Origin of the sequence: Niallia endozanthoxylica (assembly GCF_008710145.1) — a bacterium.
Lineage (GTDB): Bacteria > Bacillota > Bacilli > Bacillales > Cytobacillaceae > Bacillus_BD > Bacillus_BD endozanthoxylica.
In genome coordinates, this window is sequence record NZ_VYKL01000026.1 from 172,513 (window position 1) to 284,230 (window position 111,718).

Genomic DNA, 111,718 nt, shown 5'->3' on the forward strand with positions numbered 1-111,718 from the left:
TGGAGTAATAATGATGACTATGAAATTGAAATACCCTGCTTTATTCGTTATGATGCTGGTTTTTCTTACAGCTTGTTCAGGAAATAAGGAAAGTAAGGAAGTGGTTCCAGAGTTTCTTGATGTTCAGCTTACCGTTAACCCTGAGCAGGGGAACGTAAATGAGCCGATTACGTTTGAAGCAAAGGTAACCTATGGAGATAAAGAAGTAACCAATCCTGATTCAATTGAATTTGAGATTTGGCTTGCTAATGATGAAAACCATGAAAGAATTATACCAGAGCATGTAGGAAATGGTGTATTTAGACTAGAAAAAAAGTTTGCAGTTGAAGGAACGTATTATGTATATTCTCATGTTACAGCTGAAAATATGCATAATATGCCTAAGAAAGAATTCATAATTGGAACACCAAGCAATCCAGAGGAAAGCAGCACTTCAACGATTATGGAATAAATAAAAATAGGAAGAAAAGAAAAAGGAACAGTCTCTTGTAGGGAGTCTGTTCTTTTTAGTTATTTATTTCTTTTTCAATTTCAATCTGGATTTCCTCTTCATCATCTTCTTGAATGGGTAAAATTAATGTGAAAAGACCATTACTAAAGGTATGACGAATCAATGATTCTATAATAGGGAAGGGCATGGCAATTTCTTTGATAAATGCTTTGCTCATTCTTTCTTTTAGAAAATAATTACTGCCTGTTTTCAGTGTGTGATAGTGCCCTTTGATAATAACTTTCCCCTGCTCAAATGAAACTTTGATATCTTCTGTTGTTAAGCCGGGAAGTTCTATCTCAAGAAATAAAAGGTGTTCTTTTTGATAAAGGTCGCATAATGGGAACGTATCCCTCGTCTTTAGTAAATTGTTTTCAAAGTTTTTTCTTCCTTCTTTTGCAAGCACGTCTGGATTAAGCGCTTGCTTCCAGAATTGCTCTTGTTGAAATTGCTGTGTTAAAGCAAACCAATGTCTAAGGTTATCTGGATTCATTAAGTTCACTCCTTTTTAAATCAAGCTATTAATTCTTCATTGCTGTAAAAGTTTTATAGAATTTCTGTTACGTTTATTTCAGAGAAATGTGTATCAATGTCTTTTGGGATTTTTACTTCGAGTGTTTCATCTTTAAAGTGGGCAGTTGTTCCCTTTTTCTTCACTAGCGAGGGCAGCGGAATTGAGTGTTTATTTCCAGTTTCTGGGATATTTTCAAGTAGAAGCAAATGGGATGTATGAGAAAGTTTTAGTTTTGTCAACCAGTCTTCAGAAGTAAGCTTAATTCTTACAAAAATATAATCATGGGTTTCAAATAAAGAATATTCAATGGCAGAATTTCTTGATGCCGATCCTTCATCTTGGGTATGGGGAAATGCATCAAAATATTTCATTATATCTTGTGTACTACCATTATTTGGGAAAGGGGTCTGAAATACCTTTCCAAGCATATTTTGTACAAAGTGATTAACCTCTTCAGGGTTCATATTTTTAACTTTTGACTGAAGTTCTTTATCAAAAGGAAAAAAGTTCCATGGAAACATGGGAATCCTCCTTCTTTCTTTTGTGTTGAATTTTTTTATTAGCTTGAAAAAAGTTAACATTTACATTACATCTAACTAAAGATATACTATGCAGAATTTATCAGACAGTTAAAAAGTCTTTATACGTGAAAAAGCAGCTGACCTTAAATAGGTCAAGCCGCTTTTTATGTCAATGTCCCAGAAGAATGAATAGCGTAACTATTGGTTTGTTTTATGCTTCCAATCTGTGCGTATCCTCGATAGTATGTCTCATTGTGTGTAATGTATATAAATCCTTTGGAATTTCAAATAATTTGAACGTATTTCCATTTGAGTTTAATTGCTCGAAAAGGGATTTGCGGGATTCTTGGGCATTGACAGTGTAGGGAAGTTTTTCAGCGGCTTTTTGAGAGCGGATATTTTCAGTGCGGATGCGCATAAAGACTGTTTCGATATTTAATTCATAAAACAGTTCTTCAAAGAAAGCAGCTTTTGCTCGTTGGTTATATCCTTTTCCGTGATAAGGCTTGCCGAGCCATGTCCCTAAGAATCCAGCATTTTCCTGTATATCATATAAGCTGATTGTTCCAATTGGAGAGCCCCAATCATCAAGAATGGTTCTTGATATTAATTCGCCTCGCTCTTCAGCTTCAATGGTTTGCTTTGTAATAAATAAAAATTCTTCATATGAGGTGGCTTTATGGCGCACGAAAGGGAAGACATCAGGGTGTGACATCAAGTCATATAGTTCATGGCATTCGTGTAGTTCGCGTTTCTTCAACATGGATAATCCCTCCAAATTGAGGGCAGATTTACTCCATGACAAAGAGTACAGCCCACCCTCGAAATTTTTTATGATCTTACTAAAAAATTTCGGGGTGGGAATCGAACCCACTAGAACCAGTATGACTGGTGGCGCACCATTTGCCTTCCCAATTACCTTTAACACAATATAATGTTTTATGACTGAAAGTAAGCATAAGCAAAATCGTTACAGATGTTTGCTAAAATCGTCTCCTTTTTAATAAAGAATGACTAAAACAAAATAGAATAAGTAACATATCTATTCGTATTTTACATAAAAAAATAAAAAAAGAAAATGATGTTTTTGTAAATAATTTTTAAAGTTTATGGACAATTTTTGACAGTAATTCATTCATTTACTAAAAAAGCGAAATAACTGTCAATCAATAGGATATGCAGCATGATCCAATAGAGTGAATAGGCAAGAAATCAAAAAATTCCAATGAGTTGCAAAGCTAGTACAATAAAACCTAAAAGCCATACATAAATGGCAAATCCTTTTAATGAGTTTTTTTGCAAATAACGAATCATCCAAACGATGGCAGCATAGCCGAATAATGCAGATGCCAGTGTCGCTACTAATAATGAGCTGAAAGAAATGGCCTCAACGTGTCCCGATGCCAGTTCACCAAACTGAAACACGATGCCGCCTGCGATTGCCGGAATAGATAATAAAAAGGAAAACCAGGCAGCTGTTTCACGGTCGAGTTTTCTGAATAATCCTGCTGCAATGGTCAATCCTGATCTAGATACGGCAGGAAAGATAGCAGCGGCTTGAAAAGTCCCGATGAATAAAGCATCCTTATAGCTTATTTGTTCCATCTTCTTGCTTCCTTTTTTTACACCATCAGCCATCCAAAGAATAAAGCCGGTAAATAAAAATTCCCAGCCAATCGTCACACCTGATTCTGAAATGGAGTCAAATAAATCATTAAATAAGAGACCGACAATAACTGCGGGTATCGTTCCTATTACTAACAGCATAGAAAGGCGGCCAAACGGCTTTTTCAGGATTTGAATCAGCTCATTCTTATAAACAACAAGAACGGCTAAAAACGTTCCGACATGAAGCATCGTGTCGAGGAAAAGTCCTGCTTCATCAAGTCCAAAAAGATGTCTCCCCAAGTATAAATGTCCTGTACTTGAAATAGGTAAAAACTCGGTTAACCCTTGAATAATTCCTAGAATAAAAGCCTCTATTTTAGACATCATGCATTTATCACCCTCAGTTCATTTCTTTCTTTACCAATAAGCAAAGATATGGTTGTCTACCACAAATATATTCATGTTCATTAAAACAAGAACAATTAAGACTATTGAATTGGAAAAATATGAATCCTTTCAAGTTAGCAAACGTAATATAGTTGGGAACTAATTGAAACCTTGTCATATGGACTTAACTGATGCAAATGCAAATAATATAGCAGTGAAAGGGGAAGATGGAATATGCCATCACAGGAAGAAAGAGTACTAGCTGCAGTGCTGTACGTCGTAAGTTTTTTTACCATTTTTATTGGGCCGCTCATTATTTGGTTAATTAAAAAGGATGATTCAGCTTTTATTGATTATCATGGAAAGGAGTATTTTAATTTTTTAATTTCATATTCCGTTTATACAGTTGTTAGTATTATTCTCATGATTGTCTTAATTGGAATGTTAACCATCTGGATTGTTGGTGCATATGTATTTGTATTTACCATCATTGCAGCTGTAAAGGCATACGAGGGAGAAACATACAGCATTCCGCTAGTTTTCAGGATCATTCGATAATAAACATAAAAAAACTGCCTGATTGTAGGCAGTTTTTTTATGTTTATTTAGTTTTCATAATTTGAGGGAACGAAAAATAGACTATTAATAGCGGGTTTCCCATTCAAGGTTTAAATTGGACAAGGAGTACTAAAATGAATATCCAACAATTTTATCAGCAATCAGCTCAAGCCTCATTAAATGCAAGTCTCGCTGCATTCATCCCATCTATTGCATTACTTATCTATGCCTATTTCATTGCACAAAACTTTCAGCTTAGTATTTTAGTCATTCCATTCCTTATTTATAGTTTTTTTTGCTATCAAAAATTTTTAATACATCAAAATCGCGCAAAGGAAGTCAAACTTTCTCCATTGAACAACGAACCGTCGAGAGCAAATATATTTGAAAAAAAGTTACTGATTACGTTTATGCCGGCACCTTCGTTAAGAATGATTTTTTTTACACCAAATGGAATGAAGGCAGGAGAAATCAGAGATGAATCATTTTTGTTTATTCGTTGGTTTCTTCCTAATTTTATTGATAAATTATTAATGAAAAAATATGTTCTTTATGACGATCTAGATAGGCCCATTGCTTTTTATCACGATTTAAAAGACAGAATACTCATTATTTCTCCAAATCATCAAGAAATGGCTGCCATTTACAAAACGAAAAATGGAAAAAAGAAAGAATTTTTCTTTGAAACAAAGAGCGTGCTTGTTAATAATAACAGCTTACAAGATTATTCTTTTATTACTTCAGATGGTACTCAATTGGTGAAAGTCCAAACAGGCTGGATGCCATTAGAATGGGGACAGCGATTTGTTGATGCAAATACTCCGATTCTATCGATGAAAGAGGATTTGTCAGAAAGCGAAAGCATTCAGTTGTTTTCACTTTTTATTACCCTATATAAATATGGCAATCACTGAATATTCGTCATTATATATAGGGAAAATGCATCTTTAGACACAAAAGTTTAACAATAGTATTTATTTATGATGGTTACTTATTGTCTCATAATTCGAACTATGATACTATAATATTAATTTAATAAGGAATCCTTCGGGGCTGGGTGAAATTCCCAACCGGCGGTGATGAGGGTAGACCTCTTAGTCCGTGACCCGTTTTCATTAATGAAAACGGTGGATTTGGTGAAATTCCAAAGCCGACAGTGAAAGTCTGGATGGGAGAAGGATAAGAATAGCACACGTTAAAAATAAGTCTATACTAACGTTTATTTGGTATTGCGTTTTTATTTGGTATTGCTTAATAAAGCCCTGTACAAACTAATTGTATGGGGCTTTTTTAAGTGTATATGCTTTTCAAGACGTCTTTAATCGTGTGCGTACGTATGACCACATTTTAGGATTTCCTCATATGTGTTTCACTATCCATTTTCCTGCCACTCCCCCATGGCAAACGGATCCCGTTAAATATCCCATTTAAACGATTGTAAAAAGGAGGAATACGGCCTTGTTCACTGGACTCGTCGAAGAGTTAGGGATTATAAAGAGAATAAATGCCAAAGGGCACACTCTGACTCTCGTGATTGAAGCAAAAAAAATCATGCAAGACCTTCATCTCGGTGACAGTATTGCGGTTAACGGCGTATGCTTGACCGTTACTAAATTTTCTACTATTCAGTTTGAAGCAGACGTGATGCCGGAAACCTTTAAAAATACATCACTTGCCTCATTAAAGGAAGGTTCAAGGGTAAACTTGGAACGGGCGATGCTTGCGAACGGACGATTTGGCGGGCATTTTGTCACAGGTCATATCGATGGGATAGGAAGAATTCGTAAAAGAACGAATATCGAAAACGCTATCCTGGTTGAGATTGAGATACCAGAAGACTATGCTAAATTTGTATTAGAAAAAGGTTCTATAGCCATAGATGGTACCTCACTCACTATTTTTAAAACAGGGAATCATTCGGTAACGGTTTCTCTGATCCCGCATACGGCAAAAGAGGCTATTCTTGGTTTAAAATCAGAAGGTGAGATTGTGAATCTTGAGTTTGATGTTATGGCAAAATATTTTTATTCATTCATGAATTATCAGCAAAACGAAGAAAAGCCTAAAGGCTTAACAGCAGATTTCTTAAGAGAGAATGGGTTTTATTAATTTTTTTAACTTCATTCAGCAGAAGTCCTCCATCTCTATCAATGGGGGGATGAATGCACAACGCCCTTCGATTCAGTGGGGATTCAAACTCTGGCTGAATGAAGTTAAGCCTCCGGCGGATGTCTCGGATTTTTAAAAGGTAATTTATCGAGCAAGCTCGATAAAAATCCGGACACAAATTTGACAGGCGAATTTGATTTGGGTTGATGTAAGGGGTAGTTTTCATACAAGGAGGAAATTGATATGTTTCACACAATAGAAGAAGCATTAGATGATTTAAAAGCTGGTAAAGTCATTATCGTTGTTGACGATGAAGATCGTGAAAATGAAGGTGATTTCGTAGCCCTTGCCGAATTTTCTTCACCTGAAACGATTAATTTTATGGCAAAGGAAGGAAGAGGGCTCATTTGTACACCTGTTACCGAAGAAATGGCCAGCCGTCTCAACCTTCATCCAATGGTGAAAAATAATACTGATGCAAAAGAAACGGCTTTCACGGTTACCATTGACCATAAGGATACAACCACAGGGATTAGTGCCTACGAACGGGCCTTTACTATTGAAAAATTATTGGATCCAAATACGAAAGCAGAGGATTTCAATCGACCTGGACATATATTTCCGCTTATAGCTAAAAATGGCGGTGTGTTACGGAGAGCAGGACATACTGAAGCAGCAGTTGATTTTGCAAGATTGGCTGGGGCTGCACCAGTAGGAATTATTTGTGAAATTATGAATGATGATGGCACGATGGCTCGTTTAGAGAGTTTGAAACTTGTGGCCGAAAAATTCGATCTTAAGCTTGTATCGATTGAGCAGTTGATTGAATACCGTTTAGCACATCATGATACAAATGTGAGACAAGAAGTGGAAATTACCTTACCAACGGAATTTGGTGAATTTAAAGCGTATGGCTATACGAGCAGATTGGATGGGAAGGAACATGTTGCACTTGTAAAAGGAGAAATTGATGGTGATGAACCCGTTTTAATGCGTGTACATTCAGAATGCCTAACAGGTGATGTGTTTGGTTCAAAACGCTGTGATTGCGGACCACAGTTGGCCGCTGCATTAAGTCAAATTGAACAAGAGGGCAGAGGTATTCTGCTATACATGAGACAGGAAGGAAGAGGTATTGGCCTGATAAACAAATTAAAGGCTTACAGACTTCAAGAAGAGGGCTATGATACGGTTGAGGCCAATCATAAGCTTGGCTTTGATGCAGATTTACGGGATTATGGAATTGGCGCCCAAATTCTACGGGATTTAGGAGTTAAGAAAATGCGATTATTGACCAATAATCCGCGCAAAATTGCCGGTTTAAAAGGTTATGGTCTTGAAGTTGTGGAACGCGTTCCGCTCCAAATACCGACTGATAAAGAAAATGAACGGTATTTAAAAACGAAAAAAGAGAAGCTTGGTCATCTATTATCTTTATAGGAATTGAAAAAATTAAAGCAATAGAATTTACTATTTAGTTTGTATGAATAGATTGGATAACCTAGTATATAAGAATAAAAAATGATGTCATAAATTTTATATGGAATGAAAAGGAGAGAATTAAAATGAAAAAAGTGATTGAAGGACATTTAATTGGAACTGGATTAAAAGTAGCTATTATTGTGGCGAGGTTTAATGAATTTATTAATAGCAAATTATTATCAGGAGCAGAGGATGCATTAAAGAGACATGGTGTTCAGGAAGAGGATATCACGATTTATTGGGTTCCAGGTGCATTTGAAATCCCGTTAACAGCACAAAAATTAGCTGAAAAAAGCGAGTATGATGCTGTCATTACGCTAGGGTCTGTTATAAGAGGGGCAACACCGCATTTTGATTTTGTTTCGAATGAGGTAGCAAAAGGAGTTGCGCATGCAGGAATGCAAACTGGGGTACCGGTCATTTTTGGTGTTTTAACTACAGATTCAATAGAGCAGGCAATTGAACGCGCTGGTACAAAAGCGGGTAATAAAGGTTATGATGCAGCGATGACTGCTATTGAGCTAGCTAATTTATACCGACAAATTGCAAAATAATGATGATTGATCAATTGAATATTATTTGAAAAAGTGTTGAAGTAAAGATGAGAGATGTTGCAATATTGTGACATCTCTTTTTTATTTTTTCTTAATTAAAATACAATTTTCGACATTATTATTATATTTATTAGGGTAAACTGTTCATAAATGTAATTTACACTTATAAGAATGTTGGAGGGAGACTTATGGAGGTTTTTGTAGCTAGACAAGCTGTCTTCAATATTGAGGAAGAGATTGTTGGATATGAGCTATTATATCGAAAAGATCTGACAAATGCCTTCCCCTTTATAGATGGCGACCGAGCCACTGCAGAAGTCATTATTAATAGCTTTCTCAACATTGGGCTTGATCGCTTAACAGAAGGGAAAAAGTTTTCTATTCATTTTACAGAAAATTTACTAGAACAAAAATTGCCAACATACTTTAATCCAGATGACCTGATTGTGAAAATATCACAGGATGTGGAATTTAGCAATAAACTCATTACAATATGTCAGGGACTTAAAGAACAAGGTTATTCAGTTATTCTAGATGATCATTTCATTATTCAAGAACATCCGGATTTAGATAAACTTCTACCCTATATCACTATGATAAAAGTAGATTTTCGCCAAGAGTACGCTCATCAGCATGAACAGATTGAAGCAACTGCTGCTAAATATAATATAAAGCTTATTGCTGAAAAAATAGAGACTGAAGAAGCCTTTATTAAAGCAAAAGAAAGAGGTTATATATACTTTCAAGGATACTTTCTTTCAAAACCAATTATTATATCCAATTACGAAATTCCGGCTTGCTTTTCATCGCATTATCAAACGATTCAAAATATGCCATTAGAAGAGTTAAGGGTCGATGAATTAGCACAATTGATTGAAAAAGATTTATCATTTTCCATTAAGCTCCTTAGACTTATAAATACATCATCAGTATCTTCTAATCAGAAAATTTGTTCTATCCGTGCGGCAATTACCTTACTCGGTGTAGATCAAATTAAAAATTGGGTACATGTACTGTCAACAAGAGAACAGGATAAAGAACTATTATTATTATCAGATCGTTGTATGCAATTGACGTTAACGAGGGCGAAGCTATGTGAAGCCATTGCCCGTCAAATTGGTATGGAATTTCCATCTGGCTATTATTTGACTGGGCTAATTTCAACAATGAAGGAAGTTGTTGGTGTTTCAATGGAGGAAATTCTTGAAGATCTGCCCTTGAAAGATGATATTTATGACGCTTTAATGGGAAAGGAAAATATATATAAGCTTGTATTAGATTTAGTTGAAGCAGTAGAACGAGCAAAATGGAAAGAAATTAACCATATCTGTAAACGTTTGAATATAACAGAGAGAGACCTATTTAGAATTTATGCTGAGTCATTAAATTGGACAAGTGAAATGATTCGTGAAGAAAAAAATGCTATGGGTAGCTTGAATCCGTTAATTCATTATTAATTGCAAAAAATTGTTATGGTTGTTTCTATTCCGCTATCTCCTTATCTTGAAAATATGGTACAGTAAAACCACGATAATTAGAATTTTACGCGGAGGTAGTATTTGTGAATATTGAATTAATTAAATGCCATGGGTCAGGGAATGACTTTTTATTAATTGATGAAATGGATGGGAGAATTACTTTTACAGATGAAGAACGTGGAAAGTTAGCGATTACATTGTGTAATCGAAAGACTGAATTGGGTGCTGATGGGATATTATTTGTATTGGACAGTGAAAGGTCTGATGCAAGAATGCGTGTTTTTAATGCAGACGGATCAGAAGCTTCTATGTGTGGAAATGGCCTGCGGTGCGTTGCCCGCTATGTTTGTGAAAAATTGAATAAAGAAGAAGCCGTTATTGAAACGATGAAGGCTCATTTACAGGTGAAAAAGCAAGATGACCTTTTTGAGGATATTCCAACATATATGGTAGAGATTTCACCGGTCTCATTTCAATTGAAGGATCTTCCTCTTCAATTAGAAAAGGAAACATTAATAAACGAGCCTATTGAAGATTTATCTGAACATCTTTCATTTACAGCTCTTGCGGTACCCAATCCACATATCGTGACGATTGTTGAAGCACAAGATATTCATTCTGAAATTCAAAAGAAGGTGAGTGAATATGTTAACGGTCCAAACCCTTTGTTTCCAGACGGTGTGAATGTGAGTTTTGTTAAACCACTTGTCAAAGGGGCTATCTATGTGCGTACTTTTGAAAGAGGAGTTGGGTTTACTAATGCATGCGGAACAGCGATGTCAGCATCGAGTCTTGTTACGTGTTTAAATGGTTTAAATGAAAAAGATCAGTTTATTGAAGTCTATAATAATGGTGGAAAAGTACGATGTGTTGTTCATGAAACAGAGTCAGGATATTGGATTGAACTAATTGGTAACGCTACATATGTATATCGAGCGACTGTTCAACTGAATAAGATGAACGATAATCAATTTAAAGTGATAACCAAGGATAATTTTGATGCAGAAATCGCACAATATGCTAAATTAGGTGAAGCAGCTCAACAATTTATCCGACAATATATGTAATAGTTTCATGCACTCATGTATTAAAGGAATGTACGACAAAGCTGATTTTACCTGGCGATATGGGTATAATCAGCTTTGTCATTTTATACATATATAAGGAATGAGTAAATAGATGGAAACATATCTTCGAACAGGTAAAAAGGTACAGATGTAGGATTAGCAGCTCTAGTGCTTTTCCTTTTTATCTTTGGGTTTATTAAAATCTCTCAACAATTAAGTGAAACGGGATATAGTTTTCCAAGCGATCATTCGATGGGATTATTTATTTTTTATGATTCTCTTGCTTACGTTATAATTCATCTGGTTCATAAGAAAATCCTTCAATGGATGGCTGTTATGATAAATAGCTTTATTATTCTGCTTATCGGTTTGTCGAGAATTTATTTAGGTGTGTATGATCCAAGTGATATTGTGGGCGGCTTTTTAGCAGGAGGTGCCTGGCTTCTGATTTGCATCATTCTTTTTCGTTATTATGAGTATCGTTGTGACTTATAGTCTATATTCAATGAATAAGGAGTGATAAACTAAAGGGATAAAGCCGTTTTTATGGAGGGTGAATGCGATGGAAACGTATATTTTATCGTTAGATCAAGGGACAACGAGTTCGCGGGCAATATTATTTAATAAAAAGGGCGAAATAGTTCATATTGCGCAAAAGGAATTTACGCAATATTTTCCATATCCCGGTTGGGTGGAACATAATGCAAATGAAATATGGGGATCAATACTAGCGGTTATTGCCAGTTGTTTAACCGAGTCGGGTGTTAAACCAGAGCAGATTGCCGGAATCGGAATAACAAATCAACGTGAAACAACGGTAGTATGGGATCGTATAACAGGAAAGCCCATTTATAATGCTATTGTATGGCAATCAAGACAAACAAGTAGCATTTGTGATGAATTAAAAGAAAAAGGCTATGATACATTATTTCGCAAAAAGACGGGCTTGCTGCTTGATCCATACTTTTCTGGGACAAAAGTAAAATGGATCCTTGACCATGTAAAAGGTGCCCGTGAAAAAGCAGAAAAGGGCGAGCTGCTATTTGGAACGATTGATACATGGTTAATTTGGAATCTTTCAGGCGGTATCGCACATGTCACGGATTATTCAAATGCCTCACGGACATTAATGTTTAACATTTATGATTTAGAGTGGGATGATGAGCTTTTAGACATTTTGACAGTGAAGAAATCCATGCTTCCTGAAGTAAAGGCTTCATCAGAATTGTATGCCTATACAGCGGAGGAGCATTTCTTTGGGAAGAAGGTTCCAATTGCGGGTGTTGCAGGGGACCAGCAGGCTGCACTATTTGGGCAGGCATGCTTTTCTAAAGGTATGGCAAAAAATACGTATGGAACGGGTTGTTTTATGCTCATGAACACAGGAGATAAGGCAGTCATATCCCAACAAGGATTACTAACGACCATTGCATGGGGATTGAATGGGAAGGTTGAATATGCACTTGAAGGAAGTATATTTGTTGCCGGCTCGGCTATTCAATGGCTCCGTGATGGCTTAAGAATGATCAAAGCTTCAGCCGACAGTGAAGAGTATGCCAAAAAAGTATCTTCATCTGATGGAGTCTATGTTGTACCTGCTTTTGTTGGATTGGGAACTCCTTATTGGGATAAGGACGTAAAGGGTGCGGTTTTCGGATTAACAAGAGGAACGTCAAAGGAACATTTTATTAGGGCAACCTTAGAATCACTTGCATATCAAACAAAGGATGTATTAGCAGCGATGGAGGCAGATTCCGGAATCAATTTGACCACATTAAGAGTGGATGGAGGGGCAGTTAAAAATAATTTCCTAATGGAATTTCAAAGCAATCTGTTGAATGTACCTGTCGAAAGACCACAAATTAATGAAACAACTGCCTTAGGGGCAGCATATCTGGCTGGAATAGCAGTCGGTTATTGGAGCAGTCAGGATGAAATAGCTTCACAATGGTCAATTGAACGGACATTTTTACCCGAAATGGATGATGATACACGCAGCAGTCTTTATAATGGGTGGAAAAAAGCAGTGAATGCTGCCATGATATTTAAATAGAATCATAGAACGGTCTGTGCTAATTTCAGCACAGATTCCTTTTTGACTGGAAATGATTTGACAATAATAAGAATTACGTTTATCCTTACAGAGGACATATTTTTTCCTTAACGAAACTAAGATGTTTGGTGTGACTATAATAAGTGCAGTCACAAGTAAGTACTATCACCTTCCAATATTACTTCCTTACATGAACGAATGTAATTTTTCTTCGTATATGCAACACTTCTAATCAAAAATCACAAACCATCTTTTATTTCAAATTTATAAGCATAACCTGATTCTTTTTGGCGCGGTCTAGGAGCCGTATAGATGGAAGAGAGGCAGGGCTTCTGTTGTATTAGGTTTACAAAATAATTTAAAAATCAAATGAATAATATAAATATGTCTCATTTAGGATGATTATTGGAACTTGGTCATCCTTTTCTATAAAATGAAAAGTTCCTCTTGAGGGTTGACAATTATTAAATTAAAGATTATAGTAGAGTTACGCTATTAAGTTCGGATATATATTTTTGGATAAGTTGTCGTAGCTGCGAAATCTGTAGTCGATGTTTATTCCTACAGAAAGATATTGGCTACGATTTTTTTTATGGTTAAATATTATATGTAAAACTTAGAGTGAATTTTTTATTTTTTCGGAGGTAACACAATGAACACAGGTAAAGTAAAATGGTTTAATGCAGAAAAAGGTTTTGGATTTATCGAATCTTCAGAAGGTCAAGATGTATTCGTACACTTCTCCGCTATCCAAACTGAAGGCTTCAAAACTTTAGAAGAAGGCCAAGACGTTAATTTTGATATCGTTGAAGGTAACCGTGGACCACAAGCTGCTAATGTAGTTAAAGCATAATAATTGCTTACCTGGGTGATGCACTAAAAGATGCATCACCCTTTTCGTGCGATAATATGAGGTGTTTTATTCATTGATGAGAAATCTAAAATGGACGATTATAAATAAATCAATGGTGAGCTATTCACTGATATTAACCACGTTCGGACAAGACTTTTCAGGTGAATGAGCAATAACCAAAGTTCTTTAAGTACGGTCACTTACTTTTTCTTAGCTAATTATGAAAAAAAGAAAGGGTAAATGGAAACCATAGTATCGTACAGGGAGAATGAAAACCAGTATAGATATTTAAAGGAGGAAACAAAATTTTGACAACTTTTTCAGATTTCGGCTTAAGCAAAGAGCTTGAACAAGCCGTTTATAATATGGGCTTTGAAGAGCCATCGCCGATACAGGCGCAAGCCATCCCGATTGCATTACAGGGTAAGGATATGATTGGGCAGGCGCAGACAGGTACAGGTAAAACAACTGCTTTTGGTGTGCCTCTTTTAGAGAAAATAAGTGTAGATGAAGGAATTCAAGGACTTGTTGTATGCCCTACTCGTGAACTTGCTGTCCAAGTGGCAGAGGAACTAAACCGGATTGGGCAAGTAAAGGGAATACGCACCCTGCCTATTTATGGCGGTCAGGATATAGGTCGTCAAATTCGTGCTTTGAAAAATCGACCGCAGGTCATTGCAGCGACCCCAGGCCGCTTAATTGATCATATTGAAAGAAAAACCATTCGTCTTGACAATATCAAAATGGTTGTGTTGGACGAAGCGGATGAAATGCTGAATATGGGATTTGTTGAGGATATTGAAAAAATTCTTTCAAAAGTTCCTGATGAAAGACAAACTTTATTATTTTCAGCGACTATGCCAAGACGGATTCAATCATTGGCAGAAAAATTCATGGTTGAACCTGAGCTAGTAAAAATCAAAGCGAAAGAAATGACCGTTACCAATATTGAACAGCATTTTATCGAAGTCCAAGAGAAGCAAAAGTTCGATGTACTATGTGGTTTGCTTGATATTCAATCCCCAGATCTTGCTATTGTATTTGGACGGACAAAGAAGCGTGTTGACGAGGTAGTAGAAGGTTTAATTAAACGCGGGTATTCAGCTGAAGGTATCCATGGAGATATTCCGCAAGCAAAACGTGATCAAGTTATACGCCGTTTTAAAGACCAATCAATTGATATCATGGTTGCAACGGATGTTGCTGCTCGTGGTCTTGATATAAGTGGTGTTTCTCATGTATATAACTTTGATATTCCACAGGATCCTGAAAGCTATGTCCATCGAATAGGTCGAACAGGTCGTGCCGGTAATAAAGGAAAGGCTGTTACGTTTGTCACTCCAAGGGAAACGGATCATTTAAGAATCATTGAAAACATGACGAAAAAGAAAATGATGAAAATGCCAATTCCTACTACGCACGATGTTTTGGCCGGTAATCAAAAGGTAGCTATTAATCAATTGTTGGAGACAATTGAAAATAATGACTATCAGGAATATAAGCGATTAGCAGAAAATTTATTGGAAGATAAAGATTCCGTGTCCCTTTTGGCTGCAGCTCTGAAATTAATTACGAAAGAGCCAGATGCAACACCGGTCAAATTAACAGCCGTTGAGCCTTTAAGATCGAGAAAGCCAAAGACTGACTTTGGCAAGCGTCGCAGTAATGATAGAAATAGCCGTAATAATGACAAGGGCAGATCACGTGATCGCGATCGTAGAAGAGGTAGAAATCGTCCAACCAATGAAAAAAATCGATAAAAATAAAATTTCATAAAAAAAGTATTATAAAATTCGTTTAAATAACCCATATTAATAAAGACAGAATTCTATTCTGATTTTTTTAGTTATTTGATTTAGGAGGAAATGTAAATGGCAACAGGTAAAGTAAAATGGTTTAATGCTGAGAAAGGTTTCGGATTTATCGAAGTCGAAGGTGGAGACGATGTATTCGTACACTATTCAGCAATCCAAACTGACGGATTCAAGAGTCTTGATGAAGGTCAAGAAGTTAGTTTTGATATAGAAGAAGGTCAACGTGGACCTCAAGCTGTAAATGTAACTAAACTTTAATTGATCCTAAAGCCCGCTTTTCTATAAAGCCGGGCTTTATTTATGAATAAATGGAGGTACACAAACATGAAAACATTTAAAGTCCAGTTTCATCAGGAAGATCAAGTCGAAACGATGACTGTTCAAAAATTAAGTGAAGACGATTTTAACAATCGCACAGAAGGTGGTACTAGACACTTATTCGAACTTGATACAAATGCCGGCTTTTTTATTTTCTTTGATGGTGTTGATAAGGATGGAGCAGAGTCCTACTTAGTTCTGCAATATGAAGATGAAAGTGAAGATCCCAGTGCCTGCTATGGCTTTGAATTGAGAGACTTTTATCAGTTTACGGCATTATATTTAAATGATTTAGAATTTCAAGATGAGATGGGAGAGGAAGAAGATGAAGATGTATATACGCCTATCCATCATCTTGCCCATCTCATGTATCATATTGTTGAAGAAGGAAAAAATATCGAAGCATAAAAAAAGAGGAATCCGATTTATTGGATTCCTCCTTTTTGTTATTCTGCCTCATGATAATGAGTTAAGCAAAAATCATGAACCATTTTCTCTTCCTCATCCTCAAGAGCAAATTCTAAATATTTGTTTTCGATGCTGTCATAGAAGTGATAATTTAGTATTTTCGCTTGCTCACCGTCAACAAAAAAGAGCACTTTTAATTGCAGTCCATTTTCGTTGTACAGCTCATCATCCTCAGGAACTTCAATCGTTAAGAAAAGTTCATAACGCTCACCAGCTAAAATTCCAGTGGGGTCTTTTATTTGTTCTACTGTATATTCAGTGATATTCACTATGTAATGCATCCTTTCAGTCAAAATCGTTCTATTCAGCCTTATCCTAATGAATAAGACCCTTCTCATTATACACCAACTATCTTTCCTTGAAACAGATTTTCTCATATAGATGACAAAAGTATTATAATAGTAATAGAAATAAGAGAAAGTGGGGTAGACATGTATCTTTATAGAAGTCAGCAAATAAAAGAAATAGACAGACGAGCAGAACAAATAGGGATGTCACTCTTCTCATTGATGGAAAATGCAGGAAGCGGTTTGTATCGTCAGTTGGTATCAGTAATAAAAAAGACGGATAAAGTGTTAATTTTATCTGGGAAAGGAAATAACGGAGGAGATGGGATTGTCCTTGCCCGTTATTTAAAAAATAACGGTTATGATGTTACATTGGTTTTTCCAATCGGGGAACCTAAAACTCCGACAGCAATTGAACATTTGAACTATTATCAAGCATGTGGCTATGAAGTAGATTTATTTTCAGCAAACATTGAAGTAGATTGGGTGATTGATGCTTTATTAGGAGTGGGAGGTCAATTGCCATTAAGGAAAGATTTTGCTCAAATAACAGACTGGATCAATCAAGCAAAGGCAAAAGTGGCTGCTGTGGATCTTCCGACAGGTGTTTGTTCTGATGAGGGAAATATAGATGAGCATGCTGTTCAAGCTGATTATACATTTGCACTCCATGGCATGAAGCCGTCAGCTTTCTTATTTCCTGCCAGCGGTCATTATGGTGAAGTATCTATCATTGACATTGGTATTCCACAAACAAGCGGATGGAGAGTATGGACGAGTGATGACGTTAGAAATACGTGGCCAAAGTATACCGGTAATACACATAAAGGGACCTTTGGAAATAATCTATTAATTGCTGGCAGTGATGAGATGCCAGGCAGTGCAGCATTAGCAGCTATTGGGGCTCTGCGTTTTGGTACGGGAAAGCTGACTGTTGCCACAACGAAGCATGCATCAACGATTATTGGCCCACTTGCGCCTGAAGCTACATTTACATTTAATTTAAAAACGGATGAAATTCCTAATCATTATTTATCAGTGGCTGTTGGTCCAGGCCTTAATCCTAATGATGAATTGGAAATATTAATCGAGAACCTTTTAAAACAGCCTGTTTCGATTATTCTTGATGCTGGAGCCTTAAAACAACGAGAATATATAAAAAGAAATGCGGCGACGATTATTACTCCGCATCCAGGCGAATTCAGCAGACTCACAGGGAAAAGTTCGGCGGATATTCAACAAAACCGTATTTCATTAGCATCACAATATGCCATTGAAAACGGGATAACAGTAGTACTTAAAGGGCAATATACGGTCATTGCTTTTCCAGATGGTACAGGTGTTGTGAATAAGACTGGGAACCGTGCTTTATCAAAAGGAGGGACAGGAGACACTCTGACAGGGATGATATTAGCAAGTATAGGTACACATCGGAATGTAAAAGCAGCCATTGCCAATGCGGTTTTTATTCATGGAGCTTGTGCTGACCATTGGATTAAAGACAGGGGAGATCAGACTTTATCTGCACATGATTTTGATCAGCTGCTTCCAGAAATATGCAGCCATTTTTCATCGTAGGTATAATCCTTTGAAATAATATAAAAAAGATGCTTTGGAAAGAGAGTGGATGTTCCAAAGCATCATGGCATCATATTCATTAAAGAGGGGATAAGGGAGTTTACCCAGAATAAAGAAATCCAAGCAGCAAATATCATTGCAATCATCGAAAAGGTTGCTTCTTTTTCACCGTATTCCATTGCTGCACTTGTACCTGAGCCATGTGCACCCATTCCAAGGGCTAGTCCTCTCGCAATCGGTGACTTGATGGAAAACCATTTAATAATATATGGACCAATCATACCACCTGTAATTCCCGTGACAATGACGAAAATGGTTGTTAAGGAAGGAAGTCCTCCGATGTCTTTTGAAATTTCAATAGCAACTGGTGTTGTAATGGACCGCGGCAATAAGCTTAGTAAAAGATCCGGTTGTAAATGACCAAGTAAAGCCAAGGCAAAGGAAGAGATAATCGCAACAAAGGTACCAGATGTAATACTGACCAAAATATTTCCAAAATATTTTTTTAATAGAGGCAAATGTTTATAAATTGGAATGGCGAAGGCAACCGTTGCAGGTCCCAACATATGTGTGATGACCTTTGCATCAGAAATATACGTGTTAACAGGAATATCAATGAGAAAAATCATGCCAATTAAAATTAAAGTGCTGACTATTAATGGGTTTAAAAACGGAAAAGACCATTTTTTATAAGCTTTTTTTGCAAGTATATAAACGATAAACGTAATAGCTGTACCGATGATTATATTCATTCATGTTCCCTCACTTTCCAATTATTTACTTTCTCAGCGATAAATGCTGTAGAACTAATGACGATAAAGGTACTTAAACCGACGAGTAATACGGATTCAATTCCTTGCCAGCTGAATAGTTCATCATAATTTACGATACCAACCGCTGAAGGAATAAAGAATAATAAAAGTTCAGCCAACAACCAGTTTCCGCCTTGTTCAATCCATTCCAATTTGACAATTTTAAGTAATAAGGCTGCTAAGAGAAGTAACAGCCCTACCATTGAAGCGGGAATAGGGACGGGGAATACCGCTTTAACCATTGATCCAAGAAACAGAAATACATGGATAAACAAGATTTGTACAATGATTGTCATGATTTTCATTTTCTTCACTCCTTCATCATTCCGTTTGGTTACTTTTACTATAAGTGGTATTGTGCTTTCAGTAAAATACCATTATTTCATAGCTGATATAACCAAAAGTTATGAAAGGGCTTTTCATTATAAGAAAAGGTTTTCATGACCTTATGTTTTTTGCATTAGAATGAAGTCGATGAATGTTCGTGCAGCATTGGATACATATTTACCCTTTTTTGTAACGACGGCAAGATTCCATGGAGTGGCTGGAAATAGATTGAGAATTTTAATCTGTTCGTTTTCTATTCGGTTACAAATAGATTCAGGTAATATCGTCACACCTAAATTTGCTGCTACAATCTCTGACATAAAGTCCCATTGTGAGCTTTTAAACAGGATATTCGGCTCAAACCCTTCACTTATACATTGCTTCCAGATAATATCATGAAGGGCAAATTCTTCACTGAAGAAGATAAATTCTTCTTGTTCAAGCTCCTTTAAATGAATAGCCTCACGAGTGGCAAGGGGATGATTCTTTTGGAGGATAAGCTTCATTTCCTCGCTTACAATCGGAACAATCTCAAGGTCTTCATCCAACACTGGTAATACGGCAATCCCAAGCTCGATTTCTCCATCAAGTACTTTTTTTGTCAGTTTTGGCGCTGCATATTCTGTAATATTAATTTTGATATTAGGAAAAGCCTTGTGAAATTGAGCTAATACCTTTGGGAAAAAAAGACTGCCTGCAATAGGAGGAATCCCGATTTGAATCATTCCCCGCTTTAGATTCGACATATCTTCTAATGTGGTCGACATTTCATCGAGAAGGGCAAGCATCTTTTTGGCATATTCCATTACAATCAAACCGGCATCTGTTACATCGCTTGACTTATTACTGCGGATAATTAAGGTCATGCCTAGCTCTTCTTCAAGACCTTTGACCATTTTACTTAAAGCGGGCTGCGAGACATGGAGAATTTCAGCTGCTTTTGTCATGTTTTTTTGTTTGGCTACTTCAAGAAAATAGAGTAATTGACGTATTTCCATTTATTAAACCACCATTCGATTTTGATACTTCTATTTAATGATACTATTATTATTATAAGGATGAAAAAGGGGACTAGGAATAGTGACCATTTAAATAAGTTGGTTTTTTCAGTGTATTTTGATACATTTACTTAGGTGAGGAGAGGATAAAATGATTAAATTACTAGCACTTGATTTAGATGGTACGTTACTTGATAAAGGAAAATATATCAGTCAAAGAAATATAGAAGCTATTCAAGCAGCCATACAAAAAGGAATTGAAGTGGTCATAGCGACAGGCCGGGCAAACTTTGATGCGCAAAATTTGTTTGAAGATATTCCGTTTAATCCATGGATTATTGGGACAAATGGAGCTACTATACATAAACCGAATGGAGAACTATTTTATTCAGCTCCCCTTGAAAAATCGTTAGCGATTTCTATGCTAAAAGTGCTTGAGGAAAAGCAATTATATTATGAAGCTTTTATTGAGGGGAAGATTTGTGCACCGCAATATGGACGAGAGCTCTTGTTTGAGGAAATGGAGCATTTAAAAGTGGTTGAGCCTAACATAGACATGGAACTGCTGCGACTGGAAGTAGAAATTCAATTTAACCAATCAGAATTTATGTTTATCCCTTCCTATCAGGAATTATTGGATACAAACAGCGATATTTATAATATTCTTGCGTATTCCTTTGACGAAGATAAGTTAAAAAATGGCTGGTCGCAATTTACAACTATTCCTGATATAACCATTGTTCAATCAGGAGTACATAATTTTCACCTTCAACATAAACAGGCTTCAAAGGGGAATGCCTTAAAGATTCTTGCTAAAGAGTTACAGATTCATTTAGCAGATTGTGCTGCAGTTGGTGATAACTATAATGACCTGTCCATGTTGGAAATCGTTGGTCTTAGCTCTGCAATGGGGAATGCAGATAAAGAAATAAAAGACGCCTGTGACTTTGTAACGAAGCCAAATAACGAGGATGGAGTGGCTTTCTTTATTGAATCATTTCTAAAGGATAGCTTTTCATAAATAATAACAAAAAACAACCACTATCATTCTCTTAAAAGATTCGATTCAAGTGGTTGTTTTATATTATTAACTTGTAAAGTCATATATTTCATATGGGGTGCTTTTAATCATATAGAAATGAGGTTTTTCTGCATTTTGTTTATTCAGTTCAGAAAAGAGCTGTTTATATTCAATTATCGAGAGTTCGCCATTAATATAACCTTTTTGAGTAAAGTCCAGCAGTTCATTGACATGTTCCGGTTTACGTTTCTTTTCCTGTGTGAAATGATTAATAAGGTTTTCCAATAGCATGAATAATCCCCTCTTTCTTATCTAAATCCAGTATATTTAATGATTTATCTATACCCAAAAACAGTATATCATGGAACATTTTTTATACTTAATTTTTATAAAATTCAAACTTACGACACCATTTTACAATATTATTGATTACACTTAGGCTTTATTCGAATATACGAACAGAATATGGCTTTTTACTGTAAAAATTAACAAGCGTTGTAGAATGAAGTCGAAAATAATATGAGAATAAATAATTAATATTTTAATTGTGATGAAATTTATCTCAAATAAAAAATATATCGAATTTTGTAAAGATTTGTCCTGTTTTTATGTTAATCATGGTAGAATGTCAGAGGGAGGGGACATTATGATGTTAAGAATCATATTAATGGTTTTACTTTTGTTTTTTGTGACGGCATGTAATGCAGAAAATCAGACTACAAAAGAAGATGCAAGTGCTAGTTCCTACAACAGAGAAATGACTGATGAAGAACAAACATACATCGATTACATTTTGAAAGAGGATTACGAAACCCTAATATCCATTACCCAAAATCGTGAGTCTGAACTTAAAAATGATTATTACCGAATAGCACTTGGACTAAAGCTTTATGAAGAAGTAGAAATAAGAAAAAAGGAACTGGATGTAACCAATGAGGAAATTGAATTGAGATATTCAACCATTTTGTTTATGCTAGATCGAGTGAAATTTATCCCTGCAGAAATAAAAGACAAGGTGAAGGAAGTAAAAAAATTATCACAATACCAAAAGGATTATTATGCGAATAAGCAATTATAGTTTGATAACTTTTGTTTACTGCTACATGAAAAGATGCAATTTCTGTGCTAAGAGACTGCATCTTTTTTATTGATTTGTTGTTTTTTATCCTTATCAAACAAAGGTATATCGTTATGTCGAAAAATGCTGTACGAAAATATTTGAACATGAAAGCGCTTTCTGATATTATGAAATTAGGTTGGATGGCACGCGTGGCCATCATCGTATTTAGCGTAGGCGGGGCTAAATACAGGGGATAGCTTTTGAAATCATAAAGCAGGATATGAACTTTTAATAAAAAGTGAAATGAACAATGACAGGAAGTCATTCGATAACATTGTATGTTTTACGGTGAATGAAAGCTGTCTCTACTATATGTAACATTCAAGCCATTTGAATATTTCTGGGAAGCCTATTCGTAAAAACGGATAGGTTTTATTTTATTTCGTAAAGTGTTACAGGAATTCTGAATCCTTTTATATTCATCACTTTGTATTGGGAAGAAATAGGTTAAGATAAAGAGAAGACGGTATTAATTGGCTTTCATTATTATTTTAGTGAGAAAAAAGGAGTGAAACATGATGGGAATTTATATTGGAATCCAAATTTTTGTAATTGGATTATTTTTCCTCCTTGGTTGGGCTGTGCGTTATAAAAAACAATATGGGATTCTTTCAGGATTTAATGGACGTTCTGAAGAGGAACAAAAGCAATTAATTGAGAACGGATTTCCGCAAAAAACTGGTTCGCTTTTAATATGGACAGCTTTAGGCATGCTTATATTATTACCATTAGTTTTTACATCTTTTCCATATGCTATTGAAGTTCAGTACGGCTTTATGATTATTTTTATCCTTAGTGGGTTTATTTACTTAACAAAGTACGAATTGCCTCATAAGCGGAAGAGAAGTTATTGGATTAGTTCGGTGATTGGCGTTGCGGTTGTCGGTTTGATTTGTGTAATCATGTTTTTGGGGTATCAAAAAAGTGATTTAGTCATTAAAGAAGCTACCTTTGCTATTACAGGAATGTATGGAGATGAATGGAATATTAGTGAGATTGAAGAGGTTGAATTAATGGTAGAGATGCCTGAAGTAACCATTAAGTCAAATGGATTTGCGATGGGAACAATTGCGAAGGGGAAATTTCAAGTGAAGAATTATGGCAGCAGTTTATTATTTATCCGTAAACAACCGCCATATCTTTATATAAAAGTAAAAAATCAGTCCATTTTTATTAACGGAGCATCTCCAGAAGAGACTCAAAACTGGTATTTATTACTGAGCAGTAAGCGCCCATAATGTTGTTTGCTACTCTAAATTTATCGGTTTTGTTTTTGATATTGTAAAATTAATTTATCCAGCTTTTGACTGGCGGTAAGTGTTTTTGCACTATTAAATCCGTGTTTTAAACCCGTTTCAATCAATGCTTTTCTATGTATTTCAATCATCGATTCGATAGCTTCTTGACTGTAAATAGTACTCATTTCATTAACCTCTTTTTTAAAAATCAATATTTCTATTCTACAATTAAAGTTAACCTATTGTAAATTGGTAATTTCTATAGAAAACGATTGAAATATTAGATATTAGAAAAATGAAGTGATGATTCAAATTAGTTTCATTTGCTTTTTGACTTAGAGTACTTACTATACTACAATTAAATTGATTTAAAAGGTATGATAATTTGACGATTGAGGGAAATGGATATGAAATTTGGTTTTGATATTGATGATACATTGATTAATTTAAGAGAACATGCTTTCTATATATATAATAAAAAATTAAATAAAAATGTCTCACTGGATGACTTTTATGCTTTAAAAAGGGTAGAAATACATGAACCATTTGGATTAACAGATGACGAAGGAAAGAAAATGTGGAATGATACGTTAGAGGAAATTTATTATACGAATTGTCCAGCTTTTCCTAATGCAGTGGAAACACTAAATAAATTAGTCCATGAAGGACATGAAATTTACTACATTACTTCCAGGCCAAAAGAACATGGAGAGCGTACGAAAGAATGGATGAAAAAACAGGGGTTTCCTGTGCAGGATGATTGTTTTTTCTATGGGATGCAGGATGATGAAAAAGTAGACATTATCCAAAAATTACAGCTAGATTATTACTTTGATGATAAACCCGCTGTCTTGGATACTCTTTCTACCGATTCTGTAAAGGTAATTGTGAAGGATCAATCGTATAACCGTGGTATATCATTGCCCCGCTTGATAAACTGGACCGATCTACAGCGTATATTATAAGAAAACATTAGAAGTGGAAAATCCGCCGTTTAGTCTGCGGATTTTTCTTGTTCTTCTATACAATTGTAACAAAGCGTTTTCTTATCATCTGTATGGACCCCGTTGAAAAATCCGTCTATGCAATAAAGATCTTTTCCACATACGTAACAAGTATTGACCAATTCTTTCATAAATATAAATCCCCCTTGGCATATAAATTCTCCAAATCTACTAATAAATGATAGCAAAGGAGAGAAAAAGATAGAATGGATTGAATGTCCGCGCTTACATTCGGTTTCACAAAACTGTCAAATTCAAATATAATTCAGTTTGTTAACAACGGCCCCGACTTTCATGAGAGTTGAAAGTCACAATTTAAAAAAAGAAATGAAGGTGTAAATGATTGAATAAAACTAAATTGAAACAACAATGGTTTGGAAACATCAAAGGTGATGTATTATCCGGTATTACAGTAGCATTGGCTCTTATTCCAGAAGCAATTGCTTTTTCTATTATTGCTGGCGTTGACCCGATGATAGGGCTTTATGCTTCCTTTTGTATTGCTGTCACCATAGCAATAGTAGGGGGACGCCCCGGTATGATATCAGCCGCAACAGGGGCAACGGCTTTAGTCATGGTGACACTTGTAGCTGAATATGGCTTGCAGTATTTACTGGCAGCTACAATATTAACAGGCATACTGCAAATTATCATGGGAGCGTTAAAATTAGGGAATTTAATTAAATTTGTACCTCGCTCCGTTATGATTGGTTTCGTGAATGCCTTAGCCATTATGATTTTTATGTCTCAATTAACACACTTTGTTGGTGAATCTTGGCAGATGTATGCCATGGTGGCCGGTGCGTTGGCAATTATTTATATTTTACCACGAATAACAAAGGCTGTACCTTCTTCTTTAGTAGCAATAATCCTAATTACAGTTATTGCGATTATGACAGGCAGCGGGGTACGTACGGTAGGAGATATGGGAGAACTAACTCAGACATTACCCATTTTTTTAATTCCAGATATTCCATTTAATTTTGAAACATTGCAAATTATTTTTCCATACTCTTTATCAATAGCGATTGTAGGCTTAGTAGAATCACTTTTAACAGCTCAGATTGTTGATGATATGACTGATTCTGATAGTGATAAGAATCAAGAAGCAAGAGGACAAGGAATTGCGAATATTGTATCAGGCTTCTTTGGAGGAATGGCCGGTTGTGCCATGATTGGACAATCTGTTATTAATGTGAAATCTGGTGGAAGAGGTCGCTTATCAACACTTGTGGCCGGTGGATTTTTAATGGTATTAATTATTCTGTTGAATGACTATCTAGTTCAAATTCCAATGGCTGCACTTGTAGGTGTTATGATTATGGTTTCGATTGGGACATTTGACTGGCATTCGTTGAAAACCATCCATAAGGCTCCGGTAACAGATACGATTGTTATGCTATCAACTGTAGTAACAGTACTAGTGACACATGATTTATCAAAAGGTGTACTAGTAGGCATTGTGTTAAGCGCTGTGTTTTTTGCTGCAAAAATTTCTAAAGTGAAGGTTACAAGTCTTTCAGCGGAGGGTGCAAATAAAAAGGTGTACCGTGTATCTGGACAATTATTTTTTGCCTCTGTTACAGATTTTGTGGCAGCCTTTGATTTTAAAGAAAATGTGAAAGAAATTGATTTAGATTTTTCACAGGCACATTTATGGGATGATTCTGCAGTTGGTGCGATTGATAAAATTATTATGAAATATGATCAAAATGGAGTTAAGGTTAATCTAATTGGTTTAAACAAGGAAAGCAATCAATTACTAACAAAGCTTGCCATCACACATAAACCAGATGGAGTAAATAAAGCCGTTAATCATTAATGATGATAAGAAGCCGATTCCTTTTTTGGGTGTCGGCTTTTTTGTCATTTTTCCCCGAGAAAAAACATAACCTCAATTTTGTTGGATAGGCTAGAAAGAGAGTATGATTTTAAGGAGGCTTCATAGATGGATGAACAGTGGGCAGAGCTGTCAGATGATAAAAGACACCAATTTGCTGAACAGATTTTTCAAGAAATGCAAGAAGGATATTATCAATCCTCAATGGAATTTTATCAGGCAATTTCTAAGGAGCTAGAAGGGTCGATTCATACGTTACCTATCACTGTCAGGCAGAAGAATTTATATAATTAGCGTCTTTTAAGAAAATGGGGGAGATGGTTTTCAGCTTAACATGAAGCTGCACACTCCCCTTAATAGTTATTTAAATAATTTTTGGTAGATTTTATTTGCGTACTCGATAAACTTTGGATTAGTACGTAATTTTTTTTCGGCAACAAGCTCATCAAAGTTCTTTCTTTTTTGAAAATCACCTTTATCTAGTCCGTCGGTTGCCGTTTTAATTAAATCGTCAAATGTAATGGCAGAGAATTTTTTATCTTTTTGCTCAGACAGATATCCCCCATTTTTCAGCATTCTATAGCCCATTTTCAATTCGGGAGATAATCCGGGGAGGTCATCTGAATAATCAAGCGGTTTTCCCATGCCAGGCAGATTATCAAAATCACCTTTATCAATTGCTTCTTTGATTTTTTCTTCAACAAAGTAATAATACACTCTAACGCCCCTTAACAATTTATTAAATAAAAATACCCCATATATATAATAATAACTATAATGACATGATATGTGGAGGAAAAAAGTATGGATAACAAGCCATTTACCAAGAAACATGAAAAAAATCGAATGGACAATCAACGGCAGCAGCTAGCAGAGCATATCTATCAGGAAGCAAAGAGGGGAGATTATTCATCAGCAAACTCACTATATGAGGCGGTGTCTCAAGAGTTATATAATATCTCTGATAAAGGTATTGAAATTATGATTCAGCAAATGGAAAAATGAAGAGACTAATCGATTAGTCTGTAAAGATAAGTAGGAATAAGTAAACGAAAGCCAGGAGCTCATTATTGGCCCTGGCTTACTTTTGTAGGATATATAGATGTTCAATGATTTCTTAATGAGTAATTTCCTATTAACCATCAACTAGATTAGCATATGATTCAGAAATATCTTTGTATTCACCTTCAGTTACAACAAATCCTGGGTTTTCATCCCAACAATCAGCATGAGTTATTTTACTAAAAATGTCTAATACTACTTGATCATCTTCTTTAAATTGAGCTTGGCATTTACTGCAAATATCTTTCATTTTCCATTCCCTCTTTCTTTTGTATTCGAGATTATTCTATCATGAAAGTGCTTACAAAAAATTGGAGAATTAATGAATTTAATATAAGCATGATAAGAAAGATAGAATTTAGAGCATTATTTGCGCTCATCTCTACTAAGAGAAGGGGGAATTCAAAATTAAGCGTCATATAAATGTGAACATTTTGTGTCAACAAAAGCGAATCATTTATATTTTGTGAAGTTATTGTGAAATAACTATGAAATAATACTTCATATATATACTTAATTATATAAAAACTATATATATAGTGTTATATATAAAAACTATGATTATAGTGGTATTTTACACCATTACCAAAATAAAAGAAAGGATTTTTATGAAAAAACAAAGAAAACTTTTATATATCATTTATTAATGAAAAAGTTGGTGTTTTTATAAAAACTAGTTATTTACCTATTCGAGATTTTTACTTCAGGTGGATATTATTCTATCGTTTGTAAAAACTGAATGTAGAATGATTATGTAGAGAAATTACGGGAGATGGTGTTTATTGGAATTTATTACTATCGACCATTGGGATTATGAAATTTGGAATAGTTGGTGTCCAATCTATGAAGAGGCATTTGGAGAGAAAAATGGAAAAGGAAAACCTATTATTCGTAACATGTTCCGAAAATTTCAGTGCTACTTTCATCTCATACGCGATTATACGGGTGTGATTGCCATAGCTTTAACTGGAAAATTGCAAGAAATACCGGTACTGCTCATTGATTATCTTGCAGTTGATAAGAAAAGAAGAAACAACGGGATTGGAAGAGCTATGGTCCAATATATAAAAGAATGGGCAATTAAAAATGGGCAATTTGATGGCATAGTAATTGAAGTTGAAGCGGATTATTCCATCGAAAATCAAAAACGTTCCCTTTTTTGGCAAATGAGCGGCTTTATTAAAACGGATTACATTCATCATTATAAAGTAGTTCCAGAGCCATACAGGGCGATGTATGTGAAGTTAAAACCGGATGCAAATATCCCAATGCTTGGGGAAGAATGGTTTCGACACATCGGTTATTTTCACCGAAAATCCTTTCAAAGGGGATCATGATATTTCCATTCGAACATAAAAAGCAAAACCTCATTAGGAAGCATCTCTAATAGAGGTTTTGTTCTTCTAAGTAAGTATTTCATGTTCATTTATTGCAATTCATTTAAGTCAAATGAAATGACACGATTTGTATTTGGATCATAAAATACGTTTCCTTGTACTTTCATCGTTTCCTGTGGTGACTGTAACATAAATTCATAACTTTGTTTTGTTCGGTTGGAGGATTCTGTTGATTTCCCGATGTAACGATAATCTGTTACACGATATCCAGGATAGGCTGCCTGTGTAATAGTTAATAAATATCTTCCCCACTCTTCCTGTTCTACTGCAGGTGATGGAGTGATTTCCACATTTATTACCCCAACATTTGGATTTGAACCCAGTGCTTCAAAGGCTTTTCGATGGAGATTGATTTTATTGGCAGGGTATCCTTTAACTTGATCAACCACTTTTACTAAAATTTCCTTTTGACTTGGAGCGGAAAGATTACGAATTTTGAGTGTTTGCCCGCAAGTGTATGGAGAATTTGTTCCAACTGATGCCGTCATATATTCATTATCAGACCAAGGTATATTACATTGTGTAACCGCACCGCCATTTGTCCAAGAAGCCTGACCTTTTGTAGACTGTTGACGGAGATCAATATAAGGTGAGAGTGAAGGGTTCCACCTCGTTTCGTATGGATGGTTTTGATAAGATGGCCAAGAATAATAAGCGCTCGGGGAGAATCGTGGGTCATAATAGGGATGTCTAGGAAACATACTTTTTCCTCCTCTTTCAAAAAACTCTTTACTACCTTATGAATTAATATGGTTGGCCTGTGACATGATTTTTATTATGATAGTAACAAAAGAGGAAATGGAATAATTTCAGTAACTGAACATAAAAAAGAAACCTAGAGTATGGGGGACTGCTGAAAAAGTCCATTGAAGGAAAATAAGGCATTGATTACCGACTATATGTAGGTAATCAATGCCTTTTATTTACTGTATATTGATGAAACTTCTCATCCATTGTTCAAAGTGAATACTTTTTCAGTGGTCTCGAGTATGGACCGGTTTCTTTTTTATATTATTGTGCTAATGCTTTTGTTTCGAAGTCTTCAGACATTCGCTCCATTAGAGCAGCCATGTGGGCTCTTTTGGATGTTTCATTTGGACGAAATGTTCCGTCACTGTAACCGCTGATGTAACCTCTCTGGGTTAGGGCTATAACAGCATCATAGGACCACTGGTCCGTTTTCATATCTGGAAACGGATTTTCTATATCTTTAATAGGATATTGAAAGATATTATATAAAATTTGCGCCAATTCCTGTCTTTTTAAGGGAACGTCTGGGTCGAATCGATTATGTTCTTTTCCATTCACATAGCCGAATTCTCTTGCTACTTCAATTTCCTTTTGTGCCCAATGTCCTTTTGTGTCGATAAATGTATATTCGTTTGGTGTGATTTCTGCTTTCCCTAAGGCTCTCACAAGGATAACGGCTCCCTGTGCTCTTGTTAATGTCTCACCGGGAGAAAAGGCAGTCTGGGCCGTACCTTTCATCCAGCCTTTTTGCGAGACATGATGGATGCTGGCCTGTGCCCAATAATCTAATGGCACATCTGCAAAAAATTGTTTGTTTAACCATAGTGAATAATAATTCCACATTTCAGGCAGTTCATGTTGTAAAGCCCAGGAACCTGTTCCTTTTATCCCGTATTTCTTTGGCATAAGAAGCTTTGCTTTAATAGATTGTTCGTTTTCATACCAAATGACGTAATCCCCTTCGGTTAACTTTGTCGTATTAATAAAATAACTTTGCCCTTTTGGAATTTTAAAGGTAGCCTTTGGCGACTGAGATTTTTCATCAAAATGCACGTTTCCTTTATAGGTATTAATCAAGCTTTCTACTCTTGTGCTAGATATACCCATACCGTTTATGTTCTTAGAATCTAATGTGGGGCCATCTGTTTTCCACATCCTGCCGTAAAAAGGCAAACCAGCAACAATCTTATCTTTTGGAACTCCTTGATTAATTGCATATTGGATGGATTTTTCAAAAAATGATATGCTCGATACAGGTCCAATTGGACTATCCGGGGATTCCCAGCTTTCATCATAAGCCATAATCATAAGATAACTACAATACTGTGATAAGCCTTTGTAATCGTAGAAACCGTGCCAGCCAGTTGGCCAATTGTTTGGATTGGCTGCAACTGCGACAGATACTTCCTTATGACTAGGTATGTATTTGCGTAATAAACGGATAAAATCGGTATGTGCATCACGGTAACTTTGACCGACTCCTTCAATATCAACATTAACCCCGTCTAAATGATATCGTTCAATTTCTTTCGCAATATTTTGAGCTAGACGGTCACGGTTCTTTAATCCATTAATCCCAGCATCGAGATTCCAATGATTAGCGAGAAAAGGGACGACTCGAATTCCTCTATTATGCATTTCATTGATAAAAGACCTATCTAATCTCCAGGTAACTTCCAATTCACCGTTTTCTTTAATATCAAAGTAGTTTGGGGAAACAACATCTAAACTGCCTTTTGTTTTGTCTATTTGTGAAACATACGTATTAGGATTACCAAAAAATAAATAAGACATATTGAATAATCTAGAATTTGCTTGTATGGGTGTACTTTTCTGCAGGGCAGTTGAAAGTCCTAACATAAGTATTGTAAGGAATATCAATCGCTTCATAGATGCACCTACTTTTCATCATTTCTTATTCAGTCGTTTAAAACAGCTGTAAAATGATAGCCAGTATCAGTTTTTGTAATAATGTACTTAATGTTTTCATAGGTAATTGTACTGTTCTTAACGTTTTTTAAGTCGGCATTTGGTCCTACGCCAATTTGATTGAAAAAGTCATCTACATCGTAGATTTCTATATCTGGATGCAACATATGAATCATTTGACTCCAACCGCTTAGCATGGAGTAAACAATAGAGGTGGATGTTGCATTTTCTGTACTCATTATCATTTTACGGATATCTCCGTTTTGTACATAAACACTTATGGAATGGTCGTTATTCAAGGGAGATTTATAAATCGTTTCCTGCTGCTCGTTAAACGCATCAAATTGCTGAATATACAAATCTGACATTTGATCATCTGAAATGGCATTCCATCTTTCCTTAAAATCCTGAAAAGGAAGTTGTTTTGGTTCAGTAATATTTTCAGTCTGATCTGTTTTAGGCTGAGTTATTGAATGTGGACGATTGGATTGACCTTCTTTAATTTCCTCTTCTTGTAAGTTCTGTTCTTGGGTTTGTGTTTCTGGGACTGTTTCTTGTTCATTGGTTGAAAGCTTTAAATAAGGAGTTCCTTTATTTTGAGTCATATCTTTCTGTGCAGAACATGCACAAATGACTAACAGCATTAGAAAAAGCTTTACGGGTACTGTAAAAGACTTGAACACATTATCACTTATCCTTTCAAGTGTAGAATCATTTATAAACGGTCCTGATAAAATATTGGGGGAGGGAATATGTATCGATAATGCTATGTATTAAGGTGAACTTAGATGTAGGTTATTATGTATGGGAAAGAGGGTTTGGTGAATAAATTAATTTATTATAATTTTATTATGTTAACTTGATTGATATATAAGCTAAATCCCCATACTAATCAGCAGGAGATTTAGCTAACATCTTTATTCATTTAATTTATTGGTCGTTTAAATGGCCACCAGTTTGCTTTTCCGAAATTTTTCACTAAAACTGGAACAAAAAGCGGGAGAACAATAAACGAATATAGCAATAAACCTGTAAGAATAATAGAGGCAATCTGCAGCAATGAAAGCATTCCCGAAGGCATCATGGCAGCAAAGGTACCACCTAATATAATAGCTGCTGAGATAATAACGGTTCCCATTTTCTTCATTGCTAAATGCATTGCTTCAGTGACAGTAAGTTCTTTATACTCATTAAATCGGTCCATTAAGAAAATACTATAATCAACACCTAGTGCCATTAGAATAACAAAGGCAAAGAACGGCACGGCCCAGGAAATTCCCGTATAGCCAAATATATTCATGAAGATGACTTCATTGATAGACATGGCTGTGTAATAAGTAAGAATCAATGAACCAATTAAATAAACCGGCATAATGATAGAACGGAATAAGAAAATTAAGATAATGGAAATTCCGACTAGCATATAAATGACTGTTTTCGAATAATCTCCATTAGACATTGTTTGTAAATCGGCATTTGTACTAGTGATACCACCAACAGCGACTTGGGCATTTTCTAATTTTGTGCCTTTTGTTGTCTGATCTATGATAGACTTTATTTCGTCTATTGAATCAATTGCTTCATTAGAATATGGATTTGATTTGTATACAATATCCATTGTCATAACTTTACGGTCAGGTGAGAAATAAGTATCTAGAACAGGTGCAAACTCTTCACTTGTTAACATTTCCTCAGGAAGGTAAAATGCAGAAGTATTTGTTAGGCCTGATAAATATTCTTGAGCAGAAGATAAGCCATCTGACACTTGTTCAAGTCCGTCTGCACTTTTTCCAAGTCCATCTGTTAATTCATTCATTTGTTCACCTAGGCCGCTGAAACCTTCAAGTAACTGCTTTTGTCCATTATTTACTTCTGAAAGCCCGTCCGTTACAGCAGGGAAGTGACTGACAATTTGCTCTTGTCCATTGGCTAATTGCTCTAAACCATCTTGTTGTACTTGGATTCCGTCAATTAATGCCTGAAGACCTTTTGCTAATTCATCCTGGCCTGCTACGACCGTTTCATAATTTGTATTAGCTGTTACAACACCCTCTGAAAGTGGTGACAGTCCGGCATTAAGCTCAGAAATGGCAGAAGACAATTGAGCTAGCGGACCTTGTACACCTGTTACAACCCCTTTAATCTTTCCGTATTCAGGAGAAGAAAGGATTCCTTCATAGTTTTCTTCAATTCTCGTAAAATCTTCAGGGGTGATCTGTGATAGATTGCTAGATAATAGGGCTAAGTTTTTACCAATCTCCTGATATCCGCTGTTTAAGGTAGATAAATTAGTGCCAGCACTCTGATATCCTGCTAATAGCTGCTGATGTCCTGCTAATAGTTCCTCAGCTCCCGTCTTTGCTTTTGTAAGTCCATCCTTTATTTGGGTTGAACCGGCTGTTCCTTGGCGGAGTCCATTTTCAATTTTGGCCAAGTTCTCTTCTATTTCAGATAGACCCGATTGCAGTTCGCTCGTACCGGAAACTAAAGAGCTGATTCCGTCTGTTGCATTCTCCAACTCAGGAGCTGAAGAGGAGAGCTTGCTTTCAGCTTCTTGAAGTCCATTGCTGATTTTCTCGATGCCATCTTTCCCTTCTCCAAGACCTTCCTCTAATGTTTCAGCTTGACTGGCAAGGTAAAGTTCCTCAAGGGTTTCTCCAACCGGTCTAGTAGCCGACCTTACTTTATCAACTAAGTCTACCTTTTCCAAGTTTTGAGATAACACTTCAATGAGTTCAAAGTATTCAAGTGAGTCCATTTCTTCATCATTTTTCATCACAATTTGTGTTGAAAGAGCTTCACCGGGGCTGAAGCTGTCAGAAATAACGTTAAAGCCCTTTATGGCCGGAACATCTTCACTTACTTCTTCAAGCGAGTTAAAAGAAAGTGTACCATCATAAGTGATTAAGAAGGGGACACAAATGCCTGCAACAAGTAATAAAGAAAGAAGTGGTCTTGAAAGCGAGAATTTACCTGCAATAGCCCACATTTTGCTTTCACCATGATCAGCGGCCTGTTTTGATGGCCAGAAAAGCTTCGGACCAAGAATGGCCATAAAGAAGGGTACAACTGTAAACAAAGCTAGTAAAAGGACAGCTACACCGACAGCTACAGCTGCTGCTGATTGATAAAGCTGGAATTCAGAAAATCCAATTGCAGCAAATCCTATCATTACTGCCAGTCCGCTGAAAAATACGGTTCGTCCTGCATTTCGATAGGTTGCGATAATAGAGTCTGCAATGGATTCGTTAGCGGATAATTCCTCTTTAAATCGGCTAAGAAGCAAAATACAATAATCAGTACCGATTCCAAATAATACGGCTACTAGGAAAATTTGTGTATAGCTTGAGATAGGGAAGTTTAAAGCATCAACTAAAAAAGCAACAATGGATTGCGACGTAATATAGGTGATTCCGACTGTAATTAGTGGAATGAATGGTGCGATAACGGATCTAAATACGAGAAGCAATACAGCTAGAATAAACACAACTGTTATTCCTTCCGTTTTCTTTAATCCTTCCTGAGAGCTTGTAATCATAGCTTCACTTATCATCCAGCTGCCTGTGTAATAATGTTCAACCTCAATATCTTCAATCGTCTCATAATAAAGTTCACGAAGCTCCTGTTCACTTATTTCGTCATTCCAGGTATGCTTAATCGAAACAAGGATTGTTTTTCCGTCTTCTGAAACGAGTTGATTTTTTAAAGACTCTTCATTAAAATGAGTTAATATTTCTGTAATACCAAGTTTTTCTTTATTTTTTTCCAATAATTGAATGGCTTTTTCAGCTTCCGAAATGTCTGCATTTGTCAAAGCTTTCTCATTATGAAAAACAAGAGCAAGTGTAGACGTATCACCTGCACTATTTTGCTCCTGAACGTCCATTAGAATTTCTCCTGCTAATGTAGAAGAATACCCTTCAGGTACTGTTATATCTCCTTTTTCGCGTACAAGGTCCCCCATATTTGGTGCGATTAGAAACAAGCCTGCGGCTATTGCAATCCATGCAAGGATGACAAGCCATTTGCCTTTAATAATTGCTTTCACGCCTTATTCCCCCAGGTTTTTATCTTTTTCAGCTAATATAATGGTATTTAGCTTCTCGTATGTTTTCATAAAGGCTTCAATTTCTTCTTGATCAAATTGAGTAATAAAGGATGCCACTAATTTGTGAATACGGGCCTCTGATTGATTGAACATAGCTTTGCCTGCATCTGTTAATGTTAAATACACAATCCGACGGTCTTTTTCATCACGAGTTCTTTGAATAAGGCCTTTATCCCATAACCGGTTAATAATGGCTGTGATAGCACTTTTTTTTACATGAAAAATTTCTGCAAGCTCTGATGAGGTACAAACTTCTACTTTGTTTATGTACCTAAGCATATACTGCTGATCATTCGTTAAATCACCGCTTATTTGTCCTTTAATCATATTTTCTACATTCTTTTCAATAGAAAAATTAAGATCGATATATTGATCGACTAATTTTTTGATTGATGTTTCATCCAAAAATAGTTCACCTCTTAAATAGTTAAATGATTGAACCAATTTCTTTATCTACTTTATTACAAATTGCATTTTTTGTAAACTGTATTATGTAGTCTAACGATAGAGAAAAGTCAAATTCAGAAATCAGCAAACGAAAAAGGATAGAGAAGGAAGGGGGACACTTCCTTTTCTATCCTTTTAATTATTGTGCATAATAATTAGTGGTTCCTTCTGAAGAGCTAATAACAGCTTCAGCAATATTGCAGGCATGGTCTGCAATTCTTTCAAGATTACTGATAATATCGACATAGACAATACCCGCATCTCCGGAGCAAAGTCTTTCATTCAAGCGCAGAATATGACGTTTTCTTAATACTCTTTCCATTTTATCAATTTCATCTTCTTTTGATAAAACATCTTTAGCTAATTCTACGTTGTTTTCAAAGAAAGCATTAAAAGAAGTTGTTAACATTGCAGCTGTTAATTCATGCATTTCCTTTAATTCAGCAGATGCATCATCAGAAAAATGAACTTTTTTATTGATTTTATAGTCAATTAGCTCTACAACATTTTCCATATGGTCACCGATTCTTTCAATATCTCTTATCGAGTCAGCAATCATTGAAAAATCGTCTCTTTCTTTATTCGATAATGGTTTTGATGAAATAGCCAATAGGTATTCGGTAATTTTTTTATCTAAATGATTAATCCCGGTTTCATATTGCAGCGCATTGTCAGCATATTTCTTATCACTTGTTTTTAGGTAAGTAAAAGCATCGTTAATACCAGTAATGGAAAATTCAGCCATTCTTTGTAATTCTTTTTTAGCCTGTCCAAGCGCAATGGATGGTGAATGTTCAATTAAGGTTGGATTTAAATGCTGTGGTTTTGTATCGATATACTCATCCTCACCAGGAATAATTTTTGTAACAATCCAAGCTAAAACGGCGATAAATGGAAATTGAATAATCGTATTCGATATATTAAAGGTTCCATGTGCAAATGCTATCGTCATTTCCGGATTGAGATTAAGTGTATTCTGCAAATAACTTATTAACGCTGTAAATGGTACGAGAAGAATTAAGAATATGATGGTTCCAATGATATTAAACAAAACATGGACAAATGCTGCTCTTCTTGCTGAAATTGACGCGCCAATCGATGCAATAACCGCAGTAATCGTTGTACCAATATTATCTCCAAAAAGAACAGGTAAAGCAGCATTTAATGTAATAGCACCTTCGGAAAAAAGCTCCTGTAAAATACCAATGGTAGCACTTGAGCTTTGAACAATAACAGTGAAAATAGTACCGATGACTACCCCTAAGATAGGATTGTCACTCATACTTACTGTAAGGTCATGAAAGGCTTCTAATGATCGTAAAGGTTTCATACCGCCGCTCATTAACTCTAATCCGAAGAATAGACTACCAAAACCAAAAACAACCTGTCCTAAAGCTGTTATCAACCTCTTTTTAAAGAAGAAGAGTAAGCCGGCACCGATTGCAATAATCGGCAGGGCGTAGGCGCCGATGTCAATCCCGATAATAAAAGCAGTAACGGTTGTTCCGATATTGGCTCCCATAATAACACCAATTGCTTGTTTTAAAGTCATAAAGCCGGCGCTGACCAATCCAACTGTTAATGCCGTGGTACCTGAACTTGATTGAATCAAGACAGTTACAAGAAGTCCAGCTAGAACACCCATGAAAGGATTTGTAGTAAAACGATCTAAAATATCCTTAAGACGATCTCCTGCTGCTGATTGCAGACCATCTCCCATGTATTTTAAACCAAACAGGAAGATTCCTAATCCTCCTAAAAATTCAAAAATCATTTCTTGATAGTTCATATCCAAGGTTGAATCCACTCCTGAAAAATAAAATAGCAAAGCCTTAGACATAGTATCAATAATTTAATTTAGATTTACGCATTTAATAAAATCTTTACATTAAATTAATAAAATATTTACAATTAGATAATTCTAATTTAAGTGAATAATAAAACAAAAAGAGTTAATCTAAATTGGTAAGAATTTTGAAGATAATAATATAGAAAAACGTTGTCGAAATGAGGTATAATATATCATAATAATGTTGTTAAAGTAATAATTTCACATAATAAAATAACTGTGGATGTCATGTAATTTAAAGGATTTCTAATTAGGATATAGAAAGTCAACTTATGTATAATGTAAAGATTGACTAAGAAACTCCTAGATAGACCTAATGGGAGAAATCAGGGGGAGAGACAATTAATGAGGGAAACTGTCACAACAGCATTGGAAGGAAATGAAAAGACGTATCAAGTTCAAAATCGATCGGTTAAATCAATTATAAGTGACTTGACATCTCTTTTAAAAGGCTTGGTTTTGGTCGTGAATGTCTTACCAGTGTTAACCGGATTTTGGTTGGCCTTACATTTTACAAATGCTTCTATATTAGAGTACTGGGATGTTTTATTAATAACGATGATTGGGAGTACCTTAGTCATTGCTGGTGCTCTTGCACTGAATAATTGGTATGAGGTTGACCTTGATAGGGTAATGGAAAGAACTAAGAACCGGCCAACCGTTACAGGTAATTTCTCTATGAATGCCGTACTAACAATGGGGATTGTTTTTACCATTCTAGGCTTTGCTTTGTTACTATTTACCACAATGGAAGCTGTCATTTACACATTTATTGGATGGTTTACTTATGTGGTTTTATATACGATGTGGTCAAAACGAAAGTATACTCTTAACACAATGATTGGAGCTATTTCAGGAGCAGTTACTCCCTTAATGGGTTGGACAGTCATTGCGCCTGGTTACCATATTGTACCGATTACATTAGCCCTAATTGTTTTTATTTGGCAGATGCCTCATACATTTGCCATTGCAATGAGAAGATATAACGAATATAAGCGGGCAGGCGTGGCTATGCTTCCGGTTGTACATGGATTTGAAGTAACAAAGCGGCAAATTGTTGTTTATATTATTTGTTTGCTTCCATTACCCTTCTTTTTAGCTTCACTCGGAACGGAGTTTGTCGTGATTGCAACCGTGTTAAACATTATCTGGATGATTACGGGAATACGCGGTCTTTTCATGAAACAAGATATAAAATGGGCTAATCACATGTTTATTTATTCGGTTAACTATCTTTTAATTTTGTTTATTTTAATGATGGTTGTTACATGGTAATAATAGGATAGTAGAAATAAGGAACATATGCTGTGATAAATCACACAAATTCATGACTGAAGAAACGATAACTTTTAAATATATGAGAATATGAAAAAGAGACCTTATAAAAGAGGTCTTTTTTTCATATTTAGTCATGTTTAATTTTCACTATAAACCCTATAGAAATAAGGTAATGATCTACTTCTATTACTTAATGACAAACGTCACTAGTGAATAAGAAAGTAGCGTGTTACACTCCTATTTAGTTATATCGAAATAATAAATAGGAAACGGGGATTAATAATGAATTTTCCACAATTGACGATAGGACATATGATGCCAAAACTTCCGATTTTGCAAGGGGGAATGGGAGTTGGAGTCTCACTGAGTAAACTTGCATCAGCGGTTGCAAATGCGGGGGGAATTGGAATCATTTCAGGAACAGGTATTTCTGTTGAGGAAATGCGCAAACATATAAGATTGGCAAAAGCAGCTGTGAAAGGTTCTGGCTATATTGGAGTTAATGTTCTGTTTGCAATGAATGATTTTGCAGAGAAAATGAAGGCAGCTTTAGAGGAAAAAGTTGATTTTATTATTTCGGGGGCAGGGATTTCAAGAGATATGTATGCTTGGGGAAGAGAAGCAGGTATTCCGGTTCTTTCGATTGTCTCATCAGCTAAATTGGCAAGGATTTCTCAAAAGCTTGGTGCTGCCGCTGTTGTGGTTGAAGGATTTGAAGCAGGCGGACATCTAGGAACAGACAGGCCGATGTTTGATATTCTTCCTGAGGTGGTAGAAGCCATTACCATTCCGGTGATTGCGGCGGGTGGAATCATGAAAGGACAAGATATTGCGAAAGCACTTGAAATGGGTGCATCTGGAGTTCAAATGGGAACAAGATTTGTTGCCAGTCATGAATGCGATGCCCCATTAGCTTTTAAACAAAAATATGTGGAAGCCCGTACGGAAGATACGCTTCTTGTTAAAACTACCGTAGGCTTATATGGAAGAGTAATAGCCAATTCATTTTCGGATAGAATTGCAGGTGAAAATAAAGTGAAGATAGAAAAATGTCTTGATTGCTTGAAAAATTGTTCTTATCGATTTTGTACCTTGGATTCCCTCTTTAAAGTGGTGGAGGGGGATGTCGAAAACGGATTGGTATTTGCCGGATCCAGGGTTCATGAAATAAAGGAAATTCTTTCTGTCCAACAAATAATGGATAATCTATTAAAGGAATATAAAATGGCGGTTGCTCCAGACAAAAATCATTTAATAAATAAACTAGTCTATTCTTTCTAAATTCCTTTTATATATTTTCATTCATGAAGAAATTCAAGCATCTGATACAAGCAGGTGCTTTTTTTATATTAGATTGACATGAAACTTTATCTCTTTTCATTCGTATACTTTTTTATAGTCATTATTTTTAGATATTTCTGATTCTAAATGATTTTATTAGTTTTTTAGATAGCTATCTACATAGTACATATTAAGAACCGATATAGAATCATTTGATCATTTTAGAAAGGGGAGAAGATATGCTTGATGGGCTAGTAGGAGTATTTGTTATCCTTTTTATTGTTATTATTTTTCTGATTTCTTTATCTTTTAAACGAAAAAGCAAGAAATTGAAGAATCTGCCGATCCCAGATCATTTAGGAATTCAAAATGAAAACTATTTGCCGATGGTTCAAGCTCTTGAACAATCCTTGTCAGATTATTATAAGGAAGCTGTAAAAAATCGTCTCTTGCAAAATCATCCTGAGTGGTCTGATTATGAGTACGAGTGGTTATTTTTTGAAATGAAACGGTTCTTTTTGATTAATAGTCTACTGAAGTCAGTACCAATGTTCAGTTCACGTGTTGATGATATTTGGCATGAGATGCTGATGTTTACAAGAGAATATGAAACCTTTTCAAAGAACTTCTATCATGAATTATTACATCATATTCCTAATACCGATAATACACTTATATCCAACGAAAGAGGTTTCTTTGATTGGATCTATTTAAGTTTATTTGATTCAACACCAAACAGCAGGGAAATATGGGGAGGATTTCTACAGGAGCCGATTAACCGGACCATCCTTGATGATTTTCGCCAGTTGTCTGATGAAGATTTAATTAGAAAATATTTTCGAGAACATTCAGATTGGATGGAAATCAAAGGGGATGTTATCCGGAAAATGAAAAAAGAAATCTTTCAATCTGATGATGTAAAGCAGGGAAAAAAAACACTTGCTGTCCCGCCAACTTCTTCAGAACAACATTATTTTCAATATGCAATGGGCGCAGCCGTTTTTTATTCTATTTATGAAGATGATCAATATCAAGAACAAATGCATGAATGGCATCCTTGTGACTATTACAAAGGCCCTCCAACAGGAGCTTCTTCTTGTACCGCTTTTGCCTGCAGCTCCTCAAGTGACCATGACTCAGGAGGCAGCAATGGAGATTCCAGTTGTGCGAGCTGTGGGGGAGGTTGCAGCAGTTAATTACTAAAAAAAATCTCATCCATTGGAATGAGATTTTTTTTAGTAAAAAGAAATAATTGAGTTATGAAATGTTGTAATATTCTTTATACCATTTAACAAAATTTTTGATACCTTCTTCAATTGATATAGAGGGTGTAAATTGGGTATCTTGAATCAAATCATTAATATCAGCAAAGGTTTCGGGAACATCTCCAGGCTGAATGGGCATATAATTCTTAATTGCCCTCCTTTCAAGCTGATCCTCTAATAGCTTAATCATGTCATTAAGTTGTACAGGCTTATGGTTTCCAATATTGTAAACTTTATATGGCGGCTGTGAGTCCCCTTTTGGAGGACCGTTATTCATAAGTCGGACAATGGATTCAACGACATCATCAATATACGTGAAGTCTCTTTTCATATTGCCATAATTATAGATTTGAATAGGCTGTTTATTCATAATGGCATTGCTGAAGGAGAATATGGCCATATCAGGTCTTCCCCAAGGCCCATAAACAGTAAAGAACCGTAAACCAGTTGTTGGGAGCTGAAAAAGATGGCTGTATGTGTAGGCCATTAATTCATTTGCTTTTTTAGTTGCTGCATACAAGCTGATTGGATGGTCTGTACGGTCGTCTATGGAAAAAGGAATCTTTTCATTTCCCCCATAAACTGAACTAGAAGAAGCATAGAGCAAATGTGGGATTTTATGCTTTTTACAGCATTCTAATAAATTAAAAAAGCCAACAAGATTGGATTGGATATAGGTTTGAGGATTAGTTAAGCTATACCGTACTCCTGCTTGGGCTGCGAGGTGTACCACTGCATCAGGGTTAAATTGTTCAAACATTTTTTCGAGTAATTCTAGATTTTCCATTGACCCTCTAATAAATGAAAAATGCGGATTTTTTTTCAGGATTTTTAAACGGTCTTCTTTTAAGATTGGGTCGTAATAGTTATTCATATTATCAATCCCCAGAACGGTGAATCCCTCGTCTAACAATCGCTTTGATAGGTGAAAACCTATGAAGCCAGCGCATCCGGTGATAAATACCTTACTTGAGGTACCCTGCATAGTTCGCTTCCTTTCTATTTTAGAATTCATCAAGATTGTAATTTCCTACTATACTATGTTTTGATTTTGAATTCGTACGAGCCAATAATCTAAAATCTGTCAATAGTTTTTTAAAAAAATCTGAAAATGTAAGGGAAGTTGTCCAAACAGGTCACTTAATAAAAACATACAATAATTAAGAGCATGTGCCTAAGGAATCAAGTTCTATATGCAGCTAATTAAATGAAAGGTTCCATTCCTATCCGAAACAGCATTTAATGATTTGAAGAGTATTGCTCTAAAGGAAATTATGAATCATTTAAGGAGGCTTATTATGGAAGAGGTATTAATTGAACCATGGGAAGTGGATGAAACAATCCATGAGGAATTTTATGTACCCGATTATATTACCAACATTGGCATCAAGGTTCTAGAACACTACGACTTATCTGTGAAGAGCATGGTGGTCATTACAACAAAGGCAGATAAAGGCGGAGCTATATGGAAGCTTGAGACAAGCTCCGGTCCAAAAAGTTTAAAGTTATTACATCGCAGACCTACTCGCAGTTTATTTAGTTTAGGGGCACAGGAATATTTAGTTGATGTGCAGAAAGCCAATGTGCCGCCAATTGTCAAAACAAAAGACGGTCAAAATTATGTAGAAGCAGGCGGAAAGCTGTGGTTCGTTGCTGAGTGGATTGAACCTTTATTTCCTGTGACAAAGGATCTTGAAGGAGCAAAACATCTTTGTCGTGCATTAGGAGAGTTTCATAAATTAAGTAAGGGGTATGTCCCGCCTGAACATGCGGAGTTAGCTACAAGATTATATAAATGGCCCAAATCATATGAAAAAGTTGTCAATAAAATGGATTGGTTTCGAACGATTGCTAACGCTTACAGTGATTTACCGGCAAGCCAACATTTATTAAATGTTGTGGATATATTTGAACAACAGGCCATAAATAGTTTAGAAAGATTAAAACAATCAGGTTACGATAATTTAGTACAGAGTGGTAATGAAAGCTGGGGATTAGTTCATCAGGATTATGGCTGGTCAAATGGACAAATGGGTGCGGATGGAATGTGGATCATTGACTTAGATGGTGTTGCTTATGACCTGCCGATTCGTGATTTAAGAAAATTAATTTCAGGAACAATGGCCGACCTATTAATATGGGATACTACTTGGGTTCGGGAAATGATTAAGGCATACCATGAAGCAAACCCTATCTCACCAGAACTTTATGAGGTATTATTGATTGATTTATCCCTGCCCACTGAATTTTATAAGAATATTAAGGAAGTAGTCTATGATCCTGAACTTTTCCTCAATGATCCACAAACTGTTGCACTGATTCAAACCATTGTTGATACTGACCAGTCAAAGTGGCCTGTATTAGATGAAATTAAAGACGACTGGAAGGGAGTAAGCTAATATGAAAGTATTAATGATTTGTACAGAAAAACTTCCGGTTCCTCCAGTTCTAGGGGGGGCAATTCAAACCTATATTTCCGGAATCCTTCCATATTTACGTGATAAATATGAAATTACTGTATTAGGTGTGAATGATCCTTCTCTGCCAGATTCTGAAACAATTGATGGCGTTCACTATGCACGTATTCCTGGGAAGGTATTTGAAATTTACAAAGATGAAGTGGTAAAATATCTTGAATCTAATCAGTTTGATTTAATTCATATCTTTAACCGGCCTCGTCTTGTCCTACCTGTTAGAAATGTGGCACCGAATGCAAAAATTACCTTAAGTATGCATAATGATATGTTCTATCCGCAAAAGATTAATCCAGAGGAAGCAGCAGCTGTTGTCCACGAGGTAACAAATATTGTCACAATTAGTAAATATGTAGGAAATGTTATTAGAGAATTATATCCTGAAGCCGCCTCAAAGCTCCGTCATATTTATTCCGGTGTAGACTCCAATCAATTTTTACCAGGTAATCATCCTAAAATGCAAAAAATTCGCAATGAGATTCGTAAAGCGAATGGTTTAGAAAATAAAACAGTCATTTTGTTTGCCGGAAGATTGTCCCATAACAAAGGTGTAGATCGTCTTGTTCGTGCATTACCAGCACTTTCAAAAAAACATAAGGATTTGGCTTTAGTCATTGTTGGAAGTAAATGGTTCAGCCAAGAAGATATAACAGACTATATTGCTTATGTAAAATCTTTAGCGAATAAATTGCCAATTCCAGTTGTTGCAACAGGGTTTGTTTCACCTAGTCAAATCCAAAACTGGTTTGCTGCAGCTGATATTTTTGTCTGTACCTCGCTATGGCAGGAACCGCTTGCACGTGTACACTATGAAGCAATGGCAGCAGGTTTGCCGATTCTTACAACAGCTAGAGGTGGAAATCCGGAAGTTATTCTAGTAGGGGAGAATGGTCTTGTCGTTGAAAATCCGGATTCACCAGCTGGTTTTGAAGAGAAATTAAATGAAATTTTATCAAACAAAACAGTCATGAAGAAAATGGGTGAAAAAGGACGTGAGCTAGCCGTTTCAATCTATAATTGGGAAAGGGTAGCCACAGAAGTGATTGAAGTATGGGAACACTCATTAAATACTCCGCTTAAAGAAGAAATGCAGCCATTTGAAGAGCAAATGGAACCATCTTTAGAAACCGCTTTTGAAGAAGTTATCCCGCAAGAAGAACAAGTCGAAGAATTGACTGTTCAAGAATCGGTAGCGACAGAAGAAAAAGAAACAGAAGAGGAAATAGCTAGAAAGGAAAAAGAAAAGGCAGAGAAAAAATTGAAAAAAGATTTAAAGAAGAAAAAGAAAAAAGAAGAGAAGGAGAAAAAAGAAAAGAAAGAGAAAAAGGAAAAGAAGGAGAAAAAAGATAAAGGTAAATCAAAGAAATCTAAAAAGTGACATAACTATCGAAAAGAAGCCGTAGTCCGAAAAACGAAAACGGCTTCTTTTTATTGGGATTATTTTTGTTAGATGAACACTGAGGGTTGCATCAGAGGTAAAGCATTCATTAACTATAGGAAATACTTAAAGCATGGAATGTAAACTTGATGGACTGGTACGTTGTCCCTTTCGTGTTAGGGACACAGTACCATCACAGTACCTCCATCAAATAAACTAAGAAAAAGGGTAAGATTAATAATCGGTTACAATAATGTCTCTGTCGAGGAACTTTTCAATGACTTCACTGATTTGAAATGAAGCTTGAGGCAAATCAAAATTCTCAAAGCTGTGTTCACAGTTGTTTTTATAAAGCATTGTATCATGATAATGGTTCATATGACGGGTAATGTCTTCGTCGCTTTCATTACGTGCTTTTAATCGTTCTAATACAGTATCACGATCAGCGTAAATAAAGAACCTCATCACGCGATCTCCATACATTTGCTTTAATTTCTCAGTACCTTCTGGATTTAATGTTAAATAGACAAGGTTGTGATTCTCAAATGCTTTAACGACATCCTCCTCACGAATACCATAATGGAATCCATCAATCTCAACACTTTCTAAAAACTCATCTTTGGCTTCCATCATTTTAAAGTTTTCTTCGCTTATAAAGTAATAATCTTCACCATCTTGCTCGTAGTGGCGAGGAGGGCGTGTTGTATAGGATAGAACGGTTTCCATATCAAAAGTAGTGGCTACCATTTTGGCGATTGTTTTTCTTCCAGAGCCATCTGGACCTGTATAGATAAATAATTTCTCTTTTCCTTTGATATTGTACATAGATGTACCTCCTTTAATCATTTATACAAAAGCCACAGAAGTGACATTTTGGCAGTGTTCTCGGATTTTTATTGTCTTAAATAAAAAAACAAGTTCAGTATGTGACTTTATCATAGAAATAGATTTGTCACAAATAATTTATATTTTGCTTTTTTTCTACGAACTGGCTTTATTAGTAGTAGAAAAATGGTATTCTAGTAATGGAAGGAGTTATTGCGTAACATAAATAGTAGTTGTACAACTGGTGATTACGAGTTTTATTTCGTAAATAACTAATAGAATTTTTTGGTTATAAATACATTATACCAGATATTTATGAAATGTCTAATAATTCTGATTATTTATTTTGTAAAACTTTTTTGTCCCTTACTGATACTAGATTTACAATACTGATAAATCTCATAATACTCAAGTCATGTTTTTATAGATGATGGAAATTTTATTTTTAAGTAAGCATAGTATCTTAATAAATAAGATTGAAATATTAAATTTTGAATTGAGGTTTAATTATGGGAAGGATTTTACATTTTGGGGAAGAAGAGCTGACTCTTAAATTAACGGGAATACCTTCGTACTTATCGCTAACACGGAAAGTCATCATGCCTTACCGAATCATCAAAAATGTATATGTGGATTATTTTCAGGCACATGTAATCATGCTGAGAATGCCAGGCACTTCTATTCCTCCACTGGATATGTATGAAGGCAGTTTTGAATATGGAAATGAATGGTATTTTCTTTCTTATGAACGTGTACAGCCATTAATATTTATTGAATTAGAAGGTCATAAGAAATTTCGCTATGTGATTTTCCAAATGGAAAAACCAACATCGGTGGCAGCTGAAATACGTAGACGTGTAACAAACTTTGCTGTTTGAATGAATAAGTTCATCAAGCAGCTTAGGTGTACTGTAATTAAATCTTTTATACACGGTCCATTTGCTGTAATAGTTTTTTGAGCACGTTAACATGTTGTTGATCATGATTTAAAATTTTTTCAACTAATTGTTTACTTTCAGTATCTAAATCATTTTTCAATATTTTCTGCGATACTTCAATTCCCCTTGCTTCTCCAGCTAACGCATCTTTTACAATATGGGTATCACGATTTGTTTTTTCTGTTAGATTTTTAATCCATTCAATAATTGTACCTTTTAATCCAAGATGATCAATAGGGATACCGCCGAGACTTTGAATTCTGTCTGCTGTCATTTGTGCATGCTGTTTATGTTCCTGTTGAAATTGATGAAGGGTATGTTTGAGCTCAGCATCCTGGCAGTGATTAATATAGTTTTCATAGGCATGGATAGCCATGTAGTTGCCTTCTAGGAATTGATTTAACTCATCTACCACTCTCTTTCTCATCGAAAAACCCCGTTTCTGCCATGATAGTTATCACAATGTGAGAAGGGCTTAGAAAGCTAATAGTATCCTTCTGCTATATTATTTTGTGTGAAAATAAGAAAAATACTCAAGTTTTTTGTAGTATAGAAAAACATGTTTGTGGAAGTATAAATGGTTTCCTCCTGCGGACATCTTATGAAAGTCTGTGCAGGAGGATTACTTATAGATGATACGATTTATAGAGCTATGGCTCAAGGTTTTTGTTTGTTGTAACCTCGTTCTTCGTATGGTTGTAATTGATTTAGCCACTTTATTTCAAGATCAGCTAATGCTTCTTTCTCATTATAATAAGGGTCGTCGTTCTTTTTTAACGTTTCTAGTACTTCAACCGTGAAAGTATCTTGACCATAATGCTTCCATTCTTCTTGGAGTTTTTTGTTAGAATGAGTACCTGTTTCAAGTTGGAACTTTACTCCATTTAAGGTTTTAACGTTTCTTGTGCTGCCGATAAACATTTTATTATTTACTAGATTCTTTATTTGATAAACAACTGCTTCGACAGGGGTTTCTTTAAACATTTGCTTTAATGCTTTCTTTCGGTCCATACTTTTACCTGCTTTCGTTTTTTATTTAATTAACCAATATTGGCTTCCATCTTTTTTACGATCTAGCAATCCATACTCAATTAAATACCTTCTAATTAAGACATAATCCTCATAAATACCCTTGAGTGATTCATTTAATTCCTTTTCATCATAAATATGGTCTTGTTCTAATTGCTTGGCGATTTCACGAAGCACAATCATTCTTTGCTTTTCCTTAGGAGGAAATTTAATAAGATTTCTTGAAATGAAGTACTTGCTCAGTATCTTCTCTTGTTCTTCCTTGGTTACATTATAACGATTATCTACCATTGTGGCCGTTTTATGGACAGGCACAAAGGCAGGGGCATACTGATCTTTTTCCTTTAGCAGTTCCATTATGGCTAAAAATGTTTTAGCTTGCCTCTCTTTTTCCTTCAGGGAAAACCGGTGATGGCGGATGGTTGTTGCACTGCCAATTCCAAGCTCTTCTTTGACCTCTGTGTCGCTTTTACCTTGATAAAAAAGCTGAAGCAGGCTTTTTTGGTGATTGGTCAAACCAGTCAACTTTTTGTCCATTTCAATCAAGTACTCGAATACCGATTGGTGGGTTCTTTCTATGTGAATACGAACAAATCTTTCTGCTTCATAAAACATATTTTCATAGGGGTAAATAATACCTTTTTCTATTTTCATTCCACATAATAGGCAGACATAAGCATTGTTTTTTTCGACATATCCTTGTTTCAGTTCTTCTAATGTTGTTTCCCAAAAGAATTCACTTATTTCCATTTGTACTAACACATCCAGTCAATATTCAGATATAAAACATTTAGCGAACGATAAACTTGTTAATAGAAAGTTTACAGCATATTAAGATTTAAGTAAACAATTATATAAAAGGTTTGCCTAATCACTAACATATTTATATATAGTTTATTAATTGAAGTGTTGGAGGATTATGGGTAACTGCAGAAAAAGTATTTGATTACGCGGTGACATTTTAGTGTATTCTGTAAATTTGAAACCTTTTCTCGAGAATGAACGTATAGAATGACAATAAGAAACTGATAGCAGGAGGCTCTAAATTGGAAAATAGCGAAAAATATTTAAGGGCGAAAAAAAAGGTACAAAGTCTAAAAGCATTTTATATTCATCTAATTGTGTATATTTTGGTTAATAGTATGCTTCTTGTAATTAATCTTCTCTCTGATTCAGGGAATTGGTGGTTTATTTATCCGCTTGTTGGCTGGGGAATTGGCCTATTAATCCACGGTTTATCAACATTTGTTTTTGGAAAGATGGGCAGTGACTGGGAGGAAAAGAAAATTAAGCAGTATATGGATAAAGACAGGTAATCAAATAAAATTATTTAGATTGTTCTATATTTCATAATAACAAGGGTCCAGCGGTACTGACTAAGTATCGCTTTTTTGTGTGTCTGTTGATAATCCGCTTGGCTTGTTTAAAAAGATGCTTTTTTACTGGAGGAAGTCTATCCAAACATGATTATTACCATACTAATCATGAGGTGGTTTATGATGACAGTTGTACGACTTGGTTATGTAGCTATGAGTATGGAGCTGCAAAATGCATCTCCATCTCAAACGATGACGTATGCCCAATTCCAAAAAATAAGAGACAGAGAAGCGGCGATTCGTAAATTAGAACGAATTGCCATATCCAATTTAGAAAATACGCTGAGACTTCTTCGGCATAATGCTTTTAGTGAGATTCATTTTTATCGCTTAACTTCACGCTTGATTCCATTAGCAAACCATGAAGAGCTTCTTGACTGGGATTATATGAAGCCATTAAAAGATAATCTGCGTGAAGTGGGTGAGTTTGCTGCGAAAAACAGAATAAGAATGGACTTTCATCCGGATCATTTTGTTGTCATTAATTCAGACAAGAAGGAAGTACTGAAAAACTCAATTAAAACATTAAGGCTTCATTATCTGCTGCTGAAGGGAATGGGAATTGATCCTGTTCATCGATGTGTACTGCACGTTGGCGGAAACTATAAGGAAACAGATAAATCACTCGAGCGTTTTGTGGAAAATTGGATGGTGGTTCCTAGTTCCATTCAAAAGATGATTATGCTAGAAAATGACGACACCTCCTTTACAGTAGACGATACTCTCTATTTATGTGAAAAAATAGGGATTCCACTTGTATTTGACTACCACCATCATCTTGCACATCATCAAAATGAAAACTGGCAAAAAAATTGGGAGAGGATTGTTGCAACTTGGAAAGATTCTCCCTTACCAATCAAGATGCATATTTCCAGTCCAAAAAGTGAACAGGAATTTCGTCACCATTCTGATTATATTGATGTTGAGATGTTCTTTCGTTTTTTAAATGAAATAAGAGGTACTGTGCCGCAAATTGATTGTATGATTGAGGCAAAAATGAAGGATCAGGCATTATTTGCCTTAATGGAAGATGTGAAAAAAAGAAGTGATGTTGAAATCATTGATGGCTCATCTTTCCGGTTAATATAGGAATTTGATACATTTGTTTATTCTGAAAGAATGGCAAAAATAATGGGGAAATTTCTATCAGGGCAAGGTATAATAGACAGGTTGATGTTGTTTTGTTTAATCAAATATTCAAAATTAGTGGAGGGAATCATCATGTCAAAATTACCTAACTGTCCTGAATGTCATTCAGAATATACATACGAAGATGGAAGCTTGATTGTTTGTCCGGAGTGTGCCCATGAATGGACATTAGAAGAAGGAAGCAGTGAAGAAGAGAAGGTCATAAAAGATGCAAATGGAAATGTTCTAAATGATGGTGATACTGTAACCGTGATTAAGGACCTTAAAGTAAAAGGATCTTCCTTAACATTGAAGCAGGGGACTAAGGTGAAAAATATCCGTTTAGTAGATGGCGATCATGATATTGATTGCAAAATTGATGGCTTCGGTGCTATGAAACTAAAATCTGAATTTGTGAAAAAGATCTAGAAGTAAAAAACGTCTATTAAGCTTTTGTCTTAATGACGTTTTTTTGTTTTCTGCAATCAGAAATTTAATTGGCACGATTTCATTTCAATAATCTTATTGTAGAATGATATAATATCTATTTGAAATCTCACTTAAAATTCCTCGGGGAGGAGATGGTGTAATTTGAATATCCAGTTCAATGAAAAATTCATTAAGGAAATGTGCGGTACTGCCTCCTTCAAAAGAGGAGATGTTTACTATCGCAATAAAAAAGTAGCTTTTACAGAATACAGTCCTAAGTCTTGTCGGGCAGTTGTAAGCGGTACGGAGGATTTTTATGTCAAGCTTGAGCAGGAAAGTTCCGGTAGTATTAAAGCTTCCTGCACCTGCCCAAAGCTTGCTTCCTTTCAAAAAGACTGTCAGCATGTTGCTGCCGTGTTAATAGCCCTATCTAACCATCAGAGGGAAGGAACGACACCTCATACGAAAGATAAGAATCAAACAAGCATCGTTAATAAGGAACTAACAGAAGAACTTTTGACGCTTTTTAACCAAAAACCATCCCCATCGATTGGGAAAAAACGTCATTTTGAGGATAGAGAATTAGTTGAAGCCACATTTATCTGTAAACTTGTTCCCAATGAAAAAAATCAGTGGATGGTCGCTATTCAAGTCATAGTAGGACAGACAAAAGTCCAAAAGATTCGAGAGTTTCTTAAGAATATCAGAGCAGGCAATAAATATATGCTCTCTCATTTTGTCTTGTATGATCCAAGTCTTCAATGCTTTTTTATGGAGGATGATGCTGTATTCCGACAGTTATTTCACATTCTTGATGATGAGGAAGCCTATTTGAATACGCAAAAACGGGACAAGAGTGAAGATGACACAGATTTGTTAATGCTTCCCCCAGCTTCATGGGAAACCCTTCTCCCTATTTTGGCGAGAGCACCAAGTGTAAAGTTTTTAAATGAGAATAATACGTTAAATAAGCTGGATGTTTCGCAAGGACCTCTATCAATCCAATTTCATGTTGTTGAAGACAGAAACAAAGGCTACCAATTAAAGATAAATGGTTTGCATCATTTAATTATGTTAACCTCCTATCATTTAGTTTCTTCAGGAGAAAAGCTAATCCGTTTGCAGCAGGAGGATTTTATCCGGCTTGTTGAATTAAAAAACATGCTTGATGCCACTGGTACAAATCAAATTCCAGTTCCGAATGAGCAAATTTCATTGTTTCTAGAAAAAGTTATTCCTGGTTTGAAAAGACTTGGAAAGGTCAATCTTCCTTATAGCATGACGGAAGAATGGAAGAAGACACCGTTAAAAGCAAAGCTATATTTAGATCGTGTTAATAACCGTCTTTTAGCAGGACTAGAGTTTCATTATGATCAAATTGTCATTAATCCATTAGAAAATCGCCCCATTAAAACCTTTGTGATGAGAGATAAAGAGAAGGAAGATAGTATCCTGCAGATGATGGAGGGAAGCTCCTTTGCAAGAAATGACAGCGGGTACCTACTATATAATGAGGAACTGGAATATGAGTTTCTTTACAAAGTTCTCCCCAAACTGCAAAAATTAGTGCAAATCTATGCCACAACAGCCGTTAGAAATCGAATGTTTAAAGGACATCCTCGTCCTAAAATCCGAGTTAAAGCCTATAAGGATCGTATGAACTGGCTAGAATTTACATTTGATTTGGATAGTATTCCGCAAAGTCAAATAAAGGAAGTTCTTGCAGCATTAGAGGAAAAGCGGAAATATTATCGGCTAAAAGATGGTTCATTGCTTTCTTTAGAGACAAGTGAGTTTGAGGTTTTGAGAAAATTCCTTTATGCTCTACCCGAAGAACTGAATAATTTTGAGGATGGGGTCCAGGTCAGCCCTATTCAAGGTCTTCGATTGATAGAATCAGTTGATAATCAAGAGGTATTTACAATAGAAGAATCCTTTCGCAAGTTTTTAAAGGATATAGAACATCCTGAGCATTTAAACTTCAAAGTCCCCCAACAGCTAGATCCTATTATGCGTGAATATCAAAAGCATGGTTACAATTGGATGAAGATGCTCTCGAATTACGGATTTGGCGGAATTTTAGCAGATAGTATGGGACTTGGAAAAACATTGCAAAGCATCGCCTTTATTCTTTCCGAGCTATCTGTTATTCGTCATAAGAAGACACCTGTTCTAATCGTTTGTCCATCTTCTTTAACTTATAATTGGCTTAGTGAGTTGCAGAAATTTGCATCGAACGTACAAACGGTTATTATCGATGGTTCAGTAAAAGAAAGAACAAGAATCATGAAGGAGGCGCTAAAGAAGGATGTAATGATTACTTCCTATCCATTGTTGCGTAAAGATAGTAAATGGTACGAAAAGCAATGGTTCCATACCGTGTTTTTCGATGAAGCGCAGGCTTTTAAAAATCCCGCTACACAAACAGCCAAGGCAGTCAAGAAAATCCAAGCTGTCAATCGTTTCGCGTTAACCGGAACACCGGTGGAAAATTCACTTGAAGAGCTCTGGTCGATTTTCCATGTTGTTTTCCCGGAACTATTCCAGAGCTTGAAGGAATACAGCAATCTGACAAGAGAAAAGATTGCCCGAAGAATTCGTCCGTTTTTACTCCGCAGGCTGAAAGAGGACGTTCTAGCAGAGCTTCCTGAAAAAATAGAGTCGATTGAATCAGTGGAATTGCTGCCGGAGCAGAAAAAGCTTTATGCTGCCTATTTGGCAAAATTGAAGCATGATACCCTAAAGCATTTAGATAAGGAAACCATCCGGAAAAATCGTATTAAAATTCTTGCCGGCTTAACACGCCTGCGGCAAATATGCTGCCACCCTGCCTTGTTTGTAGACGGATATAAAGGTAAATCAGCAAAATTTCAAAGGCTGCAGCAGCTTCTCGAGGAAGCGAAGCAAGCAGAGAGAAGAGTATTGATATTTTCGCAGTTTACGAAAATGCTTGGGATGATTGGCCGGGAATTAGCTGAAGAGGGAGTTCCTTTTTTCTATCTTGACGGACAGACTCCTTCAGATGAACGCGTGGAATTATGTCATCGATTTAATGAGGGAGAGTGCGATGTGTTCCTCATTTCATTAAAGGCTGGGGGGACTGGTCTAAATTTAACGGGTGCAGATACCGTCATTTTGTATGATTTATGGTGGAATCCGGCAGTAGAGGCACAGGCAGCTGATCGTGCACACCGTATTGGACAGGAGCAGACGGTACAGGTAATCAAACTGGTTGCCCGTGGATCAATTGAAGAAAAAATGAATGAACTGCAAGAAAAAAAGAAGGATTTGATGGAAAAAGTGATTAATCCTCATGAGCACGGAGAATCACTATTAACTGAAGAAGATATAAGAGAACTATTGATGATGTAACAGTAAATTGTCATCCTTACATTATGTGCTGATTACACAATCATCTTGTTTATTCGCTTCCCTGTATAGAGTTGTTCATTTTATAGGTTTTTATGCCAGAAAGAAGGGTAGCATGAATATTTTATTCGTTATGATTGGCGGATTTTTTGGGAGTATATCAAGATATAGCTTAGGGGAGTGGATCCATTCCGGAAATGGCTTTCCATTTGGAACCTTATTTATTAATCTAATTGGCTGTTTTATTCTTGGCTGGTTTCTTACTTTTGCAAGCCGCTCTAAGAAAGTGAAGCATGAATGGTCTCTTTTAATAGGAACTGGCTTTATTGGGTCATTTACTACATTTTCAACGTTTTCAGTCGAGACTCTGCAATTATTTCAAAGGGGTTTTATTTGGCAAGCACTTTTATATATTTTAGCCTCCACTGTTTTCGGTATCCTATTGGCCTTTGTTGGTCATAAAATAGCTAATTTTCGTACGATCGGGGCTGAGGATTAAATGATTTGGTTAATTGGAATAGGCGGATTACTTGGGAGCACCGTACGTTTTTTATTAGGAATCTTTATTAACAGCCGAATAAAGAAAGAAGCCTATTTTCCGTATGGAACGTGGATGATTAATAGTACAGGTTCTTTTTTATTAGGAGTATTAGCCAATCTCTATTTGACAGATAGAATGAGTGTTTGGATTTGGTTTTTATTTGGGATTGGGTTCTGCGGTGCCTATACTACATTTTCAACTTTTGCATATGAGACCATAACTATTGTAGGAGCAAAGAAGGGGAAAGTGGCTTGGTTTTATGTAATAGCATCGGTATTTTCGGGAGTATTAGCGGCTGGAATCGGATTTTTTCTGGCAAATATTGTATAGATGGAAGAGGAAGACAGTAAAGAATAGGGGAAAAAGTATAAAAAAACTCTAATAACACTATATGCTAAATACACAATAAGGACGCGTAATTTCCGCCCAATAAAAAGATAATATATATTTTTTTTTACACGAACAGCAACTAAAATTTAAAATAACAAAATACTTGCTGTTATTGTTGAAAAAAGATAAAGGTGGGAGTCGAACATGCAAAAGCTAAAAAAAGTTAGGAAACGTTTATTGATTTTGATCCTCATTTTAGCTGCTTTTATATTTTTAAATAATAGTTCTTTGTTAGCGAAGCCGAATAAGGAAGAACCTTTATTATTAGCACATCGTGGATTAGCACAGACGTTTCCAATGGAAGGAATTGAATGGGATACTTGTACGGCAGAAAGGATATTTGAACCGGCGCATCCTTATTTAGAAAACACCATACCTTCTATGGAAGCGGCTTTCAAAGCGGGAGCTGATGTGGTTGAATTAGATATTCATCCAACAATAGATGGTGAATGGGCTGTTTTTCATGATTGGACATTAGAATGCCGGACAAATGGAGAAGGCGTTACTCGTGAGCATACAATGGGTGAACTCAAACAGTTAGATATTGGTTATGGGTATAGTGCCGATAACGGTAAATCCTTTCCTTTTAGAGGAAAAGGTATTGGGTTGATGCCAACTTTAACTGAAGTATTGGAACGGTTTCCAGAAGAAGCATTCTTGCTTCATATTAAAAGTAACGACCAAGAAGAAGGGAGACTGCTAGCTGACTATTTATCAGAGTTACCTAAAGAACGATTACAGCTGCTGTCAGTTTATGGAGGGAATGAGCCGATTGCTTCGTTGGCGGAAAAACTACCTCATGTCCGAGTGATGTCAATGGATACGTTAAAGAGCTGTTTAATACCATATGAATTAATTGGTTGGACAGGGTATGTTCCTGACTCCTGTAAAGAAACACAAGTTCATATTCCAGAGAAATATGCTAAGATTCTATGGGGGTGGCCAAATAAATTTTTAAGCCGTATGGAAGAGGTCAATACAAGAGTGATCCTTGTAGCAGGTGATGGCGGTTGGTCCGAAGGCTTTGATAGCGAGACTGATCTTGAACGGCTTCCATCTCATTATTCTGGAGGTATTTGGACAAATCGGATAGATCGGGTTGCTCCTATATTACAAGAATAATGGACTGGTAAACGTATCGATAAAAAAGAGACCGAGGATCTGATGTTAGTTAACACAGTTCCTCGGTCTTATTTGCGTCAATCACAGTACGATTTCTTCCTTTTTGCTTAGCAGCGTATAATGCTTTGTCTGTTTTAAGAAATAATTCATCTGGTTTAGAAAATATGGTTGGAATCATCGTAGATATACCAATACTTACAGTCACAATTGGACTAATGGGTGAACTCTTGTGAGGAATCTGCAGCGCTAAAATGGCTGAATGTACTTTATTTGCGATTACTTCCGCTTTTTGTTGAGTTGTTTCTGGAAGAACAATGGCAAATTCCTCACCGCCAAAACGTGCTGCTAATCCAATTGAATTCTCAATAGTACCTTCTAATACCTTTGCTATTTGTTTTAAACAGTTATCTCCGGCTAAATGCCCATAGGTGTCATTATATTTTTTATAGAAATCGATATCTACTATTATGAGTGACAAAGGTTTGGAGGATTCCTTAGCCCGCTCCCATTCGGAGTTTAAATATTGATCAAAATAGCGACGATTGGCAATATTTGTTAAACCATCACGATTGGAGAAATGTTTCATTTCTTGATAAGCTTTCCTCAACTCTTGTTCAGCTTGCATTCTTTTAGTAATATCGGTTACCATACCAATGACATAAAATGAAGGGTCCTCGATTGGAAATAGCGTAGAGGTAACTTCTCCCCAGACTATTTGACCATCCTTACGAATATATCGTTTATTTAATTGGTACGACTCTATTTTACCTGCTAACAAATCTGATAATAACTCCATATTCTTTTTTGCATCATCAGATTCACTGAATTCATTTAATGTCATTTTGCCCAATTCTTCTTCGCTGTATCCAAGCATTTCTTGCAGCTTAGAGTTAGCGATGATAGGCCGGCCATTATTGTCTATAATGGCAATTCCAATGGGGGCTTTCTCGAATATGGATTGGAACAATTGTATGTTTTTTTCTAGCTTAATCTTTTGTATACTTTCCTGCTGTTGGAAAAATTTTGCTTTATCATATTGTTTACCAGCCCACCAAGCAATCAACAGCATGACAGGCAGCCCTAAGAATTCGATTAACTCAATACTTTCATATTTTGAAAAATAATAATATATATATTCCATTCGTTAGTAACACAAGAAGGAACGCTATTATACTGCCTTTGAATTTCATGTTTACCACTCAATCTAATTAAGTTTACGTCTATTTTATAATAAAAAGCCAAAAAAGAGTATCTAAATGTTTTAATAACCTATTGTACCAGGTAAATTCAATAAATTACCATCGAGTATTAAAAAATAGTGTATAGGATATTCATGCAAAAGGGGATGAAGAAAGAACCCCACTGATGGAAGTTTCATTTTATTATGCATGAAATGGTTTAAAATAGGCTGCCAATTAGGCAGCCTTATTTTAGTGACTTGTTAAATGTTTCATGTGTGTTTCTTTTATTGGAACATGTTGTGGTCTTACTGGATAAGACGCTTTGCTGGCATCGTCTGGTCCAGTAAGTGTTTTTCTTTGATCCAACACTTTCCCTGAAAACTCAACAGGATTACGGTTTGTCATTTTTTCCACCTCCATTTAATAGGATGGATGAAAAACAAGTGCAAATGACTGGTAAAATTTCCTTATAAAATAAACCGTTTAAGAAATAAAAAGTTTATCGCTATGAATAAGCATTTATCCATTTGTTAAGCTAAATTTAAGAACAAAAGAAAACTCTCTATTGATATAATGTTATATGCAGATAGAAACTATAGAAATGGAGAGTTCATATGAATAGCAATAGAATGCGTGGTGAGTTTTTTCTTGCCATAACAGGACTCATTTGGGGAACGTCTTTTGTAGCCCAGCGTGTCGGGATGGATTATATAGGTCCTTTCACTTTTACAGCTACTAGATTCCTAATCGGGACACTGTCATTAATACCAATTATACTTATCATGGGCAGGTTAAATAGTAAGAAACAAAATGTAATGAAACAGAATGGAACAAAAAAGGACTTACTGATTGGAGGTTTAGCTTGTGGTATTGCTTTGTTTTTTGGTATCTCCTTTCAACAGTCCGGTTTAGTTTATACGACAGCAGGGAAAGCCGGATTTATTACAGCATTATATATTGTATTAGTACCGCTTTTTGGACTATTTCTACATAAAAAAGTGAGCAAGAGTGTATGGATTGGTGTGGCTTTAGCTGTAGTGGGTCTATATTTATTATGTATGACTGAAGGATTTGTCATTTCAAAAGGAGATGTTATTGTTCTTTGCGGAACCGTATTTTGGGCCATTCACATACTCGTCGTAGACCATTTTGCATCAAAGGTTGACGGGTTAAAAATGTCTTTTATCCAGTTTTTTGTAGCAGCCATATTGTCTCTTGTTGTGGCTTTATTTGCCGAAACAATTGAATTAGCTTCAATTTTGGCCAGTGCTGGGCCAATTCTCTATACCGGGATAGTCGTTGTAGGGATTGCTTATACATTTCAAATTCTTGGGCAAAGGGAGACGAATCCAACGGTAGCTGCTATTATTTTAAGCATGGAATCAGTGTTTGCCGTCATTTCAGGGATGATTCTGCTAGGGGAAAGTATGACACTTAGAGAAATCCTTGGCTGTGTCATTATGTTTATGGCAGTCATTATTGCTCAGCTGCCTGCGAAAGAGAGAGCAAAGACAAAAGTGAAAAAGAAAGTCATCTGACCTCTTTAGAAGAAGAAAGGAAAGTATTGTGCATGATTAGACAAGGAAGAAATGAAGATTTGCCCGTAATCATGAAAATGGTTGCAGAAACGATTTATATTATGAGAGAAGAGAAAAATGATCAATGGGATGAAAATTATCCGACTGAAAATATTTTTCAAAAGGATATACAAAAGGGAATATTGTATGTATGGGAAGAGAATGGAGAAGTTCTTGGTTCCATAAGTGTCGATACAAATTTGCCGAATGAATACAAAGAAATTCCATGGAGAAAGGAAAGTGCTGCTTATACTTTTCATCGTCTAGTGATTGGAGCGATTGCAAGAAAAAAAGGACTAGCATCGAGCCTTATCGCACATGCTGAATACGTTGCATTACAAAACGATGTTCCGTATATGAAGATTGATACGTATTCATTAAATACAAAAGCTCAGGCTTTGTTTGAAAAGCTAGGATATATAAAAGCAGGGGAAATGGCTTATCATGGGAAAGAAAACCCTTTTTATTGTTATGATAAATGTCTAACGTGAAAACCATGCATGATTGTTATATAGAAAAGAAGCGCTTAATGTGTAGCGCTTCTTTTCTATTAGGGGTTATTTTATCTTATATTCATATCATTTGGTTCTGGACCTTTTCGACGATTTCGATTCAGTTGATGAATTTCTTCCATCTCATTTGATGATAATTCAAAATCAAACACTTGAAAGTTTTCCTCAATACGAGTTGGAGTAACAGATTTAGGAATGACAATCGTATGATTCTGTAGATGCCATCTCAGAATAATTTGGGCTGCTGTTTTTCCATGTGTTTCTGCAAGTCTTTTAATAATTGGGTCCTCTAAAGCCTCTCCGCCTTGATCGAGTGGGCTCCAAGCCTCCACATAAATATTATGTGATTGACAAAATTCCTTCATTTCGGTTTGTGATAGATATGGGTGGCATTCAATTTGATTTAAGACAGGGATTACTTCACATTCATTGATTATCCGCTCTAGATGATCCTTGTTAAAATTACATACACCAATCGCTTTTACACGTCCATCCTGGTAAAGTTTTTCTAACGCTTTGTATGTATCAACGTACTGGTCATATTGGGGTGTCGGCCAATGAATAAGGTATAGATCAACATAATCTAATCCTAATTTTTCCAAGCTTTGTTCATAAGCACGAATCGTATTGTCGTATCCTTGGTCACTATTCCAAACCTTCGTTGTAATAAAAAGCTCATCGCGTGGAACCTTGGATTCAAGTATGGCTTTTCCGACTCCTTTTTCATTTTCATAAATCATCGCTGTATCAATTGATTGATAACCAACCTCAAGAGCTTTTGATACTGCGATGGCTGCTTGATCATCGGGAACCTGCCATACACCAAAGCCCAACTGGGGCATTTTTAAACCATTATTTAAGGTTACATAATTCATAATTCCAATCTCCTTTTTCTCAGTTATGTTCGGTTGAAGTTTTCCTTTCTATAGATTAACGTTATGATTTTGTAATTTCAAATACCAGGATAGAATCACCCTGTATTGGTAAGGCTAAATCGTTGAAATATATATTGTTAGAAAGGAACACAATTGAATATTCCTGTATCTCAAATGAGGATGTGCACTAAATGATACGAATCGTTGGAGTAACATTTGAGTATGAATTAGAAACAAATCTTTCTATAAACAATGTAGATTTTTCTAAATATAAGTGGTATTGGGTTGATTTTAATGAGCCAAGCGAAGAAGATATTCGTCATTTAACGGAAACATTCTGCTTTCATCCACTTGCCGTTGAAGATTGCATACATAGACCGCAGCGTCCGAAATTAGATTATTATGATGACTATACGTTCTTTGTTACCCACATCGTAAATGAGGAGAAGAAAGAAATTATTAAAGAGGAGTTGAATTTTTTTATTAGCAATCAGTATGTTGTTACTTTTCATCGAGAGTCTGTTCTAGAGGTAAACCAAGTATGGGATCGCTTATTATCTCATAAGAATATCGAGAAGTGGGATCCATATTATGTGTTTTATGATATTTTAGATAAAATTGTCGATAACTATTTTCCGTTGATGTACAAATTAGAAGATGAATTAGACAAAATCGAGAACAATACGCAGAATAAAACAATGGATCATTTAATGAATGAATTATTTGATACGAGGCATATGTTATTAAATTTAAGACATTCTATAAACCCCATGCGGGATTTGCTTTACCGAATGTTAAATTCGCATCATTTACAGGGAATAAGGGATAGATGGGAATACTTTTCCGATATTTATGATCATCTGTTAAAACTTTCGGATATGGTCATGTCTAGTAGAGAATTAACAGCTGATATCCGTGATAGTTACCTATCATTGAATTCACACCAGACAAATAATGTGATGAGAATCCTGACGATAATTACATCAATCTTTGCTCCACTAACCTTTATCGCTGGAATTTACGGAATGAACTTTCAGTATATGCCAGAGTTAACTTGGAGACATGGGTATTTTCTAGCCTTGGGAACGATGGGAATGGTAGGTGTATTGTTGTATCTATGGTTTAAACGAAAGGGTTGGTTTTGATTTTTTAATTTTCAAGAGGCGCGAAGGGGTGAGAAAAAATGGCATTTTGTGAGTTGTGCGGACGTAATGGTGTGGAAACAACGGTCCATCATTTACTTCCAAAAGAAAAAGGAGGTACCTTTGGTGAAACGGCTGATCTATGTATACCATGTCATAAACAAATTCATGCCCTGTATAGTAATGACGAAATTGCAGTGCGGCTGACAACTTTACAAGAATTAAGAAATGATGCAAAGCTTTCATCTTTCATTAAATGGCTGAGAAAACAACCTCCAACTAAAATAATGAAAATTAAAAAATCTAATGAACGAAAACGCACAAGATAATGAAGGCAATAAAATAAATATCTCCATTAAATGTAATGCCGTTTAAGCTTGTGATATCAATCCAAGCTTATTTTTATGGGAAAATACAAATATCCCTGTCAAAAGAACTAGTTTATTCTGTTAAAATATTTATTTTCACGTGATTATCCCACTATAAGAAGGTAAATTAGACTTAATTTAATCTTTTCTCCCTGATATTGTTTGAAAATTTGATATAATTTAAATGGTAGTATTAATAGGGGGCTAGGATCATGAAAAAGGGGATTCAATTACTATTTATGAGCATCATTCTTCTAGGTATTACAGCCTGTAGTTATCCAACTATGAACGAGGCCATTCCGTATAAGGTAAATCAAATCATACATACTGAGAAGATGAAAGATATTTCGATTGTTTTATATGATACGATAGCGGAAATAGAAGAGTTTAACGATCAAAGAAAACCTGTCTTAGGTGTCGCCTTCTTAAAAGGAGATTCAGAAGATGGTTGGGATAATGTGGGACCTAATGGTTGGAATCATAATGAAAATGACCAATTTACCATTTATAAGGAAGATTTTCGTGATTATGATAAAGAGGGTAATGTTATAACTGATCTTACTATCATTTATGGTGAAATACATAATCCAGCGATTAAGAAAATCGAGACACTTGCAACAGGAGAAACAGATCAATACAAAGAAGCGATGATGATTGAAAAGGACAAAAAACGTTATTACTTTGCAATTGGAGCGAAAGATAGCATAAAGGCTTTGTCAGATAATGGTGATATTATTCATCAAGAGGATTGGACTAAAGAAGAATAGTATAATTATAATCTTAAAGTGAAAAAGGAGACATAGGGTCTCCTTTTTCTATCTATCCTAGATTGGGCCAACATTATTATTATATTAGAAAATTTCACTGATTAATCCAAAAATGACAACAACAATAACGGCACCAATAAGGGCTGGAATGAAGTAAAATCCTCCAATTGCAGGACCCCAAGCTCCAAATAAACCATGCCCAATCCAAGCACCAACGAACCCAGCAATAATAGAGCCAATTACACCGCCTGGCATATCAAAAGGAACAAGTTTCTCGGCAACATAGCCGATGACAAGTGAAACAATAATAGAAAGAATAAGAGCTGAAGCGCTCACTTTGCAAAAACTCCTTTTTGATATCATATGCTGATCATTTCTTGTTGTTAAATAAACTTAAAAGTCTTAACGTCGATTGTAAAATTACTATTGGGAGTTTAATTTAAAGTTTTTTCTGTTACTTCGAACAACAATAAAAAGTGAGTAATCACTTTTTTTATTGACAGAAAGGCTTAATTAACATGAAAATAAAGTGAGTAGTTACTCATTTTGCAAGGAGGTTTATGAGATGAGTGTCAGTATTGAAGTGAATCATTTAACCAAGAGTTATGGAAAGAAACAGATTTTAAACGAAATTAATTTAACAATTGATGAGGGGCAGTTATATGGGTTGATTGGTCCGTCAGGAGCTGGAAAAACAACACTGGTTAAAATGATTGTAGGTATGGACTTACCTAATTCAGGTTCGATTCATGTACTAAATAAGAAGATGCCAAATATTCAAGTTCTTAAGGATATTGGCTATATGGCGCAATCGGATGCTTTATATTCATCACTGACAGGGAAGGAAAATCTGACATTTTTTGCCTCACTTTATAAACTCACGAAAGAAGAAATGAAGACTCGAATTTCGTATGCGGCAGATTTAGTTAATTTGAAAGAGGAACTCAATAAAAGAGTATCCGACTATTCAGGAGGGATGAAGCGTCGCTTATCGCTCGCCATTGCTCTTATTCAAAACCCTAAAATCCTCATATTGGATGAACCAACCGTTGGGATAGATCCTGAACTAAAAATAGGAATTTGGGCTGAATTATTACGTTTAAAAAATAAGGAAGGAAAAACGATAATTGTCACAACGCATGTAATGGATGAAGCTGAGCGGTGTGATATGATTGCTATGGTTAGAGATGGGAAAATCTTAACAAGCGGAACACCGGAAGAATTGAAGACACAATTTCACGCTAACAGCTTTGATGAAGTATTCCTTCATGCTGGAAGGATAAAATTATGAGAACAATAGCCTTAGTAAAAAGAATTTGCCTTGAGATGTTCCGTGATAAACGCACTCTTGCATTATTATTTGTTGCTCCATTGCTTATTTTAACGTTAATGTATTTACTGTTTAATGGAGGTACTGTAGAACCAAAACTAGGTGTTGTGAATGTAGAACAGGGTCTTATTAAGGAGCTCAAGAATGCAGATATTATAACGAAAGAATATGTAGAAGTGAGCGATGTTACAGATCTGATTGTAGAAGAGGAACTTGATGGTTTATTGCAAAAAGAGAATCAACAATTTACTTTAACTCTGTTAAATGGTGATCCAAGTATAGCAAAATCCCTGCAAGTGAAAGTGAGTCAAAATCTTTCAGCCTATGCACAATCCTCACTTATGAATCAAAGTACTGCTAAGATTACTCTGCCGAAGGTAAATATTGAAACGAATTATGTGTATGGCAGCAATGATACTGTTTTTTTTGATGTCTTAAGTCCTGTTTTAATTGGCTTCTTTGTTTTCTTTTTTGTTTTTCTAATTTCAGGAATTGGGTTATTAAAGGAACGTACGACAGGGACTTTGGAACGGTTAATGTCAACTCCGATTCGCAGGGGAGAAATTGTTTCTGCTTATTTAATTGGTTTTGGTATGTTTGCGGTTATTCAAACCGTTATTGTCGTTTTCTATTCAATCAACGTATTAGACATTGTACTGATGGGCTCTATTTGGAATGTAATTTTAATTAATTTACTGTTAGCCTTAGTTGCTTTATCATTAGGTATTCTTCTTTCAACATTTGCAGCAACTGAATTTCAAATGGTTCAGTTTATACCCATTGCCATCATTCCACAGATATTCTTTTCCGGTATTTTGCCGCTTGAAGGGATGGTAGATTGGCTGCAATGGATTGGAAAGATCATGCCTTTATACTATGCAGCAGACGCATTAAAGGCAGTTATGTATAAGGGGCTTGGTATTGGAGATATTATGGGAGATTTATTGGCTTTAGTTGTATTTGCCTTAATCTTCATTATACTAAATATTTTCGCTTTAAAACGATATCGTAAGTTATAACGTAAAGGGGGTGGAATCATTTTGCCCAAGAAAAGCCTTTTAGATGAAATGATTGCTCAAACAAAATTGTCCAAAAAACAGACAGATAAACAGCAAAAGATAGTAGAAGCAGCGGTGAAGATGTTTGCCTCAAACGGTTATGCTAATACATCAACAAGTGAGATAGCGAAGGTGGCCGGCGTGTCGGAAGGGACTATTTTTCGGCATTATGGAACAAAGGATAATCTATTGCTTGCCGTTATTCTTCCTTTCATTAAAGAGTCTCTACCATCAATGGCTGAGAATGTTTTTAAAGAGGTTTTTTTAGAGGATGAAAGTTTTGAAAGCTTTCTGCGGGCTCTGATAATCAATCGATGGCATTTTCTTTCAGACAATAAAGAGCTTTTTAAAGTAATTGTGAAAGAGCTTTTATATAATGAGAATCTGAAAAACGAGCTCCTACCATTTTTTACTGAAAATATCTTAAAACGGCTGAATAAGGTGATTGATTATTATAAAAGCCGAGGAGAACTTATGGATCTCCCAAGTGAGAAGGTTTTAAAAATGATGTTGACAGTAATATTTGGTTATTTTGTATCTGAATTTGTGTTATTTCCTGTAGCTTCCGATGAAATTAAGGATAAAGACTTTGATACCATAGTTCGGTTTATCATGGATGGAATTAGAAAAGAAACTGTAGAAGGTTAAAAAGAAAGTATTAGGGAGAGCTTGAACCATGGTCTGCTCTCCCTTTTTACATCAATGAGATATAGGTAATACTTTATATACTCAGTCTTTCACGTCAACGCTGGCATTCTTAGTAAGCTTTTTAACCTTGAAAGTGAATTACTTAATAGAAACGCCAATTTAAGGATGAAGAAAAAAAGTGTTGGAAATAAGCGAAAGAGAATATTCAAAGTATATCCCTCCACATTGAAGTTTAGTGTTTAACTTACAACACTAATGTTACTATTCGCTAAAAATGAGAAATTCAATCATAGAAGAAGGAAAGTTAGGAAAAGAAATAAACGCCAGAATTGGCGTTCATTTCTAATTACTGTAGATTATTTTTTTGTGAGTTTTCATTTATTAAATTCCGAACATCTTTTACCATCTCTTCGAATGTTTGATTGACATGATTCATGATAGAATCTTGGGGAGAATGTTGACTCAACTTATTGCTATTCTGTTTTTTCACCTTATTCACCTCCGCTGAAGTTAGCGTGTGTAATGTGTTGATAAATATTCCACTGCGAGAGATGTAATTTTCAATGGTACTTTTTGATAGGATAGAAAAAAGAATGAAGTTCATTTTATTTTGTGAAAGGAGTAAAAATAAATGACACATAATGAATTAGCTACTTTTGCGGGCGGGTGTTTTTGGTGTATGGTAGAACCCTTTGACCAACAACCTGGAATAATAGAGGTGGTATCAGGCTATACCGGAGGGCATACTGAAAACCCAACCTATGATGAAGTATGCACAGAAACAACAGGCCATTTCGAAGCTGTTCAAATTACGTTTGACCCCACCATTTTTCCGTATCAAAAATTATTGGATTTATTTTGGCAGCAAATTGATCCGACTGATGCGGGAGGACAATTTAATGATCGTGGAACTTCCTATCGCACGGCCATCTTTTGTCATAATGAAGAACAACATAAGCTCGCAGAAGCCTCTAAAGAAGAGTTAAGTAAAAGTGGTAAGTTTAAAAAGCCCATTGTAACTGAAATACTTCTAGCTGCCGCTTTTTATAAAGCGGAAGAAAAGCACCAATATTATTATAAAAAGATACCGTTTCATTATAATTTATATAAAGAAGGCTCCGGACGGGCAAAGTTTATCCGTGAAAACTGGAAAACAAGAAAAAGTGACGAACAATTAAGGGAGGAACTGACCCCGATACAATATGAGGTAACAAGAAAAAGTGCAACAGAGCCTCCATTTCAAAACCAATACTGGAATCATCATGCAGAAGGGATTTATGTTGATATCATTTCGGGAGAACCATTATTTAGTTCTTTGGATAAATATGATGCTGGATGCGGCTGGCCGAGCTTTACCAAACCATTACGAAGAAATGAATTAGAGGAAAGGTTTGACACCTCTCACGGTTTACGCAGGATTGAGGTTCGAGCAAAAACCTCTGATTCGCATTTAGGGCATGTGTTTGACGATGGACCTGAACCATATGGAGCGCGTTATTGCATTAACTCTGCGGCCCTTCGCTTTGTCCCGAAAGATCAACTTGATGAAGAAGGCTATGGTGTATTTAAAAGTTTATTTACATAATAAAAGTAAAAACACACTGCTCCTTTAAAGGAAAAGTGTGTTTTTTTATGACTTTATTCTTATTCATAAATATATAAATAACTTTCAACGAATTCACATACATCATTAGTATTTAATGTATTTTTCTTTAATTCCTTTTCAGCTTCCCTTATATAAGGAAGGTATTGTGGAATGTTTTTCAGTTCTTTGATGGAAATTTCCCCGTTAACTAATTGCAGGGCTGCTTTTTGAATCTCTTCATTTTCGGCTTGATATAATAGAAAAGCAAGACAACTAATACGATCCATTTTCAATTCCACCTTTCCGAAAAGATTGTTCTAGTTTATTTCTCTTCATTATATTTCAACATAAATATGACAAAATCCTCCTATATAATTGGGAAATACTATTCAAAATGATTGGATTTGTCCAATTCGTTGTTAGGAAAAAAGAAAAAATAGGTAAAAAGTGTGGGGAATTTGTAAATTTATTTGCAAAAAACAGTTAAAACTATTAACACTATGAATAAATTAGTTTATCATTGTAAGTGTTTAAAATAGAAAATTGAAGAAAGGGAGAGAAATAATGGGAGTACGTTTCTTAAAAATCGCAGCTGTATACTTTTTGATAGCTGTAGTACTTGGACTTGTAATGGGAATCATTCATAACTTTTCATTTACCTCAGTCCATGCACATTTAAATTTATTAGGTTGGGTTTCAATGGCACTTTTTGGACTTATTTATTGCATCTTCCCAAAAGCAGGCGAAACGAAATTGGCAAAGACACATTTTTGGCTGCACAATATCGGTTTACCATTGATGCAAGGAGTGTTATTCGTTCAATTAGTCACAGGTAATCAAGCGCTTGTAGTTGGTACCATTATTGGATCATTACTGCTTGTGCTTGGAGTAGTGTTATTTGTTATTAATGTGCTTGCTCACATTAAAACAAGCAATTCTATTTTTTCAGGTAAAGATATTTCTATGTAACAAACAACAAAGAAGTTCCCAGATTTCCGGGAACTTCTTTGTTGTTAATAGAATGATTCGGTATAATCGAAATAACAGTCTAAATTTATATAAAGAAAAAGGATAACCAAAGGTAATTCATTTCCTTTTTTAGGTTATCCCTTTTTTCGTAATAAATGATTTTTTTCGTCCTTTTCTCTTAGACAACTTGGATTTCATTTTCTTTTACCAATACCACTTTTCTTGGTGATTTCTCACTTCTTATTTCATATCGTCCGTTTCTATAATCATATAATATGATATAAATATCACCATCAAACAGAACTTTGTCATTAATCGTCATAATAAGTTCCTCCTTTGTTTATCTATATAGTAGTTTAATATAATATCAGGATAAATTCTGTGGCTTTGTGATATTATCTTACATGAAAAATGTAAGATGTGAAGTAATAATATGTATATTTTTTGTAAAAATTAATAAAATTAAGTCGAATATTACGATGAAGTGGACTAGTAGTGTTTGCATGTAAATAAAATTTTTAACAATAGAAGATAACAATTACATACAAAGAGTGATGAAAATGGAAAATTACAATGAAATAGTAAAAAAGCAGAGGGAATTTTTTTTAGAAGGGAAAACAAAAAGTCTTGCTTATCGAATGCAGGCGCTTCGACTATTAAGAGAAATAATTAAGTTAAATGAAAAAAGTCTAATGGATGCCCTTAAAGAAGATTTAAATAAAAATCCCTTCGAATCGTATATGTCGGAAATTGGAATGCTGTTAGGAGAAATTAGTTTTACTTTGAAACATTTGAAGAAATGGTCTGAACCTAGACGGGTGAAAGCTACTATGGCTCAGTTCGGATCGAAAAGTGTCATTTATCCGGAACCATATGGTGTAACGCTAATCATCTCTCCTTGGAATTACCCCTTTCAATTAGCCTTTGCTCCGTTAATTGGTGCTATAGCGGCTGGAAATTGTTCTATAATAAAACCTTCTGAATTAACTCCAATAACAGCGAAGTTAATAGGTGACCTTATTTCACAGTCTTTTCCAGAAGAATATATAACAGTTATTCAGGGAGGGGTAGAAACAAGTCAAGCCTTACTAAAGGAGAAATTTGATTATATCTTTTTTACTGGCAGTGTTGCTGTTGGTAAAGTAATCATGGAAGCAGCAGCAAAAACTCTTACTCCTGTCACGCTTGAATTGGGTGGTAAAAGTCCTTGTATTGTTCATAAAGATGCTAATTTACCACTTGCTGCTAAAAGAATTGCCTGGGGGAAATTTATTAATGCGGGTCAAACATGTGTAGCTCCCGATTATATTTATGCTCATTCCGAAGTGAAGGAAGAATTTTTACAGTATCTTATACAATCAATAAAAGCTTTATATTCAGAAGATGTTCTTTTGAAGGGAGAATTCACCCGGATTGTCTCCAAAAAGCACTTTGAGAGACTAACGGGATTCCTTTCAGAAGATAAAATTCATTATGGAGGTAGGTATGAATCTTCCTCCTTAATGATAGAGCCAACAATCTTAGATAATGTGACATGGGATGATTTTGTCATGAAGGATGAGATATTTGGCCCCATATTGCCTGTTTTAAGTTACGAAGATACTTCTAATATGATTAATACAATAACAGAGAGGCCAAAGCCCCTTGCTCTTTATATTTTTTCAGAAAACAAAGCTTTTCAAAATAGGGTTCTTGATGGGATATCGTTCGGGGGAGGATGTATCAATGATACAATCTTTCATTTGAGCTCCCCCTATCTGCCCTTTGGAGGTGTTGGAGAAAGCGGGGTGGGTGCCTACCATGGGAAAGGGAGTTTTGATACATTTACACATGAAAAAAGTATCTTAAAGCAAACGACCCGTTTTGATTTACCATTAAGGTATCCAAATCGAAAAAATGCATTGGAAACCTTAAAACGACTTCTGAAATGACGAAAGGTGTAAGGAGCTAAAAGGGACAAAGGTCTTACTAGCTACCTTACACCTTTTTGCCAATTTTACTTATACATAGAAACGGGTTAAGCCTCTCAAAATAATTAAAGATGTGAAGGAGGTTTGTTGGGATGAAAAAAGCTGCTTGTGGACCTGATGATAAAGTTTTATCTTGGTGGCAATTATCGTTAGTTGGTGTGGGCTGTATTATCGGGACTGGTTTTTTCCTTGCCTCGGGGCTAGCGATTAGGTTAACTGGTGCTTCTGTGATGATTATTTTTATCATTGCCGCTGTTGGAACTTATATTGTAGGTGAGGCACTTGGGAAATTAGCTGCTCATGATCCTCAAAAAGGTTCGTTTCGTACTTACGCCAAAAACGCGTTTGGAAGATGGGCCGGTTTTGGCAGTGGCTGGGTATACTGGTGCTCAGAAATTTTAATTGTCGGCAGTCAATTGACAGCCTTGTCCATTTTTACCCGTTTTTGGTTTCCAAATATTCCTCTTTGGATTTTGGCTTCAATCTATGCTGTACTAGGTATTGTTGTTGTTCTGTTAGGGGCAAGTGGTTTTGAAAAGGCAGAAAACATCTTTGCTATTACAAAAGTGTCAGCTATTCTAATGTTTATCATCTTAGCGGTTGCTGGAATCATCGGTCTGATAAATGGAGGAGGGGACAAGCTTTATATTCCTAATCGACCGCATGAATTTTTCAAAGACGGACTTATTGGGTTCTGGTCAGCTTTAATATTTGGTTTTTATGCATTTGGCGGAATTGAAATTATGGGGATGATGACACCAAGACTCCGTAATAAAGAAGATGCTAGAAAGGCTAATTCAGTTATGCTCTTAATGTTAACGACGATTTATTTACTTTCTGTAGGGCTTGCTGTTATTTTGGCAGCAAACAATCAGTTCGCTGCTGATAAAAGTCCGTTTGTTGTGGCTATGGAACGCTACAATCTTGCCTTTTTTCCACATGTATTTAATGGTGCCATTATTGTAGCGGGTTTTTCAACGATGACTGCATCCTTGTTTGCCGTCACAAATATGTTGGTGACTTTGTCTGAAGATGGAGATGCTCCTAAGCTTTTTTCCAAAAAAGGCAAGCTTAAGGTGCCGCCTTTTGCTCTTTTACTTACTATTTGCGGGTTAATATCAAGTATCATAACAGGACTGCTCATGCCTGATACTGTCTATGAGTACATAACCACTGCGGCAGGGCTTATGCTTCTATATAACTGGATATTTGTATTATTTGCCTATCCAAGGATATTGGAATTGTCAACTTGGGAAAAAGTAAAGCAATGGGTTGGATTCCTTTTAATTCTATTAGCTGTCAGTGGAACGTTATGGGATAAAGCAAGCCGTCCTGGATTTTTTATCAGTTTAATATTTGTAGCCATTATTGGCATTGTGCTATTGTTCATGAAGCGTCATTGGAAAAAGACTGACAAAAAGGAAATCGAACCACCTCAAATGTGGGAGTTGCTCAATTTTGCAAAAAAATAGTTCTAGAGACAAAAACACATGGCTTTATTTTTTCATGTGTTTTTGTCTCTGATAAGGTTCGAACATATGGAAGACTTATTATTATAATTATGATTTGAATCTTTTGAGGGCACATTAATAATAGAAGGGAGTGAGTGTACTTGAGAAAAAATAAGGTAGACAGGATCATCGAAGTCACATCTTGGGTTATTATGTCTTTACTCTTATTAAAATTCGTCAAACGAAATAGAATCGAAATAGAATTCGGGAAGCAGAGGTCATTTTTCTCTCAAAGCAATTTATGACCTGGTTTTTTGGACTATTAGTAGTTGAGAAGGGGCTTATTAGTTATCCATCTCGCTTATTCTTTAGGAAAGCGACGAAATCAAGCTTCACTTTTGAATATTTTATCTTTCCGTCCTTCTGTGTATTATTTAATCTGTACTACCCAGAAAAAAGAAGCAGCATCTTGAAAATATTATATTATTGTGTATACTCAGCCTTTATTACTTCCTTTGAATTGTTTGCGGTCAGGTTCACGAACTTAATTTCCTATAAGAATTGGAAGTGGTATTGGACTTTTTCCACTTTATGTCTTACTTTTTACTTGTCACACTTAAATCATAAGTGGTTTTTTAAGGACTTTAATAAATAATAAATATCAAAAAGCCTTCACGCAAGATATAGAAATCTTTCTATGTGAAGGCAATCATTGTTAAATATTATTTTGTATTTCCTCATCAAACATTTCCTTTTGACGAGTAATGATATCGATAGCTTGATCTGAAATATGACTTAATTCCTGATAAAGCGCTGTTGAGGAACGACTGTCTCCTTCCTGAACCTCGTTAAAAATTTGCTCAGCTAATTGACGGCGTTTATGGCCAATTTCTCTCAACTCATCACCCAATTTTTCTAATTGCTTTCGGTCCAAGTTAAATCCTCCTTATTCCTTGCGTAAGTCTATTAATCTTTAGTCCAATAAGTTGAACAACAACTTTTATTATTATGTACGGCTGCCTTTTTTATATTCACTTTCTTCTATTCCAAGCAGGCGATAGTGTTGTAAGTAATAAAAGGAAATTCTTAATTAAAAGGAAATTCTTAATTAAATGATTAACTAAGTTCAGAAAAGATGAACAATGAGGTTGACTTCGATGAATTTATACTATAGTATGTTAAGAGTTAATGAAAACTGTACCAAAAAAGAAGCTGATTGGAAAAGCTTCAAGATATGGAAGCAGACCTTGTTAACATAAGTATGCTCGTTCATATTTTTCTATTGTCGCGGGGTGGAGCAGTCCGGTAGCTCGTCGGGCTCATAACCCGAAGGTCGCAGGTTCAAATCCTGTCCCCGCAATGGTCCGGTAGTTCAGTTGGTTAGAATGCCTGCCTGTCACGCAGGAGGTCGCGGGTTCGAGTCCCGTCCGGACCGTAAAATAAGCAAGTAAGGAAGCGGCGTTGCTGTTTCCTTTTTTATTTTTTATTTTTAAATATACATAATGTGGTATTTCAGGGGGAGAGAAATTGAAGGGCTCAGCACATTTTGCAATTGGCGCTGCATCGGGATTCATTGTTTCTAACGTCATACAAACAGACTTAACGACAACCATTTTATTTGTTGGTCTTGGGGCAGTGACAGGATTAATTCCTGACCTTGATATTAATGGGAAATTAAGTAATAAAATAACGATATCTTACAAAATTATACGAACTGTTGTCTGTATAATCGGCTTTCTGCTGATGGTTTATAGTTATTTAGATGGAAATGAAACATCAAAGTGGTTAGGAGTAGCGTTGGGGGTTGGTATTATTCTCCTATCTTCTTTCATTAAACAAAGACATATGTTAACCGTTACAGGAATTATTGTGCTAATTGCAGGATTTTCATTAGGTAAAACTTGGTTATGGCTATTGGGAACCTTTATTATTGCGGCGTCTTTGGTTCCGCATAGAAGTTATACTCATTCAATAGTAGGAATTCTATACTTTGGTTTGATTGCCTATCAATTTGAGTTCTCGGTTGGTATTGAGGGAGCTTTTGCTTGTTGTATGGCAGGCTATATAAGTCATTTAGTAGCCGATATGAAAATGTTGCCGTTTAACAAAAGAGGGGTTAAATTCTTTTTACCTTTTTCTAAACATGAGTTTTAGTAGTTGTTATATTCGAACAGCAGGATAATTAATGAAAGGCGATTCTTCAATGATGAAGGTCGCTTTTTTTAGTAGAACGGATTAGTTGATTTAAACAAAAATATGAATATGTTGGGTGATAATAATTGTAATGAATTATTAATTACTTGAAGGATGATTGGTTTGACATGAAACCAAAAGGTATTATATTATTAAAAACAAAACCAAATGGTTTCATTTTTAATAAAGGAGCACGAATAGATGAATCAACATACTCTAGAAGATATTAAACAGACAATTATTATTGAGGCACCTATTCAAAAGGTGTGGGAGAGAGTATCTAATGCAGATGGCATTGCTTCATGGTTTATGCCAAATGATTTCGAACCGAAACTCGGTCATGAATTTCATTTGCAATCTCCATTCGGTCCATCTCCATGCAAAGTAATCGAAGTGGATGAACCAACTAAAGTTTCCTTTACCTGGGATACAGAGGGCTGGGTTCTTTCGTTCTTATTAAAGGATTTAGGTGACAAGACGGAGTTCACTCTGATTCACGCTGGATGGAAACATCCTGATGAAATAATTGGTAAAGCAAATGAGACAAGTGCTGTCATTAGAGACCGAATGGAACAAGGTTGGACTGCCATTGTTCAAAAGCTTAAACAAGTGGTTGAGGGATAAGTGGCTGCTGTAAAACATGATGTTTTTCAAGCGATAGCTGACCCGACACGAAGAGAAGTATTAAGATTACTCGCTAAAGAGGAATTACCTATTTCAAGAATCACTTCTCATTTTTCGATAAGTCGGACTGCCGTTGTAAAGCATCTTCATATTCTTTCAGATGCGGAATTAGTCAAAGGGCGCAAGGTTGGCAGAGAAAAAATTTATCAACTTTGTCCGGAACCTTTAACAGAAGTAAAAGAGTGGCTCTCTTATTACGACAGATTCTGGAGTAATAAGTTATCTATCCTGAAATATATGGTCGAAAATGATATGGGAAAAGACGAAAAGTAAACTTTTTGCTACATAAGTGAATCAAGTTGTAACCGCCATTACAGAAACAGATGTATGTTTCTAATGGCGGTTTTCTGTGTTAGTCAGACTTAGAAATTCTTTATATGATTTTCGTATGATTCCATTCGAATAGAACAATATAAGAAAAGAAATGAAAAAAGCTTTATATAAATAAAAAGGATGGAGGGATTCAATATGGATAAAGAGGATCGTTTTCCATTTGAGGGAGATTCTTCCCAATACATGAATCAAAAGACAGTTAGAGAGGTATTAGAATTAAGTTCAACCGGTTATGGTTTAGAATCGGTTTCAGAGGAAAAAGACGGAAACAATAATGGGAATACTAAGGAAAATAATATTTAAATGTAAGGGGTGCTACCTTGACAAATATTATTGATGGAATGGACATAGCGAGATTTCAATCACCAAAACCGAAAGAAAATCAACAGTCAATGAAAAATAAAAAAGAAGAAAAAGAAATGCCGATGGTGCTAAAGAATTTAAAAAACGGATCATAAAGAGGGGTTTCTATTGGAGACAAAGGATTACAATCAAATCTATAAACAATATAAGCAGCAGGCAGAAGGTCAAGCTCAAATGGACGTGATAAGCGACAGTAAGAATTCGGCGAAAGAAGTGATTGTAGCTGTCCGAAAGAATGATGATGGAGATATTATTGCATTTAAAACAGAAAATGGGAGGGAATTGGATTATATTACGGCTCTGAATGAAGCTAAAGCAGGAAACATAGCTCATATTGATGTCTTCCATAAATATGGAAGAGATATTATTCGCAGTGAACCAGATGGCATTAAAGAAAATAATTTAGATCAATTACCTACTTTTTAGCTTCTAAATTTAAAAGTAAATAGTGCCAATTCCTATTCCTTTTACGGAAAAAGGAAAGGAATTGGTCATCATGGTATAGATGGCTAAAAGAAGAGGAGTTTAACAGCTTCATACCCGAAATAAAAACCAAATCCAACTAATGAAAGACCGGAAACCATTGAAATGCCGACAAGTATTTTTGCTGTCAATAATTTTCGAAAGGAACTGGCTAGTAGAGCCATGAATAAATCCCATATGGTAATACCGGTGAAAATAGCGAAACTGTATAACATTAACTGGCTTGCATCGTATGTATGTGCTGTTTTGGCTAGAACTGAACCGTATATTCCAAGCCAAAAAAGAATGGTCAATGGATTTGATAAGGACATAATAAATCCCGAGAAAAATGATTTATGGATGGATTCTCCCTTGCTCTTTCTTGATTGAGTGACAATTTTCCCAGCTCCTGCTATACACTCAATTCCTGTGTATACAAGGACGAAAAAACCAAATAACCAAAGAAAAGTTTTAACAATTGGAATTTCAAGAAATTGCACAACTCCCATGTAAACAGCAGCCATATAAAGCATATCGGCAATCATTGCTCCAATACCAACCATCCAAGCATTTAGAAAACCCTCTTTAATCCCTCTATCTAGCTGAGCTGCATTAATTGGTCCGATTGGAGCAGCTAAGGATAGTCCTAAAAACAAATAGCTCAAAAATATCCCCATGTATTCACCCCGTCTTTGTATGATGCTTGTACATATGTATTCACAAATGTAGTATTGTACGACTATTTTTTGTCATTTCAAGAATAAGAATGGAATGAAATGAAAATACTATACTGATGACGAAAAAGGAGGTATAACGATGGATGTAAACAGGGTAAAACAAATTCTATCATCTTCTGCAAACATTGAAGTAAAATATCATGGAGCATCTGTTTGGATTGATAAATTGAATGAAGATGGGACAACTGTAACTGTTAATTTGCGTGGACCACTGGATGAACAAACAACAGTACCAATTTCCGATTTAGTTGAGGGATAAAATTAGAAGAAAAATAAAAATAGCAGTATCATTCGATAGAACTTCATACGAATGATTGCTGCTATTTTTTATTAGTATTTATTAAGTAGAAAGAAGATAGTTTATGTAATATAATTTTTTAAAATTATGTCTAAATAGGGATTTACCAAGCAGATGTTGTATGGTAACATTAGCTATGAAATTAATTCCGAGTAATTTCATAGTATAACTTATATAGTTATATTTTAATTCCGAGTAACTTCATAGAAAAACTTATTGACAATGTTTGGATTTATGATAAAATTTAAAAAAATAAGTCAAATATGAGGGGGAAGTCCTTCATATGTTAGACTGAATAATACTTAAAACAGCTGTATAATCCAAACATTTCGAACCAGCCTGAAAGAAGGGGAAAGTGTTTACCTAAACCATCTTTCACAAGTGGAAGTTTTTCGTGCAATCTCGACGAATAACGGAAATCTGTTCCACTTTACTTGAAGGGAGGAGTTCATGTGGTAAACATGAATACAAATGAGAAGATGTTTGAGCAGCTTGAGAGGATGCTTCAGGATTTGAAATATGGATCAATTACCCTTGTTGTTCAAGATGGCAAGGTGATTCAATTGGAAAAAGTTGAAAAAGTAAGACTGAAATAAATACGTAATTGCTGACTAGAAAACTAGAGGCAGTTTTGACTGACTAGAAATTGGTTAAGGCTGTCTTTTTTAGTATATAAGGCAGTTTGGACAAATAATGGTTATTTAACAAATTTCGCAGAATATTTCAACAGGAAGGAAGGTAATGATATGACAGAATTATTAACCTATGAAAATTTAGATCATTCACCATTAATTGAATTTTCATATGATAATGAAACAAAAGGAGCACTTGAAGTATTAAAATGGGGCTATTCCCATTATGGTGATCAGTTAGTCTATGCTTGCAGTTTTGGTATCGAGGGGATTGTTTTAATTGATTTAATTGCTAAGGTAAATGAAAAAGCAAAAGTGGTCTTTTTAGATACAGGCTTGCATTTTACTGAAACATATGAATTAATTGAAAAGGTAAAGGCGCGTTATCCGTCTTTGCAAATTGAATTGAAGAAACCAAGTCTGACATTGGAAGAACAAGCTAAACAAATTGGTGAAGAACTTTGGAAGTCAAATCCAAATAAATGCTGTGAAATTCGTAAAATAATTCCTTTAAATGAAGTTCTATCTGGAGCAACAGCCTGGCTGTCGGGATTAAGAAGAGAACAGTCTGAATCACGTCAAAAAACCGAGTTTATTAATAAGGATAATAAGTTTAAATCAGTAAAAATTTGTCCACTCATCCATTGGACTTGGAAGGATATCTGGCGCTATGCTCATAAAAATGGGTTAGATTATAATAAGTTACATGATAATGGCTATCCAAGTATAGGGTGTGCGCCTTGTACCTCAGCTGCTATTAATATGGATGATTTAAGATCAGGGAGATGGACAGGAACAAACAAAACTGAATGTGGACTTCATCAATAAACGAGGTAAACGAACATGACATTGACTTATATAGCAGCTATAGTGGCACTGTTTTTTGCCATGAATATTGGTGCGAGTGGAGCCGCAGCGTCCATTAGTGTGGCATATGGATCAGGAGCAATCAAAACAAGAAAAAATGCATTACTCGTATGTGGAATTGCCATTTTCTTGGGAGCAGTCATTGGAGGAAGAGAAGTAGCCGAAACCATTGGATCAGGTATCATTCCTTCTGATATCTTAAATGCTCAAGTAGTCTTAATTATTTTATCTTCTGCTGCTATTTCATTGTTTATTGCGAATCTACTGGGGATTCCACTATCGACAAGTGAAATTACTGTTGGCTCCATTGTCGGTGTTGGAATTGCACAGCAGGCATTATTCATTGATAATATTTTAGTAATCGCATCTTTTTGGGTTATCGTTCCTGTCGTAGGTTTTACCATGGCGTTTCTTTTGGGGAAGGTAATCACAAATGTGAATCGTAAGTATCCACAATTAAAAGAAAAAAAGGCTCAAAAAGTATTAACTATTTTTGTTATTATTGTTGGTTTTCTAGAGGCATTTTCAGCCGGAATGAATAATGTGGCGAATGCCATCGGACCATTAGTCGGCGCGAATCTTGTTTCAATGAGTACTGGTATACTTTTAGGCGGGATTTGTATTGCAACTGGCGCGATGTTTCTTGGCGGGAATGTCCTGCAAACTAATGCAAAGAAGATTACAAGATTTACTTTACTTGAGGGTGTAACGATTTCAGGCACTGGCTCTTTACTTGTCATCATCGCATCCATATTTGGCCTTCCGGTTCCACTTACACAGGTCACCAGCACAGCCATTATGGGAATTGGGGTTGCAAAAAAGGGAAAGAATACTGTTAATAAGCAAGTAATTAGTAAAATTGTAAAGGTATGGGTTGTGTCACCAGTATTTTCATTAGTCATTTCATATGGTCTGATGAAGTTATTTGTTGACAAGGATATCTATACTGTCATAGTTTTGTTAAGTGTGAGCGCAGCAACATTTGGAATATTAAGTTTAGTTAAAACGATTCAACAGGATAAACGCTCATATTATGAAAATGGAGAAGGAATTTGATTTCATTCAACATAAGTTCTCTACTTTAAAGTTAATTCATACTAAAAAAATATGTTTAATGTAATTAGGAGGAATTTGAAATGGCATTAAGTATACCTCATGGTGGAACATTAATTAATCGTTGGAATGCTGAATATGATTATTCAGCTATTGAAAAAGTAATAGAATTAGATAATATCAGTTTAAGTGATTTAGAGCTAATTGGAACAGGTGCATATAGCCCAATTGAAGGATTTCTTGGAGAAAAGGATTATGAATCTGTTGTGAATAATATGCGCCTTGCAACAGGTCATGTTTGGAGTATTCCTATTACATTACCGATTTCTTCTGAGAAGGCAAGCGCAATCTCAGTTGGTGAAGAAGTTCGTTTAGAATATAAAGGTTCAACATATGGCGTTATTACAATTGAAGATATCTATACTCCAGATAAAGAGAAAGAAGCTGCAAATGTATATGGTACAACGGATCTTGAGCATCCTGGAGTTAAGAAAATGTTTGATCGAGGCAATGTTTATGTTGGCGGTAAAATAACATTAGTAAAACGTATTGAAAGAGAGCAGTTTGGTGAATTCCATCTAGATCCTGTCGAAACAAGAAAAACGTTCCTTGAAAAAGGCTGGGAAACAGTTGTTGGTTTCCAAACAAGAAATCCTGTTCACCGTGCCCATGAATATATTCAAAAAACAGCTCTTGAAACAGTAGACGGCCTTTTCTTAAATCCGCTTGTAGGAGAAACAAAATCTGATGATATCCCTGCAGATGTAAGAATGGAAAGCTATCAAGCACTATTAAAGAATTATTATCCATTAGATCGTGTGTTCTTAGCTGTATTTCCAGCAGCAATGCGTTATGCAGGTCCAAGAGAAGCGATATTCCATGCTATGGTAAGAAAGAATTACGGATGCACACACTTTATCGTTGGCCGCGATCATGCCGGAGTAGGCAACTACTACGGTACGTATGACGCGCAAAAGATCTTTAGCAACTTTACTGCAGATGAATTAGGAATTACGCTAATGTTCTTTGAACACAGCTTCTATTGCACAAAATGTGAAAATATGGCGTCATCTAAAACATGCCCTCATGGAAAAGAAGACCACGTGATTTTATCGGGAACAAAGGTTAGAGAGATGCTTCGTAATGGAGAAATACCTCCAAGCACGTTCAGCCGTAAAGAGGTTGTAGAAATTTTAATTAATGGATTGAATCGCCACGCTGTTCAATCTTAATAAATGGAGGGGAATCTTTTGAGCAAAAGTACAAATGTCGTTTGGCATGAACAATCGATTACAAAGGAAGACCGCAGAAGTCAAAATGGACATAACAGCTTCGTTCTTTGGTTTACTGGTCTATCTGGGTCAGGCAAGTCAACGCTTGCGAATGCAATTGCGAGCCGCTTATATAGTGAAAAGGTTAGAAATTATGTGTTAGATGGAGACAATGTTCGTCATGGTCTAAATAAAGATTTAGGTTTTTCTGAAGAAGATCGTACGGAAAATATCAGAAGAATTGGTGAGGTTTCAAAGCTTTTTGTGGATGCCGGTCAGGTGGTTTTAACTGCGTTTATATCACCATTCCAAGCAGACAGAAAGCTTGTGAGAGATTTATTAGCTGAGAAAGAATTTATTGAAGTCTATGTAAAATGCCCAATTGATACTTGTGAAGAACGTGATCCAAAGGGTCTTTATGAAAAGGCGAGACAAGGAATCATTAAGGACTTTACAGGAATCAGCTCTCCGTATGAAGAGCCGGAAAACCCGGAAATTGTCATTGAAACGAATAATAGCACAATTGAAGAAAGTGTTGAACAAGTTATAAAATATTTAAAGGAAAATGATTTAATCTGAGCATAGAAAGTTAATAATGAAAAAAGAGGAAGATGATATTTTCCTCTTTTTTCTGTTTTAATTAAAAATAAGTGTAAGGGTTGAGAGGATAAGTGAAAACAGCTGTTTTTTTATTTTTCTCTCTAAAAGTAGGTGAATGAATTTAAAATGAATGCTGTTCTATTTATATGTCACGGCAGTAGGGTGAGGCAAGCTGCGGATGAAGCCATTGCTTTTATACAAAAAGTGATGCAAAAGGTCAATCTGCCCATTCAGGAGATTGGGTTTCTTGAGTTAGCAGAACCAAGCTTAGAGCAAGGTTTTGAGCGCTGTGTTGAACAGGGGGCCACAACGATTTTTGCTGTGCCAATCCTGCTTTTAACTGCTGCACATGCAAAGGAAGATATCCCATCTGAACTCAGGTCTTTGCAAGCTCGTTTTCCAGAAATAGATGTAAGGCTCGGAAGTCCAATTGGGGTACATGAGAAAATGATTGAAATCCTAATGGAGAGAATTGCCGAAACGTCTGTCCCAATAAAAGAAAATGCAATGGTGTTATTAGTGGGTCGAGGCAGCAGTGACCCTGATGTAAAAAGAGACTTAACGATGATTGGAAGAATGTTAGAGAAAAAATCAAACATAAAGCGGGTGGAGGTTTGTTTCTTATCCGCTGCAGAACCGAGCTTTGAACAAGGCTTAGAAAGGACGAAACAAGCAGCTCCTGAGCAGGTTTTTGTCATTCCTTACCTTTTTTTCACAGGCATACTTATGAAGAAAATAGAAAAAATGATTAATCAAAACAAAGCGGGTCAAGGTCCTGATTATGTACTTTGTGAATATTTAGGCTATCACTCCATCATCGAAGATATTTTACATGAAAAGATTATGGATCTACAATATGAGAAGAATTCAAATCATACAATCTAAATGGAGTGTTGGCAGGTTAAACACTCCATATTTGATTAGAAGGTTTATTCCTCATGAATAGTAATACTATTATGTATTCCGCGAACTCAGCCTCAAGACTTAGACAAGCATACTGCTTAGTATTCAATTTGATACAAACAAGTAGCAATTATCGACAAGCTCGCTTAAAATAAAGGTGAAAGTGAAACCTTCTTATGTCTTTTTCGTATGAATATTATCATATTCGAATTAATCTTGAGAACGGTTATAAAATAATATGATGATTAATGAATGGTCATTTTAATTACGTTAAAGATAGGCAGAACAGGAGTCGATTTGTTATGAAATCTTTTTTTCAATTTTTGTTTCGCTCATTTGCAGGTGCTTCCACTCTTGTTATCGTGTGGCTGATTAGTTATCTGGCATTTGATCAAAGTCTTGTTATATCGCTTTTATATGGATTATTAGGCGGAGCGTGTGTTGGTTTTCTTTTAAAATGGTATCATCGTTCCACATTTTTACGGGAGAATGGTCTTACGAGAAGGGAATATCAGTACATTAAAAAGAATTTAAAAGAAGCGAAGCTGAAAATTAACCGATTGCAAAAAGCCATGTTTCGTACTAGAAGTCTAACAAATATGAAGCAAAATCTAGAAACGGTTCGCTTAGTAAACAAAATCTATGCGATTACAAAGAAAGAACCAAAACGCTTTTATCAGGCTGAAAGCTTTTACTACAAGAATTTGGATTCGCTTGTTGAAATATCGGAAAAGTATGCCTTCCTGCACTCACAGCCGGCTAAAACACCTGAACTGACTCATTCGTTGCAGGATACGAGAATAATGATGAATAGACTTACCGATACATTAGAGAAGGATTTATATGCTGTTTTAGAAGATGATATTGATAATTTAAACTTTGAATTAGATTTTGCTAAAAAAACCTTGATTCAAAGTCCGACTGATAAAGATAACAGGGGGCGATAATAATGTCCGAACGAAAACCTTCTACTGAAATAGATAGTTTATTAGACAATCCGTTTGGTGAATTAGAAATAGCAAGCAACACAATGGAACTGCAAAAAGAACAGGAGAAGCCCATGAGGGTACTTGAGACCTTGACAGAGGAAAATAGACAAAAGGCGATGGGGCTTGCAGAGCAAATTGATCCGCGTAATCACCAGGCCATTGCCCTTTATGGTACCCAGGCGCAATCAAAATTATTAAGTTTTTCTCATTCCATGCTTGAACATGTGCAGAATAAGGATGTCGGTGAAATAGGAGATATATTATCTGATTTAATGAAAAAACTTGAACAGGTCAATCCAGATGAACTGCAGCCAGAAAAGCGTAACATTTTCTCGAAGTTATTTGGGAAAATTTCATCTTCTGTCAATGAAGTTCTGTCTAAATATCAAAAGACGGGTGCCCAAATTGACCGAATCAGTGTAAAGCTTGATCATTGTAAAAAAGCATTAATGACCGATAATATGATGCTTGAACAGCTGTACGAAAAAAATAAAGAGTACTTTTTAGCTCTTAATATATACATTGCAGCAGGTGAGCTTAAGCTTGAAGAGCTGCAAACGAAGACCATTCCTGAGCTGAAAAGGAAGGCCGAAAAAAGTCAGGATCAAATGGATTTTCAGGATGTCAATGATATGCTCCAATTTGCGGACCGACTGGAAAAGCGGATGTATGATTTAAAGCTTAGCAGGCAAATTACAACACAAAGTGCACCACAAATCAGACTAATTCAAAATACAAATCAGGCATTAGTCGAGAAAATTCAATCATCAATTATGACGGCTATTCCACTTTGGAAAAATCAGATTGCCATTGCATTAACATTAATCCGTCAGCGGCATGCGGTTGAGGCTCAGAAACAAGTTTCAAAAACAACAAATGAATTATTATTGAAAAATGCAGAAATGCTAAAAACGAATACAATTGAAACAGCTAAGGAAAATGAACGTGGCATTGTTGACATTGAAACATTAAAGAAAACACAGGAAAATCTAGTTTCAACTCTAGAAGAAACACTCCGCATTCAAGCAGAAGGACGTACGAAACGTCATCAAGCTGAACAGGAATTAGTTTCGATGGAAAATGAATTAAAACAAAAGTTATTGAATTTACGAAATCAATAAGCTGCAATGAAAGGGAAGATTCTTGCTGAAAAGCGGAAATCTTCCCTTTTTCTCTGGTGAAAAATCGTCACTTTAGAGCGTTTTATTATTGATTGAATATTCTATTTGTTATACTTAGGCTAAATTATCGTTCCATTGATATACAACAGGAAAGAAACGATGTTAGGCTCGGAGGTGACTTTGTGGGTTTATTTGTTAAACGCTATTGGGTTTTATTTACATTTTGTTTGTGTTTGGTTGTCGCCGCAAGTGTTTGGGTGATAGCTATTAAAACGGAACCATTTGGAAATCAAGTAAAAGGACAAGCTGTGTTAGCCTCTCAGGGAGAAAAAATGATTGAAAATCAAGTAGAGATTGCATCAGAACCATTTGTTAGTCATTCAGAATTTATTCAAAAAGGGCATCAGTTTTATAATGACACAACTGGCTGGGGAAGAATCGAGGCGCTTAATTGGGAGGATCAACAGAAATTTGCGCAATTACTATTAATCTCTTTAAACGAAATAGGGGAAAAAGAATCACTGCAAAAGGACTTAATTCATATTCAATCATTAGCCACTTTTATTGTTGAGAACAATAAAGAAAAGGAACATATTCTTTTTTTGCATCGAATATTTCACGATTTGGATATTGATGTTAATCAATACGAGCACGAGGACTATTTTGATATAACCAAATATGGAGAGGGAAACAAAATGAAGGAAGTCGTTAAACACATTGAATCAAATTCTGGTCTATAACAAATAATGGATTTTCTAGGTGACAATTTGATATACTAATCAAGCTCAATCTTTGTTAGGTTGGGCTTTTCCTGTTCTGCTTTAAACATCTTTGTACCAGCTAAAAATGCAATGGATGGAACGGGATATCGACATGAAAAAGGAAGCTGTATCATGACAAACACTTTAACCTATATAAAAGCTTGGCAAAAAGCATTACAGGCAGAAATCATTCATTTAAAAAAATATGGGAGCAATAAATTTCCAGTGAAAAATGGGCATTTGCTTAATCAGAAAGACTCTTATACATATTATTTTGATTCTGTTCAAACCATGAGGATTCCCATTGGTAGCATTGTTCGTGTGGAATGGGGGCAGACAAAGACAGAAGGAAGAGTTCTTTCATCAGAAGGCCAAAGTATAATAGTGAAACTGGAGCAATCCATCGGCGCTCTCGTTTCTGAAGTAACCATTTGGCATGATCCTTGGGAATTATTAGATCAACTCATTCAACGATTAGAAGAAGTAAGGAAAAGTAAGCGAAAAAGAGGTAGAGTGAAGAAGCTTATGGACCCATCCATGCCAGCGCAGCATCCTGCTGATTTAATCAAATCAAATGTGCATGAAGTGGTTCTTCGCTCTAAGTATAATCCAATTACATTTGTTTGGGGTCCTCCAGGAACAGGAAAAACATATACTTTAGCGAGAGTTGCTGCCAATAAATATTTTAAAGAAAAGAAGGTTTTGGTGCTTGCTCACAGCAATCAAGCAGTCGATGTATTAATGGCCGAAATATCTTCCTTTGTTGAGAAAAAGGGACGTTTAAAGGACGGGGATATCATTCGATATGGTTCTCAGCTTAGTGAGGCTGTGGAACGTCATCGACTCTTGCATATGAGTCAGCTCATTATCAAACAGCACCCACAGATGGCTGAAGAAAAAGCACGCTTGCTTGAGGAGAGACAAATGCTCAAAAAAGATTTATCCTCCTCTTTCAGTCAAAATGACTCCGAGCAATTATTACAAATTGAAACAAAGCTGGCAACTGTGCTAGAGAAAATTCACCAAAAGGAAATACAATTTCTAAAAGAGGCTGATATTATTGGGACAACTCTTGCAAAAGCAGCCGTAGATACGGCGATATATGAAAAGGAATTTGACATTGTAATGGTAGATGAAGCTAGTATGGCATATGTCCCACAAGTTGCATTTGCTGCAGCATTGGGAAAAAGAATGATTGTCTGTGGGGATTTCAAGCAGCTACCTCCCATTGCTGCGTCTAACCATGAACTTGTTAATGAATGGCTGAAAGAAGATATTTTTCATAAATCAGGGGTTACAGAGTCCGTGCGGTATGGCAGACTTCATCCGCACCTATTCCTCTTAAAGGAACAAAGGAGAATGCATCCAGCTGTTTCATCTTTTACCAATAAATATATATACCAATCGCTAGTTGGAGATTACAAGGGTGTTGCAGAGCTTCGAAATAAATTGGTAATGAAACATCCCTTTCCAAACCGAGCTAGCATTTTGCTTGATACAAGCGGAACAGGGGCCTATTGCTTAACAGAGAGTTCAACTCGATCACGTTTTAATCCATGGCAATTGCTTCTGTCCTTTCAGTTAATACATGAAGCGTTTCAAGCAGGCCATCGTTCAATCGGCTATACGACTCCGTATCGGGCACAGGCCAGGTTAATGGAAACATTGCTTGAGGATCTCTATGAAACGCAGCTGAAAGAAGCAGATATTGCAGCTGCGACCATTCATCGTTTTCAAGGTAGTGAAAGGGACGTGATGATTTTTGATTCGGTTGACAGCTATCCGCAGGAAAGGGCAGGTATGCTGTTAATCGGAAAAGAAAGTGAGCGCCTTATCAATGTAGCCATTACAAGAACGAAAGGAAAGCTCATTCATGTAAGTAATAGAGATTTTTTACAAAAGAAGGTATATCCATCAAGGACATTATACAAATATTTGAATCACCAAGTGGAATTGAAGCAAATGGTTCATCCTTATGAAATCGGTACTTGGATAAAACATCAGCATCCGCGTCTGATATGGATGCACGCCAAAAAGCTAGCAGGAGTCATGAAGGACATACGATATGCAAGGAAATCTATTGTCATAGCAATGCCTAATGACAAAGAGCTGTCAGAGGAATGGAAACAGATTCTAGCAAAAAGAAGCCATGCAGTAGAAGTGATATATATTTCCGAGTATGTTCCGAATGGGATATTTGTTAATCGATTAATGAATGAATCAGTTCCTTTTCCTTTCGTCTGTGTTGATCAACAAATACTATGGCTAGGATTACCGTTAGAAGGGGCAAAACAGGTGAAACCTCCGTATGTCACAGTTCGGTTGGATTCACAGGCAGTAAGTGAATATGTTCTTTCGCAGATAACGTGATAGTAGATTTTGTCGTTCATGTAAGCCAATTCTATATATAACTTTTATAACAAGTGCAATCTATTATGAAATACGATATAATGAAAGGTAAGTATTACCATTATATTGAGATAATAATTTATTTTCTAACCTCAGGGGGATTGAATCCGATGTATAAAAAAATATTATTAGCTTCAGATGGATCGAATTTTGCACTGCGAGCAGCTGATCAAGCAATAAAACTAGCATCATTATCTAGAAATGCTGTGATTGAAGTGGTTTATGTTGTAGATTTAGATACATCAAAACGAGATGCGATTTATTATATGGATTCAGACATAATTAAAGAAGAAAGAAAGAAGCGTTTGAAATTAACAGAAGAAAAAATCAAGGCTTCAGGAGTTGATTATCATTCTTCTATTTTATATGGAGAGCCAGGCCCTGCCATTGTTACATATGCAAATGAAAATAAATTTGATATAGTCGTACTTGGCAGCAGAGGTTTAAATGCGCTGCAAGAAATGGTGCTAGGAAGCGTTAGTCATAAAGTAGCTAAACGTGTTCAATGCCCCGTTATGATTGTAAAATAACTGACGTAAAACGGAAGATAAAAAGGATATTATTTCCCTTATGCAAGGACACAGAAAAGGGACATTGAATGATTACTGTTAAGGATTATGCTAAACTAGTAGATGAAATTAATTCCAGGGAGGTAAAATAATAATGAGTTCTGAAATGCTCTATCAAAAGTATGCTTTAACCCAATCTCTAGCATTAAAAATGCTTGCAGCTGTTACAAACAAGGCTGATGAATTAGGTATTAGAATTAATGCTGCCGTTGTTGATGATGGTGGCAATTTAAAAGCGTTTATTCGTATGGATGAAGCAGCTCTCTTAAGTTCTAATATTGCCCAAAATAAAGCCTATACAGCTGCAGCCTTCGGAAAATCAACTGAAGATTGGTATCCAATGATAAAAGAAGAGCCGGCATTGTTAACAGGCATTGTCCATACGGATAGACTTGTTGTTTTTGGCGGAGGAGTCCCGCTTATATATAATGGTAAGATTGTTGGCGGAGTCGGTGTTTCCGGTGGTTCTGCAGAAGAGGATGTACAATGTGCGACAGCAGGTTTAGCAGTATTTGAAGAATATGTTAAAACTCTTGCCTAAAAAAATATAGTTTTTTAGAGTATTTATTAAGAGTGATGTATAAATAAACCGATTATTCGAGAAAATAATAAATAAGCAGACTAGCTTTCAATATCTGAAAGTAGTCTGCTTATTTTGCTTTGTTAGAGGAAAAGTTTCAACTGAGGATAATTTATTGTGTATGACGTCATTTTATTTTTTCGGTTAAAAAACATCAACTTTTGAAAAAAATGTCGAAAAATTGAAGGAAATAATAATTATTTGTCGAATAATTATTGTGAAGAAATGTTCAGAAAAATATGTTCTTATTATGAATTCAATTAAAATCGAGAATTTATATTATTTTTCTGTGTTTCGTACAAACTATTATTTGTTTCAATTACTGGCTTTGTTTAATTATTTGTTGAAAAAAGTACAATAGAATACATAAATTGTATAAAATTTGTTTTTTTTGTATCTGCAAATGTAGAAACAAAGTCGTATTGATCATAAGGCGCTATGCCTAATCAAAGAAATGGAAGGAGCATTCATTTATTATGGTTGAAGCAGGAAAATACATTGACGTAAGAGGAATCAACACGCATTATCACGAAGATGGCCAAGGTGGCGAAAAAATACTTCTTGTGCACGGATCAGGTCCCGGAGTATCAGCATGGGCTAACTGGCGATTAGTTTTTCCAACTCTCTCCAAGCATTTTCATCTATATGCACCAGATGTTGTAGGTTTTGGTTATACTGACAGACCTGAGGGCATTCAGTATTCTATCCATGTTTGGGTAGATCATATGATTGATTTCATTGAAACAGTTATTAAAGATAAGGTATCTATTATTGGTAATTCTTTCGGTGGGGCTATTGCACTTCATTTGGCCAAAAAACGCCCTGACTTGGTAAAAAAGTTAATTTTAATGGGAAGTATGGGTACGGCTCATCCGATTGCAGATGGGTTGGATAAGGTTTGGGGCTATGAACCTAGTGCAGAAAATATGAAAAATCTGATTAAGATTTTTGCATACGACCAAAGTATGGCTGAGAACGGTGATTTAGTTGAAATGCGTTATAAATCCAGTATTCAGGAAGGATTCCATGAATCATTTTCCTCTATGTTCCCAGCACCAAGACAAAGACATGTGGATGCTATGGCCTTGACTGAGGAAGAATTAGCTGCTATTGATTTTCCAACTCTTTTAGTTCATGGAAGAGAAGATTTGGTCATTCCAGTAGAACACACTAGCTGGGTACTGGCACGTGCACTTCCTAATGCTCAGTTCCATACATTCCCTAAGTGTGGACATTGGGTACAAATTGAAAGATCAAATGAATTTGCCGGATTGGTTATTGAATTCATGAATCAATAACCATATGTTACCAGAGAAGCTTGCATGAAAGGGCTTATCTAATCGTTCAAAACAAACCGAAATGGTTAAACACAAAGAAACAGTCCTCTTTTTAAAAGAGGACTGTTTCTTTGTGTTTAAGATGTTTTTTCCTCACGATCATTTATTTGAATTAAAGAATTTTTTCGAATCCAATAGTTAAACGAGTCTTTTGGGAAAACTCCTCGACATCCGGAATTATCCATTTGAATCACAACACTGGCATCTGTTACTTCGATAATTCTTAAAGTATCCGAATTGCTAAAGTTTGGAATAAAACTACTTTTTATTTCGAATTCCATATTATTGCGTAAATCCACTTTACTAATCCTCCTACTATATTAACACTTTATACACCCTACTATAATTTCTCCAGAATTTTATTATTTATCCACATTTTGGCTGAAAATAATCTGCTTAATCGAACTTATCATAATTAAGACTGATGGGCAAATATTTAACTTATTTATTTTATTAGAGCCTGTATTGATGTTATAGTAGATGATTCGTTTTTTTATTTGTGTAAACTTCATTAAAATAACAGTTGACATATTATAAGCGTTTGAATTATCTTTATATTGTGAACAAAAGGAGGAGAAATCATGCAACGTAAAGGAAAAACACTTGAACTAACCCTAGCTAGCATGTTTATCGTTTTGATAGCAGTTGGTGCGAACATTACAACCATTGTTCCATTTATGGTTGTTGGAGGTGTACCGATTACATTACAGACCTTTTTTGCTGTATTAGCAGGACTTATATTAGGTAGCCGACTGGGTGTTATCACAACTAGTACCTATGCTTTTATAGGATTAATAGGAATTCCGGTATTTGCTCAGTTCGGAGCAGGATTAGGAATGCTTATAAAACCAACGTTTGGTTTTATTCTTTCCTATATTCTTGCTGCATACGCCGCAGGGAAAATGGTAGAGAAGAAGAAATCGACAGCTTCTTATATTATAGCTTCATTGGTTGCGACAGCCATTAATTATGTGATTGGGACGAACTGGATGTATTTTGCCTATAAATTTGTAGCCGAAGCACCTGAAGGTTTCGATTATGCAATGGCGTGGTTATGGATGCTTGCCCCGCTGCCAAAGGATATTATTTTAGCTGTATTAGCCGCTGTAGTAGCGCGCCGCCTAAAAGTAACAGTGCTTTCAAAAGGCCAATTTAAAAATTTAAACTTGGGTGCTTAAAAAATGGGGGAGAAAGAAAAAGGGGAAATGGAAGCAGCTTGCATTAGAAGTGTTGAATGGAAGAGAGTTAAAGAACGAGGAGACACTAGATAATTTAGTAGTGCCTGATGTAGAGCTGCTCGAATTATTGAACGGTGCTCACACGATTCACTATCATTATTTTGGAAATAAAGTGAAGTTAAATAAGATCATTAACACAAAATCAGGATTATGTCCTGAAAATTGCGGATATTGCTTACAATCTAGTATATCGACTGCGCCAATCGAAAAATACCGTATGATGGACAAAGATAGTATACTAGAAGGGGCGAAGAACGCTTATCAGCAGAGGGTTAGTACTATTGTATCGTCGCCAGCGGCCGAGGTCCGAGTTATAAAGATATCGATACAGTTTTATCTGCAGTGAAAGAAATTAAAGACCAATACTCTTTAACTGTTTGTGCTTACCATGGATTATTAAAACCTGAACAAGCTGCAAGATGAAAAGAGACAGAGGTTGACCGTTATAATCATAATATTAATACATCTGAAAACCATCATGAATCGATTACCACTTCCCATACATACAGTGAAAGGGTCAATACAGTTGAGATGGTAAAGAACGCAGGCATTTCTCCATGCTCAGGAGTTATTATCGGTATGAAGGAAACAAACCAAGATGTCGTTGATATGGCTTTGAGTTTAAAGGCGTTAGACGCTGATTCCATTCCGGTGAATTTTTTACATGCATAGAGGGTACACCACTTGCAGGAACCGACGAACTCAATCCAAGATATTGCTTAAAGGTGCTCTCGCTTATGCGCTTTATTAATCCGTCAAAGGAAATTCGCATTTCCGGCGGCCGTGAAGTGAATCTGCGGAGCCTGCAGCCTTTCGGATTATTTGCAGCTAATTCAAGATTATTTAACTGCATCGGGACAGGATAGTTACAATGACCATCAAATGCTTGAGGATTTAGGTTTTGAAATTGACTTTCATTCTGAAGTAGAAGCTGTTGGAAGTAAATAGTAAGAATATGGAACAGGAATCAGCAATTGATTCCTGTTTTTTATAGTTAGAGCTTTTAGACATGTCCTTGACAGTCCTTCCATATGATTAGTATAGGGAGGTGGGGGCTTGGTTCTGATTGTGTTTATTCTATTAATTTGTCTATTTATCTTTGGTATGTCCCTTTTAAGGAAAGGGTTGTTAAATCTATCCGGAGATTCTTTGAAAATATGGTTAACCAAGGTCACGGATGCTCCTTGGAAGGGTGTTATAGCAGGGATTATTGTCACATGTATTCTGCAAAGCAGCTCTGCCGTCATGATTATCGCGATTGGCTTAATTGCCGCAAGGATGCTTACATTTCCACAATCAATTGGAATTATACTTGGTACAAACATTGGTACAACCTTTACAGCTGAATTAATCACTTTTGATATTGAAGCGTTTCTAATCCCTTTAATGGTACTGGCAATTTTGTTCTTATTTACCGGTAAAAAGAAACCTCAAAGTATTGGGCTTGTATTATTGGGCATTTCATTTTTGTTCACTGCTATGGGAGGTTTTGAATATTTAGCCGGACCATTAAAAGAAATTGGAATTATTGATCAATTTTTACTTTCATTAAAGGACAGCTATCTTTTAAGTGTGCTCGCTGGAGCAGTAATCACAGGGATTATTCAGTCAAGTACTGCTACAACAGGGATTATTATGGGGTTTTTATCTCATGGAGCGATTGAGATTGATACAGGGGTAGCGATCCTTCTCGGTTCAAATATTGGGACATGTGTGGATGCCCTGTTAGCTGCGATAGGAAGTGGGAGAGAAGCAAGGCTAACTGCATATGCTCATATCTGGTTAAATGTCATTGGTGTAGCAGCATTCTTTCCATTTATTGGCGTCCTATCAGAATGGGGGACACAGCTTGCCACATCAGCGGATGTACAACTGGCCCATATTAGTGTTTTATTTAATGTAATCTGTTCCATTTTGGTATTGCCATTTGCGGAGGGGTTTGGGAAATTGATTATTCGAATTCATGACCCTAGGGGTACATAAAACAAGCTGATGTTTTATTTGTCAGCTTGTTCTTTAGTCTATACTGTTCGTATTATGAATAATTAGATAATTTTTAAAATTACATTGACATTTTTCGCTTAACTGTTATATATTATTAATAACAATAATAAACTGTTATATAACAAAAAGGAGGAAATGAAAAATGGAAATGTATCAAAAAGCATATGACCATTATAAAACAATGTGTGAGAAGTATGGGATGGAGTCCATGAATTTTCATCATTTTATCAAACAATTAACAGAGGAACAGCTTACTGAATTCAGTAAATGTGCCAGTTAGGAGTATGAAATGACAAGTGATTTAGATAGTGAAGTCAACCCCAACCCTGTTGTTTTTAAGAAAAAAACAACAGGGTTAAATTTTGCCTTGCGGCTTATAGAGCCATTCTACCCTTACATTTCCGTCTAATTCATACGTGCACGATCATATTTCTTTTCCTCCTAAAACGGTATAATCATGTGGAATAAGATAGTTTAATATTATATTCTGTAACAAAATAAAAAAATAGCAGGTGATAAAATGATTGTAGTGAGTGCCTGTTTTGCCGGCTTTGATGTTAAATACAACGGATCCAATAATGTTAACCTAAAAATTAAAAAGTTATTTGATGAGAAAAAAGCGATTCCGGTCTGTCCGGAGGTAATGGGGGGATTGTCCATACCAAGAGAGCCTGCTGAAATAGTCGGCGGGGATGGTGATGATGTGTTGGACGGAAGGGCAAAAGTAATGACGAATACCAGTAAGGATGTAACGGAGCAATTCCTTAAGGGTGCATATGATACATTAAAAACCGTAAAAGAAGTAGGGGCATCTGTTGTTGTTTTAAAAGAACGTAGCCCTTCGTGTGGAAGTACGATGATATATAGCGGAGAATTCAATGGCAGCAAAAGACCTGGAAATGGAGTAACAGCGGCTTTATTAAAAAGAAACGGAATACGTGTGGTATCAGAGGAAAACTTCCTCGAGTACTTAGAGGAACAAGAGTTGTAAGGTTTTAGCTAGAGTTGGTCATGTTAAGTATCCGCGTTTTGGGATGAAAAGCACGGTGTTGTAACCGATAAGCTTGGTATCACTTGGGGTTAAGTCTGAAAAAATAGAAAAATGAATACATAATACTACTATTTCAGTAGAGAAAAATTGTAAAATAAAAGAGATAAGGGGGAAACCAAATGGTATTACATATGGAAAATGTTTCACTAAAAAGAGATGGTTCATGGATTTTACAGAATATAAACTGGGATATCAAAAAAGGAGAGAATTGGGTATTATTTGGTTTAAACGGATCTGGAAAAACAGCGATTTTGAATATGCTGAATGCCTTTTATTTTCCTAGCAGCGGTAATCTAACTGTGCTAGGAAAGGAATTTGGAAAAACATATCTAGGGGAAGAGCTTCGCAAAAAGATTGGGTTTGTTTCTTCTGCGCTTCAAGAAAAGCTGCACAACCATGATAATGCATTTGAAATTGTGTTAAGCGGTGCGTTTGCTTCCATTGGTTTATATGATAGACCGACAGATGAAATGAGAGAAAAGGCCATTGACTTGCTCAAGCAGTTAGGCTGCTATGAGTATGCAAATCGAAACTATCATACGTTGTCACAAGGGGAGAAACAGCGGGTCTTGATTGGACGGGCATTAATGGCAGAGCCTGAAATGCTTATTTTTGATGAGCCAACAAATGGATTAGACTTTATTGCCAGGGAGCAGTTACTTGAAACTATTCAATCCATTGCTGGGAATCATTCTTCACCTACTATGATTTACGTAACACATCATGTCGAGGAAATTTTGCCTGTGTTCAATAAAACCTTATTACTGAAACAAGGAGAGGTGTTTTCTTCCGGAATGACAACCGAAATGATTTCAAGCGAGCAGCTTTCGGTGTTTTTTGGTCTACCGGTTACTGTTTTTTGGCAGAAAGGACGGCCGTTTTTGTCTAAATAGAGACTTTTTATCATACTAGAGTAATATAAATGAACAAACCAGCAGACCATTAGTCTAAAAAATAGGTAAGCTGGTTTGATTTTTTTTTCTAGCCAATCATGATAGTTCCTTTTGGATACTGGGAAAATTAGTTTTTATTACTGTTATTTGGTATGATAAAAAAAACTTCAGAAAGAAGGGGTTAAGATGGAGCAAATGCAGGAACAGGAAAAAGTAATTCTTGTTGGTTGTCAGACTACAGAGGATGATTTGCCTTTTCAATATTCAATGGAAGAATTGGCTTCTCTAACAAAAACTGCGAATGGACAGGTGTTATCTCAATTAACCCAAAAAAGAGAACGTGCGGATAATGCAACATATATCGGCAGAGGAAAAGTGGAAGAATTAAGTGCCCTTGTTGAGGAACTAGAAGCAAAATTAGTTATTTTTAATGATGAATTATCACCGAGTCAGGTAAGGAATCTTGCTTCGAAGATTGAAGCGAGAATTATTGATCGGACGCAATTGATTCTTGATATTTTTGCACAAAGAGCAAGATCTAAAGAAGGGAAATTGCAGGTTGAACTTGCCCAATTGCAATATTTACTTCCGCGTCTAGGAGGCCAAGGAACTCAACTTTCAAGACTTGGTGCGGGGATTGGAACGAGAGGACCTGGGGAAACAAAGCTTGAAGCAGATCGTCGTCACATACGGAATCGTATTCATGATATTAAAACGCAGCTTGAGGGGATTGTTCAGCATCGTGAGAGATATCGTGAAAGACGAAAGAAAAACCGTGTTTTTCAAGTAGCAATTGTCGGATATACAAACGCAGGAAAATCGACAATGTTTAACCGCTTAACGGAGGCGGTTTCACTTGAAGAAAACCAGCTTTTTGCGACGCTTGATCCAATGACAAGAAGATGTATACTACCCAGTGGATTTACGGTACTTATGACTGATACGGTAGGGTTTATTCAAGATTTGCCAACCAGCCTGATTGCTGCATTTCGTTCAACACTTGAGGAAGTAAAGGAGGCAGATCTGATTCTGCATGTAGTGGATTCTTCTAATCCAGATTATTTTCAGCATGAAAGAACGGTAAATGAATTATTAGAAGAACTCGATCAAGGACAAATTCCGCAGATAACCGTGTATAATAAGAGGGATGTCCAACATCAGGATTTTGTACCAACTTCAAAAAATGAATCTATTCAAATGAGTGCATTAGATGAAAATGATAGACTCTCACTAAAACAAAGAATTGAAACGAAAATGATTAGTATGATGAAAGATTATCATGTAGAAGTACCTTCAACAGAAGGTAAATTACTGTCGCAATTAAAAAATGAAACGATTCTTAGAGAGTTGACATTTGATGAAGACAATCAATGGTATGTTTGCAAAGGATATACGTTAGCAGACCATCCGATTGTTGGGCAGATACAAAATTATACTGTAAAGAGATAGGGGAAAGACATGTTTCGTTCATTAACTTATGGGGAAGTATTACAGCCGCTTGTTACAGAAGTGGAGCAGCAAATTAAGTCCATTCATGCTGAAATTGATGAAAGGATGGAGCGGAATCAATTTCGAGTGCTAGAAAGTTTTCAACAGAATAAAGTAAGTGATTCTCATTTTATACCATCTACTGGTTATGGCTATGATGATTATGGAAGAGATACACTTGAGAAAATATATGCGGAAGTGTTTGGTGCCGAGGCCGGACTTGTTAGACCTCAGATTATTTCTGGGACCCATGCGATTTCTATTGCTTTATTCGGCGTATTGAGACCGGGAGATGAACTCCTATACATAACAGGTAAACCATATGATACTCTAGAGGAAATAGTCGGTTTACGTGGAAATGGCTCTGGTTCCTTAAAGGAATTTGGCATTACGTATCAAAGTGTTGATTTAAGTGAAAATGGCCATGTGGATTTCAAGGCTGTTGGAAAAGCAATGAAAGCAAATACAAAAATGATTGGAATTCAGCGATCTAAAGGCTATGCAACGCGACCTTCCTTCACAATTGCTGAAATTGAAGAAATGATTCGATATGTAAAGGAAATCAATCCCGAAGTGGTGGTGTTTGTAGACAATTGCTATGGAGAATTTGTAGAAGATATGGAGCCTTGTCATGTTGGCGCTGATTTAATGGCGGGTTCTTTAATAAAAAATCCTGGTGGAGGTTTAGTTAAGACAGGCGGATATATCGTAGGAAAGCAAAATTTGGTTGATGCCTGCTCATATCGCCTGACTTCACCGGGTATTGGAGCAGAAGCCGGTGCTTCGCTTTACAGTCTGCTGGAAATGTATCAAGGTTTTTTTCTTGCTCCACATGTCGTGGCGCAAGCGTTAAAAGGAGCAGTTTTTACTGCTGCTATGCTGAATCGGCTTGGAATGAACTCTAATCCAACATGGGACAGTAAGCGGACTGATTTGATTCAATCCGTTCAGTTTGACGATCGTGATAAAATGGTTGCTTTTTGTCAGGCCATACAATTTGCCTCACCAATCAATTCGCATGTAACACCGTATCCAGCTTATATGCCTGGATATGAAGATGATGTTATTATGGCTGCCGGTACATTTATTCAAGGTGCAAGTATTGAACTTACTGCCGACGGTCCAATTAGACCACCTTATGTAGCCTATGTTCAAGGTGGATTAACCTATTCGCATGTTAAGATGGCTATTTGTATTGCTTTAAATTCATTGATTGAAAAAGGCCTGCTGCAAATAAAATAATTCATTACGTAGTAAAATTAAATAGAAGAAATAAAGTAAATGGATTGAAAGGAAGGATTGAAAATTGATTCTTCCTTTCTTTTTGTTATAAAAATAGGGTATGTGCGCTTTCGGTTAAGATCGAAGCCAATTAAGATTTACTAAAAAATACAAGAACCATACAGCATGATTTTGCTCATCAGCCGCTGCTCGTCGAAAAACCTCTTTAATAAATGTATGATTGCTTTTGTCGGCAATGTCCAAATAAAAGTCCACGGTTTGCTGTTCATCCCTTAGAGCGAATTCAATTCCCTTTCGGTAAGAATTGGGGCAGTCTTCGGTTACTTTAGGCTGCGGCTTTTTACCGGTTAATTGCGTATAGATTTGAACAAATTGTTTAAAATGTTTTTGTTCATCTTCACGAATTTCGAGAATTTGTTTTCTTTCTTTATCTGTACGTGCTAACTGGGCGATTTTTTCATAACATTGAATGGCGCTATATTCGCCGTTAATCGCTTTTTCAATATCACTTATTAACTGATTATTTTGACGAGGATCAATATAATACGGATAGTGAACAGGATACATATTTTGTACCTCCTTACCAAAAACTACGATAGTATATGGGAAAGAGGAAGATTAGTGCAAGTCTTAAAATATGTTGTTTTACTCTCTAGCATTTGTGTTGCAAATAAATCTAAAAAAATAGCATTTTCTAAAATTGATAAAAATTAATAAAAAAATGATGTAAGAATTTCTAACGTTAAATTGACAACTTTTCTGCCATAACATATAATAACATCAAGAAGCAAATGAAAGAGGAAATGGGGAAAAAGCCAATGACAGGAAGTCAAATTCGCCGCTCAATGCCGTTATTTCCAATGGGTACTGTGATGCAACTGACTGATCTAACAGCTCGGCAAATTCGCTATTATGAGGAACATGGTTTAGTGAACCCGGAAAGAAGTGAAGGAAACCGCCGACTCTATTCCTTAAATGATATTGATATCTTATTGGAAATCAAAGATTTAATTGATCAAGGGGTAAACTTGGCAGGGATTAAGCAGATTTTTGCTGTTAAAGAAGAGCAATCAATTGAACAAGAGCTGCAAAAGGAAGCGATGAAAAAGAAGCAGGAGCTTACAAATGAAGAAATAAGGAAGTTGTTAAGAAAAGAATTAACCAATGCCGGTCGATTTAACCGTCCATCGATGCGACAAGGTAATGACTATCGTTTTTTTCACTAGAATGATGGATGTGGCAAGGTTGATGCTGGATTGATTTAGTGATAGTATCTTACTGATTCTACATTTTATGAGTTTAATGAAGGGTGAACCAATAACACCAATAACAGTTACTTAAAATTTGAACTAGGATTAACAGGAGGAAATAATAGTATGGCAAAGTTTTCAAAAGATGATATTAGACGTATGTGTACAGAACAAAATGTTAAATATATCCGCCTTCAATTTACGGATATTTTAGGAGTTATTAAGAACGTGGAAATTCCTGTCAGCCAGCTGGAAAAGGCAATTGACAATAAGATGATGTTTGACGGTTCTTCGATAGAAGGATTTGTACGTATTGAAGAATCTGATATGTATTTATATCCTGATTTAGATACGTTCGTAGTATTCCCTTGGACAGCAGAAAAAGGGAAGGTTGCTCGTTTTATCTGTGATATTTATAATGCGAATGGAACACCATTTTCGGGAGATCCTCGTAATAATCTTAAGAGAGTATTACGAGAAATGGAAGAGATGGGATTCACAGATTTTAACCTTGGACCTGAGCCAGAGTTCTTCTTGTTCAAGCTTGATGAAAAAGGTGAACCAACATTAGAACTAAATGACAGCGGCGGTTATTTTGATTTAGCGCCTACAGATCTTGGTGAAAATTGCCGTCGTGATATCGTTCTTGAGCTTGAAGAAATGGGCTTTGAAATTGAAGCATCACACCATGAGGTAGCTCCAGGACAACATGAAATTGACTTTAAATATGCTGATGCGATTTCAGCCTGTGACAATATCCAAACATTTAAACTAGTTGTAAAAACAATCGCACGTAAACATGGTCTACATGCGACATTTATGCCAAAACCATTGTTCGGTTTAGCTGGCTCTGGAATGCACTGTAATCTATCACTATTTAAAAACGGAGAAAATGCATTCTATGATCCAAAATCTGACTTAGAGTTGAGTGATACGGCTCGTCAATTTATTGCTGGTATTGTAAAACATGCGGAGGCATTCACAGCAATTACTAATCCAACTGTCAATTCTTATAAGCGACTAGTTCCTGGTTATGAAGCACCTTGTTATGTTGCGTGGTCAACAAGTAATCGTTCGCCATTAGTTCGTATTCCGGCTTCCCGCGGTTTAAGTACACGTGTTGAAGTTCGCAGTGTAGATCCGGCTGCAAATCCTTATTTAGCATTAGCGGTTCTACTAAGAGCAGGTCTTGACGGAGTGAAGAATAAATTGACTCCTCCAGCAGCAGTAGACCGTAATATCTACGCAATGGATAAAGAAGAACGACTTGCTGAAGGTATTACAGATCTTCCGGCAACATTAGCACAAGCAATTGAAATCTTAAAATCAGATGAAGTTATTATTTCGGCTCTAGGTGATCATATCTTTGAACACTTCATTGAAGCAAAAGAAATTGAATGGGATATGTTCCGTACACAGGTTCATCCATGGGAAAGAGAGCAGTATATGTCCGTTTATTAATCAAAATAAAGTCTTGACGCTTTGCGTTGAGGCTTTTTTGTTTATTTGCAGCTAATAGAACTCATCTCACTTTAATGCTTCTTTTTTCTAACCTTTTCCTTACTTGGGTTTTTAGTAATATTTTTTCTAAAGAAGAACAAACTATTTTTGATTATGTCGATTCTATTTCGGCTTTTTTACACGCTAGACAAAAGTCATCTTCAGTCCAAAACAGGTAGGACTTTAAGAGGGGAGGGTTTTATTATTATATAATAATGTCCAGAATTGTTTACCGTGAAAAAAATTAGGAGGCAATAAAAGAGTATGACTAAAGTAATGCAAAAGGAACTTAAGAAAACAATTGCACCATTCGAGAAATCGAATCTAAAAAATAGTACGACTCAGATATTGAATACCATTATCCCTTTTTTTCTGCTCTGGTATCTAGCTTATGAAAGTCTTGCCTTATCCTATTTAATGACACTTCCTATCATTGGATTAGCCGCAGGTTTTCTTGTTAGGATTTTCATTATTTTCCACGATTGCTGTCACCAATCATTTTTTAAAAACAAAAAAGCAAATGAAATGGTCGGGACTTTTACAGGGATTCTCACACTGTTTCCTTATCATCAATGGAGACACTGTCATAATATTCATCATGCAACAAGCAGTAATTTAAACAAAAGGGGAACTGGTGATATATGGGTTATGACAGTTCAAGAGTATAGTGAAGCGTCATTTTGGCAGCGAATGATCTACCGTCTTTATCGTAATCCACTTGTTATGTTTGGTTTAGGGCCTTTTTATTTATTTTTGATTTCTAATCGTTTTAATCGCAAGGATGCAAGGATAAAGGAAAGAATAAATACATATTTCACAACGTTTTCGGCTGTCATTCTGTATAGTTTTATGAGTTGGCTGATAGGTTGGCAGGCATTTTTATTGGTGCAGGGACCTATCTTATTTATTTCAGGCGCTTTAGGTATATGGTTGTTTTATGTCCAACATCATTTTGAGGACTCGTACTTTGAATCAGAAGAGAATTGGGATTTCGTCAAAGCAGCAGTTGAGGGAAGCTCTTTTTATAAGCTGCCAAAAATTCTACAGTGGTTAACAGGAAATATCGGTTATCATCATGTGCACCACTTAAGCCCGAGGGTACCGAATTATTACCTTGAGGAAGTTCATGATCAAAATATTCCTTTGAACTCAGTGCCGACTGTAACTATCCGTTCAAGCCTTAATGCGATTCGTTATCGACTATGGGATGAAGGCAGCAAACAGTTTGTTAGTTTCCGGGAAATTAAAAGAAGAACTGTAAAGCAAAAATTTTCTCATAAGATTGTGGACTAAAAGGAAGTTAATTTAAGACTTCCTTCTTTTCTTTTGGTATGATAAAGCTATCCTATATGAAGAGGTTTGCAAATGAAAAAAAGATTGAAGTTCTTTCATAGCAGTACGGGAGTATCTCCTTATATTTGGGCACTCTTTGCTGTTTTACCGTTTTATTTTATTTTTCAATGGTCATCGATAGCAGAAATTGTTACAGGTATTGTATTGTCTATTTTCTTTTTTGTTTCTTATCGTTTTGCTTTCGTATCGAATGGATGGCTTAAATATTTATGGAGCAGTTTACTTATTATTATTTCTGTAACGATGACTAGTTTTTTAGGATATGTCTATTTTGCTTTTTTTCTAGCCTACTTGATTGGGAATTTCCAAAATAAAGTTGCTTTTATTACCTTTTATGTGATTCATTTAGTTAGTTCAACTGTTGCAATTAATTACAATTTCATTATTCAAGATGAGCTTTTCTTAAAACAATTGCCGTTTATCATTATCATTTGGATTAGTGTCATATTAATGCCGTTTAATATCTATAATCGAAAAAAACGAGAACAGTTAGAGACTCAGTTAGCCTTTGCTAATAAAAGAATTTCGGATTTAATCGTTCAAGAAGAACGGCAGCGAATTGCACGTGATCTACATGATACTTTAGGACAAAAACTTTCTCTCATCGGATTAAAAAGTGATTTGGCAAGAAAAATTATGGATAAAGATCCCGCGCATGCACGAACTGAGTTAAAAGATATTCAACAGACTGCAAGAACGGCCTTGAATGAGGTAAGAAAAATGGTATCAAATATGCGAGGAACAAGGCTTAAAGAGGAGATAAGCCATATTAAACAGTTGCTGACAGCTGCTGAAATAAATCTAACACTCGAGGGAGAAAACTCACTATCCAATGTTTCGTTATTTCTAGAAAATATATTAAGTATGTGTTTAAAGGAAGCTGTAACAAATGTGGTCAAACACAGCAAAGCCTCTAATTGCTGCATTACCTTTCAGCAATCTAGCAAGGATATCGTCATCTCTGTTAAAGATAATGGAATCGGTCTTATATCAAATGAACGTAATGAAACAGGTAATGGAATTTTGGGTATGAGAGAAAGATTAGAGTTTGTTAATGGATCATTGGAAATGAAATCTGATAATGGATTGACTTTAATCATAAAAGTGCCGAATGTCGTAAAACAATCAGAATAGATAGAGGTGCAAATACATGATTCGTATTGTTATAGCTGAAGATCAGCAAATGATGTTAGGAGCTCTAGGTTCCCTGCTTAATTTAGAAGAAGATATGGAAGTAGTTGGAAAGTCAAGTAATGGAGAACAAGCAATTTCTCTTGTGCACAAATTTAAACCTGATGTGTGTATTATGGATATTGAGATGCCGATTAAGAGCGGGCTTGAAGCTGCTGAAGAGATAAAAGGACTAGGCTGCAAGATCATTATTTTAACAACTTTTGCTCGTACAGGGTATTTTCAGCGTGCTTTAAAAGCTGGAGTCAGCGGTTATCTCCTAAAGGATAGTCCGAGTGAAGAATTGGCAAATACGATTCGCAGTGTTATGGCAGGAAAACGCGTTTACGCACCTGAACTAATGGATGATTTTTATAGCGAAGAAAATCCATTGACTGAAAGGGAGAAAGAGGTATTAGAGCTTGTAGCTGATGGAAAAAACACGAAAGAAATTGCTGATGAACTTCGAATAAAATCGGGAACAGTACGTAACTACATTTCTACCATTCTAGACAAATTAGAAGTGAAGAACCGTATTGAAGCGATTAAAAGGTCAAGAGAAAAAGGCTGGTTTAAATAATGATAAAAATTGCTAGATGTTTGGGCGTAAGATTCTTTGCTTTTAAGTAGAGAAACTTACGCCTTTATTATTTGCACGAAAATCAATGAATATGGCGGTAAACACCAATCACTTTTCCTAAAATAGAAACGTTTTTAAGAATAATAGGCTCTAAAGCAGAATTTTCAGGTTGCAGTCTGAAGTAATCCTTTTCTTTAAAGAATCGCTTTACTGTTGCTTCATCTTCCTCGGTCATTGCAACTACTATATCACCATTATTAGCAGTGTTTTGTTGTCTTACAATTACATAATCCCCGTCAAGTATTCCTGCTTCAATCATACTATCTCCCACAACTTCAAGCATAAATAACTGTTCATCAGATGGTGCAAGTCGTTCGGGTAATGGAAAAAACTCCTCTACGTTTTCAATAGCTGTAATTGGCTGGCCGGCAGTTACTTTTCCTACAATTGGTACATTAATTACGTTGCTTTTTGGAATGTGAGCATCTTCATCTAAAGATAAAATTTCAATTGCTCTTGGTTTTGTCGGATCTCTTCTTATAAGGCCTTTAGTTTCAAGACGGGCTAAATGACCATGAACAGTCGAACTTGACGCCAATCCGACTGCTTCACCGATTTCCCTAACAGAAGGCGGATAGCCTTTTTGTTTTACTTCATTTTTTATAAATTCGAGGATATCTTGTTGACGTTTTGATAGTTTTGCCATCTTTTTCACCCCTTAATATTTTCTTATTATGCTAATAATATCATGAAATAGGATAGCATACAAACATAAGTTCTAAAAAATATTGACACAAAACAAATGTTCGTAATATAATAAACCTATAAATAGAACGTATATTCGAAAAATGAGGTGTTAATCATGAAAAAATTGTGGAGAAATTATTCATATGCTATTATTCTAGTTGCTTTATGTATGGTTTCCTTAGTGGTTATTAAGATAAATGTACCTTCTTCTCCTAGTCATTATATGACAATAACTGTATCTGCAGGTCAATCATTATGGGAAATCTCACAGAAATATGAAGAACAGCATGGACTGTCAGAAATCGAGTTTATCAAATGGGTTGAGAAGTACAATGGTATTTCAGGGGACAATATCTTTACTGGAGATAATATCATCATTCCGATAGATGCCCGAAAAATGGAAGTTAAAGAAGTTCAGAATCTCGCAAGTTATTAAACAGAGTAATAGGGGAGAGAGTATGAAAGCTATTGTTTACTGCAGAGTAAGCACTGAAAAAGAAACACAAGAAACGTCTCTTCAACGACAAGAAGAAGAATTACTCGAATTGGCTGACCAGAATCATTTTGATGTGGTTAAAGTGATTAAAGAGCAGGCAAGTGGTTATGATTTAGATCGAGACGGAATATTAGAATTACTTTCGCTTATCAGTAATAAACAAGCTGCAGCAATATTAATACAGGATGAAACTAGGTTGGGAAGAGGTAATGCGAAAATTGCGTTATTACACTGCATATTAAAGGAAGAGGTTAAACTTTACAGTATTTCTCATAACGGGGAGTTACAGCTTTCTGAATCAGATTCAATGGTACTAAAAATTGTTAGTATGGTAGAAGAATACCAGAGGAAATTACATAATGTGAAAATAAAAAGAGGTATGAAGAGAGCAATTGATAATGGATACAAGCCGCAAAAAAACTTGAAAAATCAGGGGAAAAATGCAGGCAGGGAGAAGATTGATGCCCCGATTGAAGAAATTGTCCGTTTAAGAAAAAATGGCCTGACCTTTGCTGAAATTGCAGTAACATTAAAGGGATTTGGTTATTCAATTTCAAAGGCAACTGTTCACCGCAGATATCAAGAATATGTGGATGAATTAGAACAACTAACAAAATAGTTGTCAAAATGGCTTGTTTTTAGTAACATGTCTTGTATTATTGAATGATTAGTATCAACCAGTAAGTAAGGAGGTTAACATGCTTTCAAAAGAAAAAATGGCAAGGATAAATGAATTAGCTAGAAAAGCAAAAGAAAAAGGTTTGACTGAAACAGAAGCAAAGGAACAATCTAAACTTCGCGGGGAATACCTGCAAACCTTTCGTTCATCCATGTTAAATACGATAAAGTCTGTTACAGTCATTGATCCTAAAGGTAATGATGTGACGCCTGAAAAACTTAAAAAAATAAAACGTAATAATTTGCATTAAAATAAGGAGCAAACTTTGTCATGTGGTTTACTAGAAAATAATCACTTACAGAGTTAGCTCTTTTTCTACATAAAATGAACTAATGATAGAAATAATATGTAAGCAATTATAACTGAATGTTGTCGCTGATACTGTATGCATTTATAAATGCAAATGAGAAATCATGTAAAATAATGATTTTTTTTCTTAGATTTTGTTGAATAAAAAACTCACTCCCTATAATATTAATAGCGTAGTAAATGAATGGAGATACTAAATAGGTATTACTATTCAATCCAATATGGAAAGGATGTTAATTTCATGTTTGAACAAGTCGATTCCTTAGCAATTGCATCAATTCGTACATTATCAATTGATGCAATTGAGAAAGCCAATTCCGGTCATCCGGGTATGCCAATGGGAGCCGCTCCAATGGCCTATACTTTATGGAGCCGTTTTATGAATCATAATCCTAAAAATCCAAAATGGTTTAATCGTGACCGTTTTGTGCTGTCTGCTGGTCATGGTTCCGCACTATTGTATAGCTTACTGCATCTTTCTGGTTATGATGTGAGTATGGATGATTTAAAAGAGTTTCGCCAATGGGGAAGCAAAACTCCAGGACATCCTGAATTTGGACATACTCCAGGTGTAGATGCAACTACTGGTCCGCTAGGGCAAGGTATTGCAATGGCTGTTGGTATGGCCATGGCTGAAAGACATTTAGCAGGAGTATATAATAAAGATAATTATAATGTGGTTGATCATTATACATACAGTATTTGTGGTGACGGCGATTTAATGGAAGGTGTTTCAGCCGAAGCAGCTTCATTAGCTGGTCACTTAAAGTTAGGCCGATTAGTTGTACTTTATGATTCAAATGATATTTCATTAGATGGTGATTTAAGTCAATCCTTCTCTGAAAGTGTAGAAGATCGATTCAAATCTTATGGTTGGCAGTACTTACGAGTAGAAGATGGAAATGATTTAACTGAAATTGCACATGCATTAGAGGAAGCGAAGAAGGATGAAGCAAGACCGGCTTTAATCGAAGTGCGTACAGTTATTGGCTATGGTTCACCAAATAAATCCGGTAAAGCGGCATCACATGGTTCTCCGCTGGGAGCTGAAGAAATTAAGCTAACAAAAGAAGCGTACAACTGGACATTTGAAGAGGATTTCCATGTTCCTGAAGAGGTATATGATCAATTTAAAAAGTTAATTATTGAGAATGGTGAGAAAAAGGAAAAAGAATGGACTGAACTATTTTCTCAATATAAAAATGATTTTCCAGAACTAGGTAAAGAGCTTGAACAGGCAATTAATAATAAATTACCTGACGGCTGGCACAAAGACCTTCCAGTATATGAAGAAGGAAAAAGCTTGGCAAGCCGTGCATCTTCAAGTGAAGCATTAAATGGTATTGCAAAAAATCTACCTTCTTTATTTGGCGGCTCTGCAGACCTTGCAGGTTCCAATAAAACATTAATTAAAGGAACAGCTGACTTTTTACCTGGATCATATGAAGGCAGAAATATTTGGTTTGGTGTTCGTGAATTTGCGATGGGTGCTGCATTAAACGGAATGGCACTTCACGGTGGATTAAAGGTATATGGAGGAACTTTCTTTGTATTCTCTGATTACTTACGTCCTGCGATTCGTTTAGCTGCGTTAATGTCATTGCCTGTGACATATGTATTTACTCACGATAGTATTGCTGTAGGAGAAGATGGTCCTACTCATGAGCCAATTGAACAATTGGCTGCATTACGTGCAATGCCTAATCTTTCAATCATTCGTCCGGCAGACGGCAATGAAACAGCAGCTGCCTGGAGACTTGCGATGGAATCAACGGATAAACCAACTGCACTTATTTTAACAAGACAAGATCTTCCAACTATTAAAGGTACTGCTCAAAATGCATATGACGGAGTAGCAAAGGGTGCATACGTTGTATCACCTGCAAACAAGGAAACAGCAGATGTATTATTACTTGCATCTGGTTCAGAAGTAAATCTTGCTATTGACGCACAAAAGGCTTTAGAAGGCGAAGGAATTTATGCTTCTGTTGTCAGCATGCCTTCATGGGATCGCTTTGAAGCGCAGTCTAAGGAATACAAAGAAAGTGTCATTCCGAAGGCAGTTAAGAAAAGATTAGCTCTAGAAATGGGTTCCTCTCTTGGTTGGCATCGTTATGCTGGTGATGAAGGCGATGTTCTTGCGATTGATCAATTTGGGGCATCTGCACCAGGAGAAAAAATTATGGAAGAGTATGGATTTACAGTAGAAAATGTTGTTGCAAAAGTAAAAGCTCTCTAATGAGAAAAAGTAAAATGAGGAGATTTACTAAATCTCCTCATTTTACTTATATCTTTTTTTCCTATACACTGACTTTGCTTATTTCTTCTGTTTTTTGAGATGAATAATGTCTATCTAGAAATGCGGCAAATGTAGAAGCTAATATTTGTTGAAATAACATTGATACTATAACGGGAATAATAACGGCTGAAGGGAAATAGGCCATGGCGATAACCGCACCAGAACTTATATTCCTCATGCCTCCTGAAAATGTATAACTGATGATTGTTTCTTTTTCATAGTTTAGTAGTTTTCCTAATAAAAATGCGAATAGATATCCTGTAAACGAAATAAATAGAACAACAAGAATAATAAATAACAGTTTAATGTTTACTTCTTTTAAATAAGGTGCAACAACCGCTCCGTTAAGCATGACGACTAATCCAAGAAATAGCTTCGAAAGGGGAGAAAGCCTTGGTTTCCAGACGTCTTTTACTTTGCCTTTTGTTATTTCGTTTAATGCCATTCCCATAAGGGAAGGGAGGACAATCATAAAGAAGAGGCCTTTCATCATATTTATTACATCTAAATCTACTTGTTGACCAATCATTACTGATAAACTGAACGGAACAATAAATGGAGCCATTAGAGCATCTATCAAGATAATGGCAATAGTTAAAGCGGTATTTCCTTTTTTCATCGAAACCCAAATAAAGCTTGTTACTCCTGTAGGAATGACCATTCCTAGAATAATTCCTGTAATTGTCAGTGAATCACCGCTAAATGACAAATGGCCAATTCCCCAAGCCCAAAGCGGCATTCCGATGTGGAGGAAGGCTAAGGCGATAATCACCGGTAGAGGATGTGCAATAGCCCCTTTTAATGATCCAAATCTCATACTTAAGCTTCCTTCAAACGTCATAAATGCAAAAAGCCATGGAACTAAAAATGCATAGTCCTTTACATAGTAGGAAAAGAGAATTCCTAAAAAGACCCCGGTTGGTGTAATAAAGGGCATCATTTTTTCGAGTTTTTTGTTTATCTGCAGCAGCATGAATATCTCTCCCTCAATCCTTTAGGTTATTTTTCAATAAGTCTGTAACTATAATACAATATAATATATAAATATAGTTTTATTTTATTTTAAGTTGGTTTTGTAAATAACTTTGGTAATACCCGCTGTACGTCTATCATCTAAGGCTATTAAGCAATTGTACCTTATTATTACTTTGTTGCGTTAATATTATGAATTCGACAAAAATAGGCTTGTTTTTTAACAAGAACAGACATCCTCTTCATACAGACTTTCTTATAATAAGAAGAAAGGGTTCATTAGAGGAGGATTTGTGTGAGAACATATCAGCTTTATTTATTTGATGATGAGTTTGCCTCCCATTACTTTGGAAAAGAACGGATGGTTTATCAGCTGTTTAAAGACTATAAAGAGGCAATTGGAGAATATAAAAGGATACTGGAAAAACAGATTGATTTTATTCTAAAGCCGATACAAGAGTTAAAAATTCATCGTTTTGTCACACAATATTTGCAAAATAACAAGGATTTTTATACAAATAATGGAACATACTATTTAGAAATAGGAAAACGGAGTACGGCAAAATTAGTAGTTCATGGGAACTATTTAGTATTAAAGGCCAATGGGAATTATGAAGCAGAGACGATATTTTTTGAAGTACTACGAAAAACAGAGTCTTCTTTTATAGCTATTGATCTGGATCATCAGAGATACGGATGGCTAAAGCCAATTAAAGAAAGAAAATTTGTATAGAAGGTAGAGAAATCAGCTTGATTTTATTGTATAATATCCATTGGTCTAGTACACTGTATGATAGACAACATGAAGGAGGAAGTTTGAATGGGTATGTACATTCTAGTAGGTGCATTGGCATTGATTGCTGGTGTAGCGCTAGGATTTTTCATCGCTCGTAAGTACATGATGAGCTATTTGAAGAAAAATCCACCAATTAACGAACAAATGCTGAAAATGATGATGATGCAAATGGGTATGAAGCCATCGCAGAAGAAAATCAATCAAATGATGAACGCGATGAATAAACAGCAGGGGAAATAATTAGAAAGCAAAAAACCACTTTTTCCGTTGGAAGCGAAACCAATGGAAAAAGTGGTTTTTTGCTTGTTAAATGAAAGTAGTTTTTCCCTAACGGATCAGTGTAGTGTAGAAAATGACAAAGGACAATTAAATTAGTACGTTAAATGCAGCAAGCCTCTTTTATAATGGGAAAAGAGGTTTGCGTAATTCCGGTCATTATCGATTATCTCTTAAGTCCTAATTCTTAATTCCATTTTTATTGAGGCTGTTATTTTTTTGATGAAATTTGAATAAGTAGGAATTTCTACTTTTTCACCGACTTTAGATTCTTGTGCAAGGCTTAGTTCTTTTTCAACCGCTTTAGGTTCTTGAGTAAGGTTTTTATCTATCTCAACGACTTGAGATACTGGAGCATTAATTTTTTCAGTTTCAATAACATTAGATTCCTGTGCAAGGTTTAGTTCAGCTTCAACAACATTAGAATCTTGAGTAAGGCTTAGTTCTTTTTCAACGACTTCAGATACTGGAGCAAGATTCATTTCCTTTACAACGACATTAGAATTTTGAGCAAGCTTTAGTTCAGTTTCAACGACGTTAGATTCTGAAGTAAAGATTTTTTCAGATTCAACGACATTAGAACCTGGAGTAAGGATTTTTTCAGATTCAACGACATTAGAACCTGGAGTAAGGATTTTTTCAGATTCAACGACATTAGATTCTGAAGTAAGGATGTTTTCAGATTCAATGACATTAGAACCTGGAGTAAGGATTTTTTCAGATTCAACGACATTAGATTCTGGAGTAAGATTTAGTTCTTTTTCAATGACATTAGAATCTTGAGCAAGCTTTAGTTCAGTTTCCACGACGTTAGATTCTGAAGTAAGGATGTTTTCAGATTCAATGACATTAGAACCTGGAGTAAGGATGTTTTCAGATTCAACGACATTAGATTCTGAAGTAAGGATGTTTTCAG

General features: G+C 35.8%; 123 protein-coding genes, 2 tRNA genes, 1 pseudogene and 1 riboswitch. Of the genes and pseudogenes, 90 read left to right on the forward strand and 36 right to left on the reverse strand.

Features of this window, described 5'->3' with window-relative positions; all coding sequences use genetic code 11:
* The first annotated feature begins 10 nt into the window (after window positions 1-10).
* Window positions 11-451: a FixH family protein gene (locus F4V44_RS17250; RefSeq protein WP_317978340.1), complete on the forward strand. Its 441-nt coding sequence runs from the start codon at window positions 11-13 to the stop codon at window positions 449-451.
* A 55-nt stretch (window positions 452-506) separates the two neighbouring features.
* On the opposite strand, the gene F4V44_RS17255 is transcribed toward F4V44_RS17250, so the two are convergent.
* The 4 genes from F4V44_RS17255 to F4V44_RS17270 all read right to left on the reverse strand — a co-directional run bounded on the left by F4V44_RS17255 (window position 507) and on the right by F4V44_RS17270 (window position 3,517).
* The gene (locus F4V44_RS17255) at window positions 507-983 is read right to left on the reverse strand and encodes an Hsp20/alpha crystallin family protein (RefSeq protein ID WP_150441253.1); all 477 of its coding nucleotides are present in this window, start codon (window positions 981-983) and stop codon (window positions 507-509) included.
* Between the two features lie 53 nt (window positions 984-1,036).
* Window positions 1,037-1,585, reverse strand: coding sequence for an Hsp20/alpha crystallin family protein (locus F4V44_RS17260; protein ID WP_150441254.1), 549 nt, complete (start codon window positions 1,583-1,585; stop codon window positions 1,037-1,039).
* 151 nt (window positions 1,586-1,736) lie between these two features.
* Entirely contained in the window at window positions 1,737-2,288 is a 552-nt protein-coding gene (locus F4V44_RS17265) for a GNAT family N-acetyltransferase (protein ID WP_150441255.1), read from the reverse strand.
* A 449-nt stretch (window positions 2,289-2,737) separates the two neighbouring features.
* A complete protein-coding gene (locus F4V44_RS17270; protein ID WP_150441374.1) occupies window positions 2,738-3,517 on the reverse strand; it encodes an undecaprenyl-diphosphate phosphatase in 780 nt (259 codons plus the stop codon).
* Window positions 3,518-3,754: 237 nt separating this feature from the next.
* Between F4V44_RS17270 and F4V44_RS17275 the strand changes: the two genes are divergently transcribed.
* The 13 genes from F4V44_RS17275 to F4V44_RS17335 all read left to right on the forward strand — a co-directional run bounded on the left by F4V44_RS17275 (window position 3,755) and on the right by F4V44_RS17335 (window position 16,214).
* Complete coding sequence (locus tag F4V44_RS17275; protein WP_150441256.1) at window positions 3,755-4,078, forward strand: DUF4870 domain-containing protein; 324 nt, start codon at window positions 3,755-3,757, stop codon at window positions 4,076-4,078.
* Between the two features lie 134 nt (window positions 4,079-4,212).
* Window positions 4,213-4,992 (forward strand): hypothetical protein, encoded by a 780-nt coding sequence (locus tag F4V44_RS17280; RefSeq protein ID WP_150441257.1) that lies wholly within the window; start codon window positions 4,213-4,215, stop codon window positions 4,990-4,992.
* 125 nt (window positions 4,993-5,117) lie between these two features.
* A riboswitch (FMN riboswitch) is annotated at window positions 5,118-5,262 on the forward strand.
* Between the two features lie 274 nt (window positions 5,263-5,536).
* Window positions 5,537-6,187 carry a riboflavin synthase gene (ribE, locus tag F4V44_RS17285; protein WP_150441258.1) on the forward strand — a complete coding sequence of 217 codons (651 nt, stop codon included), beginning with the start codon at window positions 5,537-5,539 and terminating at the stop codon, window positions 6,185-6,187.
* 243 nt (window positions 6,188-6,430) lie between these two features.
* Complete coding sequence (locus tag F4V44_RS17290; protein WP_150441259.1) at window positions 6,431-7,627, forward strand: bifunctional 3,4-dihydroxy-2-butanone-4-phosphate synthase/GTP cyclohydrolase II; 1,197 nt, start codon at window positions 6,431-6,433, stop codon at window positions 7,625-7,627.
* Window positions 7,628-7,752: 125 nt separating this feature from the next.
* Window positions 7,753-8,223 carry a 6,7-dimethyl-8-ribityllumazine synthase gene (gene ribH, locus F4V44_RS17295; RefSeq protein ID WP_150441260.1) on the forward strand — a complete coding sequence of 157 codons (471 nt, stop codon included), beginning with the start codon at window positions 7,753-7,755 and terminating at the stop codon, window positions 8,221-8,223.
* Between the two features lie 188 nt (window positions 8,224-8,411).
* On the forward strand, window positions 8,412-9,680 hold the full coding sequence (locus tag F4V44_RS17300; protein WP_150441261.1) for an EAL and HDOD domain-containing protein: 1,269 nt from the start codon (window positions 8,412-8,414) through the stop codon (window positions 9,678-9,680).
* A 104-nt stretch (window positions 9,681-9,784) separates the two neighbouring features.
* Window positions 9,785-10,768 (forward strand): diaminopimelate epimerase, encoded by a 984-nt coding sequence (dapF, locus tag F4V44_RS17305; protein WP_150441262.1) that lies wholly within the window; start codon window positions 9,785-9,787, stop codon window positions 10,766-10,768.
* A 168-nt stretch (window positions 10,769-10,936) separates the two neighbouring features.
* Window positions 10,937-11,263 carry a phosphatase PAP2 family protein gene (locus tag F4V44_RS17310; RefSeq protein WP_223881944.1) on the forward strand — a complete coding sequence of 109 codons (327 nt, stop codon included), beginning with the start codon at window positions 10,937-10,939 and terminating at the stop codon, window positions 11,261-11,263.
* A 67-nt stretch (window positions 11,264-11,330) separates the two neighbouring features.
* Window positions 11,331-12,821, forward strand: a complete 1,491-nt coding sequence (gene glpK / locus F4V44_RS17315; RefSeq protein WP_150441263.1) for a glycerol kinase GlpK — start codon at window positions 11,331-11,333, stop codon at window positions 12,819-12,821.
* Window positions 12,822-13,473: 652 nt separating this feature from the next.
* A complete protein-coding gene (locus tag F4V44_RS17320) occupies window positions 13,474-13,674 on the forward strand; it encodes a cold-shock protein (protein ID WP_150441264.1) in 201 nt (66 codons plus the stop codon).
* 308 nt (window positions 13,675-13,982) lie between these two features.
* Window positions 13,983-15,434, forward strand: coding sequence for a DEAD/DEAH box helicase (locus tag F4V44_RS17325; RefSeq protein WP_317978342.1), 1,452 nt, complete (start codon window positions 13,983-13,985; stop codon window positions 15,432-15,434).
* 111 nt (window positions 15,435-15,545) lie between these two features.
* Window positions 15,546-15,746, forward strand: a complete 201-nt coding sequence (locus F4V44_RS17330; RefSeq protein WP_150441265.1) for a cold-shock protein — start codon at window positions 15,546-15,548, stop codon at window positions 15,744-15,746.
* A 66-nt stretch (window positions 15,747-15,812) separates the two neighbouring features.
* Complete coding sequence (locus tag F4V44_RS17335; RefSeq protein WP_150441266.1) at window positions 15,813-16,214, forward strand: cytosolic protein; 402 nt, start codon at window positions 15,813-15,815, stop codon at window positions 16,212-16,214.
* 38 nt (window positions 16,215-16,252) lie between these two features.
* On the opposite strand, the gene F4V44_RS17340 is transcribed toward F4V44_RS17335, so the two are convergent.
* On the reverse strand, window positions 16,253-16,543 hold the full coding sequence (locus F4V44_RS17340; protein ID WP_150441267.1) for a DUF6509 family protein: 291 nt from the start codon (window positions 16,541-16,543) through the stop codon (window positions 16,253-16,255).
* A 162-nt stretch (window positions 16,544-16,705) separates the two neighbouring features.
* Between F4V44_RS17340 and F4V44_RS17345 the strand changes: the two genes are divergently transcribed.
* Window positions 16,706-18,139, forward strand: coding sequence for an NAD(P)H-hydrate dehydratase (locus tag F4V44_RS17345; RefSeq protein ID WP_150441268.1), 1,434 nt, complete (start codon window positions 16,706-16,708; stop codon window positions 18,137-18,139).
* A gap of 62 nt (window positions 18,140-18,201) precedes the next feature.
* On the opposite strand, the gene F4V44_RS17350 is transcribed toward F4V44_RS17345, so the two are convergent.
* The 3 genes from F4V44_RS17350 to F4V44_RS17360 form a co-directional block, all read right to left on the reverse strand.
* Window positions 18,202-18,891, reverse strand: a complete 690-nt coding sequence (locus tag F4V44_RS17350) for an LrgB family protein (protein ID WP_150441269.1) — start codon at window positions 18,889-18,891, stop codon at window positions 18,202-18,204.
* Complete coding sequence (locus tag F4V44_RS17355) at window positions 18,888-19,256, reverse strand: CidA/LrgA family protein (protein ID WP_150441270.1); 369 nt, start codon at window positions 19,254-19,256, stop codon at window positions 18,888-18,890. The genes F4V44_RS17350 and F4V44_RS17355 overlap by 4 nt, the downstream gene beginning before the upstream one ends.
* 141 nt (window positions 19,257-19,397) lie before the next feature.
* Window positions 19,398-20,276: a LysR family transcriptional regulator gene (locus F4V44_RS17360; protein ID WP_150441271.1), complete on the reverse strand. Its 879-nt coding sequence runs from the start codon at window positions 20,274-20,276 to the stop codon at window positions 19,398-19,400.
* Window positions 20,277-20,427: 151 nt separating this feature from the next.
* Here F4V44_RS17360 and F4V44_RS17365 point away from each other — a divergent pair, with 151 nt between their 5' ends.
* Window positions 20,428-21,297, forward strand: coding sequence for a Cof-type HAD-IIB family hydrolase (locus F4V44_RS17365; protein WP_317978343.1), 870 nt, complete (start codon window positions 20,428-20,430; stop codon window positions 21,295-21,297).
* Window positions 21,298-21,363: 66 nt separating this feature from the next.
* Here F4V44_RS17365 and yppF read toward each other — a convergent pair whose 3' ends face one another.
* Window positions 21,364-21,588, reverse strand: coding sequence for a YppF family protein (yppF, locus tag F4V44_RS17370; RefSeq protein WP_150441272.1), 225 nt, complete (start codon window positions 21,586-21,588; stop codon window positions 21,364-21,366).
* Between the two features lie 355 nt (window positions 21,589-21,943).
* On the opposite strand from yppF, the gene F4V44_RS17375 reads away from it, so the two are divergent.
* Both F4V44_RS17375 and F4V44_RS17380 read left to right on the forward strand, forming a co-directional pair.
* Complete coding sequence (locus F4V44_RS17375) at window positions 21,944-22,375, forward strand: hypothetical protein (RefSeq protein WP_150441273.1); 432 nt, start codon at window positions 21,944-21,946, stop codon at window positions 22,373-22,375.
* Between the two features lie 557 nt (window positions 22,376-22,932).
* A complete protein-coding gene (locus tag F4V44_RS17380; RefSeq protein ID WP_223881945.1) occupies window positions 22,933-23,655 on the forward strand; it encodes a DUF3784 domain-containing protein in 723 nt (240 codons plus the stop codon).
* A 20-nt stretch (window positions 23,656-23,675) separates the two neighbouring features.
* On the opposite strand, the gene F4V44_RS17385 is transcribed toward F4V44_RS17380, so the two are convergent.
* Window positions 23,676-23,840, reverse strand: a complete 165-nt coding sequence (locus F4V44_RS17385; RefSeq protein ID WP_150441274.1) for an aspartyl-phosphate phosphatase Spo0E family protein — start codon at window positions 23,838-23,840, stop codon at window positions 23,676-23,678.
* A gap of 222 nt (window positions 23,841-24,062) precedes the next feature.
* Here F4V44_RS17385 and F4V44_RS17390 point away from each other — a divergent pair, with 222 nt between their 5' ends.
* From F4V44_RS17390 to F4V44_RS17400, 3 genes are all read left to right on the forward strand, one after another.
* A complete protein-coding gene (locus tag F4V44_RS17390) occupies window positions 24,063-24,620 on the forward strand; it encodes a 5' nucleotidase, NT5C type (protein ID WP_150441275.1) in 558 nt (185 codons plus the stop codon).
* A 382-nt stretch (window positions 24,621-25,002) separates the two neighbouring features.
* The gene (locus F4V44_RS17395) at window positions 25,003-26,481 is read left to right on the forward strand and encodes a SulP family inorganic anion transporter (protein ID WP_150441276.1); all 1,479 of its coding nucleotides are present in this window, start codon (window positions 25,003-25,005) and stop codon (window positions 26,479-26,481) included.
* Window positions 26,482-26,607: 126 nt separating this feature from the next.
* The gene (locus tag F4V44_RS17400; protein WP_150441277.1) at window positions 26,608-26,793 is read left to right on the forward strand and encodes a hypothetical protein; all 186 of its coding nucleotides are present in this window, start codon (window positions 26,608-26,610) and stop codon (window positions 26,791-26,793) included.
* Window positions 26,794-26,859: 66 nt separating this feature from the next.
* Here the strand turns inward: F4V44_RS17400 and F4V44_RS17405 are convergent, their stop codons facing one another.
* Window positions 26,860-27,216, reverse strand: coding sequence for a DnaJ family domain-containing protein (locus F4V44_RS17405; RefSeq protein ID WP_223881946.1), 357 nt, complete (start codon window positions 27,214-27,216; stop codon window positions 26,860-26,862).
* Window positions 27,217-27,303: 87 nt separating this feature from the next.
* On the opposite strand from F4V44_RS17405, the gene F4V44_RS17410 reads away from it, so the two are divergent.
* A complete protein-coding gene (locus tag F4V44_RS17410; RefSeq protein WP_150441279.1) occupies window positions 27,304-27,504 on the forward strand; it encodes a hypothetical protein in 201 nt (66 codons plus the stop codon).
* A 130-nt stretch (window positions 27,505-27,634) separates the two neighbouring features.
* Here F4V44_RS17410 and F4V44_RS27450 read toward each other — a convergent pair whose 3' ends face one another.
* A complete protein-coding gene (locus tag F4V44_RS27450; RefSeq protein ID WP_191090737.1) occupies window positions 27,635-27,811 on the reverse strand; it encodes a hypothetical protein in 177 nt (58 codons plus the stop codon).
* Between the two features lie 532 nt (window positions 27,812-28,343).
* On the opposite strand from F4V44_RS27450, the gene F4V44_RS17415 reads away from it, so the two are divergent.
* Window positions 28,344-28,898, forward strand: a complete 555-nt coding sequence (locus tag F4V44_RS17415) for a GNAT family N-acetyltransferase (protein ID WP_150441280.1) — start codon at window positions 28,344-28,346, stop codon at window positions 28,896-28,898.
* A gap of 89 nt (window positions 28,899-28,987) precedes the next feature.
* Here F4V44_RS17415 and F4V44_RS17420 read toward each other — a convergent pair whose 3' ends face one another.
* From F4V44_RS17420 to F4V44_RS17445, 6 genes are all read right to left on the reverse strand, one after another.
* Window positions 28,988-29,659 (reverse strand): DUF3889 domain-containing protein, encoded by a 672-nt coding sequence (locus F4V44_RS17420; protein WP_150441281.1) that lies wholly within the window; start codon window positions 29,657-29,659, stop codon window positions 28,988-28,990.
* 310 nt (window positions 29,660-29,969) lie between these two features.
* On the reverse strand, window positions 29,970-31,598 hold the full coding sequence (locus F4V44_RS17425) for a glycosyl hydrolase family 18 protein (RefSeq protein ID WP_150441282.1): 1,629 nt from the start codon (window positions 31,596-31,598) through the stop codon (window positions 29,970-29,972).
* Between the two features lie 29 nt (window positions 31,599-31,627).
* Window positions 31,628-32,320, reverse strand: a complete 693-nt coding sequence (locus tag F4V44_RS17430) for a hypothetical protein (protein ID WP_150441283.1) — start codon at window positions 32,318-32,320, stop codon at window positions 31,628-31,630.
* Between the two features lie 242 nt (window positions 32,321-32,562).
* Window positions 32,563-35,685: an MMPL family transporter gene (locus F4V44_RS17435; protein WP_150441284.1), complete on the reverse strand. Its 3,123-nt coding sequence runs from the start codon at window positions 35,683-35,685 to the stop codon at window positions 32,563-32,565.
* A 3-nt stretch (window positions 35,686-35,688) separates the two neighbouring features.
* Entirely contained in the window at window positions 35,689-36,150 is a 462-nt protein-coding gene (locus F4V44_RS17440; protein ID WP_150441285.1) for a MarR family winged helix-turn-helix transcriptional regulator, read from the reverse strand.
* A 181-nt stretch (window positions 36,151-36,331) separates the two neighbouring features.
* A complete protein-coding gene (locus tag F4V44_RS17445) occupies window positions 36,332-37,987 on the reverse strand; it encodes a Na/Pi cotransporter family protein (protein ID WP_150441286.1) in 1,656 nt (551 codons plus the stop codon).
* Between the two features lie 399 nt (window positions 37,988-38,386).
* On the opposite strand from F4V44_RS17445, the gene cyoE reads away from it, so the two are divergent.
* From cyoE to F4V44_RS17460, 3 genes are all read left to right on the forward strand, one after another.
* On the forward strand, window positions 38,387-39,316 hold the full coding sequence (gene cyoE / locus F4V44_RS17450; protein ID WP_150441287.1) for a heme o synthase: 930 nt from the start codon (window positions 38,387-38,389) through the stop codon (window positions 39,314-39,316).
* Between the two features lie 285 nt (window positions 39,317-39,601).
* The gene (locus F4V44_RS17455; RefSeq protein ID WP_150441288.1) at window positions 39,602-40,600 is read left to right on the forward strand and encodes an NAD(P)H-dependent flavin oxidoreductase; all 999 of its coding nucleotides are present in this window, start codon (window positions 39,602-39,604) and stop codon (window positions 40,598-40,600) included.
* Window positions 40,601-40,839: 239 nt separating this feature from the next.
* Window positions 40,840-41,796, forward strand: coding sequence for a glycine-rich domain-containing protein (locus tag F4V44_RS17460; protein ID WP_150441289.1), 957 nt, complete (start codon window positions 40,840-40,842; stop codon window positions 41,794-41,796).
* Window positions 41,797-41,857: 61 nt separating this feature from the next.
* On the opposite strand, the gene F4V44_RS17465 is transcribed toward F4V44_RS17460, so the two are convergent.
* Entirely contained in the window at window positions 41,858-42,850 is a 993-nt protein-coding gene (locus F4V44_RS17465) for an NAD-dependent epimerase (RefSeq protein WP_150441290.1), read from the reverse strand.
* A gap of 313 nt (window positions 42,851-43,163) precedes the next feature.
* On the opposite strand from F4V44_RS17465, the gene F4V44_RS17470 reads away from it, so the two are divergent.
* On the forward strand, window positions 43,164-44,264 hold the full coding sequence (locus tag F4V44_RS17470; RefSeq protein WP_150441291.1) for a CotS family spore coat protein: 1,101 nt from the start codon (window positions 43,164-43,166) through the stop codon (window positions 44,262-44,264).
* A 1-nt stretch (window position 44,265) separates the two neighbouring features.
* Window positions 44,266-45,717, forward strand: a complete 1,452-nt coding sequence (locus F4V44_RS17475; RefSeq protein ID WP_150441292.1) for a glycosyltransferase family 4 protein — start codon at window positions 44,266-44,268, stop codon at window positions 45,715-45,717.
* A 234-nt stretch (window positions 45,718-45,951) separates the two neighbouring features.
* On the opposite strand, the gene F4V44_RS17480 is transcribed toward F4V44_RS17475, so the two are convergent.
* Complete coding sequence (locus F4V44_RS17480; RefSeq protein WP_150441293.1) at window positions 45,952-46,542, reverse strand: guanylate kinase; 591 nt, start codon at window positions 46,540-46,542, stop codon at window positions 45,952-45,954.
* 509 nt (window positions 46,543-47,051) lie between these two features.
* Here F4V44_RS17480 and F4V44_RS17485 point away from each other — a divergent pair.
* Window positions 47,052-47,420, forward strand: a complete 369-nt coding sequence (locus F4V44_RS17485; protein WP_150441294.1) for a hypothetical protein — start codon at window positions 47,052-47,054, stop codon at window positions 47,418-47,420.
* A gap of 46 nt (window positions 47,421-47,466) precedes the next feature.
* On the opposite strand, the gene F4V44_RS17490 is transcribed toward F4V44_RS17485, so the two are convergent.
* The 3 genes from F4V44_RS17490 to F4V44_RS17500 all read right to left on the reverse strand — a co-directional run bounded on the left by F4V44_RS17490 (window position 47,467) and on the right by F4V44_RS17500 (window position 49,259).
* On the reverse strand, window positions 47,467-47,907 hold the full coding sequence (locus tag F4V44_RS17490) for a DUF2383 domain-containing protein (protein ID WP_150441295.1): 441 nt from the start codon (window positions 47,905-47,907) through the stop codon (window positions 47,467-47,469).
* A gap of 230 nt (window positions 47,908-48,137) precedes the next feature.
* A complete protein-coding gene (locus F4V44_RS17495; RefSeq protein WP_150441296.1) occupies window positions 48,138-48,491 on the reverse strand; it encodes a GIY-YIG nuclease family protein in 354 nt (117 codons plus the stop codon).
* A 21-nt stretch (window positions 48,492-48,512) separates the two neighbouring features.
* Window positions 48,513-49,259 (reverse strand): DUF2087 domain-containing protein, encoded by a 747-nt coding sequence (locus tag F4V44_RS17500; RefSeq protein WP_150441297.1) that lies wholly within the window; start codon window positions 49,257-49,259, stop codon window positions 48,513-48,515.
* Between the two features lie 296 nt (window positions 49,260-49,555).
* Here F4V44_RS17500 and F4V44_RS17505 point away from each other — a divergent pair, with 296 nt between their 5' ends.
* From F4V44_RS17505 to F4V44_RS17535, 7 genes are all read left to right on the forward strand, one after another.
* Window positions 49,556-49,825 (forward strand): 2TM domain-containing protein, encoded by a 270-nt coding sequence (locus F4V44_RS17505; protein WP_150441298.1) that lies wholly within the window; start codon window positions 49,556-49,558, stop codon window positions 49,823-49,825.
* Between the two features lie 183 nt (window positions 49,826-50,008).
* A complete protein-coding gene (gene uvsE / locus F4V44_RS17510; protein ID WP_150441379.1) occupies window positions 50,009-50,974 on the forward strand; it encodes a UV DNA damage repair endonuclease UvsE in 966 nt (321 codons plus the stop codon).
* Between the two features lie 132 nt (window positions 50,975-51,106).
* The gene (locus tag F4V44_RS17515) at window positions 51,107-51,442 is read left to right on the forward strand and encodes a zinc ribbon domain-containing protein YjdM (RefSeq protein WP_150441299.1); all 336 of its coding nucleotides are present in this window, start codon (window positions 51,107-51,109) and stop codon (window positions 51,440-51,442) included.
* Window positions 51,443-51,604: 162 nt separating this feature from the next.
* Window positions 51,605-54,814, forward strand: a complete 3,210-nt coding sequence (locus tag F4V44_RS17520) for a DEAD/DEAH box helicase (protein WP_150441300.1) — start codon at window positions 51,605-51,607, stop codon at window positions 54,812-54,814.
* Between the two features lie 112 nt (window positions 54,815-54,926).
* Window positions 54,927-55,310, forward strand: a complete 384-nt coding sequence (crcB, locus tag F4V44_RS17525) for a fluoride efflux transporter CrcB (protein ID WP_150441301.1) — start codon at window positions 54,927-54,929, stop codon at window positions 55,308-55,310.
* Window positions 55,311-55,682, forward strand: a complete 372-nt coding sequence (gene crcB / locus F4V44_RS17530; protein ID WP_150441302.1) for a fluoride efflux transporter CrcB — start codon at window positions 55,311-55,313, stop codon at window positions 55,680-55,682.
* A 204-nt stretch (window positions 55,683-55,886) separates the two neighbouring features.
* Window positions 55,887-56,864: a glycerophosphodiester phosphodiesterase family protein gene (locus F4V44_RS17535; RefSeq protein ID WP_150441303.1), complete on the forward strand. Its 978-nt coding sequence runs from the start codon at window positions 55,887-55,889 to the stop codon at window positions 56,862-56,864.
* Between the two features lie 49 nt (window positions 56,865-56,913).
* Here F4V44_RS17535 and F4V44_RS17540 read toward each other — a convergent pair whose 3' ends face one another.
* Complete coding sequence (locus tag F4V44_RS17540) at window positions 56,914-58,005, reverse strand: GGDEF domain-containing protein (protein WP_150441304.1); 1,092 nt, start codon at window positions 58,003-58,005, stop codon at window positions 56,914-56,916.
* A gap of 289 nt (window positions 58,006-58,294) precedes the next feature.
* Window positions 58,295-58,450: a hypothetical protein gene (locus F4V44_RS27455; RefSeq protein WP_191090738.1), complete on the reverse strand. Its 156-nt coding sequence runs from the start codon at window positions 58,448-58,450 to the stop codon at window positions 58,295-58,297.
* A 209-nt stretch (window positions 58,451-58,659) separates the two neighbouring features.
* Between F4V44_RS27455 and F4V44_RS17545 the strand changes: the two genes are divergently transcribed.
* Together F4V44_RS17545 and F4V44_RS17550 are read left to right on the forward strand one after the other, a co-directional pair.
* Complete coding sequence (locus tag F4V44_RS17545; RefSeq protein WP_150441305.1) at window positions 58,660-59,583, forward strand: DMT family transporter; 924 nt, start codon at window positions 58,660-58,662, stop codon at window positions 59,581-59,583.
* Between the two features lie 32 nt (window positions 59,584-59,615).
* Entirely contained in the window at window positions 59,616-60,113 is a 498-nt protein-coding gene (locus tag F4V44_RS17550) for a GNAT family N-acetyltransferase (protein WP_150441306.1), read from the forward strand.
* Between the two features lie 71 nt (window positions 60,114-60,184).
* Here F4V44_RS17550 and F4V44_RS17555 read toward each other — a convergent pair whose 3' ends face one another.
* Window positions 60,185-61,009, reverse strand: coding sequence for an aldo/keto reductase (locus F4V44_RS17555; RefSeq protein ID WP_150441307.1), 825 nt, complete (start codon window positions 61,007-61,009; stop codon window positions 60,185-60,187).
* A gap of 191 nt (window positions 61,010-61,200) precedes the next feature.
* On the opposite strand from F4V44_RS17555, the gene corA reads away from it, so the two are divergent.
* The 3 genes from corA to F4V44_RS17570 all read left to right on the forward strand — a co-directional run bounded on the left by corA (window position 61,201) and on the right by F4V44_RS17570 (window position 63,286).
* Window positions 61,201-62,154, forward strand: a complete 954-nt coding sequence (corA, locus tag F4V44_RS17560) for a magnesium/cobalt transporter CorA (protein WP_150441308.1) — start codon at window positions 61,201-61,203, stop codon at window positions 62,152-62,154.
* Between the two features lie 38 nt (window positions 62,155-62,192).
* Window positions 62,193-62,480, forward strand: a complete 288-nt coding sequence (locus tag F4V44_RS17565) for an HNH endonuclease (RefSeq protein WP_150441309.1) — start codon at window positions 62,193-62,195, stop codon at window positions 62,478-62,480.
* Between the two features lie 251 nt (window positions 62,481-62,731).
* The gene (locus F4V44_RS17570; protein ID WP_150441310.1) at window positions 62,732-63,286 is read left to right on the forward strand and encodes a hypothetical protein; all 555 of its coding nucleotides are present in this window, start codon (window positions 62,732-62,734) and stop codon (window positions 63,284-63,286) included.
* A gap of 84 nt (window positions 63,287-63,370) precedes the next feature.
* Here the strand turns inward: F4V44_RS17570 and F4V44_RS17575 are convergent, their stop codons facing one another.
* Window positions 63,371-63,649: a GlsB/YeaQ/YmgE family stress response membrane protein gene (locus tag F4V44_RS17575; RefSeq protein WP_150441311.1), complete on the reverse strand. Its 279-nt coding sequence runs from the start codon at window positions 63,647-63,649 to the stop codon at window positions 63,371-63,373.
* Between the two features lie 202 nt (window positions 63,650-63,851).
* Between F4V44_RS17575 and F4V44_RS17580 the strand changes: the two genes are divergently transcribed.
* From F4V44_RS17580 to msrA, 4 genes are all read left to right on the forward strand, one after another.
* Complete coding sequence (locus tag F4V44_RS17580; RefSeq protein ID WP_150441312.1) at window positions 63,852-64,577, forward strand: ABC transporter ATP-binding protein; 726 nt, start codon at window positions 63,852-63,854, stop codon at window positions 64,575-64,577.
* Window positions 64,574-65,635, forward strand: coding sequence for an ABC transporter permease (locus F4V44_RS17585; RefSeq protein WP_150441313.1), 1,062 nt, complete (start codon window positions 64,574-64,576; stop codon window positions 65,633-65,635). The genes F4V44_RS17580 and F4V44_RS17585 overlap by 4 nt, the downstream gene beginning before the upstream one ends.
* 21 nt (window positions 65,636-65,656) lie before the next feature.
* Window positions 65,657-66,322 carry a TetR/AcrR family transcriptional regulator gene (locus F4V44_RS17590; protein ID WP_150441314.1) on the forward strand — a complete coding sequence of 222 codons (666 nt, stop codon included), beginning with the start codon at window positions 65,657-65,659 and terminating at the stop codon, window positions 66,320-66,322.
* 631 nt (window positions 66,323-66,953) lie between these two features.
* A complete protein-coding gene (msrA, locus tag F4V44_RS17595; protein ID WP_150441315.1) occupies window positions 66,954-67,907 on the forward strand; it encodes a peptide-methionine (S)-S-oxide reductase MsrA in 954 nt (317 codons plus the stop codon).
* 59 nt (window positions 67,908-67,966) lie between these two features.
* On the opposite strand, the gene F4V44_RS17600 is transcribed toward msrA, so the two are convergent.
* Window positions 67,967-68,194: a hypothetical protein gene (locus tag F4V44_RS17600; protein WP_150441316.1), complete on the reverse strand. Its 228-nt coding sequence runs from the start codon at window positions 68,192-68,194 to the stop codon at window positions 67,967-67,969.
* Between the two features lie 277 nt (window positions 68,195-68,471).
* Here F4V44_RS17600 and F4V44_RS17605 point away from each other — a divergent pair, with 277 nt between their 5' ends.
* Window positions 68,472-68,876, forward strand: coding sequence for a cbb3-type cytochrome c oxidase subunit I (locus F4V44_RS17605; RefSeq protein ID WP_150441317.1), 405 nt, complete (start codon window positions 68,472-68,474; stop codon window positions 68,874-68,876).
* A gap of 178 nt (window positions 68,877-69,054) precedes the next feature.
* Here the strand turns inward: F4V44_RS17605 and F4V44_RS27460 are convergent, their stop codons facing one another.
* A complete protein-coding gene (locus tag F4V44_RS27460; protein WP_191090739.1) occupies window positions 69,055-69,198 on the reverse strand; it encodes a hypothetical protein in 144 nt (47 codons plus the stop codon).
* A gap of 238 nt (window positions 69,199-69,436) precedes the next feature.
* Between F4V44_RS27460 and F4V44_RS17610 the strand changes: the two genes are divergently transcribed.
* From F4V44_RS17610 to F4V44_RS28415, 3 genes are all read left to right on the forward strand, one after another.
* The gene (locus F4V44_RS17610) at window positions 69,437-70,807 is read left to right on the forward strand and encodes an aldehyde dehydrogenase (protein WP_150441318.1); all 1,371 of its coding nucleotides are present in this window, start codon (window positions 69,437-69,439) and stop codon (window positions 70,805-70,807) included.
* 131 nt (window positions 70,808-70,938) lie between these two features.
* Window positions 70,939-72,318, forward strand: coding sequence for an amino acid permease (locus F4V44_RS17615; RefSeq protein WP_150441319.1), 1,380 nt, complete (start codon window positions 70,939-70,941; stop codon window positions 72,316-72,318).
* Between the two features lie 280 nt (window positions 72,319-72,598).
* The gene (locus tag F4V44_RS28415; protein WP_396897503.1) at window positions 72,599-72,952 is read left to right on the forward strand and encodes a CBO0543 family protein; all 354 of its coding nucleotides are present in this window, start codon (window positions 72,599-72,601) and stop codon (window positions 72,950-72,952) included.
* A gap of 60 nt (window positions 72,953-73,012) precedes the next feature.
* Here the strand turns inward: F4V44_RS28415 and F4V44_RS17625 are convergent, their stop codons facing one another.
* A complete protein-coding gene (locus F4V44_RS17625) occupies window positions 73,013-73,231 on the reverse strand; it encodes a hypothetical protein (protein WP_150441320.1) in 219 nt (72 codons plus the stop codon).
* A gap of 352 nt (window positions 73,232-73,583) precedes the next feature.
* Here F4V44_RS17625 and F4V44_RS17630 point away from each other — a divergent pair.
* The 8 genes from F4V44_RS17630 to F4V44_RS17655 all read left to right on the forward strand — a co-directional run bounded on the left by F4V44_RS17630 (window position 73,584) and on the right by F4V44_RS17655 (window position 76,296).
* Window positions 73,584-73,657 (forward strand) — tRNA-Met (locus F4V44_RS17630).
* Between the two features lies 1 nt (window position 73,658).
* A tRNA-Asp gene (locus F4V44_RS17635) sits at window positions 73,659-73,732 on the forward strand.
* A 92-nt stretch (window positions 73,733-73,824) separates the two neighbouring features.
* Window positions 73,825-74,451, forward strand: coding sequence for a metal-dependent hydrolase (locus F4V44_RS17640; protein WP_150441321.1), 627 nt, complete (start codon window positions 73,825-73,827; stop codon window positions 74,449-74,451).
* 240 nt (window positions 74,452-74,691) lie between these two features.
* Complete coding sequence (locus F4V44_RS17645) at window positions 74,692-75,114, forward strand: SRPBCC family protein (protein ID WP_150441322.1); 423 nt, start codon at window positions 74,692-74,694, stop codon at window positions 75,112-75,114.
* The gene (locus F4V44_RS17650; protein ID WP_150441323.1) at window positions 75,115-75,447 is read left to right on the forward strand and encodes an ArsR/SmtB family transcription factor; all 333 of its coding nucleotides are present in this window, start codon (window positions 75,115-75,117) and stop codon (window positions 75,445-75,447) included.
* 195 nt (window positions 75,448-75,642) lie between these two features.
* A complete protein-coding gene (locus tag F4V44_RS27465; protein WP_191090740.1) occupies window positions 75,643-75,810 on the forward strand; it encodes a hypothetical protein in 168 nt (55 codons plus the stop codon).
* A gap of 17 nt (window positions 75,811-75,827) precedes the next feature.
* Window positions 75,828-75,965: a hypothetical protein gene (locus tag F4V44_RS27470; protein WP_191090741.1), complete on the forward strand. Its 138-nt coding sequence runs from the start codon at window positions 75,828-75,830 to the stop codon at window positions 75,963-75,965.
* Window positions 75,966-75,978: 13 nt separating this feature from the next.
* Window positions 75,979-76,296, forward strand: a complete 318-nt coding sequence (locus F4V44_RS17655; RefSeq protein ID WP_150441324.1) for a DUF3892 domain-containing protein — start codon at window positions 75,979-75,981, stop codon at window positions 76,294-76,296.
* Window positions 76,297-76,379: 83 nt separating this feature from the next.
* Here F4V44_RS17655 and F4V44_RS17660 read toward each other — a convergent pair whose 3' ends face one another.
* Entirely contained in the window at window positions 76,380-77,009 is a 630-nt protein-coding gene (locus F4V44_RS17660) for a LysE family transporter (RefSeq protein WP_150441325.1), read from the reverse strand.
* A gap of 139 nt (window positions 77,010-77,148) precedes the next feature.
* Between F4V44_RS17660 and F4V44_RS17665 the strand changes: the two genes are divergently transcribed.
* The 14 genes from F4V44_RS17665 (at window position 77,149) to F4V44_RS17730 (ending at window position 90,420) form a co-directional block, all read left to right on the forward strand.
* Entirely contained in the window at window positions 77,149-77,328 is a 180-nt protein-coding gene (locus F4V44_RS17665) for an H-type small acid-soluble spore protein (RefSeq protein ID WP_150441326.1), read from the forward strand.
* Window positions 77,329-77,828: 500 nt separating this feature from the next.
* Window positions 77,829-77,963 (forward strand): YezD family protein, encoded by a 135-nt coding sequence (locus tag F4V44_RS17670; RefSeq protein ID WP_150441380.1) that lies wholly within the window; start codon window positions 77,829-77,831, stop codon window positions 77,961-77,963.
* 150 nt (window positions 77,964-78,113) lie between these two features.
* Window positions 78,114-78,827, forward strand: coding sequence for a phosphoadenylyl-sulfate reductase (locus tag F4V44_RS17675; protein WP_150441327.1), 714 nt, complete (start codon window positions 78,114-78,116; stop codon window positions 78,825-78,827).
* Window positions 78,828-78,842: 15 nt separating this feature from the next.
* The gene (locus F4V44_RS17680) at window positions 78,843-79,922 is read left to right on the forward strand and encodes an inorganic phosphate transporter (protein ID WP_150441328.1); all 1,080 of its coding nucleotides are present in this window, start codon (window positions 78,843-78,845) and stop codon (window positions 79,920-79,922) included.
* Window positions 79,923-80,002: 80 nt separating this feature from the next.
* Window positions 80,003-81,151: a sulfate adenylyltransferase gene (gene sat / locus F4V44_RS17685; protein WP_150441329.1), complete on the forward strand. Its 1,149-nt coding sequence runs from the start codon at window positions 80,003-80,005 to the stop codon at window positions 81,149-81,151.
* 3 nt (window positions 81,152-81,154) lie between these two features.
* Window positions 81,155-81,769, forward strand: coding sequence for an adenylyl-sulfate kinase (gene cysC, locus F4V44_RS17690; RefSeq protein WP_150441330.1), 615 nt, complete (start codon window positions 81,155-81,157; stop codon window positions 81,767-81,769).
* Between the two features lie 147 nt (window positions 81,770-81,916).
* A complete protein-coding gene (locus F4V44_RS17695) occupies window positions 81,917-82,675 on the forward strand; it encodes a sirohydrochlorin chelatase (protein WP_150441331.1) in 759 nt (252 codons plus the stop codon).
* 320 nt (window positions 82,676-82,995) lie between these two features.
* On the forward strand, window positions 82,996-83,640 hold the full coding sequence (locus F4V44_RS17700) for a 5-bromo-4-chloroindolyl phosphate hydrolysis family protein (protein ID WP_150441332.1): 645 nt from the start codon (window positions 82,996-82,998) through the stop codon (window positions 83,638-83,640).
* A gap of 83 nt (window positions 83,641-83,723) precedes the next feature.
* Window positions 83,724-84,803, forward strand: coding sequence for a toxic anion resistance protein (locus F4V44_RS17705; protein ID WP_396897504.1), 1,080 nt, complete (start codon window positions 83,724-83,726; stop codon window positions 84,801-84,803).
* A gap of 182 nt (window positions 84,804-84,985) precedes the next feature.
* Window positions 84,986-85,543: a hypothetical protein gene (locus F4V44_RS17710; RefSeq protein WP_150441334.1), complete on the forward strand. Its 558-nt coding sequence runs from the start codon at window positions 84,986-84,988 to the stop codon at window positions 85,541-85,543.
* Window positions 85,544-85,696: 153 nt separating this feature from the next.
* Window positions 85,697-87,934, forward strand: coding sequence for a DEAD/DEAH box helicase (locus F4V44_RS17715; RefSeq protein WP_150441335.1), 2,238 nt, complete (start codon window positions 85,697-85,699; stop codon window positions 87,932-87,934).
* Window positions 87,935-88,083: 149 nt separating this feature from the next.
* On the forward strand, window positions 88,084-88,503 hold the full coding sequence (locus F4V44_RS17720) for a universal stress protein (protein WP_150441336.1): 420 nt from the start codon (window positions 88,084-88,086) through the stop codon (window positions 88,501-88,503).
* A gap of 133 nt (window positions 88,504-88,636) precedes the next feature.
* Entirely contained in the window at window positions 88,637-89,083 is a 447-nt protein-coding gene (locus tag F4V44_RS17725; protein ID WP_223881947.1) for a GlcG/HbpS family heme-binding protein, read from the forward strand.
* Between the two features lie 515 nt (window positions 89,084-89,598).
* Window positions 89,599-90,420: an alpha/beta fold hydrolase gene (locus F4V44_RS17730; protein ID WP_150441337.1), complete on the forward strand. Its 822-nt coding sequence runs from the start codon at window positions 89,599-89,601 to the stop codon at window positions 90,418-90,420.
* A 116-nt stretch (window positions 90,421-90,536) separates the two neighbouring features.
* Here the strand turns inward: F4V44_RS17730 and F4V44_RS17735 are convergent, their stop codons facing one another.
* Window positions 90,537-90,758 carry a hypothetical protein gene (locus tag F4V44_RS17735; protein ID WP_150441338.1) on the reverse strand — a complete coding sequence of 74 codons (222 nt, stop codon included), beginning with the start codon at window positions 90,756-90,758 and terminating at the stop codon, window positions 90,537-90,539.
* Window positions 90,759-91,040: 282 nt separating this feature from the next.
* On the opposite strand from F4V44_RS17735, the gene F4V44_RS17740 reads away from it, so the two are divergent.
* The 8 genes and pseudogenes from F4V44_RS17740 (at window position 91,041) to F4V44_RS17770 (ending at window position 98,375) form a co-directional block, all read left to right on the forward strand.
* Window positions 91,041-91,637 carry a biotin transporter BioY gene (locus tag F4V44_RS17740; RefSeq protein WP_150441339.1) on the forward strand — a complete coding sequence of 199 codons (597 nt, stop codon included), beginning with the start codon at window positions 91,041-91,043 and terminating at the stop codon, window positions 91,635-91,637.
* Window positions 91,630-92,645: pseudogene (bioB, locus tag F4V44_RS17745) on the forward strand (biotin synthase BioB). The gene F4V44_RS17740 and the pseudogene bioB overlap by 8 nt, the downstream one beginning before the upstream one ends.
* A gap of 108 nt (window positions 92,646-92,753) precedes the next feature.
* Entirely contained in the window at window positions 92,754-93,680 is a 927-nt protein-coding gene (locus tag F4V44_RS17750) for a Na/Pi symporter (protein ID WP_150441340.1), read from the forward strand.
* 163 nt (window positions 93,681-93,843) lie between these two features.
* Entirely contained in the window at window positions 93,844-93,981 is a 138-nt protein-coding gene (locus tag F4V44_RS27475; RefSeq protein ID WP_191090742.1) for a hypothetical protein, read from the forward strand.
* A 240-nt stretch (window positions 93,982-94,221) separates the two neighbouring features.
* On the forward strand, window positions 94,222-94,692 hold the full coding sequence (locus tag F4V44_RS17755; protein ID WP_150441341.1) for a DUF523 domain-containing protein: 471 nt from the start codon (window positions 94,222-94,224) through the stop codon (window positions 94,690-94,692).
* A 179-nt stretch (window positions 94,693-94,871) separates the two neighbouring features.
* Window positions 94,872-95,645 (forward strand): ABC transporter ATP-binding protein, encoded by a 774-nt coding sequence (locus F4V44_RS17760; protein ID WP_150441342.1) that lies wholly within the window; start codon window positions 94,872-94,874, stop codon window positions 95,643-95,645.
* A gap of 186 nt (window positions 95,646-95,831) precedes the next feature.
* The gene (hflX, locus tag F4V44_RS17765) at window positions 95,832-97,094 is read left to right on the forward strand and encodes a GTPase HflX (RefSeq protein ID WP_150441343.1); all 1,263 of its coding nucleotides are present in this window, start codon (window positions 95,832-95,834) and stop codon (window positions 97,092-97,094) included.
* Between the two features lie 9 nt (window positions 97,095-97,103).
* Window positions 97,104-98,375 (forward strand): methionine gamma-lyase family protein, encoded by a 1,272-nt coding sequence (locus F4V44_RS17770; protein WP_150441344.1) that lies wholly within the window; start codon window positions 97,104-97,106, stop codon window positions 98,373-98,375.
* A gap of 114 nt (window positions 98,376-98,489) precedes the next feature.
* Here the strand turns inward: F4V44_RS17770 and F4V44_RS17775 are convergent, their stop codons facing one another.
* Entirely contained in the window at window positions 98,490-98,942 is a 453-nt protein-coding gene (locus tag F4V44_RS17775; protein ID WP_150441345.1) for a ferritin-like domain-containing protein, read from the reverse strand.
* A 251-nt stretch (window positions 98,943-99,193) separates the two neighbouring features.
* Here F4V44_RS17775 and F4V44_RS17780 point away from each other — a divergent pair, with 251 nt between their 5' ends.
* The 5 genes from F4V44_RS17780 (at window position 99,194) to F4V44_RS17800 (ending at window position 104,228) form a co-directional block, all read left to right on the forward strand.
* Complete coding sequence (locus tag F4V44_RS17780) at window positions 99,194-99,601, forward strand: MerR family transcriptional regulator (RefSeq protein WP_150441346.1); 408 nt, start codon at window positions 99,194-99,196, stop codon at window positions 99,599-99,601.
* Window positions 99,602-99,751: 150 nt separating this feature from the next.
* Entirely contained in the window at window positions 99,752-101,086 is a 1,335-nt protein-coding gene (gene glnA, locus F4V44_RS17785; protein WP_150441347.1) for a type I glutamate--ammonia ligase, read from the forward strand.
* A gap of 303 nt (window positions 101,087-101,389) precedes the next feature.
* Window positions 101,390-102,418: a fatty acid desaturase gene (locus F4V44_RS17790; protein WP_150441348.1), complete on the forward strand. Its 1,029-nt coding sequence runs from the start codon at window positions 101,390-101,392 to the stop codon at window positions 102,416-102,418.
* A gap of 72 nt (window positions 102,419-102,490) precedes the next feature.
* Window positions 102,491-103,612 carry a sensor histidine kinase gene (locus F4V44_RS17795; protein ID WP_150441349.1) on the forward strand — a complete coding sequence of 374 codons (1,122 nt, stop codon included), beginning with the start codon at window positions 102,491-102,493 and terminating at the stop codon, window positions 103,610-103,612.
* Between the two features lie 16 nt (window positions 103,613-103,628).
* A complete protein-coding gene (locus tag F4V44_RS17800) occupies window positions 103,629-104,228 on the forward strand; it encodes a response regulator transcription factor (RefSeq protein WP_150441350.1) in 600 nt (199 codons plus the stop codon).
* 82 nt (window positions 104,229-104,310) lie between these two features.
* Here F4V44_RS17800 and lexA read toward each other — a convergent pair whose 3' ends face one another.
* On the reverse strand, window positions 104,311-104,934 hold the full coding sequence (lexA, locus tag F4V44_RS17805) for a transcriptional repressor LexA (protein WP_150441351.1): 624 nt from the start codon (window positions 104,932-104,934) through the stop codon (window positions 104,311-104,313).
* 156 nt (window positions 104,935-105,090) lie between these two features.
* On the opposite strand from lexA, the gene yneA reads away from it, so the two are divergent.
* The 4 genes from yneA to tkt all read left to right on the forward strand — a co-directional run bounded on the left by yneA (window position 105,091) and on the right by tkt (window position 108,698).
* Window positions 105,091-105,411, forward strand: coding sequence for a cell division suppressor protein YneA (gene yneA / locus F4V44_RS17810; RefSeq protein ID WP_150441352.1), 321 nt, complete (start codon window positions 105,091-105,093; stop codon window positions 105,409-105,411).
* A 22-nt stretch (window positions 105,412-105,433) separates the two neighbouring features.
* A complete protein-coding gene (locus tag F4V44_RS17815) occupies window positions 105,434-106,090 on the forward strand; it encodes a YneB family resolvase-like protein (protein ID WP_150441353.1) in 657 nt (218 codons plus the stop codon).
* A 79-nt stretch (window positions 106,091-106,169) separates the two neighbouring features.
* Complete coding sequence (locus F4V44_RS17820; RefSeq protein ID WP_150441354.1) at window positions 106,170-106,400, forward strand: DUF896 domain-containing protein; 231 nt, start codon at window positions 106,170-106,172, stop codon at window positions 106,398-106,400.
* A gap of 300 nt (window positions 106,401-106,700) precedes the next feature.
* A complete protein-coding gene (gene tkt / locus F4V44_RS17825) occupies window positions 106,701-108,698 on the forward strand; it encodes a transketolase (protein WP_150441355.1) in 1,998 nt (665 codons plus the stop codon).
* 61 nt (window positions 108,699-108,759) lie between these two features.
* On the opposite strand, the gene F4V44_RS17830 is transcribed toward tkt, so the two are convergent.
* A complete protein-coding gene (locus F4V44_RS17830) occupies window positions 108,760-109,731 on the reverse strand; it encodes a bile acid:sodium symporter family protein (RefSeq protein WP_150441356.1) in 972 nt (323 codons plus the stop codon).
* 294 nt (window positions 109,732-110,025) lie between these two features.
* Between F4V44_RS17830 and sirA the strand changes: the two genes are divergently transcribed.
* Both sirA and F4V44_RS17840 read left to right on the forward strand, forming a co-directional pair.
* On the forward strand, window positions 110,026-110,463 hold the full coding sequence (gene sirA, locus F4V44_RS17835) for a sporulation inhibitor of replication protein SirA (RefSeq protein ID WP_150441357.1): 438 nt from the start codon (window positions 110,026-110,028) through the stop codon (window positions 110,461-110,463).
* An 87-nt stretch (window positions 110,464-110,550) separates the two neighbouring features.
* Entirely contained in the window at window positions 110,551-110,766 is a 216-nt protein-coding gene (locus F4V44_RS17840) for a YneF family protein (RefSeq protein WP_150441358.1), read from the forward strand.
* Between the two features lie 209 nt (window positions 110,767-110,975).
* On the opposite strand, the gene F4V44_RS27480 is transcribed toward F4V44_RS17840, so the two are convergent.
* On the reverse strand, window positions 110,976-111,718 hold a 743-nt coding region (locus F4V44_RS27480; RefSeq protein WP_191090743.1), incomplete at its 5' end, for a hypothetical protein.

Excerpts from the sequence above, each read along its gene's own strand:
- F4V44_RS17250 (WP_317978340.1), top strand. The coding sequence starts at position 11 with ATGATGACTATGAAATTGAAATACCCTGCTTTATTCGTTATGATGCTG.
- F4V44_RS17255 (WP_150441253.1), bottom strand. The coding sequence starts at position 983 with ATGAATCCAGATAACCTTAGACATTGGTTTGCTTTAACACAGCAATTT.
- F4V44_RS17260 (WP_150441254.1), bottom strand. The coding sequence starts at position 1,585 with ATGTTAACTTTTTTCAAGCTAATAAAAAAATTCAACACAAAAGAAAGA.
- F4V44_RS17265 (WP_150441255.1), bottom strand. The coding sequence starts at position 2,288 with ATGTTGAAGAAACGCGAACTACACGAATGCCATGAACTATATGACTTG.
- F4V44_RS17270 (WP_150441374.1), bottom strand. The coding sequence starts at position 3,517 with ATGTCTAAAATAGAGGCTTTTATTCTAGGAATTATTCAAGGGTTAACC.
- F4V44_RS17275 (WP_150441256.1), top strand. The coding sequence starts at position 3,755 with ATGCCATCACAGGAAGAAAGAGTACTAGCTGCAGTGCTGTACGTCGTA.
- F4V44_RS17280 (WP_150441257.1), top strand. The coding sequence starts at position 4,213 with ATGAATATCCAACAATTTTATCAGCAATCAGCTCAAGCCTCATTAAAT.
- F4V44_RS17290 (WP_150441259.1), top strand. The coding sequence starts at position 6,431 with ATGTTTCACACAATAGAAGAAGCATTAGATGATTTAAAAGCTGGTAAA.
- ribH (WP_150441260.1), top strand. The coding sequence starts at position 7,753 with ATGAAAAAAGTGATTGAAGGACATTTAATTGGAACTGGATTAAAAGTA.
- F4V44_RS17300 (WP_150441261.1), top strand. The coding sequence starts at position 8,412 with ATGGAGGTTTTTGTAGCTAGACAAGCTGTCTTCAATATTGAGGAAGAG.
- glpK (WP_150441263.1), top strand. The coding sequence starts at position 11,331 with ATGGAAACGTATATTTTATCGTTAGATCAAGGGACAACGAGTTCGCGG.
- F4V44_RS17320 (WP_150441264.1), top strand. The coding sequence starts at position 13,474 with ATGAACACAGGTAAAGTAAAATGGTTTAATGCAGAAAAAGGTTTTGGA.
- F4V44_RS17330 (WP_150441265.1), top strand. The coding sequence starts at position 15,546 with ATGGCAACAGGTAAAGTAAAATGGTTTAATGCTGAGAAAGGTTTCGGA.
- F4V44_RS17335 (WP_150441266.1), top strand. The coding sequence starts at position 15,813 with ATGAAAACATTTAAAGTCCAGTTTCATCAGGAAGATCAAGTCGAAACG.
- F4V44_RS17345 (WP_150441268.1), top strand. The coding sequence starts at position 16,706 with ATGTATCTTTATAGAAGTCAGCAAATAAAAGAAATAGACAGACGAGCA.
- F4V44_RS17350 (WP_150441269.1), bottom strand. The coding sequence starts at position 18,891 with ATGAATATAATCATCGGTACAGCTATTACGTTTATCGTTTATATACTT.
- F4V44_RS17355 (WP_150441270.1), bottom strand. The coding sequence starts at position 19,256 with ATGAAAATCATGACAATCATTGTACAAATCTTGTTTATCCATGTATTT.
- F4V44_RS17360 (WP_150441271.1), bottom strand. The coding sequence starts at position 20,276 with ATGGAAATACGTCAATTACTCTATTTTCTTGAAGTAGCCAAACAAAAA.
- F4V44_RS17365 (WP_317978343.1), top strand. The coding sequence starts at position 20,428 with ATGATTAAATTACTAGCACTTGATTTAGATGGTACGTTACTTGATAAA.
- yppF (WP_150441272.1), bottom strand. The coding sequence starts at position 21,588 with ATGCTATTGGAAAACCTTATTAATCATTTCACACAGGAAAAGAAACGT.
- F4V44_RS17375 (WP_150441273.1), top strand. The coding sequence starts at position 21,944 with ATGATGTTAAGAATCATATTAATGGTTTTACTTTTGTTTTTTGTGACG.
- F4V44_RS17380 (WP_223881945.1), top strand. The coding sequence starts at position 22,933 with ATGATGGGAATTTATATTGGAATCCAAATTTTTGTAATTGGATTATTT.
- F4V44_RS17385 (WP_150441274.1), bottom strand. The coding sequence starts at position 23,840 with ATGAGTACTATTTACAGTCAAGAAGCTATCGAATCGATGATTGAAATA.
- F4V44_RS17390 (WP_150441275.1), top strand. The coding sequence starts at position 24,063 with ATGAAATTTGGTTTTGATATTGATGATACATTGATTAATTTAAGAGAA.
- F4V44_RS17400 (WP_150441277.1), top strand. The coding sequence starts at position 26,608 with ATGGATGAACAGTGGGCAGAGCTGTCAGATGATAAAAGACACCAATTT.
- F4V44_RS17410 (WP_150441279.1), top strand. The coding sequence starts at position 27,304 with ATGGATAACAAGCCATTTACCAAGAAACATGAAAAAAATCGAATGGAC.
- F4V44_RS27450 (WP_191090737.1), bottom strand. The coding sequence starts at position 27,811 with ATGAAAGATATTTGCAGTAAATGCCAAGCTCAATTTAAAGAAGATGAT.
- F4V44_RS17420 (WP_150441281.1), bottom strand. The coding sequence starts at position 29,659 with ATGTTTCCTAGACATCCCTATTATGACCCACGATTCTCCCCGAGCGCT.
- F4V44_RS17425 (WP_150441282.1), bottom strand. The coding sequence starts at position 31,598 with ATGAAGCGATTGATATTCCTTACAATACTTATGTTAGGACTTTCAACT.
- cyoE (WP_150441287.1), top strand. The coding sequence starts at position 38,387 with ATGAGGGAAACTGTCACAACAGCATTGGAAGGAAATGAAAAGACGTAT.
- F4V44_RS17455 (WP_150441288.1), top strand. The coding sequence starts at position 39,602 with ATGAATTTTCCACAATTGACGATAGGACATATGATGCCAAAACTTCCG.
- F4V44_RS17460 (WP_150441289.1), top strand. The coding sequence starts at position 40,840 with ATGCTTGATGGGCTAGTAGGAGTATTTGTTATCCTTTTTATTGTTATT.
- F4V44_RS17465 (WP_150441290.1), bottom strand. The coding sequence starts at position 42,850 with ATGCAGGGTACCTCAAGTAAGGTATTTATCACCGGATGCGCTGGCTTC.
- F4V44_RS17470 (WP_150441291.1), top strand. The coding sequence starts at position 43,164 with ATGGAAGAGGTATTAATTGAACCATGGGAAGTGGATGAAACAATCCAT.
- F4V44_RS17475 (WP_150441292.1), top strand. The coding sequence starts at position 44,266 with ATGAAAGTATTAATGATTTGTACAGAAAAACTTCCGGTTCCTCCAGTT.
- F4V44_RS17480 (WP_150441293.1), bottom strand. The coding sequence starts at position 46,542 with ATGTACAATATCAAAGGAAAAGAGAAATTATTTATCTATACAGGTCCA.
- F4V44_RS17485 (WP_150441294.1), top strand. The coding sequence starts at position 47,052 with ATGGGAAGGATTTTACATTTTGGGGAAGAAGAGCTGACTCTTAAATTA.
- F4V44_RS17490 (WP_150441295.1), bottom strand. The coding sequence starts at position 47,907 with ATGAGAAAGAGAGTGGTAGATGAGTTAAATCAATTCCTAGAAGGCAAC.
- F4V44_RS17495 (WP_150441296.1), bottom strand. The coding sequence starts at position 48,491 with ATGGACCGAAAGAAAGCATTAAAGCAAATGTTTAAAGAAACCCCTGTC.
- F4V44_RS17500 (WP_150441297.1), bottom strand. The coding sequence starts at position 49,259 with ATGGAAATAAGTGAATTCTTTTGGGAAACAACATTAGAAGAACTGAAA.
- uvsE (WP_150441379.1), top strand. The coding sequence starts at position 50,009 with ATGACAGTTGTACGACTTGGTTATGTAGCTATGAGTATGGAGCTGCAA.
- F4V44_RS17515 (WP_150441299.1), top strand. The coding sequence starts at position 51,107 with ATGTCAAAATTACCTAACTGTCCTGAATGTCATTCAGAATATACATAC.
- crcB (WP_150441301.1), top strand. The coding sequence starts at position 54,927 with ATGAATATTTTATTCGTTATGATTGGCGGATTTTTTGGGAGTATATCA.
- crcB (WP_150441302.1), top strand. The coding sequence starts at position 55,311 with ATGATTTGGTTAATTGGAATAGGCGGATTACTTGGGAGCACCGTACGT.
- F4V44_RS17535 (WP_150441303.1), top strand. The coding sequence starts at position 55,887 with ATGCAAAAGCTAAAAAAAGTTAGGAAACGTTTATTGATTTTGATCCTC.
- F4V44_RS17540 (WP_150441304.1), bottom strand. The coding sequence starts at position 58,005 with ATGGAATATATATATTATTATTTTTCAAAATATGAAAGTATTGAGTTA.
- F4V44_RS27455 (WP_191090738.1), bottom strand. The coding sequence starts at position 58,450 with ATGACAAACCGTAATCCTGTTGAGTTTTCAGGGAAAGTGTTGGATCAA.
- F4V44_RS17545 (WP_150441305.1), top strand. The coding sequence starts at position 58,660 with ATGAATAGCAATAGAATGCGTGGTGAGTTTTTTCTTGCCATAACAGGA.
- F4V44_RS17550 (WP_150441306.1), top strand. The coding sequence starts at position 59,616 with ATGATTAGACAAGGAAGAAATGAAGATTTGCCCGTAATCATGAAAATG.
- F4V44_RS17555 (WP_150441307.1), bottom strand. The coding sequence starts at position 61,009 with ATGAATTATGTAACCTTAAATAATGGTTTAAAAATGCCCCAGTTGGGC.
- corA (WP_150441308.1), top strand. The coding sequence starts at position 61,201 with ATGATACGAATCGTTGGAGTAACATTTGAGTATGAATTAGAAACAAAT.
- F4V44_RS17565 (WP_150441309.1), top strand. The coding sequence starts at position 62,193 with ATGGCATTTTGTGAGTTGTGCGGACGTAATGGTGTGGAAACAACGGTC.
- F4V44_RS17570 (WP_150441310.1), top strand. The coding sequence starts at position 62,732 with ATGAAAAAGGGGATTCAATTACTATTTATGAGCATCATTCTTCTAGGT.
- F4V44_RS17575 (WP_150441311.1), bottom strand. The coding sequence starts at position 63,649 with ATGATATCAAAAAGGAGTTTTTGCAAAGTGAGCGCTTCAGCTCTTATT.
- F4V44_RS17580 (WP_150441312.1), top strand. The coding sequence starts at position 63,852 with ATGAGTGTCAGTATTGAAGTGAATCATTTAACCAAGAGTTATGGAAAG.
- F4V44_RS17585 (WP_150441313.1), top strand. The coding sequence starts at position 64,574 with ATGAGAACAATAGCCTTAGTAAAAAGAATTTGCCTTGAGATGTTCCGT.
- msrA (WP_150441315.1), top strand. The coding sequence starts at position 66,954 with ATGACACATAATGAATTAGCTACTTTTGCGGGCGGGTGTTTTTGGTGT.
- F4V44_RS17600 (WP_150441316.1), bottom strand. The coding sequence starts at position 68,194 with ATGGATCGTATTAGTTGTCTTGCTTTTCTATTATATCAAGCCGAAAAT.
- F4V44_RS17605 (WP_150441317.1), top strand. The coding sequence starts at position 68,472 with ATGGGAGTACGTTTCTTAAAAATCGCAGCTGTATACTTTTTGATAGCT.
- F4V44_RS27460 (WP_191090739.1), bottom strand. The coding sequence starts at position 69,198 with ATGACGATTAATGACAAAGTTCTGTTTGATGGTGATATTTATATCATA.
- F4V44_RS17610 (WP_150441318.1), top strand. The coding sequence starts at position 69,437 with ATGGAAAATTACAATGAAATAGTAAAAAAGCAGAGGGAATTTTTTTTA.
- F4V44_RS17615 (WP_150441319.1), top strand. The coding sequence starts at position 70,939 with ATGAAAAAAGCTGCTTGTGGACCTGATGATAAAGTTTTATCTTGGTGG.
- F4V44_RS28415 (WP_396897503.1), top strand. The coding sequence starts at position 72,599 with ATGACCTGGTTTTTTGGACTATTAGTAGTTGAGAAGGGGCTTATTAGT.
- F4V44_RS17645 (WP_150441322.1), top strand. The coding sequence starts at position 74,692 with ATGAATCAACATACTCTAGAAGATATTAAACAGACAATTATTATTGAG.
- F4V44_RS27465 (WP_191090740.1), top strand. The coding sequence starts at position 75,643 with ATGGATAAAGAGGATCGTTTTCCATTTGAGGGAGATTCTTCCCAATAC.
- F4V44_RS17660 (WP_150441325.1), bottom strand. The coding sequence starts at position 77,009 with ATGGGGATATTTTTGAGCTATTTGTTTTTAGGACTATCCTTAGCTGCT.
- F4V44_RS17665 (WP_150441326.1), top strand. The coding sequence starts at position 77,149 with ATGGATGTAAACAGGGTAAAACAAATTCTATCATCTTCTGCAAACATT.
- F4V44_RS17670 (WP_150441380.1), top strand. The coding sequence starts at position 77,829 with ATGAATACAAATGAGAAGATGTTTGAGCAGCTTGAGAGGATGCTTCAG.
- F4V44_RS17675 (WP_150441327.1), top strand. The coding sequence starts at position 78,114 with ATGACAGAATTATTAACCTATGAAAATTTAGATCATTCACCATTAATT.
- F4V44_RS17680 (WP_150441328.1), top strand. The coding sequence starts at position 78,843 with ATGACATTGACTTATATAGCAGCTATAGTGGCACTGTTTTTTGCCATG.
- sat (WP_150441329.1), top strand. The coding sequence starts at position 80,003 with ATGGCATTAAGTATACCTCATGGTGGAACATTAATTAATCGTTGGAAT.
- cysC (WP_150441330.1), top strand. The coding sequence starts at position 81,155 with ATGGAGGGGAATCTTTTGAGCAAAAGTACAAATGTCGTTTGGCATGAA.
- F4V44_RS17695 (WP_150441331.1), top strand. The coding sequence starts at position 81,917 with ATGAATGCTGTTCTATTTATATGTCACGGCAGTAGGGTGAGGCAAGCT.
- F4V44_RS17700 (WP_150441332.1), top strand. The coding sequence starts at position 82,996 with ATGAAATCTTTTTTTCAATTTTTGTTTCGCTCATTTGCAGGTGCTTCC.
- F4V44_RS17705 (WP_396897504.1), top strand. The coding sequence starts at position 83,724 with ATGGAACTGCAAAAAGAACAGGAGAAGCCCATGAGGGTACTTGAGACC.
- F4V44_RS17715 (WP_150441335.1), top strand. The coding sequence starts at position 85,697 with ATGACAAACACTTTAACCTATATAAAAGCTTGGCAAAAAGCATTACAG.
- F4V44_RS17720 (WP_150441336.1), top strand. The coding sequence starts at position 88,084 with ATGTATAAAAAAATATTATTAGCTTCAGATGGATCGAATTTTGCACTG.
- F4V44_RS17725 (WP_223881947.1), top strand. The coding sequence starts at position 88,637 with ATGAGTTCTGAAATGCTCTATCAAAAGTATGCTTTAACCCAATCTCTA.
- F4V44_RS17730 (WP_150441337.1), top strand. The coding sequence starts at position 89,599 with ATGGTTGAAGCAGGAAAATACATTGACGTAAGAGGAATCAACACGCAT.
- F4V44_RS17740 (WP_150441339.1), top strand. The coding sequence starts at position 91,041 with ATGCAACGTAAAGGAAAAACACTTGAACTAACCCTAGCTAGCATGTTT.
- F4V44_RS27475 (WP_191090742.1), top strand. The coding sequence starts at position 93,844 with ATGGAAATGTATCAAAAAGCATATGACCATTATAAAACAATGTGTGAG.
- F4V44_RS17755 (WP_150441341.1), top strand. The coding sequence starts at position 94,222 with ATGATTGTAGTGAGTGCCTGTTTTGCCGGCTTTGATGTTAAATACAAC.
- F4V44_RS17760 (WP_150441342.1), top strand. The coding sequence starts at position 94,872 with ATGGTATTACATATGGAAAATGTTTCACTAAAAAGAGATGGTTCATGG.
- hflX (WP_150441343.1), top strand. The coding sequence starts at position 95,832 with ATGGAGCAAATGCAGGAACAGGAAAAAGTAATTCTTGTTGGTTGTCAG.
- F4V44_RS17770 (WP_150441344.1), top strand. The coding sequence starts at position 97,104 with ATGTTTCGTTCATTAACTTATGGGGAAGTATTACAGCCGCTTGTTACA.
- F4V44_RS17775 (WP_150441345.1), bottom strand. The coding sequence starts at position 98,942 with ATGTATCCTGTTCACTATCCGTATTATATTGATCCTCGTCAAAATAAT.
- F4V44_RS17780 (WP_150441346.1), top strand. The coding sequence starts at position 99,194 with ATGACAGGAAGTCAAATTCGCCGCTCAATGCCGTTATTTCCAATGGGT.
- glnA (WP_150441347.1), top strand. The coding sequence starts at position 99,752 with ATGGCAAAGTTTTCAAAAGATGATATTAGACGTATGTGTACAGAACAA.
- F4V44_RS17790 (WP_150441348.1), top strand. The coding sequence starts at position 101,390 with ATGACTAAAGTAATGCAAAAGGAACTTAAGAAAACAATTGCACCATTC.
- F4V44_RS17795 (WP_150441349.1), top strand. The coding sequence starts at position 102,491 with ATGAAAAAAAGATTGAAGTTCTTTCATAGCAGTACGGGAGTATCTCCT.
- F4V44_RS17800 (WP_150441350.1), top strand. The coding sequence starts at position 103,629 with ATGATTCGTATTGTTATAGCTGAAGATCAGCAAATGATGTTAGGAGCT.
- lexA (WP_150441351.1), bottom strand. The coding sequence starts at position 104,934 with ATGGCAAAACTATCAAAACGTCAACAAGATATCCTCGAATTTATAAAA.
- yneA (WP_150441352.1), top strand. The coding sequence starts at position 105,091 with ATGAAAAAATTGTGGAGAAATTATTCATATGCTATTATTCTAGTTGCT.
- F4V44_RS17815 (WP_150441353.1), top strand. The coding sequence starts at position 105,434 with ATGAAAGCTATTGTTTACTGCAGAGTAAGCACTGAAAAAGAAACACAA.
- F4V44_RS17820 (WP_150441354.1), top strand. The coding sequence starts at position 106,170 with ATGCTTTCAAAAGAAAAAATGGCAAGGATAAATGAATTAGCTAGAAAA.
- tkt (WP_150441355.1), top strand. The coding sequence starts at position 106,701 with ATGTTTGAACAAGTCGATTCCTTAGCAATTGCATCAATTCGTACATTA.
- F4V44_RS17830 (WP_150441356.1), bottom strand. The coding sequence starts at position 109,731 with ATGCTGCTGCAGATAAACAAAAAACTCGAAAAAATGATGCCCTTTATT.
- F4V44_RS17840 (WP_150441358.1), top strand. The coding sequence starts at position 110,551 with ATGGGTATGTACATTCTAGTAGGTGCATTGGCATTGATTGCTGGTGTA.